Raw genomic sequence first — 115,343 nt, forward strand, 5'->3', positions numbered from 1 at the left:
TCCAATGCTAAAGAAATGCATTAGAAAAGATTAGAGGTTTATGAATCAGTAGGATATAAATTGAAGGGTGAAGGAAAAGACCTGGATAAGTAAACAAATTTAGTCAGGGTGAAGTGATAGTGAGGATGTGAATATTATTGCTCCATCCCAACCCGTCTCATTACTTTATGAAGTTCCTTTTTATGATCCCAATTTTCCTTCACCAGGATGGCGATATTGTCCTGCGTATCCTGTTGATTTTCTTCGAGGACGTTCATTCTGGATTCGAGCTTGTCCATGCGGTTTTCTAATCTCGTCATACGTTCATCCATGTTGTTCTCAAAGCGCGTCAAGTGTCCTTGGAGCTCCTTGATTGCTTGTAATACCTGATCCATTGTCTTTTCACCTCCTTGTGCACTTATTATAACACAGAATTTGGGAATATTACCTTCACAATCACTGGAAAAAATCATCCCCAATCATACGGTTTTGCCTTTAAATATGGTAATATAAGAAAATGTAAAGAGAGAAATTAACGATACCCATTACATAGAGTTAGGAGAATGATCAATGAGTAAAACACTAATTTTCGGACACAAAAATCCGGACACTGACACAATCACGTCTGCACTAGTTTATGCTGATTTGAAAACAAAAATCGGGATGGACGTTGAGCCGATACGCTTAGGTGAAGTGAACGGTGAAACACAATACGCCCTTGATTACTTTAACGTCGATGCACCACGTTTAGTAGAGAAGGTTGCAACTGAGACCGATACAGTCATCCTCGTTGACCACAACGAACGCCAGCAAAGTGCAGAAGACATTGAGGAAGTCCGCGTTCTTGAAGTAATCGATCACCACCGTATCGCCAACTTTGAAACGTCAGATCCCCTATACTACCGCGCTGAGCCGGTTGGATGTACGGCAACGATCTTAAACAAGATCTACAAGGAAAAAGGAGTAGAGGTAACGAAGGAAATGGCTGGACTGATGCTGTCAGCGATTATCTCCGACTCCCTACTATTCAAATCTCCTACATGTACAGATGAAGACGTTGAAGCAGCAAACGAGCTCGCTGAAATCGCTGGTGTCGATCCCCAAGTATATGGCCTGGAAATGCTGAAGGCCGGTGCGAACATGAGCACAAAATCAGTGGCGGAGCTTGTAACCCTTGATGCGAAAGAATTCTCCATGGGCAACGCGAAGGTTGAAGTCGCTCAAGTCAACGTTGTGGACACGAATGATGTATTCGGACGCCAAGCAGAAGTGGAAGCAGCAATGGAAACAATGATCAAGGAAAAAGGATTAGATCTTTTCTTATTGGTTGTGACAGACATCTTGGAAAACGACTCAATGGCACTCGCTCTTGGAAGTAAAGCGGCGGAAGTTGAAAAAGCGTTTAACGTGACGCTTGAAAATAATACAGCACTGTTAAAGGGTGTTGTTTCTCGTAAGAAGCAAATCGTTCCTGTGTTGACGGATACGATGAAATAATAAGGCTCTCAATGAGTGTGAGCTAAATATGATAAAAAATGAAAGAAACAGTATTCCTACTATTCAACCTAAACTCGACCACTGCACACTTTGAAAACAGCTGTTTTGTTAACGTGTATGGTTTTAGATTAGAATGAAGTCAGAAATTCATGCTTAGAAAGTTGATTGGAGCGGAAATCAACCAGCACTCACTAAATAAAAGATGGAGCAGTCCTTAGAGGCTGCTTCTTTTTTATGGAATTTATACTGTAATAGATCGTCTTGTTTTTGTGGTAGTATTAAAATTGTATAATAATTCCACATGAAGGGCGTGTTTTAATGAGCTATTTTTTTCTATTCCTAATTGTATTACTTGCCTTCTTCGCCTCAACCCCATTGATTAAAGGTAAGATCGGTGAAGGCAAGGTTCGATATCACTTGGGGAAACTCAATCCGGAACACTATGTTGTTTTACATGATCTACTTATCCCTGCACAAGATGGGAAGACCACACAGATTGATCACGTTGTCTTATCTAAAGCAGGTATTTTCGTTATTGAAACGAAGAATTATCAGGGATGGATCTATGGAAGTGAAAATAGTAAAAAATGGACCCAGGTCATTTATAAACGTAAGCAATCGTTTCAAAACCCTTTCCACCAAAACTATGGACATATTAAAGCAATTGAGCGAATCATTGGCGATCACATTCAGCCACCATATTTTTCAGTCATTGCCTTTGATCCCAAATCCACTATTAAAAAAATGGAGATTTCCTCACACCGATCTTTCGTCATTTATTCCAATCAGCTTGTAAAACTAATTGAAAATCATGACGAAATTGCCCTTAATCCATTTCAGATAAAAGGGATATCTCACAGGCTGCAACTAAAGAACATTGGTGAGAAGGGAGCTGCAAAAGCACACGTAAAGCAAGTCAGGGCAGATCAGCAAGATAAAAAGATGAAAGTGAATGCGGGAGTATGTCCGAAATGCGGGAATCCATTGGTGTTACGTACCCGCAAAAATGGGAAGGGATCTTTTAAAGGCTGCAGCAGTTTTCCGAAGTGCCGGTTTATTGCCTAGTGGGTATATAGTTTGATGAAAATAAGGGGAAGAATGGCATCATGAACTTCAAAAAAATCCATCACATCGCCATCATTTGTTCGAATTACATAAAATCAAAAGACTTTTACGTTAATAAGCTGGGGTTTGATGTCAAACAGGAGACTTACAGAGAAGAAAGAGATTCGTACAAGCTCGACCTCGCTTTACATGGTGAATATATCATCGAACTCTTCTCGTTCCCCGATGCGCCGTCTCGTCCGAGCTATCCTGAAGCGCAAGGATTGCGGCATTTGGCGTTTGAAGTGGAGAATATAGCGGAGTGTGTATTGGAACTGAATCAAAAAGGGATTGAAACAGAGATGGTCAGGGTCGACCCCTACACTCATAAACGGTTCACTTTTTTCGAGGATCCAGATGGATTGCCTTTAGAGATTTATGAATCCTGATAGAGGTCCGTTCCTCAAAAAAAAGAGCACTTCCCATTAAGAGAAGTGCCGTCCAAAGGTATTGTAATTTGTCGTTAGATTTATTAAAACATAAATCAGGAAGTTGTGTAATGTCGCTCTGGGAGGAATAAGAGTGCGTACGTAGGTCATTATTGTGGATTTCTCCTCAATTCCCATCCAAATATAAATATATTAATATAGGGTAGCTGTCACTTTCATAAAAAATGGCGCATCCCCCAAGGAGAAGCACCGTGATTATGGCAGTCAAAGTAAAAAGCAGGATTACCTGGAGGATGTCGTCTTTTCCACTTAACGAAAGAGAAAAAAGAGCACTTCCCACAAGGAGAAGTGCCATCAAAAGGTATTGTAATTTGTCGTTACATCTATTAAAACATAGATTTGAAATGTATGTATTGCCGGTTTATAGCCCTAAGAGAGAATATATAAGGATATTCCTAAAAAAAATACTGGTTTTCTGATAAAATATTAAAATATTAATATTTTAAGGTGGTGGGCTTGTGGACTATTCAGTCATTGGAAAAAAGATCAAAGAATTGAGAAAAATCGTTGGATTGACTCAGGGTGAATTGGCGAATGGAATTTGTACTCAAGCCTTGATCAGTAGAATTGAGAAGGGAGATATTTATCCGAGCGCTACGTCTATTTATCAAATTTCGAAAAAGCTTGGTGTTGATGTAAACTATTTTTTCGAAATTGGGATGACTCCCCGCCTGGATTATGTGAAAGAGGTCGAGCGTCAACTAAAGAAGCTGAGAGTAAAATTAAAATACGATGAAATTATTGAGATTGTCAAAACCGAAGAGAAGAATCCATTATTCATAAAGGATGACTCAAATCTTCAGCTGCTCTATTGGCATAAAGGAATATACGTGAATGAAGTTGAGCAAGACAAAGAGGAAGCCTTACTCATTTTAGAGAAGGCCCTCTCCCTGACATATAATAAGAAAAAGGCGATGTCAGAGCGAGAAATGAATATTTTGATCAGTACAGGGATTTTGGAATTCAGCCGTGGTCATTATGAACGGGCATTAGAGATTTACCAAAGCGTAAACGAGTGTTTGGCATACAGTGACCAGCTAAGTGATAAATCTATCAAAACCAGGCTTTTATATAATACTGCAAGGGTACTGACGAGGCTTGGGAAGTATAGAGAATCCGTCCAGTACTGTGAAGAAGGCATTCGGTGGATCATTGAAGAAGAAACCTTATATGGCTTTGCTCAATTGAATTACCATATTGGATATAACTTGGAGCTAGAAGAGAATTATCAAGAAGCCTTACCCTTTCTAACCAAAGCGGCCATGCTTTTTGAGATTCAATTCAACACGAAATTAACTACTTTTATAGAAGAAAAGATTGAGAACCTTAAAGAAAAGATGGATGTAATGTCTTAAGAGTATGGGATACATCAAAGAGGATTGGGGGTAGTTGAATGGATTACTCAATCATTGGTAAAAAGATCAAAGAGTTGCGAAAGACTGTTGGATTGACTCAAGGGGAGTTAGCAGATGGGATATGCACACAGGCACTCATTAGTCGAATCGAAAAGGGAGACGTCGATCCCAATGCAACTTCACTTTATCAAATTTCCAAGAAGCTCGGAGTGGATGTGAACTATTTTTTTGAAATAGGGACCACCCCTCGATTGGACTATTTGAAGGAAGTTGAACGCCAATTACGGAAATTGAGAAAAAAACACAGATATAAAGAAATGATCGAAATGGTGAGAGCAGAAGAAAACAATCCCCTTTTTAAAGAAAAGGAAAACCTTCAACTTCTGTATTGGCACAAAGGAATTTACATATTTGAGGTTGAAAATAATGGGGAAGAAGCTTTCCCATTGTTAAAGAAAGCCCTCTTCCTTACAGCGGATAGTAAAAAAGCACTTTCGGAAAGGGAAATGGAGATTCTATTAACAATGGGGGGTTTTTATGTTGGTATAGAAGACTATTCTGCAGCCCTCAAATATTATGATCAAGTGAAAAATGCCATACACCTTACTGGACAACTCAACGATAAATCCATCAAAACCCGATTGCTTTATAATGTAGCGAGAGCGTTAACCAGGCTAGGCAGATACAAAGATTCGATTGAATCTTGCAAGGAAGGAATAAGATGGTGTATTGAAGAGGAGCATTTATATGGTTTAGCGCAACTCCACTATCATATGGGCTATAACTTCGAGCTGGAAGAGAACCTGGAAGAAGCTATCATTTATATAGAGAAATCTATATTCATGTTTGAATTGCTTGGAAATAATGAGCATATGACATTTCTAATGAATAAAAAAGAACAACTCTCTGAGAGGATATTATCCTGATACTTTCCGTTTCTGGTAAAAAGCATAACTAGTTTTCTCATACATTTACCATGTCCTTCATAAGAATGATTATAGGTGAGGGGTGTTGGTCGTATGAGAAGAAAAAGCCCGGTTTCTCTATTTATTGGAGCAGTTGCTGCAATAGTTATCGGAGTGGCCTTATTTATGTTTATTGGTAAAAGTGGGGAGCCTGATACACCTGAAGAAGTAATCAAGGAATTTTATAATTTTGAAAAAGATGGTGATTTCGGGAATGCGTGGGAGCTTTTTCATTCAGAAATGCAAAATAAGTTTCCAAAATCCACTTATATTCAAACGAAAAATCATGTGTTCATGGGACATATGGGAGTAGATGAGTTCGATGTACAAGTCGGCAAGATTGAAAAGGAGAAAAAATTTACATTTAACAGTGAAGGACTTCAGTTTAAAAATGTCAGAAAAGCTAAAGTGAACCTGTATTTCGATAGCCAGTTTGGTGAATTAATGATTACCCAAACCTGTTATGTGGCAATAGAAGAGGGGAAATGGAGGGTTTTATGGAATTATAATTTTTGAATGAAGATGCCGTTAAAATCATAGACAAATACATTTCAAATTTTTATTGAATTTGGTTTTATATAGAATTTTCCGGGTAAAAAGAAACTAATCTTTTTATAAAGGAGGATATCTGCTGTGCCGCTACTCTATTTAAAGGCTCGTGAAGCCTATGAACTCGATGCGAAAGTATCACAATCCCAAGTGACAGGAATGAGAGAATTTCGCAGAACAAAGCCAGCTCCAATCGTTAAAAAAAGATAGTTATTTTTATCGGTGAAAAACGATTAAATATTGGATGACCTGCTCAGTCTATACTATTTAGGCTGTTTTTTTTGTTGGGACAGAAAAAAGTCAGGAATCAAATGATCCCTGACTTTTTTATTCCAGATCTTCACCGATGATGCGAACTTCCCTTTCAAGCTCTACGTCAAACTTTTCTTTCACTGTCTTTTGAACATGTTCAATGAGTGAGATATAATCCGATGCTGTTGCATTTTCTTTATTCACGATGAAACCGGCGTGCTTCGTAGATACTTCTGCACCGCCGAAGTTCGTTCCTTGAAGATCACTATCCTGAATCAATTTACCGGCAAAGTATCCTGGTGGACGCTTGAAGACACTTCCGCAAGATGGATATTCAAGTGGCTGCTTGGATTCCCGTTTGTCCGTCAAGTCATCCATGACGATCTTAATGTCTTCGTAGGCACCCGGCTGCAAGCTGAATGTCGCTTCCAAGACAATATCTCCTTTATCAGAAATATTGCTGTGACGGTAATCAAGCTCTAATTCTGCAGCGGTACGTTTCACTAGGTTTCCTTCACAATCCACTACATGGCAATAATCAAGAACATCCTTGATTTCCCCACCGTACGCTCCTGCGTTCATGAATAAAGCACCACCGACTGTACCTGGAATTCCACATGCAAACTCAAGTCCTGATAATTTCTCAGCCAATGCACGTCTGGATACATCAATGATTGCTGCACCACTCTGGGCGACAATTAGCTGATCGGTTGTTTTAATGTCTTTAAAGTTCTTTAAATGAAGGACAATACCGCGGATTCCTCCATCTTTTACAATCAAGTTTGATCCGTTTCCTAATAGCGTGAACGGAACATCAACTTTATTCGAAAGCTTTACGATGTTCTGAACTTCTTCATAAGTGGTTGGAGTTAAGAAGAAATCAGCTCTTCCACCAAGCTTCGTATACAGATGCTCTCTTAGCAATTCGTCACGTTTGATATTGTCCGAGTGCATAACCTTTGATAATTCTTCAAATACTTTTTCCTTATTGTACATCCTATATCAGTCCTATAAAGTAATTTTCATCTATTTATTAATCAATCATACCCCACCATTATATGACGAAAACCCATGAAAGTTAAATGGTTTCAGTTGGGAGAAACGAATACCCTACATAAGACATGTCTATATCCTGAATGAAATGGATCATTCTAAGGTCGAAAAGGTGAAAAAAGAATGTTTTCAACTATCCTAAAGTAAGATAGGATAGAACTATCAAAAATACGCTATAACATCTATTCATCTATTAAAATAAACAACTCTGTACCAACAGAGAGGAGGAAGCCAATTGGCTCGATTATATATTGCATTAATCGGTTTAAGTCTGATCTGGGGAATGTCTTTTGTTTTTATCAAATGGCTAGTGGACCCTGTAGGCGTGTGGGGGACGGTTTTCTTACGATGCTTGGCAGGAGCGCTTGTGCTTCTTCCGATCTTTTTCATGCAAAGAAGAAAGGGGGAGAAGAAGCCCCTTCCTATTTGGAAGCTGATTGTGGTTGGTCTCGGCAATGCTGCCCTTCCGTGGACGCTCATCGCGCTAAGTGAAACCCAGATCAATAGCAACACGGCATCCATCTTGAACGCGACGACACCGATTTGGACGGGACTTATCGGTTTTCTCTTCTTTTCTGTCGTGTTGGCTGGATTTCAATGGATCGGGATCCTGGTCGGTTTTGCAGGCATCCTTGTGCTGATGAATTTCGAAGTGAGCGGCATCTTTTCGGCTGATTTTGTTGGAGTGGGAACGATGGTGCTGGCGACGATGAGTTATGCATTCGCTTCCCAGTTCACGAAAAAATTCTTGTCAGGAACAAGTGTTGTCGTCATATCTACGTTCCAGCTGTTAATCGGGGCATTGGTAGGTTTCATAGGGATGATGCTCACGAACCAGATCTCAATCGGGGATTTAGCGTCAGGAGAGGTCATTCTCGGTATTCTAGGCTTAGGCTGCCTGGGATCTGGAGTGGCAACACTGCTCTATTTCTATATCATGACCAATGGAAGTCCTGAGTTTGCGTCGACTGTGACATATTTAATACCGGGTACTGCTATGATTTGGGGATTTGTGCTGTTAGGTGAGCCAGTGACACATAATCTCATTTTAGGCTTGATGATTATCTTCGTTGGCGTATTCCTTTCCTCAAGAAAATCGAAGAAACTCCTTACCTCCTTGCCTGTTGGGACGAGGTAAGACATTTAAACAAACGTTTGATTAGGATGTGATATCACTTGTGCATAAAGGGGTAATCACCTTAAACAAACGTTTGTTTTATTTTTTGATTACCACTGATCGTTCCATTTGCTATAATGACGATAACGAGAATGAATCATCCTTAATAATGGTAAAAGTAGAATTGTTTGGTAGTTTGTGTGAGGGTAAATTATTGTTTTAGAGAAAAATCATTCTCAACTCTATCAGAGGAGATTTGCTATGAAGTATAAACGAGATGAATCTTATCGCTTTACGTTTTCCCAGCCTGTTCCATGTTCCTTTACCATCATTGGGATCGGGGATAAAACCATTGAGTCCAAAACGGCCAAAGGGGAGATTGTTGACCTCAGCCCTCAAGGGTGTAGACTCCAGTCTTTATTGAATATTTCTTTAGAAAAAGAAGTCACACTTCAGGTACACTTCAAACTTGATGATGATTTTGCTCAAATCATTGCTGTTGGAATTATTCAGTGGCAGAAACGAAAGGGCATGGCCCATTATCAGTATGGCATCGAGTTTGTGAAGGACGCAGTTTTAAAGAATACGATTACGGAAGAGTTAAAGAAATATGTGAAAAAATGATTCGATGAATAGTTGGTCATCCAAAGGATCCACAGCTTATTTAAGTGGATCCTTTTATATTTTTTATTAGGAGACAGGAACATGTATCTGTTAGGGATTGAATCATTTGAATGCATACACGGTCATGATTTTTCTACAGAATGTAATGCAAAAGATGCTATGTTCATATAAAATGGATAGGATACATAGCTTAGGATAGACAGGTTATTTCGGTGAATCAAGGAAAAAAAACAAACAAGGATGGTAATTCTCTATGAAAACGGCAATTGTAACGGATAGTACCGCCTACATCCCGAAAGAATTGCGTGATCAACTAAACATACATATGATTCCTCTCAGCGTTATTTTCGGAGGAGAAACCTATCAAGAAGAAGTTGATATTACGGCAAGTGAATTTTATGAAGAAGTCAGCATTCAGGAGAAGCTTCCAACCACTTCACAGCCGCCAGTAGGGCAATTCGTCGAGTTATTCGAGAAACTTTCACACAACTACGACGCCGTCATCTCCATTCATTTATCTAGTGGAATCAGCGGGACGTACCAGGGAGCCGTTCAAGCAGGCGAAATGGTCGAGGGCATTAAGGTGTATCCCTACGACTCGGAGATCAGCTGCATGATCCAGGGCTTTTATGCCATCGAAGGAGCAAAACTCGGCCGCGAAGGAAAAACGGCAGAAGAAATCGTTGTGCTACTGGATGAAATGAAGCAATCGGTTCACGCCTATTTCATGGTCGATGATCTCGCTCACCTTCAACGTGGTGGCAGATTATCACAAGCCCAGGCGATCATCGGAAGCCTGTTACAGGTGAAACCATTACTGCATTTTGTTGATAAGGTGATCGTTCCGTTTGAGAAGATCCGCACACGTAAAAAAGCTCTAAAGAGGGTAGAAGATCTCCTTGGAGAAGCAGTGAAATCCGGCGAAGCATTCCAAGCATCGATCATCCATGCGAACCGGGAAGAAGATGCGATCGAATGGAGCAATGAGCTTCAAGAGAAATATCCGAACGTGGAATTCAATGTCAGTTATTTCGGTCCAGTTATCGGGACTCATTTAGGTGAGGGTTCGATGGGGATGGGCTGGGCTCAGAAGATGAGTCGATAGAATTTTCACTTTCTGTTGCCAGGCACAAAACAACGTTTTTGTGCCTGGCACCGATTTTTATGAAGAAGGATTTTCCCACGCCAACGTAGAATACATGATTATCCAACCTAAGGAGTGATGTATTTGCGTTTTGCTTTAATAAATGAACTACTAATCCCAGAACCTCTAGTTAAAGGGGAAGCGCCAATTCTGCAAAGAGTATCTGAATTCTCTTCGTTGCCACCTCAACCTCTTAATCCTTCCTTTCAATTCTCTCCTGAATTACAATTCTTTCTAAGCGGACGTTCGCTACTTATAGACGAGCTCCCATTTTCAATCGATACCCTTCAAAAGCATTATACAAATGGTCATGTTTTATATGAAAAAGGAGTGCACGGAGGACAGTGCCACCGGTGTGGTAATGACAAGCCCCTTTTATTCGCTTCTTTCCATTGCTCCAGATGCCATCAAACATGCAGCTATTGCCGGAATTGCATCATGATGGGGAGGGTGTCGGAGTGTACACCTCTTGTCAAATGGAATGGACCGATACCAATGGCTAACACCTATCCCACTTTCAATTGGTCAGGAACCCTTTCGGAATCACAGGAAGAGGCTTCCGATCAAATCATTTCTTCCGTAAAAAATGGTAAGGACCTGCTCGTTTGGGCAGTATGCGGAGCTGGAAAGACCGAGGTACTATTCGAAGGCATCCACGAAGCCCTTCTTCACAACAAACGAGTTTGTATCGCTGCACCTCGTACCGATGTCATCCATGAATTATCTCCTAGGCTTAAAAAAGTCTTCCCTGATATACCAATCGCTACCCTCTACGGAGGATCAGAAGAACGAAATTCCTATGGTCAACTAGTCCTATCCACAACCCACCAGCTTTACAGATTCCATGACGCATTTGATGTCATGATTGTTGATGAAGTCGATGCCTTCCCGTATTCCTATGATTCATCCCTGCAATGGGCCGTCGAAAAAGCCCGTAAACCTCATTCCTCTATCATTTTTCTCACAGCCACGCCGGATCGGTATTTACAGCAGCAATGTGCAAGAGGAAAAAGGAATTTCATCCAGATTCCTGCACGTTACCATAGACATCCGATTCCTCTCCCTAAATTCGTCTGGGGCGGTCTTTGGAAAAAATCCTTGAAGAAAAATCGAATTCCCCATCCGTTGAAAAAGTGGACCACATTAAAACTCCAGCAATCTAAACAAGCTCTCATCTTCTTCCCGACAGTTGACCTCATGGAAAAAGCCTTGCCTCTTTTCAAAGAAATGAACCCTCTCATCGAATCCGTCCATGCAGAAGATCCTCATCGAAAAGAAAAGATAATGAGAATGCGAAACGGAGATATTCCTATCCTACTAACCACGACTATATTAGAGAGGGGTGTGACAATACCGAATATCGATGTCGCCGTCCTCGGAGCAGAAGAAAAGATTTTCACAGAAAGTGCCCTCGTGCAAATCGCAGGAAGGGTGGGAAGAAGCGCGGACTACCCAAAAGGTGACATCGTCTTTTTTCACTACGGCCGCACCCCTGAGATGATCAAAGCCCTTCTTCATATTGATCAGATGAATAAAGAAGCAAGGAAAAGAGGGTTACTTCATGAGAGATAACTGTTTGTTTTGCGAGAGAAAGCTGGTTGAGGTGATGACGTGGAAAGGGTTATTTTATAGAGAACCTCAGTTTTTGTGCAATGTATGTGAAGGAAAACTCGTAAAAATAGAAGGGAAGCGCTGTGGTGGTTGTTCCAGATCATTTGACGATTTAGCTCAAGGTTTCATTAATGGTGACGTGTGCCTGGATTGCTATCGGTGGGAGAATGATTCTGAATGGAAAGGTATTCTCACCGAGAACCATTCCTTTTATCAATATAATGCCTTTCTGAAAGAGTACCTGGCGAGATTCAAATATAGTGGAGACTATGTGTTAGGAAAAGGGTTCTCCCATATGATAAAATCTTATCTCATCAAAATTGAGTATGACCTCATCATTCCAGTCCCACTTAGTGATGAACGCCTCTATGAAAGAGGGTTCAACCAATCTTCCGCTCTACTAGAAGAAGCAGAGGTCCGTCCCTCAAACATACTCACCCGAACACATTCGGAGAAGCAGTCGAAGAAGACACGGAAGGAACGTCTTAGGCAGGAGCAGGTGTTTCTGCTTGCGGATTCGAATCTCTCGGGTAAATCGATTCTCCTGTTTGACGACATTTATACGACAGGGACAACGTTGAGGCAGGCTGCAAAGCGACTGAAGGAAGCGGGGGCTGAACAGGTATCCTCTTTAACTCTTGCAAGGGGTTAAAGCAAACCCCATTCCTGCCGATATAAAGGGTAAGAGAAGATACACCGGGAGGAAACAAACATGTCAGAAATCATCAATTGTCCACGCTGCAACGCGATTTTTATACAAAATAAATTCCGCGAAGTATGCGATAATTGCTATAGAGAAGAAGAAGCGATGTACGAAACCGTCTACCAATTTTTGAAAAGACGGGATAACCGTGCGGCAACCATGAATCGGGTCATAGAAGTGACGGGAGTAGACGAGGAACTTCTATATAAATGGGTGAAAAAAGGCCGTATTCAGACAAGACAATTTCCGAATATGGGTTATCCGTGTGATAAATGCGGGAAGATTATAGGGACGGGGAGAATCTGCAGTGACTGTTCTTCTGAACTTGCAAATGATCTGAAACAGTTCGAAACCGAGCAGGATTGGAAGAGCAAGGCCAAGGAATCCGGTCAGAGAACCTATTACACGATGAGAGATAAGAACTAGTACCTAGTAAAATAAATCAGGAAGAACTAACCAGTCTCTTTCACTAAACAAAACGTCTTTTAATCCGATATACTAGGTAGAAACAATGGACGTGATGAAAGCGAGGGAAAAATGATGAAGATTAACAATATCGGCAATCAGAACATTAATCCTTATAAGCGCAATCTTAACAAAATGGACCAAGTCGGAAACGTAGAAAGAAAGGCATCCGATAAAATTGAAATCTCTTCTGCTGCAAAAGAAATGCAGGAAGTGTCAAAACTAGGCAAAGAGCGCCAGGCAAGAGTAGAAGCTTTAAAAGATCAGGTGCAGAGCGGAAATTATACGATCGATCCGAAAGCCATTGCGAAAGGATTAAAGAGTTTTTATAACGGAATTTAATAAAGGGGAGAGCAAACATGTCAGCTACACCATTGATCACAACTCTTGAAAAACTTTATAAGCTGCACAAAAGTTTGTTCGACCTTTCTGTTGATAAAACAGATGTGATTAAACAAGGTGAGATGAGCGAACTGGATAGCGTGTTGAAGGGTGAACAAAAGCATTTGGCGGCGATCAATACGGTTGAAGTAGATCGACAACGTGAGTCCAGTCACTATCTTCAATCACGAGGGGTTGTGCTGAACGATGCTCCAACGATATCGCAGTGCATCGAGCACAGTTCACCTGAAGACCAAGCAACGCTGGTTCACTGGCAACAAAAATTAGTCGACATCATATCAGAGTTAAAAATACGAAACGAACTGAATCAAAAGCTTGTCTATCAATCTCTTCAATTCGTGAATATGAATCTATCCATGATGCAACCAGAACCAGATCAATCAACCTACTCCCGTCCAAACGGTGAAAAAAAATCACCAACCGGACGATCCATGTTTGATTCGAAAGCATAGCACTCAATTATTGAAACGGAGGCAACACCATGCGATCCACTTTTATGGGCCTTGAAACGGCAAAGCGAGGAATGTATACCCAACAGGGCGCACTTTACACGACCGGCCACAATATCTCCAACGCGAATACTCCTGGATACACCCGTCAACGGGTCAACTTTGAACAGACCGAACCGTTCCCTGCCCCCGCCATGAACCGTCCGCAAATCCCCGGCCAAATCGGAACCGGAGTCGACGCCGGTTCGATTCAACGTGTCCGTGACTCTTTTCTGGATATGCAATATCGAGGAGAAAACCAGAAGCTTGGATACTGGGAGACGAAAATGGAAGCGATGAAGAAGATGGAAGAAGTCATGAATGAACCGTCTGATTCAGGTTTGTCCAAGACGATGGATATGTTCTGGCAGTCGCTTCAGGATTTAGCGGTTAACCCTTCAAATTCAGGTGCCCGTTCCGTTGTACGTCAACGTGGTATCGCCGTTGCTGAAACGTTTAATTATTTGTCTTCATCCTTAACAAGTGTACGGAACGATTTGAAAAATGAGTTGTCAGTAAGTGAGAGACAAATCAACTCGCTGACGAAACAAATAGATAACATCAATAAACAAATCGCCGATGTAGAACCACATGGGTATCTTCCGAATGACTTGTACGATGAACGAGATCGGTTAATCGATGAGCTTTCACAACATGTTTCAATTCAAACAAGCTACCAATCCAACGGCGGGGCATCTTCTCCGATTGCCGAAGGTGCTGTCACCGTGAAGTTGGTCGGGAAAGATGGCAACTTTGCCATGAATTTAGTAGGGAAAAGTGGAGCGAACGAGCTCAAACTTACCTATCAAGGACCTCAAAATACAGTGGATTCCGTTACGATTGGAAAGCAAACACTCGATATAAAAGACTTCTTATCACAAGGCGAAGGAAAACTGAGAGCCCTTGTCGATACATACGGATTCAAAAATACAGACGGCGAAGCAGAAGGCTCCTACATCAGCATGCTCGATGAACTGGACAGCATGGCGTATGAATTTGCCAAAGCATTCAATGAACAGCATCAAAAGGGTGTAACGCCAGAACAAATGAATGATCCAAACTTTGATCCCGATAACTTCACTCCAGATACACCGAAGTTCTTCCAAGATTCAAAGAATGCTTCATCAGACTTGAATGGTGTTCCTAAAGAAGGTTTCGCTCAACGGATCCAAATTGCAGACGAACTGAGCAATTTGGACAAAATCGCGACAGCTGGTGCCGATAATCCGACTCTTGGAGACGCATCCAATATTCTGGCGTTAGCTGATTTCATCACCACAACCAAGTTGCCTTATGGTGAAAAAGAAGCCTCGTTCCAAGGGCACTTTGAATCCGTAATCGGAAAGATGGCAGTAGAATCCCAAGAATCTGTTCGACTCGCAAGCAACTCCAATGTATTAAGAGGAGCCGTGGACGAACGCCGCATGTCCGTAAGCGGTGTGTCCCTCGACGAAGAAATGACCGACATGATCAAATTCCAGCACGCCTACAACGCCTCTGCCAGAATGATTACACTTCAGGATGAAATGCTTGATAAAATTATCAACGGTATGGGTACTGTTGGAAGATAGGTAGGTGAAATAATATGCGTGTTACTCAAAGTATGTTGACGGCGAACTCAATGAGAAACCTAAGTTCTTCCTATGGACGAATGGGGCAGTTGCAGGATCAGTTGGCGACAGGGAAGAAGATTACAAAGCCTTCTGATGATCCGGTTGTTGCGATGAAAGGGATGTTTTATCGTTCGAACCTGACTGGGATTGAGCAGTATAAGCGGAATCTGTCGGAGCTTTATTTGTGGATGGAAAACTCGGAGTCGGGAATCGAGCAAGCGAATCAAGGGCTGCAACGTGTACGGGAATTGACGATTCAAGGGAAAAATGGAACGTTAAGTGATGAAGATCGTAAAGCTGTTGCTACGGAAATCGAACAGATTAAAAATGATCTTGTCAGTGTTTCTGAAACAAAAGTAGCGGGAAGATACATTTTTCATGGGACGGACGTTGGGAATTCTCCGATTAAGGATGGGAATCCCGCAGATGGAAGTGCACCTCAAGTTGCTGATAATTTAGGTAGTGGGTCCATAGATGCTTATCCGGTTGAAGTTTCACAGGGAGTTTCTTTAAAAGCAAATGTTAATCCCAATAATGTTTTTAATCAGAAGCTGTTCGATACAGTGCACAATATCCAAAAAGCGTTTGAATCTGGAGATGATTCAGCTCTCGATACCGAACTTGAGAATCTGGACAGTGTAATGAACACGTTATCAGCAGAACGTTCTGAACTGGGCGCACGTTACAATCGTCTTGAAATGGTAGACGACAGACTGGCTCAACAAGAAGTCACTGCCAATCGCATTCTTTCAGACAATGAGGATGCGGATATTGAACGCGTTATCACGGATTTAAAAACCCAAGAAAGCGTCCATCGTGCAGCACTCGGCGTTGGGGCAAGAATTATTCAGCCAACATTAATGGATTTTCTACGATAAAAGCAAGGGGACTAACCCTTTAAGGTGTTTTGTCACCTTGGGGTCTAGTCCCTTTTTATATGGAGGTGAATACGTGTGAACGTTCCACAAATAAGATTGCAGTCCACTTCAGCAGCCCTAAGCATAAGGACAACTCCAGGGCGAATGGATATCGAACAACAACCTGCAGAATTGGATATCCAGCAACCTCAGGCGAAGATGGATATAGAACGGACACCCTCCAAACTGACCATCGACCAAACCGAGGCCAGGGCAGATATGGACTTGAAATCGGTTCGCCGCAGGATAGAAGAATATTCCCAACAAGGATATGAAGACTGGTTATCGGGACTTGCCAGGGTCGCTCAGGATGGGGATGAATTGATGATGATTGAGAATGGTGGGGGTGCGATTGCAGCTCAGGCTAAACGAAACAGTGAATCTCCTATATATGACTTTAATATAGGGTGGATCCCATCAGCAGGCAGTGTCAAAATCAATTACGAGCCCGGAAGCGTCAAAGTGAACGTTGAACCACAAAAAGTGATAAACAACTCTCGTCCCCAGAAACCCACTATACAATATACACCTGCTCAAGTGGATGTCAGTTTGAAACGATATGCAGACTTGCAAATTGATTTTGCCAATTTAAAGCATGTGGGAATTAACTACGAACAAGAAATATAGAATAAAGGAATGAAGCGGATGAAAATCGATACGAAATATCATGGAAATATAGTAGTGAACTCAGAGGACATTCTAACATTTGATCACGGCATCCCCGGGTTTGGGGAAGAGAAGCAATTTGTATTATTGCCACTTCCGGAAAATGAGTGGTTTCATATATTACAATCGGTGAAAACGCCTCAGCTTGGATTTGTCGTAACGGATCCATTTATGTTCTTTAAGGAATATGATTTTGAATTGGATCAGACTAGTGTGGATTTACTGGATAATCCTTCTGAAAAAGAAGTTCAGGTGCTTTCTATTCTTACCGTACGTGAAGTGCTTAATGAATCTACCGCGAATTTGCAGGCACCGATCATTCTTAATCTCGCAACTCGTAAAGGAAAACAAGTTATCTTAAACAACACAGACTATCAAACCAAGCACCTGATCTTTGCTCAGCCTGCAGGAAAGAAGGGGTGAGGGGATGTTAGTACTGACAAGAAAAACCGGAGAAAGCATTCAGATTGGGGGTGACATTGAGTTAACGGTCATATCTGTAAAAGGGGATCAGGTGAAATTAGGGATAAATGCACCGAAGAACGTAGATATCCATCGGAAAGAAGTCTACCTCTCTATCCAGGAAGAAAACACCGAAGCTTCGAAAGGAATCGACAACCTATTTAACATTTTGCCAAAAAATGATTAATTATTTTTCTCAAACTATTAAACACTAGTCGAAGCTACCGATAATAGTATTGTAAGCAATGAGGAGAAGGGCGGCCGACCTTTGTGACTTGTTGCAAACTAAAAACTAGATAGTTCACATGGATGTGGGCTTACTTTCAAGGAGGAAATTATTGTTATGAGAATTAATCATAATATTGCGGCGTTGAATACTTATCGTCAGTTGAATAGTGCTTCTACTGCACAAGGGAAATCTATGGAGAAGTTATCTTCAGGTATGCGTATTAATAAAGCTGGGGATGATGCAGCGGGTCTTGCAATCTCTGAAAAAATGCGTGGACAAATTCGTGGTCTAGACCAAGCATCTAAGAATTCACAAGATGCAATCTCTATGATACAAACAGCAGAAGGTGCATTAAACGAAACTCATTCAATTCTTCAACGTATGAGAGAACTTTCAGTACAATCTGCTAATGATACGAATACAACTGAAGATAGAAAAAATATCCAAGATGAAATGAATCAACTTGGCACTGAAGTTGAACGAATTGGTAATCAAACAGAGTTCAACACTAAGAAATTATTAAATGGTAAAATGGGTGCTGCTCAAACTGCAACTGCTGGTACAATTACCAATACAGGTAATTTAGGGGCGGCTATGGCTGATGCAACTACTCTAGATAGCTTAGTTGATAAAGCTGGTAACAACGTAGGAATTGCAAACGGCGATACAATAACTGCAACCTGGTCTGTTAACGGTACTCAAAAAACAGCAACATTCAATGTAACTGATATTTCATCAGATGCATTATCAAATATTAATGGTGCAATAGCAGGTGATGCATCGGTAGCTTCTGCTGCTACAGTTGCTGGTGTTACGACAATTACTGCAGCATCAAATGGAACAGCTGCTCAAATTAATGGGTTGTCAATTGAAGTAACATCATCTACAGGTGAACGTAAAGAAGCTGCATCTAATGCACTATCTAATTTTGATGTTGGTACGGCTGCTAAGGATGTTCGCGATGATGGCTCATCAACATTCCATATTGGCGCTAATAATGGCCAAACAATTAATCTTTCAGTTGAAGATATGAGAGCTTCTACTTTAGGAGTTAAAGATCTACAAGTAGGAACTCAAAGCCAAGCTGAAACAGCAATGAAGGTTGTTGACCAAGCTATTCAAAAAGTATCAACTGAACGTTCTAAATTAGGTTCTTACCAAAACCGTTTAGAACACACCATCAACAACTTAAACACATCTTCTGAAAACCTAACTGCTGCGGAATCTCGTATCCGTGACGTAGATTATGCTTTAGCTGCCTAAGCAGTGACAAGCACAGTCGTCCTGGCTGGTAACGGCTGGTGATCATAATTGGGTGAATTGCTGGAAACCCCTGAGAGCTTTTCTTGCCACAACGTAGTTGGAAACGACAAGCGTGATGGGCTTAACAAAAGAAGAGATTGGGCAATCAGCAGCCAAGCTCCTGTCTTGAAAGAGTGGAGAAGGTTCAACGACTAGGATAGACCATCTAAAAGCTAAGCTCATGGTGATGAAATCCGTAGGTGAAACAATGGTCATCAGCATTGTTAATCCGAAGTGCCCAACCCCTACTATTTATAGAGGGTGAAGATATAGTCTGGTCGTTTATGAAAGTAAATGTTCGCACGATGGCGAAAGAAATGATGAACCAAACGAAGAATTCTATTCTTTCTCAAGCTGCACAAGCTATGCTAGCGCAAGCCAACCAGCAGCCTCAAGGAGTTTTACAACTTCTTCGTTAATTTTATTTTTTCTAAGGGGGACTCTAGCAATAGGGTCTCTTTTTTTATGATTAAGATTTGAATAGTCTAATCTAACAACTAAACTTTCCCCACCAAACACCGATATAACCCATATAACCCTCAGGAGGATCAAAAGATGATTGATAAAGTGACAGGCGGAGTACCAGGAATACAATCATTTACTAGATTAGAGAACCAAACAAGCGAAGAAGTGAAACAAATTCAAGCTCAGGAACGACACCATGAAGAAACCACAACGAAAGATCCTGTCACCAAAGAAAAGATGAAAGATGTCGTTCATGGGATGAATGAGTTTATGTCCACTTCGAATACACACCTCAAATTTGAATTTCATGATAAATTGCAAGAATACTATGTGACGATTGTGGATGATCGTACGCAGGAGATAGTGAAAGAAATACCAGCAAAGAAAATGCTTGATATGCATGCCGCGATGACGGAATTTGTTGGGTTAATAGTCGATAAGAAGGTTTAATGGAAGGAGATACATATGGCTGATATGCGAATTGGTGGCCTTGCCAGTGGTATGGACACGGATCAAATCATAAAAGATTTAATGAAGGCAGAGCGAATTCCTTTAGATAAATTGGAACAAAAGAAGCAATACCTCGAGTGGCAACGTGATGATTACCGTGACATGAATAAGATGATGTTTGACTTTAGTAATCTTATTTTTGACGGGGTAATGAAGCAGGGGACGTATACCCAAAAAACGGTGTCTGTTTCAAACCCGAATGAGGTATCTGTTAAAAACATCAGCTCCACCACTGATTTCACTGGAACACTCAAGGTAGAGAAGTTGGCCACTGCTGCAACGATGTATAGCACTCCTATTACACAGTCGGATGGTGGGGCATTTGATTCTAAAAAGAAGTTGAGTGATTCCTTTGGTCTGACTGGTGAGCAAAGTGTTATGGTCAAAGCGATTAAAGCGGATGGGACGATGGCAGCTGATTTTACAGAAATCAAGTTTAATGCTGAAGACGAAACGTTGGACAGTTTAATCTCCAAGATCAATGCTCAAACAGGCGTGACGATGTTCTATGACCAACAAACTAAGCAAATGTCTGTTATGAGTAAGAATACGGGGAGTAATGATAGCGGTGCTGAAATTGAGTTGCAAGGGGCACTGTTCACTACTCATTTGAAATTGGATGCAGACAATGATACTGCGCTGGCGAATACTAGAGGTTCAATCGGAGAAAATGCCAAGTTTACATACAATGGTATGGCTACCGAGCGTTCATCAAACACGTTCAACATTAATGGATTTGAATTAACACTTAAAAATGCGTCCAATACGAATGTAACGTTCGCATCTAAACCCGACACCGATAAAATCCTAGAAAAAATCGTCAAATTCGTCGACGAATACAACAAGCTTATTGAAAAGGTAAACGGAGAAGTAAACGAAAAGAAATACCGTGATTTCCAGCCATTAACTGCTGAACAAAAAGAGTCAATGGAAGAAAAGGAAATTGAACTGTGGGAAGAAAAGTCACGCAATGGTACGCTGCGCAATGATTCTGTCCTAACTTCAGGTTTGAATAAAATGCGGACCGACTTGTACACACCAATCTCTGGTGGAACATCCGGCATTGACCAATTAGCCCAAATCGGAATCAAAACATCAAGTAACTACCTCGATCGTGGAAAGTTGATTATTGATGAAAGCAAGCTGAAAGAAGCGATATCCAAGGATCCGAATGCAATCTATGAAATTTTTGCAAAAGATGGTGCGACTTCAAATGAACAAGGAATCGCCCGTCGCTTACGTGATACGTTAAAAACTACCATGGACAGCATTGAGCAAAAAGCGGGAAAAGCTTCGAGTACTAACAATACCTATACCTTGGGTCGATTATTAAACAATATGGACAGTCAAATGAACCGTTTTGAAGACCGATTAAATCAAGTCGAAGACCGCTACTGGCGCCAATTCACTGCCATGGAAAAAGCGATTCAACGTTCGAATCAACAGTCCATGTTCCTCATGAACCAATTTGGCGGCTAAACATAACTAAAGGAGTGTCACTATGGCCATCAACAACCCGTATGCAGCATACCAGAACAACTCGGTCAACACCGCATCACCAGGTGAACTGACCCTTATGCTCTATAACGGAAGCCTGAAATTTATCCATATCGCGAAAAAAGCGATTGAAGAAAAAAATATAGAACTGAAGAACACCAATATCCAAAAAACCCAAGCCATCGTAAATGAATTGATGGTGACATTGAACACGGATCTTGAAGTATCACAAAATCTCATGTCCCTTTACGATTACATCATTCGTCGCCTAACAGAAGCAAATATTAAGAGCGATGTGTCGATTTTAGAAGAAGTCGAGGGACTTCTCACCGATTTCCGTGATACATGGAAAGAAGCAATTCAACTGAACCGCCAGAAGCAGCATGCCGGTCAAGGTGGTCAGGCGTAATGAGCTCGGTCCTTCTTTGCTATACCATCACGAAACAACTGATAGAAGCATTGGAACAAGTGAACGATGAAAACAGGGAAACCACGATTGAGGAAGTGGAAGCTCTTTTAGAAAAAAGACAGAGTGTACTCGGCGCCATCAAGCCACCCTATACTCAGGATGAGCAGCAACTGGGCAAGCAGATGGTTGCTTGGAACCAGCAACTTGATCGACAATTAGCTCAATTACGTTCAGAAATCAAACGGGACATGAACGGCTTAACCAAGAAAAAAACGTCCGTCCAAAAATACTCCAACCCATACGAATCCCTGCAATATGATGGAATGTTTTACGATAAAAAGAAATAGGTGATTCTTTGACAACGAAATTAGACGAAAAACAGTACGACTTGGTCAACCAATACGTCGGAATGCTCGACACGATCGAAGAAGCACTGAAGTATGTGGAAGCAAGCTTCACTGCTTCAAGTAAAACAGAAGGTGACACAGTTCTTTCAGATGTCTTCATGGCCATTGGACAGATTTCAGAAAGCAATCCATTGTTGAAAGAAATGTTTGATGGACGGGAAGACATTCAGAAAGTTATAACTGAATTTGATACAGTGACGAATCAAGCATTGAAACTTGATGGACAGTTAGACAACAATGCAGTCAGACAAAGTATCGTCCAGGAAAAACTGTCGCCAGCTTTTTCTGCATGGAAAACAACGATTGAAATCGAACTAAATCCTTATCTGACACATTAAGCCTCGAATCTCCGAGGCTTTTTTCTTTTCCAAATCCTCTCATGCTATAATAATAGAAAAATGCTGGAGGAAGCCGGTATGAAAACTAGTGTAATAGATGAGATTAGAAGATTCTCCCTAAGCTACCCGGAGGTTCATGAGCATATTGACGGATTCGGACACATTTCTTTCCGTGTGAAGGACAAACCATTTGTCATAATAGGAGAGACCTTATCGATTAAAACGCTCCCTGCTACTCAGGAAATCCTGCTCGAACAGTCAGGCTATATCAAAGCACCATACATAGGAAGACATGGATGGGTGCTGGTAGAGATAGAGGAAGTCGGTTGGCAAACCATTGAAGGATTGATTCGTGAGGGTTATTTGATTGTGGCTCCAAAGAGACTAATCAATCACGTTCGAAATGGATAAAGAAACATGATGAATTTAATCACCAATGAACTCATAAAAAAAACCTCCCGCTCGCGTATGTGGATTTGCATGGGCATCATCGTGCTCATCGATACCATAGCATCGCTTTTTATCTATATGCTGTTTGACGGCATCCAATTTTCATTCTGGGAGTATATGCGGATCAGTTCTAACCTCCTGGTTGTCATTCAAGTCTTCTGTATGATTATTGCAGGGGATATTGTTTCAAGTGAATTCTCAAGCGGCACTATAAAACTTCTGCTCATTCGACCCGTTAATCGTATGAAGATTTTACTATCCAAATACCTAACTGTTTTAGTTATTGCAATTATTTTAACAGCATACCATTTTATATTTTCTGCTCTACTTGGTTCACTTTGGTTTTATGATAGTTTCTTTGACCTGAACGTGAACTTTTTTATTGTGGCTGGTGCTTATGTGCTGAGGTTTTTGGAATTGATTGTGATTTGCTCAATCGCCTTTACCTTTTCTGTCTTGACGAGAAGCAGTTCGTTTGCGATTGGTGCCACCATCTTTCTGACCTTTTCTGCCGGGGCGTTTTTGATCCTCATGAACGAGCGGGGCTTGGAGTGGGGGAAATATCTGTTGTTGGCAAATACCGATTTGCAGCAGTATTTCTTTGGAAGTCCACCGTTTGATGGGATGACGTTTTGGTTTTCGGTTGGGGTGATTGTGGTGTATTTGGTTGGGTTCGGTGGAGTGGCTGGGTGGATTTTTGTGAGGCGGGATGTGGATGTTTAGTGGATCTGTTCTTTATGAGGACAGGTCTTTTTCGTTTGCCTGTTAAATTTACTGGTTTAATTGCCTGTTGATTATTGGAGAGTTTTTAACAGGCAAACGAACAGAAAAATTCGTCTGTTAAATTTTAGAGTGTTTTCAACAGACAAACTCCTCGATAAGCAGGAATTTGGCATAAATATGTCGAAGATTGAAAGACCAAAATAGAAAGGATGATAACATGGCCAATAAAAGAGAATGGTCTCCTGGGTACATTTATCATATTACCGCAAGAGGAAACCGGAGATATACCATTTTTCGCAATAAAGACGATCGTCTTAAGTATTTAGAGATTGTAGAAAATGCAAAAGAAAAATTCCCCTTTATTCTTCACTCCTATTGCCTCATGACCAACCACGTCCACCTCCTGATAGAAACCATCAATGATCCTCCAGGCAAGGTTATTCAATACATCCACTACCGGTATGCGCGATATTTTAATAAGAGAAATGGATTTGAAGGACATCTCTTTCAGGGACGTTATAAATCGGTGATCATTCGGAATAACAAGCAGCTGATAGACACAAGTTGCTATATTCACTTAAATCCTGTAAGAGCTGGTATTGCAACTGAAGGAGAGAATTATCAATGGTCGAGTTATCGTTCCTTTATTACAAATAGAGCGAATAAACATGTTGAGACAAAAAAGATCCTCTCATTTATGAATGGTGGTTCGAAAAATCATTATAAGTTTTATGTGGAAATTAGGTTAAAGCAATTTAATTAGTGATGAAACGAAATGCCCTGCTGAATTTGAATGATTTTTCAGCAGGTGTTTTTTTGTTTTGATTTACCTGTTGAATACACATTAGAATTTACCTGTTAAATAATATTGAAAGTTTGACAGTTGAAATTCTTAGTTTATTTAACAGGCAAACTTGTTGCGATAATTAACAGGCAAAAAACGTACCAGATTAAACTGACAAAACTCCAGCTATATTTAACAGGCAAAACCCAAAACCTCCTTCCCCAAGCCTCCAAATTCCCACCGTTTAATCTCCACAAAAAGTGAGAAAATAATACTATAGAGTGAATGGTCCATCTTACATACCAACCTAAATCACCTCACTCTATTATTCTCCAACCCCTCACCCACCAACAACTTCGACACCACATTACAACCTTTACGAAAAATTGACAAAAAATTTAGAATGTTTAAGAAGGAATAATTGAGGGAATAGAGAATATATAAACATAGCTTTATTTTTAAAAGGAGGAGTTTACATGTTGAACTACAACATTCGAGGCGAGAACATTGAGGTAACTCCAGCGATTCGCGAACACGTGGAGAAGAAGATTGGAAAGTTAGATCGTTACTTTAATGAAACTCCTGATGCAAATGTACATGTTAATTTAAAAGTGTATCCTGATAAAAATACGAAAACTGAAGTGACTATTCCAATGCCGCATTTAGTGCTTCGTGCAGAGGAACGCAACACGGATATGTATGCGGCCATTGATCTAATAGTAGATAAATTGGAGCGTCAAATTCGCAAACATAAGACCAGAGTGAACCGTAAGATGCGTGAAAAGGGAAGCCCGAAGGAGTTCTTCGCGGCTCAGGAAGACTTGAATCATGTTTCTCCAAATGGTGCAGCTGCCGTTGAGCTGGAGGACGAGGACGATACAGAAGTAGTAAGAACGAAGCAGTTCAATCTTAAACCGATGGACAGCGAAGAAGCGATCCTGCAAATGAATATGCTGGGTCACACATTCTTCATCTTCACAGACGCAGAGACAAACGCAACGAACATTGTTTATAAGCGTCGTGACGGCAAGTATGGCTTAATTGAAACAAACTAATCTGATAAACCAAGAAATCCTGCGGTCACTTCGACTGCAGGATTTTTGATTTTTAAAGGAGGTTTTCCTCATTTTTAGTAGAAGATTGAAGATAGACAAAAGGGAAGCTTACACTACACCCTCGAGAAACGCTTATGAACTGGCAGAAAACGAAAACGGCTCCAACGTACACTGGTATGGTCTGCATCCAGTGCCAGGGATATGGCGGCGGGCAAATTTATTTCGATGAAGTCTTAATTCGTAAAGATGGGTTATTTCTAGTAGAAGAACTAAAAGGATTAAATCCTGAAGCTTTACTTTAAAGGAGGACTTCACCATGACGTATTCCATTGTAGGCTATGACCCGGAAGAGAAAGAATGGGGGATTGCTGTCCAATCCAAATTCCTCGGCGTTGGATCGGTTGTACCTTTTGCCAAAGCGGGAGCGGGAGCAGTAGCGACACAGTCTTATGCGAACACCTCCTACGGGCCACATGCACTCCAATTGATGGAAGAAGGCAAGACTGCTGAAGAGGCGCTGGACATCATCGTAAGAGATGATCCTGAGCATACATTACGCCAGGTTGGGCTGATTGATGCTTGTGGAAATTCAGCCACATTTACAGGTGAAGGCTGTTATGACTGGGCTGGTGGGCAAACAGGAAAACACTTTGCTGCTCAAGGAAATATTTTAGTAGATCAGAATACGGTGAAGGCGATGGCGGAAACCTTTGAGTCTGCAACAGGAACGCTTGCAGAGAGATTATTACTGGCCCTTGATGCCGGTCAGGAAGCAGGTGGCGATTCTCGTGGTATGCAATCCGCAGCCCTTCTAGTCGTGAAAGAAAAAGGTGGATACGGCGGGTTCAACGATCGGTATGTTGACCTGAGGGTAGACGACCACGCTTCTCCTATCAAGGAATTGAAGCGAATCTATCATCTCCACCGGTTATACTTCAAAGAATCAGATGCTGGTAGAGTTGTATTATTGGAGGGGGAAATTCACGATGAGGTGGAACGTGAACTTGCCCGTCTTGGCTACGGGAAAGAGAAGCAATCGCTCTATCAAAATTTGAAAGACTATCTCCATACGGAGAACTTTGAAATGCGTGAGAAGGATGAGAATTATATTGATCTGGACGTGCTGGATTATATGAAAAATCAAGGGAAATAGAGAAGGGGAGAACCAGTCGGAAATCGATTGGTTCTTTTTTCTTGTTCTAAAACAGTTTAATGAACGCTTGAAATGTTATATAATGAATGTTTGTGTACGGGACTCGAGAATTTGGAGGTAAATACAAACATGAGTACAGTCGGAAGAAATGAACCATGCCCATGTGGCAGTGGGAAAAAATATAAGAAATGCTGTGAAAAAGAAAATGTAGTGAATATAGATACATTGGTTACTCAAGAGCTGGATGTGCTTCAGGCACAGCTTTATGATTTCATCGCTACGGCCCAGTCTACTGAGATCGAAGAATCCTATCATCACTACTTAGCGAAGATGGATTTAATGCAGGCTGATCCTGATATTTATGAAATGGCGTTTGTCAGCTGGTACGGAGCGACTCAAAAAGATGCTGACGGCGTTCGGTTGATTGACCGTTTTGTTGATAAGCAACTGAGCACGGTAACCCGTCCTCAGACAAAGGAAGTATTGGAATCGTGGAAGAATGTGCGGGTTACGGTTGGTACTGTTGAGAAGCTTGACGACAATACGCTACGTGTTGAGGAAGCAATCACGGAGGATAAGCTGGTTGTCACGGAGAAATTCGGTAAGTTGGATGAGAATAGCTTCTTCTTAGGATTACTACTGCCGAACGGTGAGAAGTATCTACCATTTGCTCAATACTTCATTTATCCTGCGATTGAGAAAGCCGCAATGGAATTAGTGAAGATCCGTTTTGAACAAGGTGAGTTTGAAAATCTGCATGAATACTTATCCGGTCAGTACCTTGAAATAGCCGACGTCGGATTTGTTCTTTATAGTGCTGAGAAGAAAAAGGCTGGAAAAGCAACAGCATCTAGTAATGAAACGGATGAAGCAGTCGCAGATTCAGCTGAAAAAGCGGAAGCAGGAACTGAAGGAATCGAAATCTGGAAGACGCCTGAATACGTTGAAGCGATCACCGCTCTTCAAAACTTCCTGACTGAAAAAGGGGAAGACAAAAAAGAAAGTGATCTGCTCGTAGCCGTATTGGAAAAATACTTCTACACAGAACGCCCGACGATCCGTAATCCGAAAATCTACTCAGGAGCAATGGTGGACATGGCGAAAAACATCGACGAAATCAGTATCCGCCACGTTCAAAAAGAACTGGCCGAGCACTTCGATGTCTCTGCCAACAGCATCTCAAGACGAAGCAAACAAATCTGGGAAAGCTACCAGGACACCGTTCAAGAACTACTCAAGAAAACAAAAGCCTAACAACCCAATCTACACAACACCAAAAAGTCGTCTGCATAGACGGCTTTTTTTTGAGGGACGGACCTCCCTTTTCATGACCTATTAAGGAATAAAGCTTGATATGAAAGCATTCTTTTCTAGAATGGACTGCAATTGGGAGGTCCGTCCCTCCACCAAGCTCTCCACAAATCCCTCCTCCAAAGCCTCCAGTTGTAACCAATATGGGATAGTGGTAAGATTGGAAAGGAATATATCGTGTTTTGGTGGGAGGATATTGGGCTTTTGTAGCGAATTTTTATGTAGAGTGATTGGAAGCTGAATTCCGTGCGTTTACATGGATTTCACATATTTCTCATCCAAATTTCATTTTCTTTCGTTATACTAGTGACGTTTGGCTCTCATTTAAACACAGATAAAGGAGCGTTTATACATGCTTGGTCTATTAAATAAAGTATTTGATGCGAATAAAAGAGAATTAAAGAGGCTGGAAAAACTGGCTGATCAAATAGAAGAAATAGCTCCGGATATGGAGCGTCTGACGGACGACGAAATTCGGGTAAGAACAGAACGTTTCAAAGAGCGTTTTCAAAAGGGTGAAGACCTGGAAGATATGCTGGTTGAAGCATTTGCTGTTGTACGAGAAGCAGCTCGTCGCGTCCTTGGTTTATACCCATACCGCGTTCAGCTCATGGGTGGTGTTTCCCTGCACGGTGGGAATATCTCTGAAATGAAAACCGGTGAAGGGAAAACCCTGACGGCTACAATGCCGGTTTATTTGAACGCGATCACTGGAAAAGGCGTTCACGTTATCACTGTCAATGATTATTTGGCAAGTCGTGATGCGGAGGAAATGGGTAAATTATATAATTTCCTTGGATTAACTGTAGGACTCAACCTTAACTCCATGTCTAAAGATGAAAAACGGGAAGCCTACAAAGCGGATATCACATATGGTACAAATAATGAATTCGGTTTTGACTACCTACGAGACAATATGGTGCTCTACAAAGATCAAATGGTCCAGCGTGATCTTCACTTTGCCGTTATTGATGAAGTTGACTCCATCTTAATTGATGAAGCACGTACACCACTTATCATATCAGGGAACGCACAGCGTACGCCTCAGCTCTATATCCAGGCGAATGCGGTTGTACGTACACTGAATAAAGAAGATGACTACACATATGATGAAAAAACAAAAGGAGTTCAATTAACGGAGGACGGAATCAGCAAGGTAGAGAGAGCCTTCCATATTGAAAACCTGTTTGATATTTCACATGTTACCCTTAATCATCACATCAATCAGGCATTGAAAGCGCATGTTAGTATGCATCGCGATGTTGATTACGTGGTTCAAGAAGGTGAAATCATCATCGTTGATTCCTTCACAGGTCGTCTGATGAAAGGTCGTCGTTACAGTGACGGACTTCACCAATCGATCGAGGCAAAAGAAGGTCTTGAAATTCAAAACGAAAGCATGACCATGGCGACGATTACGTTCCAGAACTACTTCCGTATGTATGAAAAGCTTTCCGGTATGACCGGTACAGCGAAAACGGAAGAAGAAGAGTTCCGTAATATTTACAATATGAATGTTGTGGTTATCCCGACGAATAAACCGATCGTCCGTGATGACCGTGCCGATTTAATTTACGCTTCCATTGAAGGGAAATTCAACGCTGTGGTGAACGATATTAAAGAACGATATGAAAAAGGTCAGCCTGTACTTGTCGGTACGGTTGCCGTTGAAACATCAGAGCTTATCTCTAAGCTTCTGACGAAAAAAGGCGTACGCCATAATGTCTTGAATGCAAAAAACCATGGACGTGAAGCGGACATCATTTTAGAAGCAGGTCAACCAGGTGCTGTAACGATTGCGACGAATATGGCCGGTCGTGGTACGGATATCAAGCTTGGTGAAGGCGTCATCGATCTTGGCGGTCTTGCCGTTATTGGTACAGAGCGTCACGAGTCACGCCGTATCGATAATCAGCTCCGTGGACGTTCCGGACGTCAAGGGGATCCAGGTGTAACTCAGTTCTATCTTTCAATGGAGGATGAATTGATGCGCAGGTTCGGCTCTGACAATATGAAGAGCATGATGGAACGCCTTGGAATGGACGATTCTCAGCCGATTCAAAGTAAAATGGTCAGCCGCGCGGTAGAGTCAGCTCAGAAACGAGTGGAAGGTAACAACTTCGACGCTCGTAAACAGCTTCTTCAATACGATGATGTCTTACGTCAACAACGTGAAATCATCTATAAACAGCGTAATGAAGTCATCGACTCTGAAAACCTTCGTGAAATCGTTGAAGGCATGATCAAATCGACTATCGAGCGTCAGGTAGCAGCCCATACTTCAGAAGAAGAGATGGAAAACTGGAACCTTCAAGGCATCATTGATTACATCAATGCCAATCTTCTACCGGAAAACGATGTAACGGTCGATGATCTTCGTGGAAAAGAAGCAGATGAAATGCTAGATCTAATCTTTGAAGATGTACAGCATCGCTATAATGAAAAAGAAGAGCAGCTGACACCTGAACAAATGCGTGAGTTTGAAAAAGTCATTCTTCTTCGCGCTGTTGATACGAAGTGGATCGACCATATCGATGCTATGGATCAATTGCGACAAGGTATCCATCTTCGCGCATACGGTCAAAACGATCCTTTACGTGAATACCAGCATGAAGGATTCGCCATGTTCGAAAGCATGGTTCTGTCGATTGAAGAAGATGCAGCTAAATACGTCATGAAAGCTGAAATTCGTAATAACCTTGAACGCCAGGAAGTAGCCAAAGGCCAAGCGGTGAACCCGAAAGAAGAAGGAGAAAAAGCCAAGAAACAACCAATGCGCAAGCAAGAAGACGTCGGCCGCAACGACCCATGTCCATGCGGAAGCGGCAAAAAATACAAACACTGCCACGGCATAACTGGATAAATAAAAGAAATGAGATGATACCTGGGACTTATTTTGCTAAAATTAGTCCCAGGTACTTTTCCGTTTTTAAGGTAGCTGAAATAGATGGTATTAATAGTGGGTGATCTTGTAAGAAGGCCTTGTTAAAAGGCACAGTTGATTGGAGCGTAAGGTGCAAGACTCCTGCGGGAAAAGCGGGACAGGTGAGACCACACAGGGGCGCAGCCGAGGAGAATCACCGCCCGCCCTGCGGAAAGCGAGCACCTGGAGCGCAAATCAACTACTACTGTCTAATAGAAACTCCAACCATCCTCTTTCAGGTATGATCCCAATAAAAAAATTTGAACAACCCAAATAACTATAGAGGTGACCACACATGGAACTATCAGAAATCAGAGCAGAGTTAGAAAAATCAGCTAAGACATTAGCGGACTTCAGGGGGTCTCTTTGACTTAGAAAACAAAGAGGCCAGAATCCAGGAACTTGATGAAATCATGGTTCAACCAGACTTCTGGGACGACCAGCAAAAAGCTCAAGGCTTAATTAATGAAGGAAACGGTTTGAAGGAACTTGTCAATGATTACAAATCAATGCTTGAATCCCAAGAAAACCTGGAATTAACTCTTGAACTTGTAAAAGAAGAACCGGACGAAGAACTTCAACAGGATCTTGAAGATGAGCTTGGTGATCTGGTCAAACGCTTGAATGATTACGAGCTTCAACTTCTATTAAGTGAAGAACATGACAAAAACAATGCAATCCTGGAACTTCACCCAGGTGCAGGTGGAACCGAGTCACAGGACTGGGGTTCTATGCTGCTGCGTATGTACACGCGTTGGGCTGAAAAAAGAGGATTTAAAGTTGAAACCCTTGACTATCTTGCTGGAGATGAAGCTGGAATCAAGAGTGTGACTTTAGGTATAAAAGGACACAATGCGTACGGGTACTTAAAAGCCGAAAAAGGTGTTCATCGTCTTGTTCGTATTTCTCCATTCGATTCCTCCGGCCGTCGTCATACTTCCTTCGTGTCTTGCGAAGTGATGCCTGAGTTCAATGAAGAAATCGAAATTGATATTCGTACAGAAGATCTGAAAGTTGATACGTACCGTGCAAGCGGAGCCGGTGGTCAGCATATCAATACAACCGACTCAGCTGTTCGGATCACACATTTACCGACCAATGTCGTGGTAACCTGTCAATCTGAACGCTCTCAAATCAAAAACCGTGAGTCAGCCATGAAAATGCTGAAAGCGAAGCTCTACCAGAAGCGAATTGAAGAACAAGAACAAGAGCTTGCTGAAATTCGTGGAGAGCAAAAGGAAATCGGATGGGGAAGCCAAATCCGTTCCTACGTCTTCCATCCATATTCCATGGTCAAAGACCACAGAACCAACACAGAATCAGGTAACGTGCAAGGCGTCATGGACGGAGACATAGATCCATTCATCAACGCCTACCTTCGTTCCAAAATCAAATAAACCAACAATACTCAAAATCCCACTCCACAAACTGGAGTGGGATTTTTTGAGGGACGGACCTCAAATTTAACGAGTTCTTTCTATATATATTTAGTGTAATTTATAGCAGATTGAAACATGCATACCTGTCAAAGCATTGGGACTACTGACTTCTATCCTCATTTACCCTGTAGCAACTAACTCCATGAAGACTTCTTGTCCAGCCCATACCGAGGTCCGTCCCTCCAACAGACTCATCACCCCAACACCCTAACCTATTAATGCTTTAATACGTTATTGAAGTGTTATTTACACCTTTATGCACCCATGCTATACTCTCAAAGGTTGATGCAGAGGGTATTTGAGAAGGTGACATTCTTTTATTGTTTCCGATCACTGTACCAAATGTGCAGAATCATTTAATAAAGAATTGATGTGTCATACCTCCATTGAGTGCATTTTTAGTTAAGAAAACGGACCGATTCAGAGGTCCGTCCCTCAGTTGCATCAAAGGAAAGGTTTGGACTCATACTATAAATACATAGGGTAAAGGGGTCGTACTGGATGGGTTTGAAGGAAAGACGTCGTGAGCAGGTATTTAATCCGCGGAAAGAGAAGTTGTTAGAGTATTTGTTTGTTGTGTTTGGGTCAACGATTGTGGCCATTGCGTTTAATGTATTTTTACTTCCGAACGAAGTAGCTTCAGGTGGCGTGAGCGGTATATCCACCATACTGAATGGTCTTTTTGATTGGAGACCGGCATATGTGCAATGGGCCTTTAATATCCCATTGTTCATTGCAGGTTTGATCTTCCTGGGGCTTCAATTTGGGGTGAAAACTGCTATTGGTACGGTATTTTTACCACTTGTGGTATTCTTGACGGAAGATTGGAAGCCATGGACAGAAGATCCCCTGCTTGGTGCTTTGTTTGGGGGGATCGGTGTCGGGCTTGGGTTAGGAATCGTATTCCGCGGTAAGGCATCTACAGGAGGGACGGACCTTGCAGCGCAGATCGTCAATAAGTTCACAGGATTTTCCCTCGGTACATGTGTTGCGATGATTGACGGTATGATTGTTCTTTCCGCAGCCATTGTGTATGATATCGAACGGGGATTATACGCTCTCATCGGATTATATGTGACAAGCAAGACCATCGATTTGGTTCAGGTAGGCATAAGTAGATCGAAAATGGCGCTGATCATTACCAATCGACAAGAAGAGGTTCGTGAAGGAATACTGAATAAAATCGATCGGGGTGTGACAAAACTATCTGCATACGGCGGGTATACGGATGATGAGCGACCGATCATTATGTGTGTCGTAGATCAAACAGAATTCACAAAACTGAAACAACTGGTCAAAACCATTGACCCTTCTGCATTTGTAGTCACCATGGACGCTTCAGAAGTATTAGGTGAAGGTTTCAAACGGGTTTAAACTTAGTATAATTATGTAAGAGAGGGACGGACCTCACAACAAATCCGCGACTCTGAAAAATATGTTTTATAGGGGGATAATAAATGAAGAAAAAGCTACTTGGTGTTATTTTTGGCGCTTCATTGGTACTTGCAGCCTGTGGTGGAGACGGTGGCGACAGCACAGAGACAAGCTCTGGCGGAGTAGACCCTGAAAAAATAGTAAACAATAAGTGCACCAGCTGTCATGGTGGAAACCTCGAAGGTGGTATGGGGCCGGCTCTTAAAAATATCGGTGCCGAGCTAAGCAAGAAACAAATTCGTGAAACCATTAAAAATGGAAAAGGACAAATGCCTCCTGGACTCATTAAAGGTGAAGAAGCAGACGCAGTTGCGGAATGGTTATCGAATAAGAAATAAGAAGTTGTGCAGAAGGGGAGTCCAAAATGGGATTCTTCTTCTTTTTTTATTTATCCACACTATAATATGGTCTCTTCTTTAAGTGTATATTACAAAGACCTCTCAAAGCTCGTCCTCACATTACCACGCTCCAATTATAACCTAGTAACTTAATCAGAATAGCATAACAATAGTGTTTTCTTGTGAAATAGAATCAATATTTATTACTTGATACTAAGACCAGTTGATGGGTTTAAATACCTATATTTGAAGCGGATAATAGGTATAATCGACAGTAAAACAGGTAATAATTTCACATTTTTTCATGTTTTGAAATAAAAATGTAATAATTTTTTTCCTTAAATTCGTAAGAAGTGATGTTATAATTGTTTTCGGAAGCGTAATTCGAGGTTTTTCACCATTTTTTGTCTAATGGTGGTGAAGACGACTTTGGTTACGTACCGTGTACATATGTCGATAACAGCCAAGAGGGTAACTACATAATACAAATTAGGTGATTTGAAAATGATAGAAATGAAAGACGTTTACAAGCAGTACAGCAATGGTGTAATGGCTGCCAATGGCTTTAACGTCCACATTAAGCAAGGCGAGTTTGTTTATGTTGTGGGTCCAAGTGGCGCCGGAAAATCTACTTTTATTAAAATGATGTACCGTGAAGAACGTCCTACAAAAGGCGATATCGTTGTTAACGGTATTAATCTGGCAAAAATGAAAAATAGCAGAGTCCCATATTTAAGAAGAAACGTTGGGGTTGTATTTCAGGATTTCAAGCTGCTACCATCGCTGACAATCTATGAAAATATCGCCTTCGCACTTGAAGTAATAGAAGAGCATCCAAAGCAAATAAAGAAGAGGGTCATGGAAGTTCTTGATCTGGTAGGACTGAAGCATAAAGCAAGAATGCTTCCGAATGAACTGTCAGGCGGAGAACAGCAGCGTGTATCGATTGCACGTTCCATAGTGAATACGCCAAAGCTTGTGATCGCAGATGAGCCTACAGGAAACTTGGATCCTGAAACATCTTGGGATATCATGAACATCCTAGAAGACATCAGCAACCGTGGAACAACGGTGATCATGGCAACGCATAACCGGGAAATCGTAAATACTATCAAGCATCGGGTAATTGCCATTGAGAATGGCCGAATTGTTCGTGACGAACAGCGAGGTGATTACGGTTATGAAAGCTAGGACGTATGGTCGACATCTAAGAGAAAGCCTTAAAAGCATCGGACGGAACGGCTGGATGACGTTCGCCTCAGTGAGTGCCGTTACCGTAACATTACTACTTGTTGGTGTGTTTATCGTTTTAATGTTAAACATGAACAAAGTGGCAACCGATATTGAGAAAGACGTTGAAGTCCGGGTATTACTTGAAATCGGTACTAAGCAGTCTCAAATTGATGAAATAGATAAGAAGATTCATAAAATCAGCGGAGTCGAATCCGTCAATTATTCTTCCAAAGAAGCAGAACTTCAAAACCTGGTAAAGGATTTGGGAGACGATTTCAGATTATTTGAACAGGATAATCCATTATACGATGTGTTTATCGTAAAAGCGGAAAATCCTCGTGATACAGGAAAGATCGCTGGTGTGATTAGTAAGTATGAAGGTGTAAATGAAGCCTTGTACGGTGAAGCGAAGATTGAAAAATTGTTTAATGTGCTGGAAATGAGCCGAAACGTTGGACTTGTATTAATCATCGGTCTATTGTTTACAGCGATGTTCCTTATCTCAAATACAATTAAGATCACCATTGTCGCAAGAAGAAGGGAAATCGAGATAATGAAACTCGTGGGTGCAACCAACTGGTTTGTACGCTGGCCATTCATATTAGAAGGATTATGGCTGGGAATTTTAGGTTCTATTATCCCGATCGCTCTTGTCACAACAGGTTACTACTATGCTTATGAATTTATTAAACCAAAACTACAAAACCATTTTATTCAGATATTAGATTTTACCCCTTTTATCTATCAAGTAAACGGATTAATTTTATTAATGGGTTGCTTGATCGGGGCATGGGGAAGCTTTATGTCCGTTCGTAAGTTCTTAAAAGTGTAAAATTTGATAGGTTGATAGAAGCTGAAAGGAGCATGCCGCTTGAACAAGAAGTATTTTATATCATTATCTATTGCAGCAGCATTAACAATCGGAAGTCTACCAACGTTAGCTACAACTGCTAACGCTAACTCCTCTGTAGAGGACTTAAAGAAACAGCAGGACGACATCTCATCTAAAAAAGAGGAAATCAACGGCAAGATTGATGAGAAAAAATCACAAATTGATCAAACCATTAGTAAACAAAAAGATATTGAAACACAGATTGCTGAAATCAGTACAAAATTAAAAGATACAGAAACAAAGATCCAAGAAAAAACAAAAGAGATTGATGAAACAACGACAGAAATCAATAAACTTAAAGAAGATATCGAAGTTCTTAAGCAAAAGATTGAAGAACGTAATGAATTATTAAAAGAACGTGCTCGTGCTATCCAGGAAAAAGGCGGCTCAGCAAATTACCTTGATGTCCTTCTTGGTGCGGACAGCTTCGGTGACTTCATCAACCGTGTAACAGCAGTAAACACGATTGTTAGTGCAGATAAAAAAATCATGGACGAGCAAAAGCGTGATCAAGCTGAACTAGAGAAGAAACAAGCAGAAGTAGAGAAAAAGCTAGCAGATTTAGAGTCTTCTAAATCAAATCTTGAATCATTGAAACAAGACCTTGATAGTCAAAAAGCTAAAAAGGCAGAATTATTCAAGCAGTTAGAAGCTCAACAAGCTTCGTTGAAAGTGGAAAAAGCAGATCTTGAGCATGAGTCAGATGATCTTTCTAAAATGGAGCACCAACTTGAAGGTGAAATCCAGGCTGAACAAGCACGTTTAGAAGAGCTTGCCCGCCAACGTGAGATTGAGCGTAAGCGTCAAGCTGAAGCTGAAGCAGCAAAACGTGCAGCGGCACAACAACAAGCGACATCAAGCTCAAGCAGTAGTAATAGCGGTAGTTCTTCATCAGCTCCAGTAGCATCTGTTGCACCTGTAAGCTCCGGTGCATGGACAGCGCCAGCTCATGGAGCGATTACAACCAACTTCGGGTGGGATACGTTAAACGGCAAACAACGTTTCCACTATGGTACGGATATTGCAGCACGCGGAAGTGTTCCAATCTCAGCAGCTGCAGATGGATATGTTATTAAGAGCCAATATAGCTCAAGCTACGGAAATGTAGTATATATTACTCACTCTATTAATGGTAAAACGTTCACGACTGTCTATGCTCATATGTCTTCTTCATTAGTAAGTCAGGGACAAGCAGTGAACAAAGGTGACCAAATCGGATATATGGGTAACACAGGTTATTCTTTTGGACAGCATTTACACTTTGAACTTCACGCAGGTTCTTGGAATGCATCCCATTCAAATGCTGTGAATCCACGTCAATATATTAACTTTTAATCTTATAAATCCCGCTCCTTGATAGGAGCGGGATTTTTTCGTGAATCAATAATTGAAAATCAGCTTCTTACGGAATAATGTTTTCATCTTCTTTTTTTTCTAGTATAATGACACTTATACTCATGCAACATTTCGAAAATGGCAAACTAATTGAAAAGTTAGGACGCAAAGCTACGGGTCTTCTATTTCACTAAAAATAAAGATCGCCGGGTTACCGAAAACAATGGACGCGATGACGACTAATTCGAATGTTTTTAGTATCATTTAGCCTGCCTCTTTTGGTGGGTTATTTTTATCTCGACGTTCGGGATAGTATGATTTGAATCTGTATGAAGGATGATGATGTTGGAAATAACAGATATAAAAAGAAGATTAAGAAGTTTCTGCAGAAGAAATCGTACTGCCTTAAAGTATACTTACATAGGGGAATATACGGCAGAAGATATTAGTGACATGCTTATTGATTGTTTAGGTGTGGAAGAGGTGAGCAGGATTCTGGATGACATTGACATTATTACACGACGAAATGGAGATACAGTTAAATATTTCATGCTGATCCTAGAAGGTATTAAGGCAGCATAAGTGTTAAAAACCGAATGCTGGATAAGGTCTGCATTCGGTTTTATTTATGTAGTGATAACGTATTGTACGATGTTATGCAACTGAAAATGTTGCAACTATTTTTCCGGTCCTTCAATGGGGGATTCGAATATACAACCGTCATCTGGGTGTATCTCTTTGTGATGATATGCATCACCTTTCTTTTATATGTAAGGAGGAAATATAGTGAATAAACGGAATTTTGCTTTGGCTATCGTGGCCCTACTGATTGGTATTTTCTTAGTGAACTTTATTCAGGATCAGCAGGAAAAGAAGGCGAGGGAAGAAGCTGCGGAGTTAGCCAATGAATCCATGGATCTTTCTAATGCGAAGCAGGGGCTCTCGAAGGGGGATCGTGCTCCTGAGTTTCAGTTGTCGACCCTCGATGGAAAGAGCGTAAAACTATCGGACTTGAAGGGCAAGAAGGTGATTCTGAATTTCTGGGCGACCTGGTGTCCGCCATGTAAAGCGGAAATGCCCCATATGCAGAAATACTATGAAACACGTGCTGAGAAAGAAAATGTCGAAATCCTCGCCGTCAATTTAACTTCTATGGATGATGGGAAAAAGGCCGTCCAGCAATTTGTCGAAGGCTACGAACTCACCTTCCCCATTCTAATGGACGAAAAAGGGGAAATCGGAGACAGGTATAGGGCAATCACGATCCCAACCACCTACATGATCGACACAACCGGCACCATCCAGCACAAAATCATCGGTCCCATGAATGAAGAAATGATGGGTAAAATGGTGGAGGGAATGGAATAATGGGAGGGACGGACCTCCCATCAGGATGTTTGATTATATACTCTACGAGGTATATTTGTAACAGGAGGAGATGTAAACATGTTTCATTACACAAAGGAAGTGTCAAAAAGCGTGAAGGAAGCAGTCGAAGCAGTTGAAGCTTCCCTGAAAGAGGAAAGCTTTGGTGTGTTGTGGAATCTTGACCTTGCAGAGAAGCTGCAGGATAAGGGTCTTGATTTTAACGAAGAAGTAGTCGTGTTAGAGGTGTGCAACCCTCACGAAGCCAAAAAAGTGTTGGAGCAAAGCATGCTCGTTAGCTACTTTCTGCCTTGTAAAGTGGCTGTATACACAGAAGAAGGAACTACCAAGATCGGCATGGCAAAACCAAGCAAGCTGATCGAGATGGTGGATAACGATGAATTGAAGAAGTCAGCGTTGGATATTGAAAATCGTTTGATTGCTTGTTTGGAGAAAGTATAAAATGAACCTGTTGCCCATTGGCAGCAGGTTTTTTTCAAGGATCCGAAGCATCCCACTCCTCGCAATCTTCTGAATATGATACACTTTTAAAAATACATAGATTCAGGAAGGATGACTGGGATGAAGTTCACAACGAAGGTCGTACATAGTCAGTTACAGGTCACAGAGGAAATTCGCAGTAAGACGACGCCGATCTATCAGACGTCTGCTTTCTCGTTTAGCTCTCTAGAGGAGCTGGAGGGTTTTTATGAAGGGAAATCCCCTTATCTCTACACGAGAACCGGAAACCCCAACACAGATGAATTAGGCAAGATGGTAGCAGAACTGGAAGGAGCGCCAGCGGGTGTTGCAACCTCGTCTGGCTTGTCAGCGATCCTTGTTGGGATCCTCGCCGTTGTCCGTTCAGGGGATCATATCATTGCCGCCGAGGATTTATACGGCGGAACGTTTCATATGTTGAAAGAAGAGCTGAAGTCATTCGGGATTTCGACTTCTTTTGTGGATTTTACGCGTACAGAAGAAATCGAAGCTGCACTTACACCACAAACTAAACTTCTCTATAGTGAAACGGTCACAAACCCGTTTATGCGAGTTGAGAATCTACCAGAAATGGTTAAGCTTGCTGAGAAACACAATCTGAAAACGATGATCGACAATACGTTTGCAACTCCATTTCTCCGTCAGCCATTTTTAGAGGGTGTGGACCTGGTCGCGCACAGCGCCACGAAATATATCGGTGGACACAGTGATATCACCGCAGGAGTTGTGGTCGGGACAGAAGAGCTGGTACAAAAAGCGAGAGAAAAAGTCGTCAACATTGGTTCAAACTTAAGTCCTTTTGAAGCGTGGTTAACTTGCAGAGGAGCGAAAACGCTGGCACTTAGAATAGGAACCCAAGCGCAAAACGCCGGAACCCTCGCCAACGAACTTCGAAGCAATGAGTATATAAAGAAAGTCTATTATCCAACAGACTTATCGAAAAAAGGCAACGGGGCGATTGTGACCATTGAGCTCGAAAACACCTGTGATATGAGCACATTCTTTAAATCCTTAGGTTGGATCAAAATCATCCCGTCACTGGCCGGTGTGGAAACAACAGTTTCGTACCCACTGGGAACGTCTCATCGTGCCTTACCTAAAGAAGCTCAAGAAAAACTTGGCATCAATACTCACGTGGTGCGCATCTCCTTAGGGATTGAGGACGGAGAGGACATCGTCGCTCAATTTAACTCAGCTGTTGTAGAATCGATTAAAAAGTAAATAATGAAAAAATTCTAAAAATACCCTTGACGTTGAGCTCGGTTACCCTTTATAATTCATTTCAACGCAAGATTTAACACATTGACAACTACATGCTCTTATCCAGAGAGGTGGAGGGACTAGGCCCGATGAAACCCGGCAACCTTCATGTGCGCAGAACGCGTCACATGAAAAGGTGCTAATTCCTGCAGGCGATTTGCCTGAAAGATAAGAGGAGGACCCTATTCAATTAGACCCTCTTCTTAGGAAGAGGGTTTTTTATTTTATCCTCTTCTTCTCTTCTTAGAAATACTTTCTTCATCGTTTTGCAGTTTCCTAGTGCAGCAGGAGAATTTCGGTTGAAATTCAACAGTCAAACATCTACACAAATCCCAAAACCATTACAGGAGGAATTCCCAATGACAAAATCATTCGATTTCGACACATTACTACTTCATGGTGGCCAAGAGCCAGACCCGTCCACAGGTTCAAGAGCGGTGCCGATTTATCAAACAACGTCCTATGTGTTTGACAATAGCGATCACGCCGCGAAATTATTTGCCTTAGAAGAGCCAGGGAACATTTACACCCGGATCATGAATCCGACAGTCGACGTGTTAGAGAAGCGCCTTGCTCTATTAGAAGGAGGGATCGGAGCTCTTGGTGTTGCATCGGGAATGGCTGCGATTTCTCTTTCCATCCTGAATATTGCAGAAGCGGGTGACGAGATTGTGGCTGCTACCAATCTTTACGGTGGAACGTACAATCTATTTTCTACTACTCTACCGAAATACGGGATCAAGGTTCATTTCGTCGATCCGACCGATCCTGAAAATTTCCGCAAAGCAATCACTTCTAAAACGAAAGCGGTGTTCGCTGAAACCATTGGTAATCCGAGCCTGCATGTACTTGATATCGAGGCTGTAGCGAGAGTGGCTCATGACCATCACATCCCTCTGATCATCGATAATACATTTGCCACGCCGTATGTGTGTAAGCCGATCGAGTGGGGAGCGGATATTGTCATCCATTCTGCCACTAAATGGATTGGAGGACATGGAACGGCCATTGGAGGAGTCGTGATTGACGGAGGGAAGTTCGATTGGAATCATGAGAAATTCCCTGGGTTCACCGAGGAGGACCGGAGCTATAATGGACTTCGTTACGCACAGGATATCGGGGAGGCCGCTTTTATTACAAAATTAAGAGTGCAGCTGCTTCGTGATTTAGGGGCATGCTTAAGTCCTCAAAACGCATTTCTATTGTTGCAAGGGTTGGAAACTCTCCATCTTCGTATCGAACGTCATACAGAGAATGCGTTGAAAATTGCTGAGCACTTGGATCAGCATCATGGTGTTGCATGGGTTTCCTATCCGGGACTGCCTCAGCACCCCTCCCATCAACTTGCTCAAAAATATTTGAAAAACGGAGCGGGTTCCATCGTCGTCTTTGGTATAAAAGGTGGAAGGGATTCCGGTCGTAAAGTGGTCGACAATATCGCCCTTTGGTCTCACGTTGCCAATGTAGGGGATGCGAAATCACTGATCATCCATCCGGCGTCCACGACTCATCAGCAATTAAACGATCAGGAAATTCGAGCGACTGGCGTTACAGAAGATTTGGTGAGGCTTTCAGTGGGATTGGAATCGGCCAAAGATTTGATTAAGGACCTGGATCACGCAATCGAAGTGGCTTTGCAAACATCACCTGTATAAGAGGTGGAAGTCAGGGGAGATCCCCAAACGATACAAGTGAAAAACAGTGCAGTTACCGGCGGGGGAATAGGAACAATCATAATCCCCCGACAAAACACCAAAAAAAGGAGGTGGAGGAATGGAGGCGTCGTACGAAGTAAGCTCCATTACCATCCCATCCCTCGCATTAGAGTCAGGCACCACGTTACAAAACGTACATTTGTCTTATGAACGAACAGGGTGCAAAGAAGGTCCGGCCATCCTGGTTTGCCACGCCCTCACCGGCACCCATATTGTAAAGGGAACAAGCGAGGACAAGGGCTGGTGGGATGGACTGATTGGACCGGGTTCCTATATTGATACGAACCATTATAATGTGCTTTCATTTAATGTGCTAGGTGGCTGCGAAGGAAGTACGGGATCGACAGCCATCAATCCCGACACTGGAGCACGGTACGGTCCCGATTTCCCAAGCGTTACGATAAGAGACATGGTTCACGCTCAATATGAAGCGCTCCAACAGCTTTCCGTCGACCATATTGAAGCGGTCATTGGAGGTTCATTGGGCGGGATGCAGGCATTAGAGTGGGGTGCCCTTTATCCTGACTATATCAATAAAGTGTTCGCCCTCGCCGTGACGCCTGCTTTAAATGACTATGGCCTTGCGTTTAACCACATCGGCATCACGGCAATTGAAGGGGACCCCGATTTTCAAAAGGGGCACTATCCAAAAGGGGCCAGCATTAAAGGCTTAGAGATTGCCAGAATGGTCGGGATGGTCACGTACCGGACACAGGAGTTATTCGATCAACGTTTTCAGCGGGAACAAACAAATGATCGATATCATGTTGAAAGCTATCTTGATTATCAAGGGAAGAAGCTTGGGAAACGGTTTGATCCCAACAGCTATCTTACCCTCCTTAAAGCCATGAACACACATGATATTGGCAGGGGGAGGGGGAATATAGAAAAAGTAGCACAATCCTATTTATGCGAGCTGATTTCAATTAGCTATGAGGGCGATTTAATTTACTCTCCTGATTACTTACAGGAATTCACTAATCGTGCACCTAAAGGAGAATACTACTTTATCTCAACAGCATTTGGTCATGACGGATTTCTTGTGGAGTTTGAAAAGTGGGGAGGGATCATCGCCTCCCATCTTAAAAACCAACATGTCCCAAAAGTGTTTACAAGTATAAAATAAAAACCCTCTTATCATAACTCGTCCCCCTCTGGCATATAGTGAGATAAGCAAAGACATCGCACCGCCTTAGCGCGTTTTTGTGTGGTGTCTTTTTTCGTTGGAGATCGAGTAGCGGGGTAACCACGCTCTCCATCTATACAATAGACTCACAACAAGCTGGAGGGGAATATATGGAGTGGACGGGCAGAAAGCTCATCATCACAATTATCATTAGTATGCTGATCGGTGCCGGAGGGATGTATGGCGGCTTGGAGTGGACCGGTAAATCAGGGGACGAGCTTGCTCAGTTTGATGGAAAAGGGGACCTCAATGACAAGCTTCACAAAGTGGAAGTGGCATATGATCTGATCAGTGACAAGTTCTTTCAGGATGTAGATAAGGGGCAACTTGTAGAAGGAGCCATTCAGGGGATGCTGAAGACCCTTGATGATCCTTACTCGGTATACATGAATGCAGAAACCGCCTCTCAATTCAATGACGCATTGGATTCGTCTTTTGAAGGGATTGGGGCGGAAGTTACGATCATGGATGGTAAATTAATCATCGTGGCCCCTTTCAAAAATTCGCCTGCAGAAAAGGCGGGGCTGAGACCGAATGACCGCATCATCAAGGTAAATGGGAATAGCATCGAAGGTCTTGATCTATACGAAGCAACGTTGAAGATCAGGGGCAAGAAAGGAACAGAAGTGAAATTAGACATTACGAGAGAAGGATTGAAGGATCCGATTGAATTGTCTGTGAAAAGGGACGATATCCCGGTTGAAACGGTGATTTCAGATGTGAAGGAAGTAAACGGAAAGAAGACGGGATACATCCAAATTACTACCTTCTCAGAAAATACGGCTCTCGATTTTAAAAAGCAGTTGGATGAACTTGAGAAGAAACAGGTGGAAGGATTGGTTCTTGATGTGAGGGGAAATCCAGGAGGACTTCTCTCCAGTGTAAGTGAAATCCTCAAACAGTTCGTAACGGAGAAAAAGCCTTATGTCCAAATTCAGGAACGAAGCGGAGAGGTGTTAAAATCCTTCTCTAATAGTAAAGAAAGAAAAGCGTACCCTGTCGTCGTTCTCATCGATGAAGGAAGTGCGTCCGCTTCTGAAATTCTGGCGGGAGCATTGAAAGAGGCTGAAGGGTATCCACTGATCGGGACGAAGAGCTTTGGGAAAGGGACCGTGCAGCAAGCCGTGCCTATGGGTGACGGAAGTAATATTAAATTAACGATGTTCAAATGGCTGACGCCGAATGGCAATTGGATTCATAAAAAAGGAATCAAACCGGATATCCCTGTCAGACAACCAGCTTATTTCTATGCCCATCCTCTGCAAGTGGAAAAATCACTGGAGGAGGGGACAAATAATGAACAGGTGAAAAGTGCTCAGGAGATGCTGCAAGGACTTGGCTTCAATCCTGACCGGGTAGACGGATATTTTAGTAAGAAGACCGTTAAAGCTGTTAAGGATTTTCAACTTCAGGAAAGCCTAGATGTTACAGGTATTATCGATTCAACAACGGCAGAGAGGTTGCAGGAGGAAATATTCGAAGCGGTGCAGAATGATAAGAATGATCTACAGCTCCAGGCCGCATTGGAGTATATAGAACGTACTGCGAAACCTGCTATAGAATAGTTTTGAAAGGAGAAAGGTTCTAATATTTCTGAATCTTTCTCTTTTTTTTAGTTTATTAGGGAAAAAGGAGGGGTATTGGGTAGGGGTGTCGAATAATATAACTTAATTTACCAATATTGAGTCCTAAATAACTAGTAGGAGGTGAAGGGCTATTTGGGTAACTGAAAAATAATGAATAGATAGTCCCTCTCCTAAATATAGTAGACTATTATAGTCCTATATAATATGTACTTTGAAGGAGGTGAGGAATCGTGATAGAACAGAATAAAATAAAAGAAGCGGGTATCTCCTTCGAGCATAAGTCGATTAATCACCAAATCGAGAAGGTGAGTACTAAAAGGGTATTGGATATCGTCATCAGCTTCATTTCTATCATGCTATTAAGCCCATTCTTACTGATCATATCTATACTTATTTTCATTTTCGACGGTCGCCCGATTCTGTTTAAACAAATCCGTTCTGGCGTTAACCATACCCCGTTTACCATCTATAAGTTTAGAACGATGAGGGAATCAAAAGAAGTGATGTATCATTGGCAGGACAAAGTACCGGATGACTTCGTATTTAAAGGAGGAAGTAATCCGAATATAACCCCCTTGGGTAAGATACTCCGTAAAACGAGTTTGGATGAACTCCCTCAGCTTATTAATGTGTTAAAGGGTGAGATGAGTATCGTAGGACCGAGACCGGAAGTGCCCCGTATCACCCACTTTTATGATAGTCACCAGGCACAGCGATTAGTTGTGAAGCCTGGAATGACGGGATTTGCCCAAATAAATGGGCGATCTGACATCACCCACGGTCAGAAAATAAACTTCGATTTGTATTATGTTTATAATCAATCTATTGGATTGGACTTCAAGATCCTTTTGAAGACATTCTTTATCGTTTTGCGGCGTAAGGGTTCTTATTAAAGAACAAACAGGGGTGGAAAGGAGTGTAGGAGTGGAGCAATCATTTAATTATCAAGCTTTGATAAAAGAGCTCAAAAATGGCTCGAAGTTCATTATCCTCACCACTTTATTCACGACGATCTTAGGGACCCTCATCACGTTGTTCTTGCTCTCTCCTGTGTATGAATCCAAGACGGATTTGCTCGTCAATGGAACGGTTGTGAAAGAAAACGGTGAAAATTTGTCACTAAGCGAAGTGGAAATCAACATACGATTAATCGAAACATACAGCATTATGATCAAGAGTGATCGAATTATGGACAAGGTTCTTGATAAGCTTGAAAACGGTATGAGTAAAGAAGAATTAATGAAACAAACCAGAGTCCTCACCAATGAAAATTCTCAAATCCTCACCATCATTGTAGAAAGCCTTGATCCCAAAGAGGCTGCAGATACGGCTAATGAGGTGGCTGCTACTTTTAAACAAGAAGTGAAAACGGTCATGGATGTAGACAATGTCCATGTATTATCATCTGCTAATCCAAGTGAAAAGCCAGTGCGTCCCAATAAAACGGTAAACATCCTTCTGTCAATGGTCATTGGGTTTATTTTGTCTGCTACATGGGTTCTCTATAGGAAACACTTTGATATGAAGTTAATATCGATCCATGAAGTTGAGGATGCCTTAGCGCTCCCTGTATTAAGCGGTATTCCTCATATCAAGAAGCCGAAAAAGGCAGAATCTAATTTTTCCCACAATTTATTAAAAGAAGGAGAGGTTCATTCCCCACTTGCAGAAGCCTATCGCTCACTAAGAACAATCGTTCAATATAAGACAAAGGCGAATGGACCTTATTCGTTAATGGTCACAAGTAAGCACCCGAATGAAGGGAAATCGTTGACCAGTGCAAACCTAGCAATCGTCATGGCTTTGGACAATAAGAAAACAGTGTACATTGATTGTGATTTAAGGAGACCGGACGGGCAATTCATCTTTGGTGTCAGCAGTAGAAGAGGGGTTACGTCTTATTTAGAAGGTTACTCTACAATGAATGAAATTATATCCAGTACTCATATACCCAATCTATCGGTCATCGTAGCCGGGATCATTCCCCCAAACCCTTCAGAGCTCCTTTCATCTAAGAAGATGGACCAATTAGTACAGGAACTGAAGAAAGAATATGACTACATCATTATCGACAGCCCGCCAATGGTGGTCTCCGATTCCCTTAGTTTAGCTAACAAAGTGGATGGATGTTTATTTGTAGTCAATGCCCAAAGATCAAAACGGGATGAAGTCACCGATGGAATTCAACAGCTTCAGCAGGTACAAACTGAAATCCTTGGTATCGTACTAAATGAAATCGCTCACTCAAAGAAGGTACAGTACTACTATTAATAACGCTCTTTTCAAAATAATTGTTGGTTCCTAACCGGGGAGTTGCCAAGGCACTGACAATGAGGTTGCGTGACAGAGTTTTGAAGTGGCAAGAAAACATTAAAGAAAAAAGCTGTTTTCGCAAAGATTGTTGATTTAAAGGGATAAAGCCATAGTTCAGCTGGTGAATGTGATGGATAAAGATTGATTGAAAATGTAGAGCTTCATCATGACAAAAGAAAAAACAGTAATTTAGCTATTCAATCTAAATATGACCGTTGCACACTTTGAACAATGTTGTCTAATCTTTTAAATAATTTAAAGGAAACATACTTTGTTGATTGTAGCGGAAGGTGCTCGACTCCTGCGGGAATAGCGGGAAAGTTGAGACCCCGCAGGGCTTTAGCCCGAGGAGGCTCAACTCACGCCCCGAGGAAAGCGAGCACCTGCAGCGGAAATCACGACACCCTATCAAAAAGCTCCAAAGTTTTACGAAAATAGCAATTTTAAATTAAATAAAGGAGGAATCGGTGTGATTGTTGATATTCACAACCACATTTTACATGGTGTCGATGATGGACCCAAGACGCTTGAGGAGTCCATTTCAATGGCGGGACAAGCAGCTGACGCTGGTATTACCCACGTTATCGCAACTCCCCACCGGGGGAATGGAATCCATTTTAATAGAGCGAATCGGATCATCCATCAAGTTATGGAACTTAATCGGGAATTACAGCACCAGAACATTCCCGTTACCATTCTTCCAGGAATGGAAATTCATTTGTACGGGGAAGTGGCGGAAGATCTGCAGAAACTGGACTCGGTTCTGTTAACGCTGAATGAAACCAATAAGTATGTTCTGATTGAACTTCCCGATAGCCACTTTCCCTCCTATACGGAGCTTATTCTCTATAAGCTTCAATTAGTGGGATACGTACCGATCATTGCCCATGTTGAACGGAATGAAGAATTGAGGAAAAAACCGGAGCTGCTCTTCTCCCTATTTCAAAAAGGCGCACTCTTTCAAGTGAACGCAGGCAGTATCTTAGGTAAGTTTGGAAAGAGTATTCAAAAGTTTGCTTACGAACTTATAAAATACAATCATGTACACGTTGTGGCCTCCGACGCCCACAATCAGCATTCCAGGGCCTTTACATTGGCTGAAAGCTATAAAGTGATTCAGCATGAATTCTCTGCCATGTATACAAATTATTTTCGGGCCAATGCCATTTATATCGCCAATGGCATGGATTTCACAAGCTTTCAACCTGAGAAGATGAGAAAAAAACAGAGACTGATTGGGTTTATGTGAGGGTGAACGTCATTTCTACGTAGTTAACTGTGAGTAAGGTGGTACAAGGAGATGAAATTAATAACGCAACTAAAAACACTCATGATGAAGGGTAACTTCTTTCGAAATGTCTCCATACTTGTTTCGGGCACAGCCTTTTCACTCATTGTCATTGTGTTAACGACGCCATTGTTGACAAGACTGTACACACCTGAAGAATTTGGAGGGTACTCCATCTATGTTTCGATCCTATACACGACTTCAGTCATGGCATCGCTCTTGTATGAATCGGCTATTCCATTGCCAAAAGAAGAGGACGATGCTCTAAATCTATTAAGTCTTTCGCTTTCCATAGTCCTTGGAATGAGCATTCTGACATTGATGGGCGTTTGGGTGTTCGGTCATTCCATCGCCTCCATCGTGAACATTCCCCATTTGGAAGAGTATTTATGGCTTTTACCGATAAGCCTATTCGGATTCGGTATCTTTCAAGTATTGAATGCCTGGCTAATCCGTAAGGAAGCCTATCCTTTCATGGCTCGGGGAAAGGTGTTTATGAATATGAGTCAGGTATTCTCGCAAGTCGGTTTAGGTCTTTTGCATGTCGGGCCAGTTGGATTGGTGGCAGGAGAAGTAACGGGGAGAATGGTAGGAAGTAGTACAGTCCTCAGGCTTTCTTGGAAATCGATTCGGACAAGATTAAACAAGATCAGTGTGAGGAAAATGAAGACCTTGGCCAATCGGTATAAGTATTTCCCTCTTATCTCAAGCTGGTCTTCCATATTAAGTGTCGCTAGTGGTCATCTTCCGGTATTCTTCATTGCGGCTTCCTTTGGTTCGAAAGCGGCAGGATTATATATGCTTGGACAACGGGTGCTTTCGATTCCGGATGCGTTAATCGGATTTTCGGTGAAGCAAGTGTATTTTGCCAGCGCAACAAAACAAATCCGTTCAACCACAACGCCATTGAACGCCCTTTTCTGGAAAATGGTGTGGAAGCTGTCAGGAGTGAGTTTTCTGGTCATCTTTTTCATCGTACTTGTAGCACCGTGGACATTTGGACATGTGTTTGGGAAGGGCTGGGCAGAATCGGGGACGTACATTCAAGCACTGGCCATCCTGTTTTTCTTTCAGATGGTGGTTGGGCCGATTACGGCGAATTTCTTTATCTTTGAAGCTCAGCGGTTACATTTTCTTGGAGAATGCATGCGGTTTATCCTGCTTCTCGCCGCTGTCTGGATCTCAACAAATTCTCACTTTTCATCCTTTCATACCCTTCTTTGTTTAAGTATTTTTGGTTCATTGGGATACGTTGGCCTCGCATTTCTAGCTTGGTATGCCATGAGCAAGAAGAAAGAGGTACAGAATGAGTTTGAATGTGAAATAGGAGTTGAAGCTAGTGAAGCTAAATGACTCCCCACCAGGATGGCTGATGCCTTTTTTATATGTCACATTAGCGGTCAGTTCAATCGTTTTAGTTGAACCTTCACCGTATGATGTGCTGCTGCTGGTATTTATCTTTTTTACGATGAAGAAGCTTATTCCTTTTACATTAGCATTCCCAGCTCCCTTACTGCTGCTTGTGGTATTGATTACGTGTAATTTGTTCTCTCTCTATTTTGCTAAGGACCCTGTACATGGTCTCAACTACAGTGTCATCACCTTTTACCTTGTATTGACATGGGTGGGTATAGGGAGCGTCGTTTATATGTATAAAGAAAAAGCGATCGAGACCATTTTTAATGGATATGTCATTGCGGCAATGATAGCCGCCTTAATCGGCATCGGTTCTTTCTTCAATCTTTTCCCGTTTTCGGATTTATTTATGTGGGAAGGCCGAATCAATTCGTTGTTTAAAGATCCGAATGTCTTCGGTCCTTATCTCATACCAGCAGCTCTTTTCCTTTTATTAAAGATCGAAACGGGCCGGAGCACAGGTAAGGTTAAGGCTATGATGTTCGTTAGTTTCATCGTACTGACATTAGGTGTCTCACTCAGTTTTTCCCGTGCTGCCTGGGGACATCTTGTTATCGCCCTTTTTGTCTATTTCGTTTTCTTTAAAGGGAGCATGAACAAGCGTATCGGGATAGTGATTCTTCTCTTGTTCTCCTTTCTTCCAATTTTATTCTTTGTAACGGCATCTTCAGATTTGGTTGACCTGTTTCAGGAACGCTTCGGATATCAGGAGTATGATAATACCCGATTTGATAAACAAAAGGAATCGTTAGAAACCGCAATTGCTTACCCATTAGGAGTGGGATCCGGCCAGTCGGAAATGTTGTTCAATCATTCGACGCATAGTTTATATGTGAGAATTTTCACTGAAAATGGGTTTCTTGGCATCATTTCATTTATCGTATTTGTTGGATTAAGTATATCGAGGTGCTTCCGGAATATGAGAAACCTCCAAGGAATGCATCAGGGATTATTTGTGGTCATACTTGCCTCCATCATTGGCTTACTTTTCAATAGTTTCTTCATTGATACCTTGCACTGGCGACATTTCTGGCTCCTTCTTGCCTTACCATGGTGCTTGGTAGAAACGGGTCTTATAGAAAGGAAGGGTAGTGTATGAAGATTATCCAGTTCATTACAAGGATGGATGATGTAGGTGGAGCCCAGGTTCATGTTTTAGATCTTTCGTTGAGTCTGAAAGAAGCCGGTCATGAAGTGATTGTACTTTCTATGGGTAGTGGGCCGGTAACAGATGAGCTTCAAGAGCATGGGGTCAGATGCGTGGAATTGAGTCATCTCCAATTGAAGATCCATCCAGTTCAAGACGGACGTGCGTTGAACGAGCTTTGCAGGTGGCTGAGGAAATTAAAGCCGGATATTATGGCTACACATTCGTCAAAAGCCGGGATGCTGGGAAGGATTGCAGGGAAGATTTGCAATGTGCCGACTCTATTTACAGCTCATGGTTGGGCGTTTTCAGAAGGAGTACCGGAAAGGAAAGGTACTGTTTATCGAATGCTTGAAAGGGTTGCCGGGAAGATATCCATGGGGGTCATCACCGTTTCCCGCTACGACTACCAATTAGCTCTCAAGCACAAAGTGATGCCCGAATCAAAAATGAGAACGATCCATAATAGTGTCCCGGATATTCCAATGCCTCTTACCAGTAAACCTTGGGGATCGACCCCGAAAATCATCATGGTAGCTAGATTCGCATTTCCGAAAGATCACCTGCAACTGCTCCGTGCATTAGAAAACATCAAGGACCTGCCTTGGGAGCTGAATCTTGTGGGGGACGGACCTTTATTAACAACCTTAAAGGATAGGGTAGAAAGAAGCCCGATTGCAGATCGGGTCCACTTCCTTGGGAAAAGTCGAAATATCCCAGAGCTATTAGCCGGTTCCCATATTTTTGTTTTAACCTCCAAGCATGAAGGGCTTCCCATCAGTATCATAGAGGGGATGAGAAGCGGTTTGCCGATAGTTGCATCTGATGTCGGGGGAATAAATGAATTGGTCGAAGATGGTCATAATGGCTTTCTCATACCATCTGATGATTCCGACCGTTTATCACAAAGGTTGAAGAAATTGATCCAAGAAAGGCAGCTCATGGAAAAGATGGGTCAGATGAGTAGAAAACAATATGAGGAGCATTTCACATTTGAACACATGAGAGATCAAACCGTCAAAATGTACAATGACGTATTGGAGAAACACTTTGAAAATAGAAGGTTTGTGCTTTCAAATAACAAGAGAGAGGTGTAACCATGAAGGTATTGGTAACTGGCGGCGGAGGATTTATTGGCTATCATGTCACGAAACGTCTTCAAGAAAAAGGACATGAGGTCATCATAGTGGACACTCTTATTACTGGTAAAGAAGACAATGTACCAGATGAGGTGACATTCTACCGGGTGGATATTACCAGTCCGGAGATTGAAACGGTATTTATTAACGAAAAGCCCGATGTCGTGATTCACTTAGCTGCACAAATATCTGTTTCCTACTCCATGAAAAATCCACAAGAAGATGGCAAAGTGAATATTATCGGAACGATCAATCTTCTTCACCTCAGTGCAAAATATCAGATAAAAAAATTCATTTTCGCTTCTTCAGCTGCAGTCTATGGAACTCCTGAGACACTTCCGATTAGAGAAGATCACAGACTTGTGCCAACCTCTTCATATGGTTTATCCAAAATGACATCTGAAAATTATATTCAAATGTACCACCAATCGAAGCAACTGCCATTTACGATCCTGCGGTTTTCCAATGTGTATGGACCGAGGCAGACGGCAGAAGGAGAAGCGGGGGTCGTCTCGATTTTCTTGTCAAATGCTGCAGGGAGCAAACCGATTCAAGTCTTCGGGGATGGGAACCAAACCCGTGATTTTATCTATGTGAAGGATGTGGCTGACGCCTGTGTTCAAGCCATTGGAAATGGAGATAATGCAATTTTGAATATCGGTTCACAAACACAACTAACCATTAATCAACTCATTCAATCCATCTCTAAGGTTAGCGAGAAACCTTTATCCATTCAATTTATGAATGCCCGTGACGGTGATATTGAACATAGCAACCTGAATAATGGCCGAGCCAGGGAGCAATTAGGATGGATTCCACAATACTCATTAGAACAAGGTCTTCAGGAATCGATGGAAGAAATTCAAATGAATATGAGGAGGAGCCATGAAGCTAGTTGGGAAAAAAGTCACTCCATTTAATAAGAAACAACCTGGAACTCTAGTGATTTCGCTAGATTTTGAGCTTTATTGGGGAATGCAGGATCAACTTTCCTTTACAACATATAAAGATCAGTCTGAAGAAAATGCAGATCATGTCGTGAAATCGATATTGGAATGCTTCGAACAGTCTAACATCCATGCCACCTGGGCAGTTGTAGGCTTTATGTTTTACAACAATTTCAAAGAGTTGAGGAAGGACTTCCCTGGGAAAGTACCTAGTTACCGTGATGCACAGCTCTCGCCCTATCACTATCTCAATTCGATAAAAAATGAAAAAGGTCATCGTGATTTTCATTTTTCTCCTTCCTTGATCCAAGAGATTGCAAAGTCCGAAAATCAGGAGATTGGGACACACACCTTTTCCCATTATTATTGTTTAGAGGCAGGACAAACGCTTGAAGAATTTGATGATGACCTGAGTAAAGCCTTTGAAGTCATGAAGAAGGTACGGTATGAACCTAGAAGTATTGTATTCCCACGAAACCAAATCCATAGGGAATATGTCCAATTATGTAAAAGAAAAGGTATCACTTCCTACAGAGGAACCGAAAAATCGTGGATATACGATCTCAAAACCGGTGAGAACAAGAGGTATATCAAGCGAGCTATCCGCTTTCTGGATTCATATATCAATCTGACAGGTCACAATACGTACACCCTCCAAGAAAATGAGGAAACCATGCCCTTAAACATTCCGTCCAGTCGCTTTTTAAGGCCGGTCTGTCCAAAGTTGAAAAAGATGGAATCCTTGCGTTTAAAGAGAATATTGAATGACCTGACATATGCGGCGAAAAACGGAGAAGTCTATCATCTATGGTGGCACCCGCATAATTTCAATGCGAATTTACGTGAAAATATAGAATTTCTGAATAGAATCTTGGAAGCATTCTTGCAGCTAAAGGAAGAGTATGGAATGAGAAGCATGAATATGAAAGAGTTGCAAATGGAATTCAATCAAAATAGGGGGATCTGTGATGAAGCCGATTTATTGGAGAAAATGGATGTTAGATATAACTGATTTTTACGGGACAAGTGATAATGATTGTGCTCGAAAAAAGACCGATATCACGATAGTCTCTCAACTACCTAAGGACAATATCAAAGAAAAATATCATATGCTCAAAAGATTCAAAACCCTTCATCTGGACCTTGAGCAATCAGAAGAAGAGTTATTTAAAGGAATGAACCGGACCACACGCTATCAGATTAATAAAGCGTTTAAAGAACCCTTTACCGTCACAATCATAGATCAACCTTCCACTAAAAATATCGAGGAATTCGTACAGTTTTTCATCCCGTTCGCCAAAGAGAAGAACATTCCACCTTGTAGTCAAAGTAAGCTGCAGTCACTTCGTGAAGCAGGGATGATTGTCCTGACAAAAGTACTGGATGATGATGGGCGGAAATTAGCTTCTCATGCCTATTCCCTGACAAATGGGAAGGCAAGCATGATACATTCGTGCTCAGGTAGGTTTGAATTTGGAAACAATACAGAGCGGAATCGAATTGGGAGGGCTAATCGATTTCTCCACTGGAACGATATTCTTTACTTCAAAGGAAAGCAATATAAAACATATGATTTTGTCGGATTATCATTTGATGATAGAGATGAAGCCATGAAGAATATTACTGATTTTAAGAAGGGGTTTGGAGGAAATGAAGTGATGGAGTACAAATATTATAAGGCCGATAGTTTAGCAGGGAAAGCGGTATTATTTGTACTAAGTAAAAAATGGGAAAAGAATCCGGATTTTGTAGAGGCGAGTTTTAAATAGCGGTATGTGGAAAAGGAATGAGTCATACGGGCTTGTTCCTTTTCTATTTATTTTTGGCTGTTTTAGTGAACTTTAGAGCTTTTGAAATTGTAGAAATAAACGAACAGCCTTTACTAAATGTGCCTCTAGCTATGAAAAGTATAATCCTATATTCCCTCTTATTTTGCTTTCTTCCGACATCATTTCCCGGGAAAATGTGAGGAATGCTGTCGGAAATGAAGCTGTATCGTAAAACAATCCAATAAAATAGCGATAGGTTTTAGGGGAGTCTTTTGATAAAATAGTAGATAATGCATTTTTTTTGCAAAAGGTGGTGAAGGATCATTGATTGAGCTTTGGTTGCTTGAGATTTTGAAAGGATTTGGGAAGTTATTTCTTCATCCTGTATTATATGTGTCTGTTCTTTTCGCAATCATGACAGGCTATTATCGTGTTAAGAGAGAACGTAGGGATTTTAATACGAGATTGCTGGATGGCTATCATGATATGCGTGTTTTATTTTCTTACGGCATTGCGCTTGGATTACTGTTTTCTGTCGTCACGGTTGGGGCGGGGGTTGTGATTCCTTTCGCAGGAATCATTCTCATAGGAGTGATATCCATTCTATTTGCGCTAACAAGTCGTTATCAGCTGATGTCGGCGACCATGACGGTTGGGTTTTCATACTTCATCTTAGTTGTATTGGACTATTTTCAATGGGACCTCCCCCTTGGGAATCCGTATATTGACAACTTGAATTTGGGGCTACTGAGTTCCATTGTCGTTCTCCTTGGTGTGTTAACGATGATTGAAGGAAGCCTGATTCGATTGAATGGCTGGAAGCATACTTCACCACGGTTATTAAAGAGTGCACGTGGACTGAAGGTAGGTGCCCATCTCGGGAAAAAGTTATGGATTGTACCGATGTTTGTGCTGATTCCAACGGGGGCGTTCACTCTCCCATTTGAATGGTGGCCGGTGTTTACGGTAGGAACAGAATCGTATTCTCTTCTTTGCGTGCCGTTCCTTCTTGGTTTTCAGCAACTGGTGAAGAGTACTCTGCCTGAAGTTGCAATCAAGCATACGGGTTCTCGAGTGTTCTGGCTAGGTGCATTTACGTTGACCTTAGCCATAACCGGATTCTGGGCTCCCATGTTTTCGATAGCTGCAGCCGTTATCGGTATACTTGGAAGGTCATGGATTGCATATCGCTACCGAAGTTCGGAGGATTCTAAGCCATACTTCTTTAAGAGGCAGCCTAATGGGCTCATGATCCTCGGGATTATCCCAGGTTCCCCTGCCAAGAAACTTACATTGGAAGTGGGAGAAATCGTACTGAAGGTGAACGGGGTGGAAGTGGATACGGAACGAGCCTTCTATGAAGCGCTTCAAAAGAATGGAGCCTATTGTAAGCTTGAGGTTATGGGAACAAACGGGGAAAATCGTTTTACTCAAGGAGCCTTGTATGAAGGGGATCATCATGAGCTTGGGATCATTTTTGCAGAAGATTCTTCAGGTTGGGAGCACCATCAAGTTTCATGAGCTTTTCACGGGTTATCGGAATGAATTGAATTTGTATTAATAGAATTACTCTCAAATAAAGAGTGTAGACCATGAACCATTCATGGCCTGCGCTCTTTTTTGCGTGAAACGTGGACCGTTATCAATATCTATTTCCTTATAAGAAGAAAACTTGTCCAATCTCTTTTTTCGAAAATGCATAGAATGAAATAAAGGGAAAACATGACTATTATACTTAATGCAGGACGTCATAAAATGCAAGTTTCGCATAAAGCATGGGGACCAGAAAATTTAAAAACGAAATGACAGAAGAAATAGAGTTTGTCCATCAAATGCACCATTTGTATGTGGATTGGATGATACTAAAAAGAGTTGGAAAATCCAATTATCTTGGAAGGAGGTGATACGATGACTGTATTACTTGATGCGCGTACGTCACAAAATGCCAGTTTCGAGAATTCAATTAGTATCCCCCTGACAGATGCTCCAGTGTTAACTGGTATTGTCGGATTAAACACCATCGGGGCTTCTGGAGCCGTTACCACACAATTTGGAGGAACTGTATCCATTCAAGGAAGACCTGGGGACCAAGGAACTTTTGGAATTACCATCAATGTTTACAGAGGGGCAGATCCAACTGGAACGCTTGTTTATTCGGCAACGGAAAGCGTGAACTTAGTGGGTGCTGCAACAGAAGAGCCTATCACGGTTATTTCGTTTGAAGGTTCTGATTATGAAGTGGCGGATCCTGACGATTTATTAATTTATACGATGTTTGTCCAGACCAGTGTAATAGGGACAGAGGGCTTCCTCAATCGTGTAGGACCGGAAAGTTTTAATGCTGCAGTATATGATTATTCTAGTTAAATGTTGATTGATGCTTCGTAAACAGAAACGTCCAGGGTTTGTGCCTTGGACGTTTTTACTTAGTTCACCTATATGATTCTGATAGATTAAAGTCCTACTGCTTCCTTCTTGAACCACTCTCATTTAATAGACTCTTTTTATAAAATAGCAAGGAAACTTGTACAAACCTTTCTTACAGAAATACATAGAATGGAATAGAGGGAGTGTAAGAGAGATGTAAGAGGAAGGTTTGCGAGGAGGGCAAGGGCTTTTTTGTCTTTTAATAAAACGCAATAAAAAAGGAGGTGAAACCATGACAGTATTACTTGATGCGAGAACGTCACAAAATGCAAGTTTCGCAAATTCTATCAATGTTCCACTAGGGGATGCTCCTGAGTTAATCGGCATAGTGGGATTAAATACGGGTGAGGCAACTGGCCCGGTTACTACTCAATTTGCCGGTACGGTATCCCTGCAAATACCAGGTGGACTACCAGATGAGGCTGCAGGCATTACAATTACTGTGGTAAGAGGCCTGGATATAGTGGCCGATCCCATTGTGTATTCAGCTACAGAGACCTATTCATTGAATCTTGAGCCAGACGAACGTCAAGTCGTGATTACATTTGAAGGCTCTGATTATAATGTTGTTTCTGAGGAATTATTAATCTATACCGTATTTGTCAACAACCCCCCCTTTTTACCAGGCGGAGACGTCCTTATTCGTGTAGGACCGGAAAGTTTTAATGCAGCAGTGTATGATTACAGCTAATATGGATTAGATTGTCTTGATTTTCGTTAAGGAAAGGAAACGATGGGGATTGATTATGAGGGGAGGGAAAAAACGTGAAAAAAGTATCCATTATCATACCATTTTATAATTGTCCATACGTGGATCAAGCTATTCTGAGTGTCTTAAACCAATCGTATGAAAATATTGAACTCATTGTAGTCAATGATGGTTCAACTAAGCATACAGAGAAAATATACCCCTTTCTTCATAACATCCATCTTTATATTGAAAAACCGAATGGGGGAACTGGAAGTGCATTAAATGAAGGAATAAAAAATGCTACAGGTGATTATTTCGCCTGGTTGAGTTCCGACGATCGTTTCGCTCCCCACAAAATCCAAAAACAGATTCAGTATATGGAGTCCACGTCTGCAGACATCTGCCACTCTGCTTATGCTCAAATCGATGAAAGAGGTACCATTCTCACTCCCTCAATTGGCCTCCATTTTCAGCAACGACTCCCCTTCTTGAAGAAAATGAAAGAAGGAAGCTTTATAAATGGAAGTACGATCATGATGAAAATGGACGTATTCACTCATATTGGGCTATTTAATGAATCCTTGCTCTATACCCAGGATTATGATTTATGGTTGCGAATCTTACGTAAGTATTCCTTCCGTTATATACATGAACCACTCGTACAGTACCGCTTGCATGAAAGCATGGGAACCAAAAGGTTTGAAAAGGAAATGACAGAAGAAATTGAGTTAGTCCAACAACAACACCATCTAATGATGGAATGGTTAATACTAAAAGAGTTAAAAAAAACAATCATTTTGAAAGGAGGTGAGGCGATGACCGTATTACTTGATGCGCGTACGTCACAAAATGCCAGTTTCGAAAACTCGATTAATATACCCCTTACAGATGGTCCTGTGTTAACAGGAATTGTCGGATTAAATACTACCGGGGCAGCAGGTTCAGTCACTACACAATTTGGGGGAACTGTAACCGTCCAAGGACGACCTGGATCCCTAGGGTTAGCAGGGATTACCATCAACATATACAGAGGTCAGGACCCGACCGGAACGCTGGTTTATTCGGCAACCGAAAACATGAACTTTACTCAGGGGACTGCTACTGAAAACCCTATAACGGTTATTTCATTTGCAGGCTCTGATTTTCAAGTGGCTAATCCTGATGACTTATTAATCTATACTATGTTTGTCCAGACGAGTACAGCAGGTACTGGGAACATCCTCTTACGTGTAGGACCGGAAAGCTTTAATGCTTCCGTTTATGATTATAATAATTAACTTCTTCTAGTGTAAAAAAGAGCTTGGACTCATACTACGGTTCCAACAAGTGGTGCAAAAAAAGTAAATCTCTATAGGTTTTCAGCGTGAGTTCTTAAACGAATTCACGCTTAATTATTTTAATTTCCAAGAGATTTGAAAATAAATAAACCTTGTATACACCTCAGAACGGAGCCCATTAGATGTTAAGAATGAAGGGGGAGAGTGAAACCAGCAATGGTACCTGCCCCTTTTTCACTCTTCACCATTAATTCCCCATGATGTAGGTTAATGATATTTTTACAGATGGCTAGCCCTAAACCAACGCCATCTGTATTTTCGTTCTCTTTGTAGAATAAGGTAGCCACATGCTGTATATGATTTTGATCGATTCCTGGTCCTTCATCTTCTATTTCAAACGTGAATCGGGTATTTATCATGTGATAACGGATGAAAACCGTTGAATCCCGATGAGTGTACTTAATCGCATTATCCAGGAGGTTGATCACCACTTGTCGTATACGATTTTTATCGGCAAAGAGCTCGATGCTTTCTTTGCTTTCCAAAACGATGGAGATGCCTTTTCCTTTCCGTTTTTGATCCAGCTGAAGAACGACTTCATTGACCAAACAATCGAAAGAGAATGTCGTAGGGTGAATGGTAAAAGATCCTTTTGAAAACCTTGAAAAGTCCAGCAGTTCCTCGACCATCCCGATCAATCGATCCGTTTCGTTTGAAATGATCTTTAAGCCCGCTTTGTTTTCCTGCACGTTTTGTAAGTCACCGGAGAGGAGTGTTTCACTCCAGCCTTTAATGCTCGTAAGGGGGGTCCGGAGTTCATGGGAAACAGAAGAGATGAACTCATTTTTCATCTTCTCTGTTTTAAGCAGCTCCATTGCCATGTCATTGAAGGACGTGCCCAAGGTTTGAAATTCGTCTTTGTATTGTCCGATAATTCTCGTTTCCAGTTCTCCTTTGGCCAGTTTTTGAGAAGCATTGGTCAGTTCAATCACAGGTTTCGTAATATTACGGGCGAAAAAAGTACTGACAATGAAAACCAGAAGCAAAATGATCAGACCAATAGAAAATAATGAAAGTAAAATCGTTTGGAAATTGTTGTCCAGCGATTCAAGGGAGGTGATAAATCGAATCAATCCGATGGTTTTATTCTTGTCTTTTAAAGTGACTGATACAGCGAGAATATGTTCACCAGTAACCGGATGATCCCCGATCCACGTCCCACTTCCCTTACGAAACGCCTTCTCAATATCTTTGAAATCAGGACTTTTGTCCGGGATAAAACCAGTAGAGGAAGATAACAGATCCCCACGGGCGTTCAGAATTTGTGTTTCCGCTTGAGGAATTGAGAAGTTATTTTGGATAGTAGACAATTCATTCCTCAACGTTAAAGAATTCAGATTCATATATTTACTGGCGAACTGTGATGAGTTGACAGCGTGATTCTTTAGCATGTCTGTTGTGCCATTGTAGTAATAATGATAGATACCGGAAACGAGAATGCCAAGGAACAGGAGGATGGTTAAGGTGATGATGGAGACATTTTGGAGGAGAAGTCTTCTCTTAATCCCCATGCTCATTTTCCTGCAAGCCGTCATTCCAACGGTATCCAAATCCCCAAACTGTCAGGATATAGTGAGGGCGTGAAGGATCGTTTTCGATTTTTTGACGGATTCTCCGTATATTCACATCCACTATTTTAGGATCTCCTGCGTATTGGAGTCCCCATACTTCATCTAGAAGATCATTTCGGGAAATGGCTTCGCCATTCGCCTTAAAGATGATTCTAAGCAATTCATATTCAATCGGAGATAAGTCGATCTTTTTTCCCTGGACGAACAGAAGTCTCTTCTGTTCGTCCAGGGTGAAGGGGGACTTAGCATCCTCCTGGTCATTTTGCATATTCATCCTTCTCAGTAACGCTTCAATTCGGGCGATGAGCTCATTGGGACTAAATGGTTTCGATATATAATCGTCTGCGCCGTTCATCAAACCATGCACTTTATCCATCTCTTGTACTTTGGCCGTCAGCATGATGATCCCTATAGATGGATTCCAATCCCGGATCTCTTTACATGCCTGGAATCCGTTCATTCCAGGAAGCATGACATCGAGCAGAACAACATCGATAGGGGGATGAGCATTTTTGAGAAGGGCGATACCATCCTCTGCATTGCCTGTTTGGAGGACAGCATAACCATATCGCATTAAGTTAATCTCAATAAATCCACGGATTGGCTCTTCGTCTTCTATGATTAAAATGTGCTTCAACTATACACACCTCCATTGGTTCGTTACTTAGGCTGGAATAGACGCTTGCCTACTGCTGCCGAATAGTTTGTTACATAAGTAAATTGATTCGTTTCATATAAAATATTCCATCCTTTAGGAAGAGCTTGCCCTTTGTCGATTGCGTAAACATCAAACAGCACGCTATCATCCTTTTTTGAAAGAAATTTCACATAGCGCCCGTCTTTTGATTCCTCCACTTCTACAGCTGGCCAATCCTGAGGGAGTTCAAATCGATAGAGGTAACTGGCATTGTCGTAATACTTATGAATGAGCTCAGCCTGCTTTTGATCGTTTAGCTGATAATACTCATTGATAAAGGGCATATCAGCATAAGCAAGGCTTTCACTGCTCGCTTCCCTTTGGATGGTGAATTCAATGATACCATCTCCGTTCGAGTCTTCACTATTCACTGCGTAAGCCCTAAAGAGCTCTTCCTGCTTCAGGTTATCTGGTAGAATATTCATCAATTTGTCTTTCCTTACACCAATTATGAATGATGTAGAAGAGTGTGCACCAACACCTGCATCCAGTACGACTCCTTTTAAAGAGGGAGAGATGGAACCTGATGATGAATGATAATAAGGATATACATATGGATCTAACTTCAACTCATCTAAAACACTCACGTTATTCTTGTCGAATTGATAGAGACGAACCGAATGCTCCTGATTTGGAATGAGCGAGGCAAGAAGGATTTCCCCTTTTGTATCATTGGAGAAATTCCCCGAGAAAAACGCACTATACTGTGATTCCATTAGTTTCTTCGGTTTGCCCTTCGAAACGTCGTACACAATCAATGCTTTATCTGACGCATCTTCTGAGAAGGAGAACCCAACCAGAATTTCTTTGAACCCATCATTGTTCAGGTCCATGAATTCCACTTTATGAAGTTCCCTTCCAAGATCCTTCAACTTAAGCGTTTCCTTCCAAGTCCCTTTTTCTTCTTTTAACACGATCGCCTCCATTTGGGAGGTCTGATCTGGAAGTTTATAAAATACGATCAGTTCGTTTGTATGATCCTGATCCAAATCGGCTTCAATCATTTTGTTTGCTTGTTTGTCTTCAATGGGTGAGACCCATTCCGCCTGTGCTGGAACATACTTCCCAATCGCTTGTTTTACTTCCTGCTGTTTGACGGGGAGTTCCGGCGGTTTCAGTAATGATGTACTGGATTGGAATAGTGAGCAACCCGTACACATGGAAAGGCATCCGATTAGGAACAAAACCTTTTTCACTTGTTCATCACATCCTACCTATAGCTTTCATTAGTATAGTGTAAACCCAATCGACAAAAGTAACAAAAAAGTTACAAAAGTCGAGTTTCTTTGTAACCAGGAAGTAACCCTTTTCTCTACATATGCCCCTATCATTAAACGTAACAAGAAAACAGAAAGGTGATCGATATGGGCAGACGAGGAAAAAAAAGAAAATGGATCAAACCCATTGAATTAACTGGAATACTGGGAGTGATCGTGCTCCTCCTCATTCTTTCAACTTCATGGTTGTTGGATATAGGGGAAGCAAAGATTTCCAACGAAACATCGACACATCAAAAAGATGAGAGTCCCAAAGAGACTTCGGCTATAGATCAATCACCAACAAACCCTGACGGTGAAGCTGATAACGAATTGGATGGACAAGAGGTTTCTTTGAAAAATGATAATGCTGGAATCCATTCTAATGAAGAAGGCCCTGTAAAAGGGGAGTCCGATAAAGGAATGGAGACCCCTTCGGATAAGGCGGTTGAACAACAGGTAACAGATAACGAAAAGACCATCTACATCACATTCGATGATGGTCCTAATGAGAATACAGAGGCGATTCTCCAATTGCTTGATCAATATGATGCGAAAGCGACCTTCTTCATGTTGGAACCGAATATGAGAAAATTCAAATATGCCGTCCAACACATGGTTGAAAAGGGGCACAGTGTCGGATCCCATGGGGTCACTCATGATGTATCCCAATTCTATCAATCTAGTGATTCAGTTGTGAGTGAAATGCTGACGGCTCAGTCTACATTAGAGTCGATAACAGGTATCCATAGTGAATTGATCCGCGTACCTTATGGATCTGTTCCTAATATGACACCGGAATATTTGGAAGCGGTGAAGGAAAAAGGATTTACATTATGGGATTGGAATGTGGATAGTGAAGATTGGAAGTTCAATAATGGGCAATATGTCCAAAGTGTCATGAATCAGTTAGCATCTTTTCCATATGGAGATCAGTCGAAAATCATTCTTATGCACGAAAAACATACGACACTTGCCCATCTTGAGTCATTGCTACAAAAACTGACGGCTCAAGGATACAAAATGGAGGCAATAACAGATCAAATGAATCCAGTGACGTTTTAAGAAAGGAGAATCGTGTAGATGAAGTCAAAGTGGAAGATTGTGATTAGTATATTAGCTTTATTGACTGTAACATCAGGAGTCTTTTTATATTTTGTATTTTCAAAGGTAGGTGCTTTCTTTGATGAAACGTATCAACCGATTAAGACGGATACTGAGTCAACGGAGATAGATAAGGGGAAAGAGGCGGAACAAGTTATCCATGTTCTGCTGATGGGTGTGGATGAACGGCCGCATGACAAAGGAAGACCGGACGTGATAATGGTAGCAGAGCTCGATCCTAAATCCAAGCAAACTAAAATCGTGAGTCTTCCAAGGGATACGAAAGTGAACATCCCCGGAAGAAATAAACCAACGAAGCTCAATCATTCCTATACTTATGGAGACGTTCCTTTGACGGTTCAAACGGTACAACAGTTGCTTGACATTTCAATCGATTATTATGTGAAAGTAAATATGAACGGATTTGAAGATATCATGACAGAACTTGGACCACTTACGGTTCAAAATGAACGTGACTTTACGTTCGGTGGACATCATTTTCCAGAAGGAAGAATTGAATTGGGTCAAGATGAAGTTTTGCCATATGTACGGATGAGAAAAGAAGATCCATTAGGGGATGAAGGGCGAAACATTCGCCAGCGTAAGGTGATCGAAGCGGCTGTCGATAAAATCATTGGAGAAAAAGATTTTGCAGGCGCACTGGGGTTACTTGAAGAAATATCTCCGTATCTACAATCGAATCTTCAAGAAAAAGATTTAAAAACGTTGTATACAAACTATCTGCCTTCATTTAACACCATCAAGCAGGAAGAACTGAAGGGTGAAGGAGGACTTGAAGAAGACGGTCTTTGGTACTTTAAAGCTGTAGACCCTACTGCTGTATTTCAATGAGACAAACATCTGCTTGAAAATAAAAGAAGCTAACAACCTTAGACTAGGTCGTTAGCTTCTTTTCCAGTTTAATAAATCGTCATGTGTCGGTTTTTCCCTTTTAAAATTTGGAAGACTCCATAAAGAAATAATCCAAGTGCTACAATCCCAAGCAACCACTGTCCGTATGGTTGCTGAGCGATCTTCGATAAGGCTCCGTCCAACCCTTTTGTTTTATCAGGGTCAGCTGTTATCGCCGTTTGAATAAAGAAATATCCGATCATTAAAAAGACGATTCCCCTTGAGTATAATCCTAGTTTTCCTGTCTTTCTTCCCAATTCCCATTCTTTATTGGTCATTTCATGCCGCTTGAATTTGTTGGTGTATTTTTCAGTATAAGCTTTATGAATCTCATAAAAGGCGAATCCAATGATAATGACTCCGATTATCCCGACAATCCACTGTCCGAAAGGCTGAGCCAATAATTTGGCGGATAAGGTTTGTTTAGATCCCGAACCTGAACCTGAGCTTCTTGCATGCATGGCAATAGACAAGGCATTAAAAGTTAGCGAAGCATAGGCAATCCCACTAATCAGACTACTCAGCCTCCGAAACATGGATTTCCCTCCATTTTTCACGTGTTCCGGATCCAGTACAACTTGAATGAGGCGCCAAAGGACGATTCCGATCAATCCCAGCCCCAAAATCCAGAGAAGGACTTCCCCGAAAGGCTTACTTGCCACTGCAGAAAAGGCACCCTTCGAGTCAGAAGTGCTTCCCCCGATCCCGAACGCGGCCATTACAGATAGTGCCCCTATGAGCATATATACAATTCCTCTTGAGATATATCCAATTCGTGCGAATCCTTTAATCCAAGGTTTTATGTCATCAGCTGAAACAGATGAATCTTTCTTGCCTCCATTTGAAGAGGTGATAGACGACACTCTTTCCATATAGGTTTCTTCCCTTCTGATTCTATATTCACAGTACATATGTATGCTATTCCCTTGGAAGCAATAAAACAAACCATATCAGGTGCAGTAAATGTTGGATGGTTTGAATCAATTTTGCCTGTTTTCCTGAAGTGTTTTTTTATCTGAAACCTATTTACAACGGTTTAGGAGAGGAGTAATATATCTATCATCAAATGAATATTCTTGATCGCTTAATTCATTTTGAAGCGGGGGACCCGAAAGTTTTAAGGGGTGAATCCTTTCTTTTGAAAGGTAGGGCTACTTCCATGACCCGAATCCGTCAGCTAACCCCGTAAGCGTAGTGGGAGAGGATGATACTTGTGATCTGTAACGGATGACCACAGGCTTAGTTCCTGATGGTCTTTTTGCGTTGTTCTTTCTGGAAATAGAGTCATGAACACGTGGTAGTTGGTTAAGCTATAAAAAAGGTTTTGGAGGATTTCACCATGAAAAAGCAGTTTGCTGTTATTGGATTAGGGAGATTTGGAGGGAATCTGGTTCAGGAATTGACTGAGCTGGATGTTGAAGTATTAGCCATTGATATTAACCATGATGTGGTTCAAAGATATATTGATGTTGCCACCCATGCTGTTCAAGCAAACGCGATGGATGAGTCGGTATTGAAATCACTTGGTCTAAGAAACTTTGATCACGTCATAGTTTCCTTTGGGGATAATATAGAAGCAAGTATTCTCACAACACTGCTCTTGAAAGAATTAGGAGTCAAAGAAGTATGGGTAAAAGCGTCGAATTCCTATCATCAGAAAGTGTTGGACCGGATTGGGGCCGATAAGGTCATTCATCCGGAACGTGACATGGCAAGAAGGATTGCCCATCATATCACGTCAGAAAAAATCATTGATTATATCGAATTATCGAAGGAACACAGCATTGTAGAAGTATATGCCTCTAAAAAGGTGGCGAACAAAACCTTAAATGATTTGGACGTCAGGGCGAAATTCGGCTGTAATATCATAGCCATTCACAGGGGGGAAGAAGTCATTGTGTCCCCATCTGCCGACGAAGTGGTCAAAATTGAGGATCTGTTAATCGTTATTGGGCATAATCGGGATATTAATCGATTTGAAAAAGAAGGTGTATAAAGGATGAAACAAAGGGTCATTCGGTTAAGTCCCCCACAACTTCTTGTTGTGACCTTTCTATTTTTCATCATTGTAGGAATGGGATTACTCAAGCTGCCGTTTGCCACCACAGAAGACATCACGTGGCTTGATGCTTTGTTCACCACGACAAGCGCCATGACGGTGACGGGACTCGCAGTCGTCGATACAGGGGGTGCCTTCACATTATTTGGAGAAGTGGTCGTGATGAGCTTGATCCAGATTGGCGGACTCGGGATCATGTCGTTTGCGGTCTTGATTTTTATGATGCTTGGAAGGAAAATCGGGTTTAAAGAACGATTGCTATTACAGCAGGCGCTCAATCAAGCCTCTGTCGGCGGTGTCATCAAGCTTGTGAAGTATTTATTTTTCTTTTCATTTCTCGTTGAAGGTTTAGCCGTCATCATTTTAGCGACCGAATGGGTCCCAGAGTTTGGATGGAGACATGGGTTGTACGTCAGCGTATTTCATTCAATCTCCGCCTTCAACAATGCCGGATTTTCCTTGTGGTCCGATAGCTTAATGGGGTACGCAGGAAGCCCTGTCGTGAATTTGACGATTTCGTTTCTCTTTATAGTAGGAGGAATTGGTTTCACCGTTTTAGTGGACCTGTGGAAATCGAAAACGATTCGAAGATTGTCGCTGCATACGAAAATCATGTTACTCGGTACCTTTATCATCAACGTCATCGCATTTATGATGATTTTCGTTCTGGAGTATAATAACCCGAATACACTGGCTCAGTTGCCGCTTCCTGATAAACTATTCGCTTCCTATTTTCAAGCGGTCACTCCCCGTACGGCGGGTTTCAATTCACTTGATTATGGAAGTATGGAACGATCCACCCTGCTTCTCACAATCCTGTTGATGTTCATCGGGGCCGGCAGTGCATCAACAGGAGGGGGAATCAAACTGACCACCTTTGTTGTGATTTCATTGAGTGTGTTCGCTTTCTTGAAAGATAAAAAGGAGATTCGTATTTTCCGTCGCACTATTGGTCAAATGCACATTTTCAAAGCGTTGGCTATTTCCATGATCAGTGTCCTCCTTATTTTTACTGCCCTGTTCTTTCTGGATATGACGGAAAGGGATACTTCCTTTCTTGCACTTGTCTTTGAAGTAGTATCTGCCTTTGGAACAGTGGGGCTGTCCATGGGGATAACCGCATCCCTTTCTGCGGTAGGAAAATGGATCATCATTGTGGTGATGTTCACCGGGAAGCTGGGACCTCTCACACTGGCCTTCTCACTATCGAGACCGGACAAAGAAAAGATTCGCTATCCAAAAGAAGATATTTTAACAGGTTAATAGGGATGAATTCGGTTTTCTTACTTTGCCTTTTGAAGGTGAGTAGGGAAGCCTTTTTTTGCGGTTAGAATATCTGGCAAAAAGACAGTGGTAGTTGACTTCCGCTTCAATTAACTTTCTCAGGATGAGTGTCTGAATAAAGACTAAAATAAAAACAACAAAGAAACAATCCATACTCACGCATAAGGCTAAAAACAGTTCTGTTAAGCGTTTTCATCACATGTCTTTACTATTGACGAAACCCGGTAACGCCATTATACTGTTGAAAAATTCTGAACTTTTGGTGGTGCTATTGTTGAAGCGAGTTTATAATTTTTCTGCTGGTCCTGCTGTGTTACCTGAGCCTGTTCTGAGAAAGGTTCAAGGCGAGTTATTGAATTATGGAGAAACGGGCATGTCCGTGATGGAATTGAGTCATCGGTCAGCCCCCTTTCAAACAATACTAGAAGAAGCTCAAAGATTACTTCGTGAGTTGCTTTCGATCCCTGATGACTATCACGTTGTGTTTATGCAAGGTGGAGCTTCGCTGCAATTTTCCATGATTCCTCTTAATCTGTTGGCATCTCATGGAGAGGCTGACTATATCCTGACGGGTAGCTGGTCTAAGAAGGCAGTCCATGAAGCAGAGAAAAGAGGGAAGGTCCGAACGTTATCACCTGCAGGACTGTTTGAGATTCCTGCCTATACACCAGAAGATTTCTCACCACAATCCAGGTATGTACATATGACATCCAATAATACAATTGAAGGAACCCGTTTCCATGAGTGGCCTGATACAGGTGGCATTCCATTGGTAGCAGATATGTCTTCCCATCTTCTTTCTGAGAAAATAGACGTTTCCTCCTTCGGGCTCATCTACGCAGGAGCTCAAAAGAATTTAGGTCCTTCAGGTGTAACGGTCGCCATCATTCACGATAGTCTCGTTGGTCAGGCACCGGAATCTTGCCCGACCATGCTCAATTACGAGACGTATGTGAAGCATGATTCTCTCTTTAATACGCCGCCTACCTTTTCCATCTACGTGTTGAAGCTTGTACTAGAGTGGGTGAGGGAGAATGGTGGAGTGGAAGGGATGCAGGCTCGAAATGAAGAAAAGGCCGGTCTTTTATATCGTTGTATTGATGAATCAACTCTTTTCCACAACCCTGTACCAGAAAAGAACCGTTCCCTGATGAACATTCCTTTCTCAACTGATAATGAAGAACTAAACGCTCGCTTTTTAGATAAAGCCAAAGCGGCCGGATTTGAGTTTTTGAAAGGGCATCGTTCCGTGGGAGGGATGAGGGCAAGCCTGTACAATGCCATGCCTCTTGAAGGTGTGGAAGCACTCGTCGATTTCATGCGAAAATTTGAATCTGATCAAGGAGGATTATGAGAATGATTTCAATTAATACCTACAACGCCATCAGCCAAAGTGGACTTTCACTGATCGAGGATGACCTGAATTATCATCTGAACGGAAATGGGGACCCGGATGGAATCCTCGTCAGATCCAAAAACCTTCATGATTATGATTTTCCGGCCTCCGTCAAAGGGATCGCCCGTGCCGGGGCAGGGGTGAACAATATCCCCCTCGACTTCTGTACGGAAAATGGAATTGTCGTCTTTAATACGCCTGGTGCCAATGCCAATGCTGTAAAAGAGCTCGTCCTGGCTAATTTGATCGCCTCTGCCCGTAACCTATATTCTGCTGTTGGCTGGACAAACTCGTTAAAAGCGTCAGAAGATGATGTCCCTGGGATCGTGGAAGCAAAGAAAAAGGAATTCGTAGGAAGTGAAATTAAAGGGAAAAAACTTGGGGTCGTAGGCTTGGGCGCGATTGGTGTACTCGTTGCCAATGATGCCCTCGCACTCGGAATGGATGTTGTTGCGTATGATCCATTTATCTCTGTCGATGCCGCATGGCGCTTATCGCAAGATGTGAAACGGGCTCATCAGATTGAAGAGGTGTGGTCAGAATGTGATTTTGTGACACTGCACATTCCGCTGACAGACAAAACTACGGGCTTTGTAAGCGAAGAAGCCTTTAAGAAAATGAAAAAAGGTATGACGATCTTAAACTTTTCAAGAGGAGAGCTTGTAGAGGAAGATTCTCTTTCATCTGCATTGGAATCAGATATTGTCCGAAAATACGTAACGGACTTTCCGAATAACAAGGTACTCGGCATGAAAAATGTCGTGCCTGTGCCTCACCTCGGTGCCTCTACGGTTGAATCAGAAGAGAATTGTGCCATCATGGCAACGAAGCAGCTGAAAACCTATCTTGAAACGGGGAATATCAAGCACGCTGTTAACCTTCCGGATGTGGAACTTCCATATAGCGGGAAAATGCGGGTGACCGTCATGCATCAAAATATCCCGAACATGGTGGGGCAGATCGCCACGGTTCTATCTGGATATGCAGTGAACATCGCAGACATGATCAATCGAAGTAAACTCACCTGGGCCTATACGATGATTGACCTTGATCAAAAGCTTTCAGAAGAAGAACAAGTAGACGTCAAACAAAAAATGAAAAACATCACCGGCGTCGTTTCCGTACGTCTTATTTAAAGTGACAAACACTCCCTTATAAAATGAGGGAGTGTTTTCGTAATGAAAGTAATCCCGGTTATGATGGTAAATGATAGACAAGCAATCGGCACGTATGAATACCCTCCAAAATACCATATTAGTAAGAGAAGTAGAAAAGGAAAAGCCACGAATCTTTGCAAAAGGCGGACTCTCCTTGATACTATTTTCATAAAGTAAAAAAGATCATTGAGAGGAGATACTATGGGAATCCATCATTATTTCAAAAGCTTATCCGACCTGGAAACACTCACTCGCTGTCCGGGTCGATTCAAATATCACGAGCATAACGTTGCCAGTCACTCATTTAAAGTAACAAAAATTGCTCAATTCCTTGCAACAGTGGAGGAACAAGAGGGGAAAGAACTGGATTGGAAAGCACTGTACGAAAAAGCTTTGAACCATGACTATGCGGAGCTGTTCACAGGGGACATCAAAACGCCTGTGAAATATGCATCGGGAAAGTTGAGGGAACTCTTTAGCCAAGTGGAGGAGCAGATGGTGAATAAGTTCATTACGACAGAGTTTCCTCCACAATTCCAGGAAGTGTACAGGGAACGATTTAAGGAAGGGAAGGACGAGACCTTGGAAGGAAGAATTTTATCTGTAGCAGATAAAATTGATCTTCTATATGAATCGTTTGGAGAAATCCAAAAGGGAAATCCTGAGCCTTTGTTTATTGAAATTTATCAAGAAGCGCTAACTACGATCGTAAAATTCAAAGACATGGCTTGCGTTCAGTACTTCCTGGAATATATTCTTCCCGATATGCTTTCTGAGAAATTCATCCCGCATAGTGAGTTGAAGGAACGGACCCAGAAATTGATTCAAGAGGGGGATAAGTAGGACGCCCCCTTTCCAGATAGGGGAAACTTCGGTAGAATATGTGGTATTGCCTTATCTATTGAGGAGAGTTGAACGTGTCCAAAATTATTTTAGCCTTATTTCTACCAGGATTGCTTGTCGTTCTGTTCACACGGGTGACATATAATCATTACGTCGGACTGATCTTAACCGTTGCCCTCATTGCTGCTTCTGTGTCTAAGGGGTATACGGATTCTTGGTTACTCATTATCATAGACGCGGCTTCGTTGACTGTCGGATTTTGGTATAGTGACCGGATGATGAAGAAAGCGAAGAGAAGTGCATGATGAATTGAAACACTTTTAAAAAAACAAAGTCTCCCTTTTTAAGACGGGAGACTTTGTTTTTTTACTGTTTATCAGAAATGTGGTGGTGTTTGTGTTTTTGTTTGTGAGAAGTCACAACATCCACATCGCTTGCTCTCACAAAGGCAAGGCGATGATTGAGATGGATAAGGTAAAACTCATCATCCCCCCATACAATCTTATGGGTCGTTTCCGGATTGTACGTATAAACAGGAGCACTATAGTAGCTGCCTTTAACTTTCTCCGTGGCTACATAGTTTTGACCAGGACTAAGGGTGTATTGTAGCGGAGACATCTCTCTTACTGGAATGTCACCTGGAAACGCTTCTGCTTCCGGATAGGCAACGCCATAAACGGGAATTCCTGTTTTTCCTTCTTTAGGGGTGACCACAATCCCAGAGCCTTTTGTGGTATTTGTCCCTTTCGGATTATAGAACCATGCTTTTTGTCCACCATACCAAATCGCTGTCCAATTCCCTTGTTCTTCTGCTTTGTAAAAGGTTTGTCCTGTTACGGCTTTATTGCCCCAATTGGACGCATCCAATGGTTGTGCTTCAGGGATGGCGGCATCTTTAATGAGTGGTGCGTCAAAGCTTGGTGATGTATACAAGTACACAAAGTTCGCAGATTGCTGGGGTACAGGCTCACCAGAAGGAGTCTGAAGAATCGGTTGATTCGTATTGAAATTCGGTCGCATTTGTACGATATCCTTTTGTCGCTTTCCTGATTCCAGTGGTGCCCCAAGAACTTGCATATAATGTGCCCAATCCCAGAATGGACCTGGATCCCAGTGCATTGTTGGCTGTCTCGTTTCGGATGTTCCCGGCACTTCATCATGGGCGATGATGTGGTCGCGATCTAATGGGATATTGTATTCTTTGGACAGATGCTTTACTAAACGTGCTGATGCATGGTACAACTGCTCGTTATACCACGCAGCCCCTTCAATGGCGATCCCTTCATGCTCGATCCCGATGCTCTTGGAGTTGAAATACCAGTTTCCCGCGTGCCAGGCAATATCTTTGTTGTCTACCATTTGAGTGATATCACCATCAGAAGAGCGAATGACATAGTGAGCAGAAGCCTGGGTCCATTCACGTTGAAACACGGTTTTAGTTAAATCATAGCTGATTTCCGTGTCGTGAAGCACGATGTACTTGATCTCTTGGTTGTCATTTGGACGGTTCCCGATGTCGTAGTTTCCATAGGACCATTCATACAATGTCCCGTCGTGGTCGATTTTCTTGTATGCAGCTGGAACGTAGTGGCATGCAAGACGTTTCGGACAATCGGCTTGAGTATCTTCCGGATGCTTTTTTAGGTTTAGTGCATTGATGCTTTCTTTATTTGGATTGGTTTGTTTTGGGCTTAAAGTAATGGAATATCCATCCTCGGTGTGTTTCACCGCCCCGTTGTTGATTGTTTCATACACACGATCAGCAAAATCTATTGCTCCTGTATAGTCAGAAGAACCACTGTATTCAGCGACTGCTCCATACCAGTTTTCGATGTCTGTTGGGGAAGCCCCGACTGTTTGTTTGGCATATTTTGCGAGTAATGCAGCAGCTCCACGAATGTTTTGCTTTTTATCTTGCTTCAGTGTTTCTGGTGGAAGAGAAAGTAAATCTGCTGCCATAGTCAATGTATGAAGACCCGGATCATCGATGACTAATGTCGATCTCGTTTCAGTGGCTGGGCCTTCCATCATTTGAGGATCCTGTGATGTGTCTTCCTTTCCGGCTTGATATAAATGAAGCTGGTGCTCCAAAGCTTCAGGATCTTTTAGCCTATCAATATTGACGTCTGTCAGGTGCATCAATCCGTAACCTCCCGACGCACTTGGTTTTCCGCCATGATGCTCCCATAAGGACATGTTATAACCCACTGCAAGCAAGATTTCAACCGGTACGTTAAATTCTTGTGCGGCTTGAGCGAACGCTTCCTGTAACTCGAGTGAATCGACCGTTTCGGCATAAGCCATTCCTTGAGAAGGAAAGGATGGTGACATTGGTGAAAAGGTGGAACTGAATAATAAGCCGGTTAAACTGAGACTTCCTGCGAATTTCAACCATTTAGACTTTTTCATACATTCCTCCTGTACACTATGTATTTTTAGTAGAGCATATAGAAAAGCTTATAAAATAGTAGACTGAATAGTCAATCTATTATTAGGTATATGCCTAGATGAATATTTAAGGAAAGGCGACCTTTCTGGATTGTGGATAAAGAGAGAATTATGTGAATAACATTACAATTCATTGGGTTATTCACAGTTTGAAACCGGAAACATAAGAATTGTTCACAAGAAATTTGACGAAATGTGAATAAGTTTAGAGATTTTCCACAAGTAATAGGCACTTATGCACATAGTTATACACAGGGTGTGTATAGATTCCCTCGTATTCTGTCGAAATCATGGTTTTCAGCGCGCATATTTTGTCGAAACACCATTTTGTATCAATAACGTGAGTACCGTTGAATCTTATCCACACCTTGCGAAAAACTTGTTACGAAGTGAGATCATGATGACACAAGAAAAAAACGAACTTTTGTTCGCTTATTATTGGTTAATATTGTGCTGAATGTGGTAGAATGTGTATAGATGAATGGACAGTGTTTAAGTTGGGTATAGGTAGGTAAATACAAGGTAGCAGCCCTTTATTATTAGGAGGTTTCACGGTGAAAGATCAATTTGAGCTCAAGTCTAAATATAAGCCCGAGGGAGATCAGCCTCTGGCAATTGAGAAATTAGTACAAGGCATTAATGAGGGGAAGCGTCATCAAACCTTACTTGGAGCAACAGGAACAGGGAAGACATTCACTGTATCCAATGTAATCAAGCAGGTTGAGAAGCCGACCCTCATCATTGCTCACAATAAAACATTGGCAGGACAACTCTACAGTGAATTTAAAGAGTTCTTTCCTGATAATGCCGTTGAGTATTTTGTAAGTTACTATGATTACTATCAGCCTGAAGCATATGTTCCACAAACGGATACGTTTATTGAGAAGGATTCAAGCATCAATGATGAAATCGATAAACTAAGACACTCTGCCACATCTTCCTTGTTTGAGCGGAAAGATGTCATCATTATTGCCAGCGTCTCTTGTATTTACGGTTTAGGTAATCCGGAAGAATATAAAGAGCTCGTTCTATCTTTACGAGTAGGAATGGAAATCGAACGGAACCAACTACTCAGAAAGCTTGTGGATATCCAATATGAACGAAATGACATCGACTTTCAGCGTGGAACGTTCCGAGTACGTGGAGATGTTGTGGAGATTTTCCCTGCTTCCCGTGATGAACACTGTATGCGTGTAGAGTTTTTCGGAGATGAAATTGACCGGATCCGTGAAGTGGATGCCCTGACCGGTGAGATCATAGGAGACCGTGATCATATGAGATTATTCCCGGCATCCCACTTCGTAACCCGCCAGGAGAAATTGGAGGTTGCCGTCAAGAATATCGAAAAAGAACTTGAAGAGCAATTAGCCATCATGAAAGAAGAGAATAAACTGCTCGAGGCCCAGCGTTTAGAGCAGAGGACCCGTTATGATCTGGAAATGATGATGGAGATGGGCTTTTGCTCAGGAATTGAGAACTACTCCCGACACCTTACACTCAGACCGGCCGGATCGACTCCCTATACTCTATTGGACTATTTTCCCGATGACTTTCTGATTGTAGTCGATGAGTCTCATGTAACGTTACCTCAAATCCGGGGGATGTTCAACGGGGACCAAGCACGGAAGAAAGTGCTGGTGGATCATGGATTCCGCCTGCCGTCAGCTATGGACAATCGTCCGCTTCGATTCGAAGAGTTTGACAAGAAAACAAAACAGCTTCTCTATGTTTCTGCCACACCTGGTCCATATGAATTGGAGCATAGCCCTGAAATGGTAGAGCAGATTATTCGCCCGACAGGCTTGTTAGACCCGATCATCGAGGTTCGTCCTATTGAAGGACAGATCGATGATTTATTAGGAGAAATCAATGAACGTATCGAGAAAAACGAACGTGTTCTTGTGACGACGTTAACTAAGAAAATGTCCGAGGACCTGTCTGCCTATTTAAAGGAAATGGGTATCAAGGTTCAATACCTCCATTCGGAAATTAAGACATTGGAACGAATTGAAATTATTCGGGATCTCCGCTTAGGAAAGTATGATGTATTAGTGGGAATTAACCTGCTCCGTGAAGGATTGGACATTCCAGAAGTTTCACTCGTGACAATATTGGATGCTGATAAAGAGGGATTCCTCCGTTCTGAGCGTGCCCTTATCCAGACTATCGGACGTGCGGCCCGTAACAGTAACGGAAGGGTCATCATGTACGCCAATAAAATTACAGACTCTATGCGAAAAGCTCTGGACGAAACAGATCGTCGCCGGACGATGCAAGAGGAATACAATCTAAAACACGGGGTGACCCCGACTACCATCCAGAAAGACATTCGAGACGTCATCAGGGCGACTCGTACCGCAGAAGATGAAGAGGTTTACGGGGGAGAGCATACAAAAGTCTCGAAGATGTCTAAACCGGAGCGACAAAAACTTATTGCTAGCTTAGAAGTGGAAATGAAGGAAGCGGCCAAGGCATTAGACTTTGAGCGCGCAGCACAGCTTCGTGATACCATTCTTGAGCTCAAGGCGGAAGGATGAACGAATTATGGCGCGAGATCAAATAATTGTACAAGGAGCTAGAGCTCATAATTTAAAAAATATTGATATTAATATACCCCGGGATAAACTGGTCGTTTTAACGGGGCTTTCAGGATCGGGGAAATCTTCCCTTGCCTTTGATACCATTTATGCAGAAGGACAAAGACGATATGTGGAATCCCTATCAGCCTATGCCCGTCAGTTTTTAGGTCAAATGGATAAACCGGATGTCGATGCCATTGAGGGACTGTCACCGGCGATTTCCATCGATCAAAAAACAACCAGTAAAAATCCCCGCTCTACAGTAGGGACCGTAACTGAAATTTATGATTATCTCAGATTGTTATTTGCGAGAGTCGGAAAACCGATCTGTCCAAATCACGGAATAGAGATTTCATCCCAAACCATTGAACAAATGGTGGACCGGATCCTGGTATATCCTGAAAGAACAAAGCTACAAGTATTAGCTCCTGTTGTATCCGGCCGTAAAGGAACCCACGCAAAAACCCTTGAAGAAATCAAAAAACAGGGGTTTGTTCGGGTTCGGGTAAATGGGGAAGTACAAGATCTTGGTGAGGACATCTCATTAGAGAAAAATAAAAAGCACTCGATCGAAGTGATCATCGATCGAATCGTTGTGAAAGAGGGAGTGTCAGCCCGTCTTTCTGATTCACTTGAAACCGCTCTGCGACTGGCAGATGGTCAGGTGATCATCGATGTCATGGGAGAAGATGAACTTCTATTCAGTGAGCATCATGCATGTCCGTACTGTGGGTTTTCCATCACTGAGCTTGAGCCAAGGATGTTTTCATTCAATAGTCCGTACGGTGCTTGTTCAAGTTGTGATGGCTTGGGGACGAAGCTTGAGGTGGATAAAGAGCTCATCATCCCCAATTGGGACCGCACACTTAATGAGCATGCAATTGCTCCATGGGAACCGACGAGCTCCCAGTACTATCCGTCACTATTAAAGGCAGTATGCGACCACTATGAGATTCCAATGGACGTCCCCGTAAAGGATATTCCGAAAAACCAGATGGACAAAATCCTTCAGGGGTCCGGTAAGGATGAGATTTATTTCCGTTACGAAAACGATTTCGGTCAAGTTCGTGAAAACTATCTACGCTTCGAGGGAGTCATCCCGAACGTTGAGCGCCGTTACCGTGAAACGAGCTCGGATTACATCCGGGAACAGATGGAAAAATATATGGCCCAACAAGATTGTCCAACGTGTAAAGGCCACCGTTTAAAAGAAGAGAGCTTAGCCGTGAAGATCGATTCTCTTCATATAGGTGAAGTAACAGCCTTTTCAATTGAAGAGGCTAAACAGTTCTTCCAAAAACTTGAACTGTCTGAAAAAGACATGAAGATTGCCAACCTTATTTTGAGGGAAATCCATGAACGACTCGGGTTCCTTATGAATGTGGGGCTTGAATACCTCACACTAAGCCGTGCAGCTGGGACACTATCTGGGGGAGAGGCTCAACGAATTCGTTTAGCCACCCAAATCGGTTCCCGTCTGACAGGTGTCCTTTATATTTTAGATGAGCCTTCCATTGGATTGCATCAGCGGGACAATGATCGGCTGATCGATACATTAAAGAATATGCGTGAAATTGGCAACACGTTAATCGTAGTGGAACATGATGAAGATACAATGATGGCAGCGGATTATCTCATCGATATCGGACCGGGGGCGGGTGTTCATGGCGGAGAAGTTGTGTCGGCAGGAACTCCGCAAGAAGTAATGAATGATTCGAACTCATTGACAGGACAGTATCTGTCAGGTAAGAAATTCATCCCCCTTCCTCAAGAAAGACGTAAGCCTGATGGTCGATATCTTGAAATAGTGGGTGCAAAGGAAAATAATCTGAACAATGTCAAAGTAAAGCTTCCATTAGGGATCTTTACTGCAGTTACAGGTGTTTCAGGCTCAGGTAAAAGTACATTAATCAATGGAATCCTTCATAAATCTCTGGCTCAGAAACTTCATAATGCAAAATCGAAACCAGGTGAGCATAAAGAAGTGAAGGGAATCGACCATCTGGATAAAGTCATTGATATTGATCAGTCACCGATTGGTCGTACACCGAGGTCAAACCCTGCTACATATACAGGGGTATTCGATGACATCCGGGATGTATTTGCCACAACGAATGAAGCGAAGGTCCGGGGATATAAAAAAGGTCGATTCAGCTTTAATGTAAAGGGTGGACGGTGTGAAGCGTGTCGCGGAGACGGGATCATCAAGATTGAAATGCACTTCCTACCTGACGTATATGTTCCATGTGAAGTTTGTCACGGGAAACGATACAACCGTGAAACACTTGAAGTGAAATACAAAGATAAGAATATCTCGGATGTTCTCGAGATGACTGTTGAAGACGCGGTGAAGTTCTTTGAAAACATTCCAAAAATCAAGCGTAAGCTGCAGACCATCTTTGATGTCGGATTGGGATATATCACATTGGGGCAGCCTGCCACTACCTTATCCGGTGGGGAAGCACAGCGTGTGAAACTGGCATCCGAATTACATCGTCGATCGACGGGTCGTTCCCTTTATATTCTGGATGAACCGACAACGGGTCTTCACGTTGATGACATCGCCCGACTGCTCGTCGTTCTTCAACGCCTGGTAGAAAACGGGGATTCGGTTCTTGTTATCGAACACAATCTCGATGTCATCAAAGCGGCCGATTACCTTGTGGATCTTGGTCCGGAAGGTGGAGACAAAGGTGGTATGGTTGTCGCGAGCGGCACTCCGGAAAAAGTGGCCGAAGCAAAAGGCTCTTATACCGGTAAATACCTGAAACCCGTACTTGAGCGGGATCGTGAACGGATGAAAAAGAAGATTCGTGAAAAAGAAGAAGTAACCAATTGATGTGGGAGGGAGGTGCTTAGTGCATCTCCCTTTTCGGATTTGGTGCAGGAAAAAGCGGGAAAGTTGAGACCCTACAGGGCAAAGCTCAAAGAGGCTCAACTCACGCCCCGGGGAAGGCGAGCACCTTAAGCGGAAATCAACCAGCACTCGCTAATTGAAAAGTAACCTATCATTCATCCATCCAGGCAAAACACCTCTCTATACCTACTGAAACTCAGCCTCAAGGTGGAGGGAAGAACATTTCCTGTGTGTGAAAATAAGATTATAATCAAATGCATTGAAACCTTTTCCTCCACGTATCGTAAATAAGAGTAGAGGAGATGATGGATATGGAAACCAATAAAGTATTATCAGCGCTATGCTATTTTAGTATATTCTTTGCCGGCTTCCTTTTTCCGCTTATCGTGTATTTTGTATCCGATGATCAGTACGTGAAAAAAGATGCAAAAGCAGCCTTCTTATCCCATTTGTTACCGGTCATTGTGGTGCCCTTTATTATTGCAGGGGTGTTTATGGATATAGGGGTTTTCGCGAGTGGCGCGGGATTGCCGGTATTCACTGTCATCATGATCGGATTAGCTATATTACTTAGTGTTGTCGTAGTCATGTGGAATGTGTATAAGGGCATTAAAGTACTTTTATAATCAGTAAAGGGGATGAAAGAGTATGAATGAAGAACGTAAACGCATTTTGGATATGTTGGAAAAAGGGACGATTTCGGCACAGGAAGCAGTAGCATTGTTAGAGGCACTTGATAAAAATCCAAATACGTCTAAGGAAAAAGAAAAGGATTTCCTTGATGAATTTGTGTCCATCTTTCAGGATGAAAAAAAGGAAGAAAAAGACCATTCATCCTACTCAAGCAGGCCGAAAGATAAGCTTCTTGATTTCATGAATACGGCGGTAAGTAAGATCAAGAATTTCGACTTTGACTTCCAGTGGAATCAATCGGTGGAGCTGTCCCATGTGTACCAACAGGCAAATACGGATTTTGAGAAGATTGATATAGATGTAGCCAACGGGAAGGTTGAGCTGATTCCTTGGGATGGTGAGGAAGTCCGGGTGGAATGCGATGCCAAGGTGTATCGTACAGAAGACCATGAAGAGGCGAGAAAGCAGTTCATGGAGAATACGTCCTTTGCAATTGATGAGGATACACTATATTACTCGACGCAATTGAAGTGGATGAAGGTGGATTCGAAACTGTACATTCCAAAGCATCAATACAAGCGGATTTCTGTCCGCCTATTTAATGGAGGATTGAAAGCGGAGCATTTGGAAGTTCAGGATCTTCGTGCCAAAGCTGCAAATGGTAAGATCCATATCGATCACCTGACAGCGAAGAAAGCGGAAGTGGAGACATCCAACGGCGCGATCTCAATCTTAAATGCGAAAGCCGATCATGTTGAAGCAGAATCCATTAATGGCAAGGTTCATGTGGAAGGCGATATTTCCTATTCTGATGTGCAATCCTTGAACGGAAATGTCGTGTGTGCCTTGACTGGGGAGAAAGCTGACACACTTCATGCCAAAACGGTAACGGGTAACATCGATTTATTTGTTCCTGAAAACATCAACATTTCAGGAGAGGCCAAATCAAACTTCGGTGGTTTTAAGCTTGAGCTCCCGGGTATTGATGTATTAGAAGAAAAAAATGAAGTGGTTCAGAAATCGATTCGATTCAGTCGTAAAACCGACTCTTTAGATAAGCTGCATCTGTTTGCAGAAACAAAAGCAGGATCTGTCCTCATAAAAAAGTATGAACAGAAGAATGTTAATAAGGACAACGCATAAGATGAGAAGGAAGGTATAACGATGAAAAAACAATTGGCACGATCAAGGTCTGACAGAAAGCTTGCCGGGGTGATTGGGGGCTTGTCACGTTATGTGGGAATCGATGCAACGATTCTAAGGGTGATTTTCATCATCCTGCTCATTCCGACGGGATTCTTTCCTCTAGTCGTCATCTACGGTTTATTGGCCTTCGTGCTGCCACATGAGGAGGAAGCCATCAGATAATGAGATGGATTATTGGAATTTTAATTAATGCAGTCATTTTCATTGCAATGGCCGGATTTTTCGAAGGATTCGCAGTGTCAGGGATTGCCGCTGCCATCGGGGCAAGCTTCATCTTATCGATTTTGAATGTCCTCGTGAAGCCGATTTTGATTATCCTCACGCTACCGGTCACGATTTTATCTCTTGGACTGTTTCTGTTCGTCATTAACGCCATCACGCTCCTTTTGACGGATGGATTGATGGGAAGCAGTTTTGAGTTATCTGGTTTTGGTATGGCGTTTCTGGCATCCATCATATTGTCACTTGCCAATTTGGTAATACAAAAAGCGGTGCTTGAACCGATGAAAGAGAAGTAAAAAACAAAAAACCCTGGCTTGAACATAAGCCAGGGTTTTTTGTGGTTAAAAAAAGGAAATCCTTCCACTGAAATAGAAATCATTGGTAATAGGAGGAGAAGCAAATGAATATGACAGCAAATGTGATCAAAGGGTATCGAGACATGGATGTACCATACACTCTATTAAATAATGTGGAGAAGGCTGAAGGCATCGCCATCCTGTTACCAGGGCTAGGCTATACAGTTCAGGCTCCATTATTACATTACTCGACGGGGATCTATCTGAATAAGGGATTCGATGTGTTACATATCAACTATCAATATACCACCCGTGACTATGAAGGACTCTCAGTGGAAGAAATAGATGATGCGTTGAAGGTTGACGTGAAGAAGGTACTTGAGCACATTTTTAAAGAAAAAAGCTATTCTCATGTGTACATTGTCGCTAAGTCCTTCGGTACGATTGCCTTGAGTGATGATTTGGCCAAAGATTATCTTCAGGATGCTAAGCTCGTCTGGTTAACGCCATTGCTGAAAGAGGAGGACGTGTTTCAAGCCTTATTGAAAAGCGAGCAACAGGGGATCTGCATCATAGGTGATGAGGATCGTCAATATCAGGAAGATCGATTTAATGAATTGAAAACGAATCCCCGTTTGCAATTGCATTTGATCAAAGGGGCCAATCACAGCTTGGAACACGACTTCCATGTCCTCGATTCCCTTATCACCCATAAAGAAATCATGTCAGTCATCGAAGCATTTTAAGAAGCGCAGCAAAGTCTGTGCTTTTTTTTCGGCGTTAGCGTGTGACGAGTAAGCTACCTTGCGCTTTTCTTTATAATTGCTAAAATAGGTTAGAGTAAGAAACGTTATGAATATGAAGCGAGTGTAACATGAAGGAGGAGCTACTTGTGGAGAAAGTTCGCACAAAAGATATCGTCGAAAAGTTCAATTTAGAGCTTGTCGGTGGAGAAGAAGGTTTACATAGACCGATTACAACGAGTGATATATCCCGCCCAGGGTTAGAAATCGCAGGTTATTTCAACTACTATCCCGCAGAACGGATTCAGTTATTAGGGAAAACCGAGTTATCCTTCCTGGAACTTTTAGATGAAGCAGAACGTAAGCGGAGAATGGAAGCTCTTTGTACCGATATCACACCTGGTATCATCATTTCCAGAGATCTTGAAATCCCGCCTGAGCTCGTGGAGGCGTCCCATCGATTTGATGTCCCTGTCATGCGCTCCTCTATGAAAACAACACGTTTTTCCTCAAGACTAACCAACTATTTGGAGAGCAAGCTTGCTCCGACAACGGCCATTCACGGTGTATTGGTCGATATTTATGGAGTTGGAGTGTTGATCACAGGGAAAAGTGGTGTGGGTAAAAGTGAAACAGCTCTCGAGCTTGTGAAGAGAGGACACCGCCTTGTAGCCGATGACTGTGTTGAAATTCGTCAGGAAGACATGGATACATTGATCGGAAGTTCCCCGGAGTTGATTGAACATTTGTTAGAGATCCGTGGTTTGGGGATCATTAATGTGATGACGTTATTCGGTGCCGGAGCCGTCCGCAGTTATAAGCGCATTACCCTATGCATCAATTTAGAATTATGGGATAAAACGAAGCAGTATGACCGCCTTGGTCTAGAAGAAGAAAAGATGAGAATCATCGATACGGATATTACAAAGCTGACCGTTCCGGTTCGTCCAGGACGAAACTTGGCTGTCATCATTGAAGTGGCTGCCATGAACTTCCGCCTGAAACGTATGGGAGTGAATGCGGCAGAACAATTTACAAACCGTTTGTCCGATGTGATCGAAGACGGGGAAAATGAAGATATCTGAAGGTACATACCATCTACATCGCTTTAACCATAAAATGTAAAGAGGGAGAGACAAAATGAACGAGAACATTACGCCAATTGATCCTATTGCGATTTCACTGGGACCTATCCAAGTACACTGGTACGGTGTCATTATCGGCCTTGGGATCGCATTGGGACTCTATTTAGTCATTCGTGAAAGCAAACGATTAGGTCTTCATCCTGATACTTTCATTGATTTGCTTGTATGGGCGATTCCGATCGCCATCATTTGTGCCCGGGCCTATTATGTCATCTTTGAGTGGGACAATTACTATGCCGATCATCCAGGCGATATCATTAAAGTGTGGAATGGTGGAATTGCCATTCATGGTGCGCTGATTGGTTCGGTCCTGACGACAGTTGTATTTGCGAAAATAAAGGGGCTGTCTTTCTGGAAGCTTACGGATATTGCTGCACCCAGTATTATATTGGGTCAGGCAATCGGGCGTTGGGGTAATTTTGTTAACCAAGAGGCACATGGTGGAGAAGTGTCACGTGCATTTCTAGAAAACCTTTGGCTGCCTGACTTCATCATTAATCAAATGTATATCGACGGGGCGTATTATCACCCAACATTTCTATATGAATCCCTTTGGAGCTTTGCAGGGCTAATCATGCTTCTTGTCCTGAGAAGAAAAGCGGGCTGGCTGCGACGGGGAGAATTGTTCCTTGCATATGTGGTCTGGTATTCCATTGGCCGTTTCTATGTAGAGGGACTTCGAACAGATAGTCTGATGTGGGGTTCTTTCCGATTCGCCCAGGTCATTTCCGTTGTTCTCATCATTGCAGCGATCGGGGTCTTCTTCTACAGAAGAAAAGCAGGTCTTGCGAAGAAAGCCTATGATGAGAAGACGGACAGCGTAAACGCTTAACGAAGGGGAGTGGGGAGTTTGTGGTTGTCATCTCTGAAAAATGGCGGCTTGGTAGGTCTTAGAACAACCTGGTCACTGGGCAAGGTCATCTTTCCGATTACATTGATCGTCTTTTTGCTGCAGTACACACCTGTCCTTCCGTGGATCATGGAGAAAATTTCACCATTTATGAAGCTCCTCGGTTTATCTGGTGATGCGGCGATTCCTCTTGTGTTGGGGAATTTCCTTAACCTCTATGCAGGAATCGGAGGAATCTTGTCCCTTGATTTAACCGTAAAGGAAGTGTTCATCATCGCGGTGATGCTTTCCTTTTCACATAATCTGTTCATCGAATCAACGGTAGCCTCAAAGGTGGGCGTGAAAATCTGGCTGATTGTTACGGTGAGGATCGGGCTTGCCCTTCTATCTGCCGTTGTCATCAATCTTGTCTGGAGTGGCGGCTCTGATATGGCCAAATATGGGATGATGCCCCCTCAGCAAGCAGACCCTAACGGATGGGGAGAAATCATCCTGCTCGGGCTGGAAAAAGCAGGGTACGGCGTTCTCCAATTGGCGCTAATCGTCATCCCCCTCATGATGATCATTCAAGTGATGAAAGATTTGAAATGGATGGACGTGTTCACACGCTGGATGTCCCCTGCAACACGGGCGCTGGGTATGAATGAGAATACATCCGCTACGATGGTGGCAGGTCTCGTCATCGGTCTTGCCTACGGGGCTGGTGTGATGATCCAGGCGGTCCAAGAAGATGGGGTAAGCAAGAAGGATGTTACAATTGCTTTCATCTTTTTAGTCGCATGCCATGCGGTGGTGGAGGATACATTAATCTTTCTTCCCCTCGGGATATCTGTGCTGCCATTGCTGTTAATTAGGCTGGTAACCGCCATCCTGCTGACGCTAATTGTGGCGTATAGTTGGAACAAAGTCGATGCTAAGAAAAAAAAGGAGCTGCATTATGAGCAGGATTACAACAATATTATTTGATTTGGATGGAACATTGATCAATACCAACGATCTTATCATTTCATCATTTTTGCATACATTGAATCACTATTATCCAGGACAATATGAGGAAGAGGACGTTCATCCTTTCATGGGACCCCCTTTAGAAGAGTCGTTCGGAGGATTGAATCCTGACCGGGTGGACGAAATGTGTGCTCATTATCGTGCTTACAATCATGAACATCATGATTCCCTCGTCACGGAATTTGAGGGTGTGTATGAAACCGTTCAAACGCTGTACGAAAACGGATATAAGTTAGCGATTGTCTCAACGAAGGTACGGGATGTCGTGTTAAAAGGATTGGATCTGATGAAGCTTCGTCCCTTCTTTGAGGTCATCATCACGATGGATGAGGTGGAGAACGCGAAGCCGCACCCTGAGCCAATCGAGAAAGCATTGGTGGCTTTGGGATCTCTACCCGGTGAAGCTATAATGATCGGAGACAACCACCACGATATTTTAGCTGGGAAAAATGCCGGTGTCTTATCTGCTGGTGTCGCATGGAGTGCGAAAGGAAGAGAGCATCTGGCTCATTACGAACCAGACTTTATGCTTGAGAACATGAAGGATTTACTGAAGATCGTCGGAGCACCGACGGCATGAGACGGACGACCCGCTACCCTGTAGAAGGAGCAAATTCCCTTTGGCATGTTTATAAGACTGTTCCTTTTGGGAAGGTCGTCAAAAATTTCATTGTCATCCAACTCGCCCGCTACACGCCATTTTTAGGAATGAAGAACTGGTTGTACAAGACGTTCTTAAAGATGAACATCGGTGAGCACACTTCATTCGCCCTGATGGTGATGCTCGATGTGATGTTTCCAGAGAAGATTTCAGTCGGTCGAAACACGGTCATCGGGTATAATACGACGATCCTGGCCCATGAATATTTAATCAAGGAATATCGACTGGGTGCTGTTGAAATCGGATCGGAAGTCATGATCGGTGCTAATACTACGGTTTTACCGGGTGTGAAGATTGGCGACGGTGCCATCGTGTCAGCGGGAACCCTTGTGCATAAAGACGTTCCAGACGGGGCGTTCGTTGGTGGAAACCCTATGAAAATCATATATACGAAAGATGAATTGGCTGAAAGGTGGCGGGAAGACGCCATCTATGGATTGAAAAAAGAAGAATAAGGGAAAAGGCAAAGATAGAGTGAATGCTATCTTTGCCTTTTTTTGTTGAGGAAAGAGAGTTGAGGAGGGGATGACGGAATTCGACGAATGGCAGATATATCGAGATTTTGGCAGCTAAATAGCTAAAAAGTAAATTCGGCAGATATATGTTGAAAATGGCAGATAAAGTTCCATTCCCGCAGATAAAATCAACTGCACGCAAACCCACGCCTAAAGAACCATCAATCACACTAAAAATCAACCCAACAAACGGTTGACGAATAAAAAAAGAAACGCTACACTACAAATAACTTTATTTCATTATCACATTAGCGAACTAAAGGATTTCTGAATACTCCAGTATTAGTAGCAATCCCTGAAACGGGGAAAAATAGATGAATATTTAATACGCCAAAGGTGGTTGTTATGACTAAGTTATTTATGTTCGAGAAGCCATTGGGAATGAGAGATACATTTCCTGATTTATACGAAATCAAAGATCAGACGAAAAAGAATATGGAACAAACCATGAAGCTGTGGGGATACAAGTTTATAGAAACCCCAAGCCTTGAATATTATGAAACCGTCGGGGAAGCATCGGCCATCCTTGATCAGCAGCTCTTCAAGCTACTGGATCAGCAGGGGCATACCCTTGTATTGAGACCCGATATGACAGCGCCGATCGCCCGCATTGCAGCGTCAAAATTATTAAAAGATGAAGCACCGCTCCGACTGGCTTATTCTAATTCTGTGTTCAGAGCCCAGCAACGGGAAGGTGGTCGTCCGGCCGAATTTGAGCAGGTTGGAATCGAATGCATCGGTGATGATTCTGTCAGTGCCGACGCTGAGGTAATTGCCCTGATGGTGTCCGTGTTAAAAGAGGCAGGCTTGGAGCATTTTAAAATTTCCATCGGCCATATTGGATTCGTTCAGGAACTGTTCACACAAATCGTAGGAACGGAAGAACGAGCGGATACGTTAAGAAGATATTTATATGAGAAGAATTATGTTGGATATCGTAAGCATGTTAATGAGTTGGCTCTTTCCTCCATTGATAAGGAGCGACTCTTCCGCTTTCTGCAATTACGGGGATCGGAAAATATCCTTCTTGAAGCTCACTCCCTATTAGAAGGTGATCGAGGGCTCCGTGCTTTAGAACAACTGAAAGAATTATGGAGTATTTTATACGATTATGATGTGGCACAATACGTTAAGTTCGACTTAAGTCTTGTGAGCCATATGAGTTATTATTCAGGCATATTATTTGAAGTGTATGGGGAGAATGTCGGCTTTGCCATCGGAAATGGAGGCCGCTACAACAAGCTCCTTGAAAAATTCGGAAAAAATTCAGGGGCCACGGGATTCGGATTACGTCTTGACTATGTGCTTGAAGCAATGCAGATCGAGCTATCTTCCACCCTTCAGCAATGTGTACTGTTCAGTGATGAGCGGAGGAAAGAAGCAATTGGTCTCGCGCATGAGCTGAGAAGTGAAGGAACCGAGGTCGTGTTGCAGAACTGGAAGGGCGTAGGAGATGTGGATGAATTCACAAAGGGGTTCAGCAATGTGCACTTCGTTGTAGGACAGGACCCGAAAGGCGGTGAAACTTCATGAGTGGGTTAACGATAGCTATGCCTAAAGGCAGGATATTTGAAGAAGCGGTGGAACTATTGAGAAAGGCGGATTATAATCTGCCCCCGGAGTTCGATGATTCGAGAAAGCTGATCATCGAAGTGCCACAGGAAGACTTGCGCTTTATCCTGGCGAAGCCGATGGATGTTCCGACTTATGTTGAACATGGAGTTGCTGACTTAGGGATTGCCGGGAAGGACGTCATGCTTGAAGAAGAACGGGACGTCTATGAGCTCCTCGATTTGCGGATCAGCGGCTGTTACTTAGCGGTAGCGGGATTGCCGAATACGAAAATGAGCGATGTGGCACCGAAGATCGCGACCAAATATCCTAATGTCGCGTCATCTTACTTTCGGGAGCAAGGGGAACAAGTGGAAATCATCAAACTGAACGGTTCCATCGAACTCGCTCCCCTGATCGGACTTGCCGACCGGATAGTAGACATCGTTTCGACAGGGAGAACCTTAAGGGAAAACGGACTCGTTGAATACGAAACCATCGTAGACATCACCTCACGCCTCATCGTCAACCCGGTCAGCTACCGCATGAAAGACGAAAAAATCGAAGACCTCGTCACCCGCCTGACACGCATCATCGGGTAAGAGGGACGGACCTTTCAGAACGAGGTTCGAAAATGCATAGGATCAAGGTTAAATAGAGTTTAAGGGGCGGATTAATGACGAAAATAAAGGTCCGTCCCTCACTAAAGGTTGGTGAATGCAATGAAGGTTGTTAAGGATATAAGTGGGGCGTCGATCAAGCGCTCCGTTGATAGTGGCACGGAGGAGCAGCGCAAGGCGGTTCAGGAGATTATTGCTTCTGTTCAGCAGAACGGCGATCAAGCTGTTCGTGAGTGTACAGAGAAATTCGATGGTGTTCAATTAGAGAACTACAAGGTATCCGAAAATGAAATAGAAGAAGCCTTTGACTCTTTGGATTCAGAGATGGTGTCGATCATTGAAGAAGCGGCCGATAACATACGTGATTTCCATAGTAAGCAAAAGAGGAATTCATGGTTTACAACGAACGAGGATGGAACGATGCTCGGTCAGAAGCTGACACCGCTCGATTCTGTAGGCGTGTACGTTCCAGGGGGCACAGCCGCGTATCCTTCCTCAGTGTTGATGAATGTAGTACCTGCTAAAGTGGCCGGAGTCAAACGAATCACTATGGTTTCCCCTCCTGGAAAGGATGGAAAGCTATCTCCCGGCGTACTCGTGGCAGCTAAAGTTGCCGGAGTGGAAGATATCTTCAAAGTTGGTGGTGCCCAAGCCATAGCCGCACTGGCGTATGGAACGGAATCGATCACGCCTGTAGATAAAATCACAGGACCGGGGAATATCTTTGTCGCCCTTGCTAAACGGGAAGTGTTCGGCGATGTGGACATTGATATGATCGCTGGTCCTAGTGAGATTGTGATTCTGGCAGATGAGCATCAGCGAGCGGATGAAATTGCCGCGGATCTCCTATCCCAAGCCGAACATGATGTGTTAGCTTCTGCCGTTCTCGTGACGAATTCGTCTTCATTGGCAGAGCAAGTATCCATACAAGTCGAAATTCAGCTCGCTTCCCTTCCGAGAGAAGACATCGCCCGTCAGTCCATCCATGATTTCGGAACCATCTACGTGACGCGGGATATCGAAGCAGGAATCGATGTAGTCAATCAACTCGCAGCAGAGCATGTGGAAATTTTAACGGAAAAGCCGCTTGAAACGATGGCGAAAATCCGTCATGCCGGAGCGATTTTCCTGGGACGTTACAGCTCGGAGCCTGTCGGGGATTATTTTGCCGGCCCGAATCACGTCCTGCCGACGAACGGGACAGCCCGCTTCTCAAGTCCATTGAATGTAGACGAATTTATGAAAAAGACGAGTGTAATTTCATATAGTGAAACAGCCCTGGAGAAAAACTACCAAAAAATCGCGAAACTTGCCCGCTTAGAGGGACTAGAGGCCCACGCCCGCGCAGTGGAAATCAGGTTCGATAAAGAGAAATAAGGAAGAGGGACGGACCTCTAAAGAGAGGTCCGTCCCTCCAAAAAGGAGGACATCATGGTGAGAAGTGCAGAGATTGTGCGTAAGACGAATGAGACGGATATCCGTTTGAATTTTGGAATTGATGGGGAAGGGAACTCGAAAATTGAGACGGGAGTACCGTTTATGAGTCACATGTTGGATTTGTTCACGAAACACGGACAATTCGATTGTACGATTGAGGCGGATGGAGATATTGAGGTGGATGATCACCATACGACAGAGGATATAGGCATTTGTTTGGGACAAGCATTACTAGAGTCACTTGGTGACAAAAAAGGCATCAAGCGTTACGGATCAGCCATGGTCCCAATGGATGAAGCCCTTGCACAAGTCGTGGTGGACCTTAGTAATCGTCCTCACCTTGAGTTCCGTGCAGAGCTTCCAAGTCAGAAAGTCGGAACATTCGATACGGAGAATGTTCATGAATTCCTTTGGAAGTTTGCCCTTGAAGCGAGAATGAACCTCCATGTCATCGTGCATTACGGTCACAATACGCACCACATCATTGAAGCGATCTTTAAAGCGCTCGGTCGGGCCCTGGATGAAGCAACGACGATTGATCCACGTGTAAAAGGGATTCCGTCGACGAAGGGAATGTTATAATTCATGATCGGGATTGTAGATTATGGAATGGGGAATCTGTTCAGCGTCAGTAAAGCACTTGAACGCTTGAACGTCCCTTACTTTATCAGTGACCATCAAGAGGAACTTTTGAACGCAGATGGGTTGATTTTACCAGGGGTAGGCGCATTTAAAGACGCCATGAACCTTCTTGAAACGACTCATCTAAAAGAAACCATCCACACGTTTGCCCAGAGTGGAAAGCCTCTTTTAGGCATTTGTTTAGGTATGCAGCTTTTATTCGATAAAAGCATGGAGAATGGAGAGACGAAGGGATTGGGTCTGCTTCCTGGTGAAGTGCTTTACATCCCTAAGGAAGATAGTACAGGAAATTCATATAAGGTCCCTCACATGGGCTGGAATCTTCTACGCTACCAAAAAAACTCGCCTCTTCTGGAACGATTGACGGAAGGGTATGTTTACTTCGTCCACTCCTATTACGTCCACGAAGGGTCCAAAGACGTGATAGCAGCAAGTGCTGACTATGCAGGCGTCGAAATCCCTGCGGTCGTTAGTCGCGACAATATATATGGCATGCAGTTTCATCCTGAAAAAAGCGGTGAGCTTGGAATGCAGCTGCTTGAGAACTTTACAAAACGGGTGAAGGAATCGGAGGTGGTTTCATGAGTTTTACAATCTATCCAGCCATCGATATGCGAGGCGGGAAATGCGTACGTTTAGTGCAAGGGGATTATAATCAAGAAACGGTGTACGGGGATTCTCCCTTTGACATGGCGAAGAAATTTGTGGACGAAGGGGCCGAATGGATTCACATGGTCGATCTTGATGGGGCAAAGGAAGGCTCCCGGATCAATGATGAATTCGTGATTGCCGTTGCAGAGAAGCTTGGTGCCAAGGTGCAAATCGGCGGAGGCATTCGCTCCAAAGAAGATATCGAGCATTATTTAAAACGAGGTGTTGATCGTGTCATCATCGGCAGTATCGCAGTTTCCAACACGGAACTAGTGAAGGAATGGCTGGCGGAATATGGTGAGAAGATCGCGATTGGTCTCGATGCAAAGGATGGCTATGTAGCGACGCATGGCTGGCTGGAAACCTCTTCGCAGAAAGCCGTCGATCTTGGCAAAGAACTCGCTGAAGCTGGTGCAGAAACGTTCATTTTTACCGATATTGCTACAGACGGAATGTTATCCGGACCCAATGTGGAAGCTGTCACAGACTTAGCTGAACAAACGGGCAAATCAGTGATTGCCTCTGGCGGCATTAGCTCATTGGAAGACTTGAAAACATTGAAGCAATACGAAAATAAAGGGGTAACTGGTGCCATTTGCGGAAAATCACTTTATACAGGAAAGTTCACGGTGAGTGAAGCGGTAAATGAGGTGAAGACATGTTAACGAAACGGATTGTCCCGTGTTTGGATGTAAAGGACGGCCGGGTGGTGAAAGGGATTCAGTTTCTAGAGCTACGCGATGCAGGAGATCCTGTTGAACTTGCAAAAGTATACGATGAGCAAGGGGCCGATGAATTAGTTTTCCTGGATATATCAGCATCACATGAAGGGCGGAAAACGATGGTGGAAGTCGTTCAGCATGTGGCTGCGGAACTGGCGATTCCTTTTACAGTTGGTGGGGGAATTAATTCAGTAGAAGATATGAAGGCCATCCTGCGGGCAGGTGCCGATAAGGTTTCACTCAACACAGCAGCCGTCCTTCGTCCCGGGCTTGTCCGTGAAGGGGCTGACTATTTCGGATCTCAATGCATCGTCGTGGCCATCGATGCCAAGTATGATGAAGAGAGCAAGTCTTGGAAGGTCTACACTCACGGGGGAAGGAAACTGAAAGATCTGGATGCCGTTGGATGGGCAAGGGAAGTAGAATCCCTTGGTGCAGGGGAAATACTCCTTACCAGCATGGATAGTGATGGAGAGAAAAAAGGCTTTAACCTGCCTCTAACCAAGGCCATAAGCGAAGCGGTATCCATTCCGGTGATCGCCTCAGGCGGAGCAGGGAATGCTGAACACTTTAAAGAGGTATTTACTGAGGGCAAAGCAGATGCAGCACTTGCAGCATCCATCTTTCACTATAAAGAAACAAGCGTAGAAGAAGTAAAGAGCTACTTACGAGAGCAGGAGGTGCATGTACGATGACAAATATTGATTGGATTGCTTCGGTTAAGTACGATGAAAAGGGTTTAGTGCCTGCAATCGTTCAAGATGCAGCAACAAAAGAGGTATTAACACTAGCCTATATGAATGAATCATCACTTAAGAAAACCGTGGAGACAGGAGAAACATGGTTTTATTCCCGGTCACGCCAAGAGCTATGGCACAAAGGAGAAACAAGCGGGCACACCCAACGAGTCATAAACATCACGTGGGATTGCGACAAAGATGCTCTCCTTGTCTTCGTTGATAAAAACGGGCCAGCTTGTCATACCGGAGAAGAAAGCTGCTTCCATGAAGGGGTATACGGTGAGGAGAAATCATCGACCGAAAATATCCTGCTTACTTTGGAAAAGCTGATTGAAGATCGTGAAATCGACAGACCTGAAGGAGCATACACAACCTACCTCTTTGAAGAAGGAGTAGACAAAATCCTGAAAAAAGTAGGCGAAGAAGCGTCAGAAGTGATTATTGCAGCGAAAAACAGAGACAGTGAGGAACTGAAATGGGAAGTTGCCGACCTGTTTTATCACGTCCTTGTCCTGTTGAGAGAACAAAAACTTCCACTCGGAGACGTGCTCGAAGTCTTGGTGGAACGTCATAATAAATAACTCCCTGAGGGACGGACCTTTGCCTGCCGAGGCAAAGGTCCGTCCCTCAAAATATGGTAGTTTAGTACAAGGGTATTGTATGATATACTACTGTAGTTATACTATGAACGTTTCGGAGGACTTTGATGAGAAAAGGGTCAAAATTAGGTAGTGAACAAGCGAAAGTGTTGTCTTTTGTCCCGACTGGCGAGTATTACTACAATAAAGGGATGAAAGCATATCAACGTCGAGAGCTTAAGAAATCATTAAAATATTTAAATAGAGCATTTCAATTAGAACCAATAGAGCCGATGATTGCCTGTCAATTATCGATTGTGTATACAGAACTTGGTGAATACAAGCGTTCCAATGATTTATTGCTTAAAATAGTGGATGATCTTGATCCCCATATGACTGAATGCCATTATTTCTTAGCCAACAACTATGCCCATTTAGGCTTATTTAAAGAGGCGTACGAGCAGGTCTCCGCTTATTTGGAGAAAGAGGAGTATGGTGAATTCGTCGAGGACGCAGAAGATTTAGTAGAGCTTCTGGAACTTGATTCCGACCTGATTCTAGATGATTTATACGAGCATGATGAGCTTATCGTTCAGCAGGAAAAAGCAAGGGATCTTCTGGAGTCGGGTCATTTTCAAAAAGCCGTGGACACATTGCAACAGGTGATAGCGGATTATCCTGAGTTTTGGTCAGCTTATAATAATCTAGCACTTGCCTACTTCTACTTAGGGGAAGTTGATAAAGCGTCCGATACCCTTGAAGAGGTGTTGGAGAAGAACCCAGGAAACCTCCATGCCCTATGCAATACGGCTGTTTTTTATTTCTATCAGAAGCGTCAGGACGAGTTGGATGAATTGATCCAGGGTCTTGAGAAGGTCCGTCCCTTGCTTCATGAGCACCGTTACAAGCTTGGAGCTACGTTTGCGCTGATTGGTCATTCAAAGAGAGCGTATGATTGGTTGAAGTATCTTCAGAAGATCGGCTTTGAGGGAGATGCAAGCTTCTATTACTGGTTGTCTTATTCTGCCCATGAAACGGGACACGGAGATACAGCCCGCAGTGCATGGAAAAAAGTATTGGAAATCAATCCTGAAAAAGAAGGTCTTGAGCCTTGGAACGATCAAAAGAAAGCAGAAGGCTTTGAAAATCACGTCACATCGATTTTAAAAAAGCTTCAAAGTGACTATACAGAAGAGAAATTATTCGGTCTCTTCCTGACGTCCATCTCTGATAATCAAAGGGCCATCCTTACCCACGGGGATTTCTGTGATGTGGAAGACCTATCGATTGTCGAGAAGGTTTATTTGGCACAAGTGCTAAATAGCAAGGGGAATAGTTCGATTAAGGTGAACCAGGAAATTCAGAATATGCATCAAGTCGCTCTGCATCTCTACGGCGAGCATCATCCAATTACCAGTGTGGAATCCGGGTTGTTCCTTACCTGGTTTACGATTGCATATCGGGGGATCAAAGAACGGGAAACCTTCAAGAATGCAAAAGCATTTGCAGCGGCAACGGAATACGTTTGGAAACGACTGCGGAATGATAAGGTGACGAAAAAAGAGCTTTGTGACCGATTCGATTTATCTGCAAGTACCTTGACCAAATATATTGCTGTTGTGGAAAGTTACCTTCCATGAGCATATTTTTGGACGATACGTCCCTATTTTTTATAGGATGGATGTAGGAAGTTAATACTATGGATGGAAGGCTCAAGCACCATATCAACCTCTATCCATAGTATTTAAATAAAGCAAATGTTTACGATTGTTTGGGAAGGGAGAATGTCATTATGTCTGAAGAGAAAATTTATGATGTAATTATTGCAGGTGCAGGCCCTGCAGGAATGACTGCAGCTGTTTATACGTCACGTGCAAGTCTTTCAACACTTATGCTTGAAAGAGGAGTACCGGGCGGTCAAATGGCGAATACGGAAGAAGTGGAGAACTACCCTGGCTTCGACCATATTCTTGGACCTGATCTTTCTAATAAAATGTTTGATCATGCGAAGAAATTCGGTGCGGAATACGCGTACGGAGACATCAAAGAAATCGTTGATGGAGAAGAGTTCAAAACCATCAAAACTGGTTCAAAAGAATTCAAAGCCCGTTCCGTTATTCTAACGACCGGTGCAGAATACAAAAAAATCGGTGTACCAGGTGAAAAAGAACTTGGTGGACGCGGAGTTTCTTACTGTGCAGTATGTGACGGAGCATTCTTTAAAGGGAAAGACCTTGTAGTAGTCGGTGGAGGAGACTCTGCCGTAGAAGAAGGGGTTTACCTGACAAGATTCGCTAACAAAGTGACGATTGTTCATCGCCGCGATGAACTTCGTGCTCAAAAGATTTTGCAACAGCGTGCCTTTGATAACGAGAAAGTTGATTTCATTTGGAACCATACGATTAAAGAAATCAATGATAAGGATGGAAAAGTTGGAAGTGTGACCCTAGTGTCCACTGAAAATGGAGAAGAAAAAGACTTCCAAGCGGATGGTGTCTTCATCTACATCGGAATGCTGCCTCTGACGAAACCATTTGCCAACCTTGGCATTCTTAACTCGGAAGGGTACATTGAAACGAATGAACAAATGGAAACCAAGGTTCCTGGAATCTTTGCAGCCGGCGATGTACGTGAAAAGCAACTTCGCCAAATCGTTACTGCAACAGGTGACGGAAGTATCGCTGCCCAAACAGCTCAACATTACATCGAAGAGCTAAAAGAAAAAGTCAAAAACGGTTAATAGAAAAAAGCCTTACGAAGGGATGTCTCCCTTCGTAAGGCTTTTTTATTTGGAATCAAACACTGCTCATTAGAAACTGCCACCACATTCAATCATTTCCATAATTAAACAGGATTACAGTCCCTTCAATAGGGAATAACGATTATTATGAAAGTCATCTCAGTTAATTTCGGAAGGTTGGATCAACGATGAAGATAATCAAACTCGCAGTTGTTATCGCGCTATTTGCTCTTATCCCCATTATCTATTTCAGTTTCTTTGCTGATGAAAGTGAGTCAGCATCCAAGAAGCGCGTGATTGCATTGGGAGACTCCCTTACCTATGGGTATGGAGATAAAAAAGAAGAAGGATATATTGGACGTTTAGAAGAGAAAGTAAATAAGAAACATACCAAAATGACGTATCACTTCCAAAACCTTGGAGTCCCGGGACAACAATCGGATCAGATGCTTGGTCAAATCGTGAAACCGGATGTAGCGGAGGACTTAAGTGAAGCAAATGTATTCATTATAAATATAGGGACCAATGATTTAATAAAGAACAACGGCGGAGACTTGTTCCCTTTACACCATGATGAGATCATGGATGCGAAAAAGGATTATCTTGATCACCTGGATAAAATCTTGAACATTGTCGGAGCAGCCAATAAAGAAGCGGATATCCTCGTATTGGGTTTATATAATCCTTATCCGGATAAAGATAGCGATAAAATCGAGGCTTACGTAGACGATTGGAATTCATCCATCATGAAAGAAGTGAAAAAACACAAGAACGTGAAGTATGTAACGACCAATCCATTATTTAAAGGAAAGTCCAAAGAAAACTATTTTCATGACTCCCTTCACCCAAATGGAAAAGGCTATGAATTAATGGCAGATCAAATTCTGAAGAACTATGAGTTTTAAAAGCAAATAACAGGTTCTTGCAGCATTCGTCGTCTTTCGCTAATTCCATTACAAAATATTAATAATTCCGTAATACCGTTTTAAATCTGTTGTAACACTAGTGAAACAATTTTCGGGTAATATAAAAAGTAAGAAATTGACCCCCTTTTAAGTAATAAATCTCGTAGACGACACAGGACTCGCCTGTGTCTATTTTTTTGCCCTTTTCCCCCTGTTATAGTGATTTCACTACTTCTGTATCTATCCTCTTCAGCTCGCGTCTTGTCAAAACGTGTCTCATTATCTTTCGATTAAAATCGACAACCTCACATGCAGGAAGCCAAGACATTGTAGCTTGTCTACAATCATAGTATAATATAAGGAATGAGAATGACTGAAAGTGGGACTGATACACACATCGATCCCGAATCATCAAGATTGAGGTGAAGGTAGTGCAACGTGTCACAAATTGTTTATATCTAGATGGAGACAAGGTGCTCCTTCTCCAAAAGCCAAGAAGGAATTGGTGGGTCGCTCCAGGTGGAAAGATGGAGTCCGGCGAATCGATCCGGGATGCGGTCATTCGCGAGTATCGTGAAGAAACGGGCATTTACTTAAAGAATCCTGATTTAAAGGGCGTCTTTACGTTCATCATCAAGGATGGCGATCAAATTGCATCAGAATGGATGATGTTCTCTTTCTTTGCAACGGAAGCGGATGGAGTCAATCTTCAAGAATCCGAAGAAGGAAAGATTAAATGGCATCCCATTGATGAGATCAAGAATCTGCCGATGGCTGAAGGAGATTATCATATTCTGGACTACCTCTTACACGGAAAGAATACGATTTATGGAACATTTACCTATACTCCTGATTTTAAATTACTATCTTATCGATTAGATCCAAGTTAAACGAGCGAACGTATTTATTAGAACATAACGATAAAGTGGGGGAAGAGTATGAGTACAGGTTCTACGAACGATGTTCAATTGGTAATCATAACGGGGATGTCTGGAGCTGGTAAGACAGTGGCCATTCAGAGTTTTGAAGATTTAGGATTCTTCTGTGTGGACAATCTGCCACCCACTCTTCTGCCAAAATTTTTGGAACTGATGAAAGAGTCCGGTAATAAAATGAATAAGGTCGCCCTGGTCATGGACCTTAGGGGAAGAGAATTCTTTGATCATCTTTTTAAAGCACTGGACGAATTAGCGGAAACCTCGTGGGTGTCGCCGAAAATTCTCTATTTGGATGCAGATGATTCTTCCCTTGTCAGACGATACAAGGAAACGCGCCGTTCTCATCCTCTCGCTCCATCGGGTTTACCTCTCGAAGGTATTCGTCAGGAAAGGGAGCTCCTTGAAGAATTAAAAGGGCGATCCCAGTTAATATATACTACGTCAACAATGAAGCCAAGGGAGCTTCGGGAAAAGATTCTAACGGAATTCTCGGTGAATAAAAAGACGATGTTTACGGTGAACGTCGTGTCATTCGGTTTCAAGCACGGGATCCCGATCGACGCCGATCTTGTGTTTGATGTTCGCTTTCTGCCAAATCCGCATTATATTGATCATATGCGACCGAAAACGGGATTGGATGAAGAAGTGTCCACCTATGTGTTGAAATGGAATGAAACGAATAAGTTCATAGAGAAAGTGACCGATTTACTGTCGTTCATGCTCCCTCAATACAAACGGGAAGGCAAGAGCCAACTCGTTGTAGGAATTGGATGTACAGGTGGACAGCATCGTTCGGTTGCACTGGCAGAGTATCTTGGACATTATTTTGAAAAAGACTACCAAACAAAAATTTCTCATCGAGATATCCAGAAGAGAAAGGGTCTAACAACATGACACATACACCCAAGGTCGTCGTGATCGGGGGAGGAACGGGCTTACCGGTCCTGCTCCGGGGATTGAAACGGCACCCGATCGATATATCGGCCATTGTCACCGTTGCAGATGACGGGGGCAGTTCGGGCCGGTTGCGTGACAGTTTGGATATTCCGCCTCCGGGAGATATACGGAACGTCCTGGCTGCTCTTTCAGAAGTAGAGCCATTGGTTGAACAAATGTTCCAGCATCGGTTTGAAACGACAAATGAATTATCAGGCCATGCATTAGGGAACTTGATCATAGCAGCCTTAGCCTCTATAACAGGAGACTTCGTTCATGCGATCCAGGAAATGAGCAGGGTGTTAAATGTGAAGGGCAAAGTGTTGCCGTCCGCGAATCAAAGCGTCATCCTGAAAGCTGAGATGGAAGATGGGACGATTGTGACAGGAGAATCATCCATTCCGAAAGCTGGTAAGAAAATCAAGCGGGTTTTTCTAAAGCCTGATAGCATTAAGCCTTTAGGCGAAACCCTCCGTGCCATTAAGGAAGCCGATCTCATTGTGATGGGGCCGGGGAGCCTATATACTAGTATATTACCAAATCTTCTTGTTCCTGGAATAGGTGAAGCAGTATGCAGGGCGGAAGCGAAGAAGATGTATATATGCAATATCATGACCCAGGCAGGGGAAACACTCGATTATTCAGCGAGCGATCATGTGAAGGCGTTGTACGATCATTTGGAAACACCAAGCATTGATTATATCTTAGTGAATAAGAAGCAGGTGCCAAAAGAAGTGCAGACTAGATACAATAAAGAACAAGCGAGTCCTGTTCACTTTGATGTGGATAAATTAAAGTCTATGGGGTTAGAAGTCATAGCAGAAGAAATCCTCTCTTATGACAACCATCTTGTTCGTCATAACACAGAGAAAGTGGCAGATATTATTTATTCTTATCTAAAAAAGACAACCTGATATACAAAAATTCGTGTGCATAAGGTTGTGCAAGCGTTTGCTAGGAGGTGATGGGGATGTCGTTTGCGTCCGAAACAAAAAAAGAACTGACCAATATTGAAGTGAAGGATTGCTGTGCAAATGCAGAGTTGTCCGCATTGATTCGAATGAATGGTTCATTGTCATTCTCAAATCAAATGCTCGTAGTCAATATTCAAACCGAAAATGCCGCCATTGCCAGAAGAATCTATACATTGATTAAAAAAGGGTACGACACCCCAGTAGAGCTTCTGGTTCGAAAGAAGATGCGGCTGAAGAAAAACAATGTCTATATCGTCCGAATTAAAGAAGATTCTAAAATGATTCTTGAGGATTTGAAAATTCTAGGTGAACATTTCACTTTTATTCATAATATAGCGGAAGACTTGATCAAGAAGAAGTGTTGCAGACGTTCATACTTAAGGGGAGCTTTCCTTGCCGGCGGCTCAGTTAACAATCCGGAAACGTCATCGTATCATTTAGAAATCTTTTCTCTTTATTTAGAACACAACGAGGCGTTGTCCGAGCTGATGAATTCATTCGGGTTGAATAGTAAAACACTCGAACGAAAGAAAGGCTTCATTACGTATTTGAAGGAAGCAGAGAAAATCACGGAATTTCTGAACATCGTTGGAGCTCACAATGCCCTTCTGCGTTTTGAAGATGTACGGATTGTCAGGGATATGAGAAATTCCGTTAATCGCCTTGTGAATTGTGAGACGGCGAATTTGAATAAAACCATTGGTGCAGCTTTAAGACAGGTTGAAAACATCAAGTTTATCGAGAGGCATGTAGGATTACAGGTTTTACCTGATAAACTAAGGGAAATCGCCGAACTGCGGGTTAATTATCAAGATGTTACGTTGAAAGAACTGGGAGAAATGGTGTCAGGCGGTACCATCAGCAAATCAGGGATTAATCACCGTTTGCGCAAAATCGACCAGCTTGCAGATAAACTCAGGGCGGGAGAAACGTTACAAACTTAATTTAGGACAAAGGGGAGAGAAATTGATTATGGTGGAAAAACAAGTAGAAGTAAAACTAAAGACAGGTCTTCAAGCACGACCTGCTGCATTATTCGTTCAAGAGGCAAACCGTTTCTCATCTGAAATCTTTTTAGAAAAGGATGGAAAAAAAGTTAATGCAAAAAGTATTATGGGATTAATGAGCTTGGCGATTTCGACAGGCTCTGCCATCACATTGGTAGCAGAGGGTAGTGACGAAGAGGAAGCGCTTGTGGCGCTGGAAGGATTCGTTCAAAAAGAAGCATAAGATCAACCTCATGAAAAGCCGATGACCAGGGAGTGGTCATCGGCTTTTTTTAGTTGGTTGATTTTGTTTTTGTTGAGGAAGAATCAACTACTTCTTTAGAACCTTCTTTCCAAATGTTTTACATTTAAAGTGGATGTGAAACGCCTTTTTTGTTACATTGTACTTTTCGGGATATTGTATAGGGAAATGATTACAAAATAATATAATATTCCCATGCATTACCTATTAAACTAGAGAATACGAGAGTATAATGAAATAAGTTTGGAAGAAATTCATTGATTCACTCTGTATGTGAATAGAAGAAGTTTACGATAAAGGATACGATGCTGAATGGAAAAGTACACAAAATATTTCTTTAATAATATACGAAAAAAACTGGATGAGTGGGAAGCTGCTTCCACTATTGCTCATGAAGAAGTCTATCGATTCATTCATTCCATGGCCGGTTCCGCCTCTATTCTTGGCCTACATAAAATTGGGGAACGTGCCCGTGAATTGATGGATCAACATACAGAAAAAGAAGAGCGGACTTGGACGATTGCAGAAGTGAAGGAAGAGCTTTTTGACATTATTGAATACTGCTACCACTATGAGGAAGGTATCTCAGAGGTAGAGGTATTCCCTGGTAAACAAAGCAGGGCTGGGGAAGAACCGGTTGTGTTAATCATAGATGACGACACCACCTTTCTCATGTATATGAAGGAGGAGCTTGAGAATATCGGCTGGTATGTCGTACCGATTGCGAATCCGGAGAAAGCGGTCATGTCCTATTACGATGTGAGGCCTGACTGTGCGATTATCGATATTTATATGAATGGGACGAATGGATTCGAGGTTCTTGACTTCTTCAAGAAGAAGTTAAAGCAGCAGTTCATCCCGACCGTCATGGTGAGCGTGGACAATAGTAAAGAAATTCGGATGAAAAGCTATCAAATGGGTGCGGATGATTTCATCCGGAAGCCCTTTGAACTGGACGAATTTATCGTGCGAGTCAAAAGGCAGATGGAACGGAAGAAGCAAATGGATGAACTCGTCCTGATTGATGAACTGACCCATGTATATAACCGGAAATATTTAAACCAAGCCTATGCACAAGTTCAAAGCGATTGGGCACGAAATGGCGACTCCTATAGTGTAGCGGTGTTGGATATCGATCATTTCAAAAAAGTGAATGATCAGTATGGTCATCTGGTTGGGGACATGGTACTGAAGCAGTTTGCAACACATTTAAAGTCGGAAACAAGAATACAGGACATCGTCTTTCGCTTCGGAGGGGAAGAGTTTGTCATCTTATTCCCTACCACTTCTCTTAAAGAAGCGTATACATTCGTCGATACTATACGTAAGAGTTTCGCTCAATATGTGTTCAGGGAAGGGGAAGGATTTTCCTGTACATTCTCTGCAGGCGTAGCGGAAATTTCTAATCCGACGAAACCGTTTGATACATGGCTTGAGCTTGCCGACAATGCCCTGTACGAAGCAAAGAACAGTGGCAGGAATAACGTGAAGATCGATTGTAAAGCGAATATCCATACACCACAAAAAATCATAAAGATCGCCATAGTGGACGATGATCCAATTATTCGAACCGTTATGAAAGATATCGTATCCAAGCTGCCATCTGAGCATCATGTCCAATATGATATACAATCGTTTAATGATGGAGTATCCTTCCTTCAATCAGACTGGCACGGGGAATCTCCTTGTCTGGTTATTTTAGACGGAGTGATGCCAAAGATGGATGGCTTGGAAGTTCTCGAGAATCTCCGTAAAGGGGACGACTCGGATCGTTATAAAGTATTGATGCTCACCTCTCGGAAGAGTGAACGGGATATTTCAAGATCACTTCAACTCGGGGCGGATGACTATATGACCAAACCATTTAAACTACTTGAGCTCGAGGCCCGATTAGGCCAAATGCTAAAAAGGATGAGATAGATTCGTGTATCACCATGAGCTTTTTTATTTTTCGATTGTATTAGTCGGTATGTTGGTGTTGTTAACGGGTTTATGTCTGTATTTGATGATAAAGAAAAGGATAGATAACAAGAATCTTACCCAGATCGGTTTATATAAGGAGGACTATCAACTAGCACTCTTTCAATTTTTACATAAAGGGATCAAGGTTGAGAAATTAAATGTAGACTCTCCTTTGCAAATCCAGGCACTAGTCGAGCTTCTGGCAGGTTTCTCCAAAACGTTTTCGTCTGAAGATATCCAGGATCGCCTTCAAGAATTTGCTGAAGACCGATTCCAACCATATATCCTTTCGCAGCTTCAGCATAGGAGATGGAGCAAACGAATGAATGCCCTCTTCTGGATACACGATTTTCAGATGAAAAGTATGAAAAAACCTTTGCATAAGCTTTACACTTCTAAACATGTGAGCAAGTCGGAAGAAATCCAGCTGTTGAAGATTGATATACTCTTTGAAGAGAAGACTCTATTAGAGAACCTGATCGAGCCGAAGCATGATTTGACTGAGTTTGAATACAGCCTTCTGTTCCATTCCTTGAGGGAAGAGCAATTCGAGCCATTGATCCGTGCATTTGATGAACTGCCGGAGGTGTTGAAATTTGCCCTTATCGATTCGATCGGAGCAAGGAACAGAATGGAGTATATTCCTTTTCTTAAGGAATTATTAAGGGATGATTTCATGGAACTCCGAGTGCGTACATTGAAAGCGTTGGTGGGCATGGAATACTACCTTGATGTGCCTACCCTCTCTGTCCATTTGCGTGCCGCATCGTGGCAGGAACGGTTGATGGCCATTAAAGCATGTGATTACATCCGCACTCCTAAACTGACTCTTTATTTAACGGAACTTATGAGTGACTCATCCTTTTACGTTCGATCCCAAGCTGCCCAATCCCTCCTTCGTTTAGAAAATGGATTTGCGATATTATCGGAATTAGCAGTTAATGCTGAAGATGGGTACGCCAGGGACATGGCAATCCAGTGGTTGGAAAGGGGGTCTGTCTCATGAACATGACAGTAGATTGGGGAGCCATCCTTATGGGGATTGGATGGTTTGTCCTTATTTATATGATTGTTGTCATCTCGTTTTATACCATTCTTCTTGTCATTTCACTATTTCAACTAAGGAAAACGTACGGGCTTGACGATTGGGAGCCCTATGAAGAGTTGATGCACCTTCATCAAACAAAGCCGGTATCGATCTTGGTGCCGGCCTATAACGAATCAGTCGGTATTATGGCGACAGTGAGATCCTTGCTGAGCATTGAATATCCAGAGTATGAAATCATCATCATCAATGACGGCTCAACAGACGATTCAATGGAAAAGCTTGTGGAGACTTTTCAATTAGTGAAGATTAAGTGGGTAATTCGTCAGCAGCTGAAGACACAATCCGTAAAGGGTGTGTATCAATCCAAGCTGTACAAGCACTTACTTGTTATCGATAAAGAAAATGGAGGAAAGGCAGACGCCTTGAATTCAGGCATCAATATTTCGAACTATCCCTATTTCTGTACGATCGATGGAGATTCTGTCCTGGAGAGAACAGCCTTCTTGAAGGTGATGAAGCCGATTGTCGAATCAGATGGCCAGGTGATTGCATCAGGGGGAAGCATCCGGATTGCCAATGGATGCGAAATTGAAAGCGGAGAAATTGTAAAGGTAGGCTTGTCCCGTTCACCAATAGTTGTAATGCAAGTCATCGAGTATCTAAGGGCATTCCTGATGGGGAGAATCGGCTTGAGCCGTCACAATCTTCTTCTGATTGTATCGGGTGCGTTCGGCGTGTTCTCGAAGAAGTGGGTCATTGACGCAGGCGGTTATTCCCACACCGTTGGAGAGGATATGGAACTTGTTGTTAGGCTCCACCGGTATGTGAAAGAACAGAAAGCAGATAAAAAGATTGTCTATGTGCCGGACCCGGTCAGCTGGACGGAAGCACCAGAATCCTTGAAGTACTTGCGTCGGCAACGGAGCAGATGGCATCGCGGATTGTTTGAGAGCCTATGGATTCATCGCCGTCTCATCTTCAATCCGAAGTACGGTTCGGTTGGTATGGTGTCCATGCCCTATTTTCTGATCATTGAATTTTTGGGTCCAATCGTTGAAATGATGGGCTATATCATCATGCTCTTCTCGATATTTTTAGGCGGAATTTATCTTGAATTTGCGATTCTATTATTCTTGCTTTCCGTCTTGTATGGATCCATTCTGTCCATGGCAGCCGTCTTAATGGAAGAATGGTCCGTCCGGAAGTTCCCTAGACCATCCGATATCGGCAGGTTGTTTGTATATTCATTTACAGAGACGTTATGGTACAGACCATTAACAGTTATATGGCGCTGTGAAGGCATACTCGACGTCCTCCGCAAGAAGAGGGGATGGGGAGAAATGGCTAGGAAAGGGGTATCAAAATGACCAAGCTGAAATCATATGCGTTCCTCCTGTTTATCGGGACCATGTTGCTCATCATGTCTTCCCCTTTTTGGTTGTGGCAGGTAAAGAAAGAGCAGAACCTGGATCTACTCATCATCGATAAAACGGTTCCCGATACGTCTTTTAGGGAACACAAAGGCCTAATGTGGCTGTTGAATCAACAGAAATATGTCAAGTCAGATGGAAAGTCTTATGATCTTCGAAGCGACTATAGCGGGTTTGTACCACAAGCTGATCAAACCTATGACATTAAGAATCTTCCATCAGACTATGAGCGGTACGAAGCTGTCTATATAGCAGATACGTATGGAGTGTATGAAGAGGAGTTCCATAATCAGAACATCTCGGGAAAACGATCCTCGATGCTATACGGAGGGTTGACGGATGATGATATGGACACGTTGAAAGGCATGGCGATCAACGATGGGAAAACATTGATCGCAGAGTTCAATTCAATGGCTCAGCCTACAACAGAAAATACAAGGAGCAAGTTCTATTCACTGTTCAATCTGGAATGGTCGGGCTGGATCGGACGTTATTTTTCCAAGCTTGAAAACAGTGAAGTCCCTCAATGGGTAAGGGATAACTACAGTAAGCAATATGGTGGAACCTATGATTTCTCAGGTCCCGGCATCGTGCTTGTGGATGAACATGATCGACTGGTGGTATTGGATAAGAATGATATCGGAGCAAAGGGAGTCGGCTTTTCGACAACCAAACAGGGTGAAAAACAAATTGGAGAAGAGATTGAAGTCCCTTACTCCTATTGGTTTGACATTGTGGAAGCCGTCGATCCTGATGAAGTGTTGGCTGAGTACACACTTTCACTTTCTGAAAGGGGAAAAGAAACATTAAAGGCCCTTAATCTGCCCGTGACGTTCCCTGCCGTCGTTCATGGAGAAAACCGTCGCTACGATACGTATTATTTCTCCGGTGATTATGCCGATCAACCAGATGTGCCCAACCTGTATCAAACGGTTGGATTCTCTACATGGAGGAAATGGACCGAATCATCAAGTCCTGATAATTTCTCTCAATTTTATTGGAAAGCTTATACGCCGATGATGAAGAGCATTCTGCAGAGGATCCATGAGGAAAAAGGCCAAGAGAAGGAAGTGGCTACGCCTCAGATCAAATCGGAAAAGGGAGTAAAGCTTGCCGGGAAAGTAGGCTCCGATTACATTCAGGTGAATCAGGATGGCAAATGGGAGGATCTTGTCATTAAAGGGGTCAATATGGGGATTGCGAAACCAGGTTCCTTCCCTGGAGAAACGGCGATTTCGAAACAGGAATATATGAAGTGGTTCAAGCAAATCGGCGCAATGAACGCCAATGCTATCCGTATTTATACGATTCATCCCCCGGCATTCTACGAAGCATTCTATGAATACAACCAGATGGCAGAGGAACCCCTGTATTTGTTCCATGGTGTCTGGGTGAATGAAGAGATCTTTTTGAAATCGGAGGACGCCTTTGCCGAGGAGAATACAAACGAATTTTCTGCTGAAATCAAGAAAACCATTGATCTCGTCCACGGTAACGCAGAGATCCCGGAACGAAAGGGGCATGCGTCCGGGACGTACAAATATGATATTTCCCCGTATGTTCTCGGTTGGATATTCGGTGTTGAGTGGGATCCTGAAGTTGTGGTGGCTACTAACAAGAAGCATCAAGGGATGAACGATTTCAATGGCGAATTCATCCAGACTAAAGATGCGAAGCCATTTGAGATTTGGCTGACAGAAAGAATGGATGAAGGGATTTCCTATGAGACGGGTAAGTATCAATGGCAAAGACCTGTAAGCTTCACGAACTGGGTCACAACCGATTTGCTGGATCATCCAAGCGAGCCACTTGAGAAAGAGGATATGGTTTCTGTAAACCCGAACGTCATGAAGGGAACCGACCAATTGCATACAGGCTTGTTTGCCTCATATCACATTTATCCATACTATCCGGACTTCCTGAACTATGAACCGAAATATATTAATTATCAGGACCATAGAGGTGAAAGGAATAACTATGCAGGCTATCTGAATGATATGAAAAAAGCTCATTCCATGCCGCTATTGGTGGCTGAATTCGGTGTCCCAGGTTCAAGGGGACTCACTCACCGGAATGTCTACGGAATGGACCAGGGTCTTCATTCGGAGAAGGAGCAGGGACAAATCGACCGCAAGTTATTTGAGGATATTATAGAAGAGAAAATGGCTGGTGGACTGGTGTTCGCTTGGCAGGATGAATGGTTTAAACGGACGTGGAACACGATGGATTATGATAACCCGGACAGACGTCCCTTCTGGTCGAATGCCCAAACCAATGAACAGCAATTCGGAATGATGAGTTTTGATCCTGGCGAGAGCGAAACATCGATGATTCATGTGGACGGCAGACCAGAAGATTGGGCGTTTAATGGCATAGAGCCAGTATTTAACGAAGATGAACACAGCATGTATGTCACAAGCGATGAAAGATACCTATATGTGCGTGTAGACACGGCAGGAATCTCGGAGAATAAAGACACCTATCTTCTGTTTGATACTATAAAGAATCAGGGTCAGTCCACGATAGTAGACGAACCGGATGTGACTACATCAGGAGTGGACTTCGCCCTTCAGATAAAAGGTAGCAAAGAAGCACGCATGTGGGTGGACAGTTATTATGACACATTCCATTACCAATACGGTCATGTTCTCAACATGATTGAAGATGAAGCATATGCGAATGTAAAAAATAATGGGACCTATCATCCAATTCGCCTGACGCTCAATAAATCATTGGAGGTAAAAGGGGAACAGATTCCTTTCGAATCCTATGAAACAGGTATTCTTCAGTTTGGAACATCCAACCCACAGGATCCCGGATACAATTCGTTAACAGATATAAGTGTGGACTCATCGGGTGGCCGCTATGAAATTCGCATACCTTGGCAGCTCATAAACGTTAAGGATCCGAGCTTAAAGGAATCGATGGGAGATATCTGGTCTGGTAAAGGCTTGGAAAGTTCAACGAAGGTAGAATCTATCCGAATTGGAATATACGAGAAGGAAGGAGATAAAATCTTCTCCTACCCGAAACAAGGAAAAGACGGAATGATCGATTCGGGTCAATTTTATCCTTATGTCTGGAAGGGTTGGGATCAACCGACATCGCATGAACGTTTAAAACAATCGTATGATGAAATGAAAGAAGCGTTTGAAGAAGGAGGGGAATAGAAGTGGCGAGAATATTAATCGCGGAAGATGAAGAAGTGCTTCGGATGTTAATGGTGGATACTTTGGAAGATGAAGGGCACGAGCTTGATGAAGCGGCTGATGGGCAAGAAGCAGTCAATCAGATATTGGAAAATGACTATGATCTCATTCTCCTGGACTATATGATGCCCCTGTTTACAGGTTTAGAGGTGATCGAGAAGGTTCGAAACTCACCGCTGAAAAAGGATGTAAAAATCATGATGGTGTCAGCGAAGAGCCAGCAAACGGATAAAGACCTTGTGATGAAATCTGGTGCCGATTATTTTATTGCGAAACCTTATAGTCCTATAGAGTTGGTTCAGCGGATCGAGGACATATTGAATGAAGAAAGTTAAAGCATTTTTTCAAACGAGTTTGCGAAATCAATTTATTGGATTACTAAGTGCATTTATGTTGATCTTCATCATCGGAGCTGCATGCTTGTTCACATATGATTGGTATATTACGGATGAATATCAATCATTGAAAAGCCAATTGGATCAAAAGGAAAAGGTAGCCGAGAATCTGGACAGGAATTTTCAACAAGCATTCTTTGATGCAAGAGGATATATTGCATTTGGCAGAACGGAATTTAAAGAAAGCATTTATGAGAATGAAATTCAAGTGAGGGCTTCCATTGCGGAGTTTCGGAAATTAGCAACAGAAGAAAAAGATAAGGTTTTCCTGAAAGATGTCGAAGAATTTTCAGAAGTATATTTTAATCAGATAGTTAAAAACGCTATTAATAATTACGAAAGTGGTAACGTGGAGGCGGTTAAAAAATCTTCAGCTGATGGAGCAACGGCTACCATCGACACCTTTCAAAAAGAGCTGAATAACTATAATGATTCCATAGTGGAAACAAGTAAAGAAGCATATGAAGCAGTGAAAAGAAAAGAATCAACCAGTCAAGCTGCATTCGTTCTGTTTATCTTCCTGATGCTTCTTGCACTGATGAGATTGATGAGAGTTATCGCGAGTCAAATCGGGGCACCCCTAAATCAAGTGGCTTCAGCGGCAGAACAGATTGCCGAGAACGAAACATACCAGCAATGGTCCTTTGAAAATAAACGAAAAGATGAAATCGGCAAGATGTCTCGGGCTTTTGAAAAAATGATTTATAAAATTCAAGAGAAGGAAGAACATCTTCTTGCCCAAAATGAAGAACTTGTCGCACAGCAGGATGAGTTGGAATCTCAGCAATCCGAGCTTGAGCACTTGCTTAATATAACGAAAAATCGCGAGATGCAACTCGAGCGCAGGAATGAGTTTATCCACGGGATATCGAGTTCGCTGAACAAACAAGAAGTACTGGATAGCATTGTCAAAAGCATGAGTCATGTAATGGAAGCATCACGAGGTATGATCGTACTAATGGATGAAACCAAATCCAATGCGTCCTTCGGCATTTCAGAAAAAGGTGTGAGCCAGTTCCTAAAGTATATTTACAATGGAATCCATCAACGATTGTTTGAATCGAAAAAACCGTTCTCGATCAAACGGGAGATGACTCTCTCTGAAAAAGGCTACCATGAAGAAATGCTCTATTCTTATGATCTTTTCTTACCGATTCTTTCCGTCGAGCAAGAGATTGAAGCCATCATGGTATTCAGCCGATTTGGCCAAGACTTTACCCAGCAGGAAATGGATGAATATATGAGTTTAGCGAAGCAAATATCCATATCGTTACAAAAGATTTACCTCTTTGAACAATCGGAAAGCAATCGCCAACTAACACAGGATATCCTCAATAATATTCAAGAGGGGATTCAACTCGTAGACCATCAAGGCAATAATTTATTGATGAATACGAAATTATCGGCCCTGATCCAAGAGGACATTGACGATCTTCAACGGGCAACCTACTCTACTTGGATACAAGCCCTGATTGACCGTGTGGTGGATAAAGAGCAGCTAGAAGAGTATTACGACACGATCGTGAAAGACAAGAAGACAGGAAAGCACGTTCTTACCTATCATCTACTAGAGGGGAAAGAAGTCTTCCAGGTGTATTCAGAATCCCTTTATCGCCTGGAAGAGCATATAGGAACAATATTCGTTCACCGGAACATTACGAAAGAATTCGAAGTCGATCAAATGAAATCCGAATTCGTAAGCACGGTCAGCCATGAACTGCGTACACCGTTATCGAGTGTGCTCGGGTTCACAGAATTAATGCTGACCAAGGACTTAAAGCCGGAGAGAACGAAAAAATATTTAACGACCATCTATCAAGAGGCCAAGCGATTAACATCCCTTATCAATGACTTTCTAGATGTACAGCGTATGGAGTCAGGGAGGCAAACCTTTGAGAAGAAATTTGTCGATGTTGTTCCGGTCATTCAGCACGTAATCGATACACAAAAGGTGAATGGGAAGAACCATTCCTTCGATTTAGTAAGGGAGACCGATTGTACGATCGTCCTTGGAGACAAGGACAAATTGTCTCAATCCTTCACTAACCTGATTAGTAACGCGATCAAGTATTCTCCTGAAGGAGGCGCCATAACTGTTTACCTCCGTGATGAGGGAGACAGCATTTTTGTCGATATTAAAGACGAAGGCCTGGGGATACCAAAAGATGCGATTCCGAACCTCTTCACCAAATTCTATCGTGTCGATAATTCCGACCGACGAAGAATCGGTGGAACTGGATTGGGCCTCACCATTGTGAAAGAAATCATCGAAACCCATGAAGGAGAGGTCATGGTTTCATCTGAAGAAGGCAAAGGAAGTGTGTTTACCATCCGTTTGCCACTGGTGACCATCGAAACCGTAAAGGATGATGAGCACTGCGGGGATGGTATGAATATTATCGTCATCGAAGACGATATTAATCTTGCAACCCTTCTTAAAGCCGAGCTGTCGGACAGTGGTTTCAAGGTGCAGCATACATCGTCAGGAATAGACGCCATAAAGAAGATGGAGGCGGAAAAACCTGATGCAGTTGTCCTGGATATCATGCTTGAAGGAAGTATGTCCGGATGGGATGTGTTGGAACTAATCAAGTCGGATGAAAAGCTTAACCAGGTTCCTATTATCGTATCGTCTGCTTTAGATGAGAAGGAGAAGGGGTACACTCTTGGAGCCAATGATTATTTGGTGAAGCCGTATCACCCTAGTAAGCTATCCAAAACCATCTTACATCTCTTGCTTAAAAAAGGGCTGAAGGGAGAAATCCTCGTCCCGATTCAAGAAAAGAAAAAACATAAAAGTTAAGAGAAAGAGGCTTTCTGAGACGAAAGCCTCTTTTTTTTAAGGTTTTTTGATTTGATAAAGGTGGAGAATTCAACAAAAAAAGCCCCTCGTGCTTTTGGCACAAGGGGCTTTCATCTACTTACTTATTATTCATATCGTTACGAGTGATGATACGATCAATTAATCCATATTCAAGCGCTCTTTCAGCTGTCATGAAGTTATCACGATCTGTATCTTTTGAAATCACTTCAAGTGGTTGGCCAGTGCGGTCAGCCAGAATTTGATTCAGTTTTTCACGAAGGAATAAAATACGCTTCGCTGCGATTTCGATTTCAGTCGCTTGCCCTTGAGCTCCACCAAGTGGTTGGTGAATCATGACTTCAGCATTTGGAAGGGCTAATCGCTTACCTTTTGCGCCTGCTGCAAGAAGGAACGCACCCATTGACGCAGCCATACCGATACAAATCGTTTGTACATCAGGCTTGATGTATTGAATTGTATCGTAGATGGCCATACCTGCCGTGATGCTTCCACCAGGAGAATTTATGTAGATTGAGATATCTTTCTCCGGGTTTTCAGACTCAAGGAAAAGAAGCTGTGCTACAATGGAGTTCGCCACATTATCATCAATGCCGCTTCCAAGCATGATTACACGGTCTTTCAGTAGACGTGAATAAATGTCATACGCACGTTCCCCGCGGTTTGTTTGTTCAATTACTGTAGGAATTAAATTCATCCTCGTTCCTCCTTAGAAATCTTTTTTATTTGTTGGAATTACTTATTCACTTTGTACTGTAATCATACACCCATGGTCAATAAAGGTCAAACTAAACGCTTCCTTTATTACCCTGTATATAAATCCTTTCTACATGATACCCATTCAATCCTTTTTTAAACGGGATGGTGTTTGTAAAGTTTATTGTTGGTAGCTAGGTTAAGTTCCATATTTAATAGTTGATTAGAGGGGATTCGTCTCTGAGAGGAATATAGGGTGAAAACGATGACCGTTCCTTTCCGCTGCAGGCACTTGCTTTCCGGCGGGGAGGAAGTCAAGCCTCCTCGGGCGTTGCCCTGCGGGGTCTCGACCTTTCCTCTATTCCCGCAGGAGTCAAGTGCCTTCCGCTTCAATGCACTCTGTGGTTCTTTATAGAGGGAGATTAATAGTAAAGTAGATACTGATAATGATTAACCTTTCTACAAAGAAATTCCCCATACTTATCTTTTTGAAAATGACATGGACAATAATATCTATTGCAAACAAGCAATATCTGGCTTATAATATATATTCGTGACGGTTATACATTTCATGCCCTCGTGGTGCAACGGATAGCACGTAAGATTCCGGTTCTTGAGATGGGGGTTCGATTCCCTCCGAGGGCGTAGTTAAAAGACTGATATGAAGGTGTTTCTACAAGATTTTAATTTGTGGAAGCACCTTTTTTCGTTCCTGAAATTAAGGGTATTTTAGGTAAGAAAATACCACGAATGCATACTAAAGCTCCTTGTTCTCATAGTAATGGAGATTTCCATCATACACAGGAAAAACACCCTCACTACTTTCAAGTGGAATCTAGAGGATAAGAAAATATAAAAGTCTCCCTCTTTAGATCTCTGCCTTATAAAAAACGATTATCTTAACATAACCTTAGAAGAAATTCCCTAAAAGAAGTTATTTGAAATTTAATATATTGTATAATTATATAATATTCCTATTTTGAAGAAGTGCCGGATCAATTTCCTATATGAACGCTTATGCGTGGAAATTTATTGCTTCGCCCTACACCAGAAGAGTTAGAGAAGAGGAGACTCGTTGATAGCAAGAAGAACAATCTAAAACCGGGAAGGTGGCTTAGTATGAAAGATTTTGTAGCTTTTGACTTTGAAACTGCTAATCGTGCAAGACACAGTATATGCTCAGTCGGAATGGTATTTGTAGAAAATGGAGAAATTGTTGATTCAATTTATCAATTAATCGACCCAGAAGAGGAATTTGATAGGTTTAATATCAGAATACATGGAATTAAACCACAAGATGTTGAAGGCGCGATGACGTTCGATGCTTTCTATCATTCAATCAAGGACAAAATAGAGAATAAGTTGATGATTGCTCATAATCTTTCCTTCGATGGTTACGCTTTGAGGGATAATTTAGCTCGTTATGAAATGAAGCCGGTATACAACCAATTTCTCTGCACATATCAAATGTCCAGAAAAATGGTGAAGGGTCTTCCTGCCTATCAGCTATCGTCTATTTGTACTCATTTTGGAATCGAATTAGATAATCACCATCATGCTGCAGATGATGCTAAAGCATGCGCTCGATTAATGCTAAAGCTAGCAGAAGTGTACAAGCTTACGGACTTTAATTCTCTCTACAATAAGACTCGAATAACACCGGGAGAAATATCCGATGGCGTCTATCGCTCTTCATTAGTAAGTAAATCAGCTAAATAACTCAACTTTCGGAGAACCTTTATCTTATAATGAATGGTATCGAATTGTGGCATCCTCCAGGGTGCTTTTTCATTATCCGTTTTATATTCAATTGAATATAAATATATAAAAGAATATTGTTATGATGGATGGAGAACAGCCACACCATGACAGTTGATTGAAGCGAGCACCTGCAGCGGAAATCAACTACTACTCTCTCCGTAAAAATGT

The 115,343-nt window shown here is 42.4% G+C and carries 111 protein-coding genes, 1 tRNA gene, 1 pseudogene and 3 riboswitches; of the genes and pseudogenes, 105 read left to right on the forward strand and 8 right to left on the reverse strand.

Annotation, left to right across the window (positions count from 1 at the left end; genetic code table 11):
• Positions 1–134 precede the first annotated feature (134 nt).
• Positions 135–374: a hypothetical protein gene (locus tag FGG79_RS15445; RefSeq protein ID WP_138779936.1), complete on the reverse strand. Its 240-nt coding sequence runs from the start codon at positions 372–374 to the stop codon at positions 135–137.
• A 175-nt stretch (positions 375–549) separates the two neighbouring features.
• Here FGG79_RS15445 and FGG79_RS15450 point away from each other — a divergent pair, with 175 nt between their 5' ends.
• From FGG79_RS15450 to FGG79_RS22300, 7 genes are all read left to right on the forward strand, one after another.
• Positions 550–1,476, forward strand: coding sequence for a manganese-dependent inorganic pyrophosphatase (locus tag FGG79_RS15450; RefSeq protein WP_138779938.1), 927 nt, complete (start codon positions 550–552; stop codon positions 1,474–1,476).
• 318 nt (positions 1,477–1,794) lie between these two features.
• Positions 1,795–2,541 carry an NERD domain-containing protein gene (locus FGG79_RS22185; protein ID WP_138779940.1) on the forward strand — a complete coding sequence of 249 codons (747 nt, stop codon included), beginning with the start codon at positions 1,795–1,797 and terminating at the stop codon, positions 2,539–2,541.
• A gap of 41 nt (positions 2,542–2,582) precedes the next feature.
• Positions 2,583–2,969: an SMU1112c/YaeR family gloxylase I-like metalloprotein gene (gene gloA2 / locus FGG79_RS15460; protein WP_138779942.1), complete on the forward strand. Its 387-nt coding sequence runs from the start codon at positions 2,583–2,585 to the stop codon at positions 2,967–2,969.
• Positions 2,970–3,487: 518 nt separating this feature from the next.
• Positions 3,488–4,384, forward strand: coding sequence for a helix-turn-helix domain-containing protein (locus tag FGG79_RS15465; RefSeq protein ID WP_138779944.1), 897 nt, complete (start codon positions 3,488–3,490; stop codon positions 4,382–4,384).
• A gap of 38 nt (positions 4,385–4,422) precedes the next feature.
• On the forward strand, positions 4,423–5,310 hold the full coding sequence (locus tag FGG79_RS15470; RefSeq protein ID WP_138779946.1) for a helix-turn-helix domain-containing protein: 888 nt from the start codon (positions 4,423–4,425) through the stop codon (positions 5,308–5,310).
• A gap of 93 nt (positions 5,311–5,403) precedes the next feature.
• Complete coding sequence (locus FGG79_RS15475; protein ID WP_138779948.1) at positions 5,404–5,865, forward strand: hypothetical protein; 462 nt, start codon at positions 5,404–5,406, stop codon at positions 5,863–5,865.
• Between the two features lie 117 nt (positions 5,866–5,982).
• The gene (locus FGG79_RS22300) at positions 5,983–6,108 is read left to right on the forward strand and encodes a hypothetical protein (protein ID WP_276607969.1); all 126 of its coding nucleotides are present in this window, start codon (positions 5,983–5,985) and stop codon (positions 6,106–6,108) included.
• A 117-nt stretch (positions 6,109–6,225) separates the two neighbouring features.
• Here FGG79_RS22300 and murB read toward each other — a convergent pair whose 3' ends face one another.
• Complete coding sequence (gene murB / locus FGG79_RS15480) at positions 6,226–7,146, reverse strand: UDP-N-acetylmuramate dehydrogenase (RefSeq protein ID WP_138779950.1); 921 nt, start codon at positions 7,144–7,146, stop codon at positions 6,226–6,228.
• A 292-nt stretch (positions 7,147–7,438) separates the two neighbouring features.
• Between murB and FGG79_RS15485 the strand changes: the two genes are divergently transcribed.
• The 54 genes and pseudogenes from FGG79_RS15485 (at position 7,439) to FGG79_RS15760 (ending at position 59,669) form a co-directional block, all read left to right on the forward strand.
• Positions 7,439–8,341 carry a DMT family transporter gene (locus FGG79_RS15485; RefSeq protein ID WP_138779952.1) on the forward strand — a complete coding sequence of 301 codons (903 nt, stop codon included), beginning with the start codon at positions 7,439–7,441 and terminating at the stop codon, positions 8,339–8,341.
• A gap of 240 nt (positions 8,342–8,581) precedes the next feature.
• Positions 8,582–8,944: a PilZ domain-containing protein gene (locus FGG79_RS15490; RefSeq protein ID WP_138779954.1), complete on the forward strand. Its 363-nt coding sequence runs from the start codon at positions 8,582–8,584 to the stop codon at positions 8,942–8,944.
• Positions 8,945–9,197: 253 nt separating this feature from the next.
• Positions 9,198–10,049: a DegV family protein gene (locus FGG79_RS15495; protein WP_138779956.1), complete on the forward strand. Its 852-nt coding sequence runs from the start codon at positions 9,198–9,200 to the stop codon at positions 10,047–10,049.
• A gap of 117 nt (positions 10,050–10,166) precedes the next feature.
• On the forward strand, positions 10,167–11,660 hold the full coding sequence (locus tag FGG79_RS15500; RefSeq protein ID WP_138780541.1) for an ATP-dependent helicase ComFA: 1,494 nt from the start codon (positions 10,167–10,169) through the stop codon (positions 11,658–11,660).
• Positions 11,650–12,351 carry a ComF family protein gene (locus tag FGG79_RS15505; RefSeq protein WP_138779957.1) on the forward strand — a complete coding sequence of 234 codons (702 nt, stop codon included), beginning with the start codon at positions 11,650–11,652 and terminating at the stop codon, positions 12,349–12,351. Before FGG79_RS15500 ends, FGG79_RS15505 begins: the two co-directional genes overlap by 11 nt.
• Positions 12,352–12,411: 60 nt before the next feature.
• Positions 12,412–12,828 (forward strand): TIGR03826 family flagellar region protein, encoded by a 417-nt coding sequence (locus FGG79_RS15510; protein WP_138779959.1) that lies wholly within the window; start codon positions 12,412–12,414, stop codon positions 12,826–12,828.
• Positions 12,829–12,942: 114 nt separating this feature from the next.
• Positions 12,943–13,209 (forward strand): flagellar biosynthesis anti-sigma factor FlgM, encoded by a 267-nt coding sequence (flgM, locus tag FGG79_RS15515; protein WP_138779961.1) that lies wholly within the window; start codon positions 12,943–12,945, stop codon positions 13,207–13,209.
• A gap of 17 nt (positions 13,210–13,226) precedes the next feature.
• Positions 13,227–13,721 carry a flagellar protein FlgN gene (locus FGG79_RS15520; RefSeq protein WP_138779963.1) on the forward strand — a complete coding sequence of 165 codons (495 nt, stop codon included), beginning with the start codon at positions 13,227–13,229 and terminating at the stop codon, positions 13,719–13,721.
• 29 nt (positions 13,722–13,750) lie between these two features.
• Positions 13,751–15,328 (forward strand): flagellar hook-associated protein FlgK, encoded by a 1,578-nt coding sequence (flgK, locus tag FGG79_RS15525; RefSeq protein ID WP_138779965.1) that lies wholly within the window; start codon positions 13,751–13,753, stop codon positions 15,326–15,328.
• Between the two features lie 14 nt (positions 15,329–15,342).
• Entirely contained in the window at positions 15,343–16,248 is a 906-nt protein-coding gene (flgL, locus tag FGG79_RS15530; RefSeq protein WP_138779967.1) for a flagellar hook-associated protein FlgL, read from the forward strand.
• Between the two features lie 75 nt (positions 16,249–16,323).
• Positions 16,324–16,914, forward strand: coding sequence for a DUF6470 family protein (locus tag FGG79_RS15535; RefSeq protein WP_138779969.1), 591 nt, complete (start codon positions 16,324–16,326; stop codon positions 16,912–16,914).
• A gap of 18 nt (positions 16,915–16,932) precedes the next feature.
• On the forward strand, positions 16,933–17,376 hold the full coding sequence (fliW, locus tag FGG79_RS15540; RefSeq protein ID WP_138779971.1) for a flagellar assembly protein FliW: 444 nt from the start codon (positions 16,933–16,935) through the stop codon (positions 17,374–17,376).
• A gap of 4 nt (positions 17,377–17,380) precedes the next feature.
• On the forward strand, positions 17,381–17,602 hold the full coding sequence (csrA, locus tag FGG79_RS15545; RefSeq protein WP_138779973.1) for a carbon storage regulator CsrA: 222 nt from the start codon (positions 17,381–17,383) through the stop codon (positions 17,600–17,602).
• A 156-nt stretch (positions 17,603–17,758) separates the two neighbouring features.
• Positions 17,759–18,907, forward strand: a complete 1,149-nt coding sequence (locus FGG79_RS15550) for a flagellin N-terminal helical domain-containing protein (RefSeq protein ID WP_138779975.1) — start codon at positions 17,759–17,761, stop codon at positions 18,905–18,907.
• Positions 18,908–19,248: 341 nt separating this feature from the next.
• Positions 19,249–19,365, forward strand: a pseudogene (locus FGG79_RS22365) (flagellin); the annotation flags it as partial.
• A 136-nt stretch (positions 19,366–19,501) separates the two neighbouring features.
• Positions 19,502–19,861: a flagellar protein FlaG gene (gene flaG, locus FGG79_RS15565; RefSeq protein WP_138779979.1), complete on the forward strand. Its 360-nt coding sequence runs from the start codon at positions 19,502–19,504 to the stop codon at positions 19,859–19,861.
• Positions 19,862–19,876: 15 nt separating this feature from the next.
• Positions 19,877–21,400, forward strand: coding sequence for a flagellar hook-associated protein 2 (locus FGG79_RS15570; RefSeq protein WP_138779981.1), 1,524 nt, complete (start codon positions 19,877–19,879; stop codon positions 21,398–21,400).
• Between the two features lie 22 nt (positions 21,401–21,422).
• The gene (fliS, locus tag FGG79_RS15575; protein ID WP_138779983.1) at positions 21,423–21,827 is read left to right on the forward strand and encodes a flagellar export chaperone FliS; all 405 of its coding nucleotides are present in this window, start codon (positions 21,423–21,425) and stop codon (positions 21,825–21,827) included.
• A complete protein-coding gene (gene fliT / locus FGG79_RS15580) occupies positions 21,827–22,174 on the forward strand; it encodes a flagellar protein FliT (RefSeq protein WP_171050971.1) in 348 nt (115 codons plus the stop codon). Before fliS ends, fliT begins: the two co-directional genes overlap by 1 nt.
• 8 nt (positions 22,175–22,182) lie before the next feature.
• Complete coding sequence (locus FGG79_RS15585) at positions 22,183–22,572, forward strand: DUF8042 domain-containing protein (RefSeq protein ID WP_138779987.1); 390 nt, start codon at positions 22,183–22,185, stop codon at positions 22,570–22,572.
• Positions 22,573–22,650: 78 nt separating this feature from the next.
• Positions 22,651–22,983 (forward strand): MmcQ/YjbR family DNA-binding protein, encoded by a 333-nt coding sequence (locus tag FGG79_RS15590; protein WP_240794312.1) that lies wholly within the window; start codon positions 22,651–22,653, stop codon positions 22,981–22,983.
• Positions 22,984–22,989: 6 nt separating this feature from the next.
• Complete coding sequence (locus FGG79_RS15595; protein ID WP_138779991.1) at positions 22,990–23,745, forward strand: ABC transporter permease; 756 nt, start codon at positions 22,990–22,992, stop codon at positions 23,743–23,745.
• Between the two features lie 217 nt (positions 23,746–23,962).
• A complete protein-coding gene (locus FGG79_RS15600; protein ID WP_138779993.1) occupies positions 23,963–24,508 on the forward strand; it encodes a transposase in 546 nt (181 codons plus the stop codon).
• Between the two features lie 497 nt (positions 24,509–25,005).
• Entirely contained in the window at positions 25,006–25,584 is a 579-nt protein-coding gene (gene hpf / locus FGG79_RS15605) for a ribosome hibernation-promoting factor, HPF/YfiA family (RefSeq protein WP_138779995.1), read from the forward strand.
• Positions 25,585–25,718: 134 nt separating this feature from the next.
• Positions 25,719–25,886 carry a hypothetical protein gene (locus FGG79_RS21880; RefSeq protein ID WP_171050972.1) on the forward strand — a complete coding sequence of 56 codons (168 nt, stop codon included), beginning with the start codon at positions 25,719–25,721 and terminating at the stop codon, positions 25,884–25,886.
• A 14-nt stretch (positions 25,887–25,900) separates the two neighbouring features.
• The gene (locus FGG79_RS15610) at positions 25,901–26,737 is read left to right on the forward strand and encodes a DUF1028 domain-containing protein (protein WP_138779997.1); all 837 of its coding nucleotides are present in this window, start codon (positions 25,901–25,903) and stop codon (positions 26,735–26,737) included.
• A gap of 129 nt (positions 26,738–26,866) precedes the next feature.
• Positions 26,867–27,991, forward strand: a complete 1,125-nt coding sequence (locus tag FGG79_RS15615) for a YecA family protein (RefSeq protein WP_171050973.1) — start codon at positions 26,867–26,869, stop codon at positions 27,989–27,991.
• A gap of 409 nt (positions 27,992–28,400) precedes the next feature.
• Positions 28,401–30,911: a preprotein translocase subunit SecA gene (gene secA, locus FGG79_RS15620; protein WP_138780001.1), complete on the forward strand. Its 2,511-nt coding sequence runs from the start codon at positions 28,401–28,403 to the stop codon at positions 30,909–30,911.
• Between the two features lie 355 nt (positions 30,912–31,266).
• Positions 31,267–32,368 (forward strand): peptide chain release factor 2 gene (gene prfB / locus FGG79_RS15630; protein WP_138780005.1). Its coding sequence is split into 2 segments (ribosomal slippage): positions 31,267–31,338 and positions 31,340–32,368, totalling 1,101 coding nucleotides; the frame shifts between segments, so codons are not numbered across the junction.
• 543 nt (positions 32,369–32,911) lie between these two features.
• Complete coding sequence (locus FGG79_RS15635) at positions 32,912–33,784, forward strand: YitT family protein (RefSeq protein WP_138780007.1); 873 nt, start codon at positions 32,912–32,914, stop codon at positions 33,782–33,784.
• Positions 33,785–33,867: 83 nt separating this feature from the next.
• Positions 33,868–34,182 carry a cytochrome c551 gene (cccB, locus tag FGG79_RS15640; protein WP_138780009.1) on the forward strand — a complete coding sequence of 105 codons (315 nt, stop codon included), beginning with the start codon at positions 33,868–33,870 and terminating at the stop codon, positions 34,180–34,182.
• Positions 34,183–34,686: 504 nt separating this feature from the next.
• Positions 34,687–35,373 carry a cell division ATP-binding protein FtsE gene (ftsE, locus tag FGG79_RS15645; protein WP_138780011.1) on the forward strand — a complete coding sequence of 229 codons (687 nt, stop codon included), beginning with the start codon at positions 34,687–34,689 and terminating at the stop codon, positions 35,371–35,373.
• Entirely contained in the window at positions 35,363–36,247 is an 885-nt protein-coding gene (ftsX, locus tag FGG79_RS15650) for a permease-like cell division protein FtsX (RefSeq protein WP_138780013.1), read from the forward strand. Before ftsE ends, ftsX begins: the two co-directional genes overlap by 11 nt.
• A 39-nt stretch (positions 36,248–36,286) precedes the next feature.
• Positions 36,287–37,642, forward strand: coding sequence for a murein hydrolase activator EnvC family protein (locus FGG79_RS15655; protein WP_138780015.1), 1,356 nt, complete (start codon positions 36,287–36,289; stop codon positions 37,640–37,642).
• Between the two features lie 130 nt (positions 37,643–37,772).
• Positions 37,773–37,861: riboswitch (cyclic di-GMP riboswitch) on the forward strand.
• Between the two features lie 126 nt (positions 37,862–37,987).
• Positions 37,988–38,224, forward strand: coding sequence for a hypothetical protein (locus FGG79_RS15660; RefSeq protein WP_138780017.1), 237 nt, complete (start codon positions 37,988–37,990; stop codon positions 38,222–38,224).
• 204 nt (positions 38,225–38,428) lie between these two features.
• Complete coding sequence (locus FGG79_RS15665) at positions 38,429–39,010, forward strand: peroxiredoxin family protein (RefSeq protein ID WP_138780019.1); 582 nt, start codon at positions 38,429–38,431, stop codon at positions 39,008–39,010.
• A 78-nt stretch (positions 39,011–39,088) separates the two neighbouring features.
• Positions 39,089–39,469 (forward strand): DUF302 domain-containing protein, encoded by a 381-nt coding sequence (locus FGG79_RS15670; protein ID WP_138780021.1) that lies wholly within the window; start codon positions 39,089–39,091, stop codon positions 39,467–39,469.
• A gap of 120 nt (positions 39,470–39,589) precedes the next feature.
• Positions 39,590–40,729 (forward strand): trans-sulfuration enzyme family protein, encoded by a 1,140-nt coding sequence (locus tag FGG79_RS15675; RefSeq protein WP_138780023.1) that lies wholly within the window; start codon positions 39,590–39,592, stop codon positions 40,727–40,729.
• Positions 40,730–40,824: 95 nt separating this feature from the next.
• Positions 40,825–40,943, forward strand: a riboswitch (SAM riboswitch).
• Between the two features lie 184 nt (positions 40,944–41,127).
• The gene (locus tag FGG79_RS15680; RefSeq protein WP_138780025.1) at positions 41,128–42,423 is read left to right on the forward strand and encodes a homocysteine synthase; all 1,296 of its coding nucleotides are present in this window, start codon (positions 41,128–41,130) and stop codon (positions 42,421–42,423) included.
• Positions 42,424–42,541: 118 nt separating this feature from the next.
• Complete coding sequence (gene metX / locus FGG79_RS15685; protein WP_138780027.1) at positions 42,542–43,609, forward strand: homoserine O-acetyltransferase MetX; 1,068 nt, start codon at positions 42,542–42,544, stop codon at positions 43,607–43,609.
• Between the two features lie 170 nt (positions 43,610–43,779).
• A complete protein-coding gene (locus tag FGG79_RS15690) occupies positions 43,780–45,234 on the forward strand; it encodes a S41 family peptidase (RefSeq protein ID WP_138780029.1) in 1,455 nt (484 codons plus the stop codon).
• Positions 45,235–45,485: 251 nt separating this feature from the next.
• On the forward strand, positions 45,486–46,148 hold the full coding sequence (locus tag FGG79_RS15695; protein ID WP_346764080.1) for a sugar transferase: 663 nt from the start codon (positions 45,486–45,488) through the stop codon (positions 46,146–46,148).
• Positions 46,149–46,179: 31 nt separating this feature from the next.
• Positions 46,180–47,526 (forward strand): tyrosine-protein kinase domain-containing protein, encoded by a 1,347-nt coding sequence (locus tag FGG79_RS15700; protein ID WP_138780031.1) that lies wholly within the window; start codon positions 46,180–46,182, stop codon positions 47,524–47,526.
• 511 nt (positions 47,527–48,037) lie between these two features.
• A complete protein-coding gene (locus FGG79_RS15710; protein WP_138780033.1) occupies positions 48,038–48,817 on the forward strand; it encodes a tyrosine-protein phosphatase in 780 nt (259 codons plus the stop codon).
• 51 nt (positions 48,818–48,868) lie between these two features.
• Complete coding sequence (locus FGG79_RS15715; RefSeq protein WP_138780035.1) at positions 48,869–50,209, forward strand: lipopolysaccharide biosynthesis protein; 1,341 nt, start codon at positions 48,869–48,871, stop codon at positions 50,207–50,209.
• The gene (locus tag FGG79_RS15720) at positions 50,196–51,371 is read left to right on the forward strand and encodes an O-antigen ligase family protein (protein ID WP_138780037.1); all 1,176 of its coding nucleotides are present in this window, start codon (positions 50,196–50,198) and stop codon (positions 51,369–51,371) included. The genes FGG79_RS15715 and FGG79_RS15720 overlap by 14 nt, the downstream gene beginning before the upstream one ends.
• Complete coding sequence (locus FGG79_RS15725; RefSeq protein WP_138780038.1) at positions 51,368–52,516, forward strand: glycosyltransferase family 4 protein; 1,149 nt, start codon at positions 51,368–51,370, stop codon at positions 52,514–52,516. Before FGG79_RS15720 ends, FGG79_RS15725 begins: the two co-directional genes overlap by 4 nt.
• A 2-nt stretch (positions 52,517–52,518) precedes the next feature.
• Complete coding sequence (locus FGG79_RS15730; protein WP_138780040.1) at positions 52,519–53,478, forward strand: NAD-dependent epimerase/dehydratase family protein; 960 nt, start codon at positions 52,519–52,521, stop codon at positions 53,476–53,478.
• Positions 53,444–54,517 carry a polysaccharide deacetylase family protein gene (locus FGG79_RS15735; protein ID WP_138780042.1) on the forward strand — a complete coding sequence of 358 codons (1,074 nt, stop codon included), beginning with the start codon at positions 53,444–53,446 and terminating at the stop codon, positions 54,515–54,517. Before FGG79_RS15730 ends, FGG79_RS15735 begins: the two co-directional genes overlap by 35 nt.
• A complete protein-coding gene (locus FGG79_RS15740; RefSeq protein WP_138780044.1) occupies positions 54,474–55,274 on the forward strand; it encodes a hypothetical protein in 801 nt (266 codons plus the stop codon). Before FGG79_RS15735 ends, FGG79_RS15740 begins: the two co-directional genes overlap by 44 nt.
• A 324-nt stretch (positions 55,275–55,598) precedes the next feature.
• The gene (locus FGG79_RS15745; protein WP_138780046.1) at positions 55,599–56,795 is read left to right on the forward strand and encodes a PDZ domain-containing protein; all 1,197 of its coding nucleotides are present in this window, start codon (positions 55,599–55,601) and stop codon (positions 56,793–56,795) included.
• A gap of 387 nt (positions 56,796–57,182) precedes the next feature.
• On the forward strand, positions 57,183–57,641 hold the full coding sequence (locus FGG79_RS15750; protein WP_138780048.1) for a hypothetical protein: 459 nt from the start codon (positions 57,183–57,185) through the stop codon (positions 57,639–57,641).
• A 292-nt stretch (positions 57,642–57,933) separates the two neighbouring features.
• Positions 57,934–58,392 (forward strand): hypothetical protein, encoded by a 459-nt coding sequence (locus FGG79_RS15755; RefSeq protein ID WP_138780050.1) that lies wholly within the window; start codon positions 57,934–57,936, stop codon positions 58,390–58,392.
• Between the two features lie 74 nt (positions 58,393–58,466).
• Complete coding sequence (locus FGG79_RS15760) at positions 58,467–59,669, forward strand: glycosyltransferase (protein WP_138780052.1); 1,203 nt, start codon at positions 58,467–58,469, stop codon at positions 59,667–59,669.
• Positions 59,670–59,854: 185 nt separating this feature from the next.
• On the opposite strand, the gene FGG79_RS15765 is transcribed toward FGG79_RS15760, so the two are convergent.
• Genes FGG79_RS15765 through FGG79_RS15775 form a run of 3 tightly spaced genes read right to left on the reverse strand, consistent with a single transcriptional unit; the run spans position 59,855 to position 63,193 of the window.
• Positions 59,855–61,240: a sensor histidine kinase gene (locus tag FGG79_RS15765; RefSeq protein WP_171050974.1), complete on the reverse strand. Its 1,386-nt coding sequence runs from the start codon at positions 61,238–61,240 to the stop codon at positions 59,855–59,857.
• Complete coding sequence (locus FGG79_RS15770) at positions 61,230–61,937, reverse strand: response regulator transcription factor (RefSeq protein WP_138780056.1); 708 nt, start codon at positions 61,935–61,937, stop codon at positions 61,230–61,232. Before FGG79_RS15770 ends, FGG79_RS15765 begins: the two co-directional genes overlap by 11 nt.
• Before the next feature lie 23 nt (positions 61,938–61,960).
• Complete coding sequence (locus tag FGG79_RS15775) at positions 61,961–63,193, reverse strand: hypothetical protein (protein ID WP_138780058.1); 1,233 nt, start codon at positions 63,191–63,193, stop codon at positions 61,961–61,963.
• Between the two features lie 168 nt (positions 63,194–63,361).
• Between FGG79_RS15775 and FGG79_RS15780 the strand changes: the two genes are divergently transcribed.
• Both FGG79_RS15780 and FGG79_RS15785 read left to right on the forward strand, forming a co-directional pair.
• Positions 63,362–64,318 carry a polysaccharide deacetylase family protein gene (locus FGG79_RS15780; RefSeq protein WP_138780060.1) on the forward strand — a complete coding sequence of 319 codons (957 nt, stop codon included), beginning with the start codon at positions 63,362–63,364 and terminating at the stop codon, positions 64,316–64,318.
• Positions 64,319–64,336: 18 nt separating this feature from the next.
• Positions 64,337–65,209: an LCP family glycopolymer transferase gene (locus FGG79_RS15785; RefSeq protein ID WP_138780062.1), complete on the forward strand. Its 873-nt coding sequence runs from the start codon at positions 64,337–64,339 to the stop codon at positions 65,207–65,209.
• A 68-nt stretch (positions 65,210–65,277) separates the two neighbouring features.
• Here FGG79_RS15785 and FGG79_RS15790 read toward each other — a convergent pair whose 3' ends face one another.
• Positions 65,278–66,141: a DUF1206 domain-containing protein gene (locus FGG79_RS15790; RefSeq protein ID WP_138780064.1), complete on the reverse strand. Its 864-nt coding sequence runs from the start codon at positions 66,139–66,141 to the stop codon at positions 65,278–65,280.
• Positions 66,142–66,340: 199 nt separating this feature from the next.
• Positions 66,341–66,477: riboswitch (cyclic di-AMP (ydaO/yuaA leader) on the forward strand.
• 131 nt (positions 66,478–66,608) lie between these two features.
• On the opposite strand from FGG79_RS15790, the gene FGG79_RS15795 reads away from it, so the two are divergent.
• The 6 genes from FGG79_RS15795 to FGG79_RS15820 all read left to right on the forward strand — a co-directional run bounded on the left by FGG79_RS15795 (position 66,609) and on the right by FGG79_RS15820 (position 72,313).
• Positions 66,609–67,265: a potassium channel family protein gene (locus tag FGG79_RS15795; RefSeq protein WP_138780066.1), complete on the forward strand. Its 657-nt coding sequence runs from the start codon at positions 66,609–66,611 to the stop codon at positions 67,263–67,265.
• A gap of 3 nt (positions 67,266–67,268) precedes the next feature.
• Positions 67,269–68,591, forward strand: a complete 1,323-nt coding sequence (locus FGG79_RS15800) for a TrkH family potassium uptake protein (protein WP_138780068.1) — start codon at positions 67,269–67,271, stop codon at positions 68,589–68,591.
• A gap of 295 nt (positions 68,592–68,886) precedes the next feature.
• The gene (serC, locus tag FGG79_RS15805) at positions 68,887–69,966 is read left to right on the forward strand and encodes a 3-phosphoserine/phosphohydroxythreonine transaminase (RefSeq protein ID WP_138780070.1); all 1,080 of its coding nucleotides are present in this window, start codon (positions 68,887–68,889) and stop codon (positions 69,964–69,966) included.
• 2 nt (positions 69,967–69,968) lie between these two features.
• Positions 69,969–71,144, forward strand: coding sequence for a phosphoglycerate dehydrogenase (locus FGG79_RS15810; protein ID WP_138780072.1), 1,176 nt, complete (start codon positions 69,969–69,971; stop codon positions 71,142–71,144).
• Between the two features lie 222 nt (positions 71,145–71,366).
• Positions 71,367–72,008 carry an HD domain-containing protein gene (locus tag FGG79_RS15815; RefSeq protein ID WP_138780074.1) on the forward strand — a complete coding sequence of 214 codons (642 nt, stop codon included), beginning with the start codon at positions 71,367–71,369 and terminating at the stop codon, positions 72,006–72,008.
• A gap of 74 nt (positions 72,009–72,082) precedes the next feature.
• Entirely contained in the window at positions 72,083–72,313 is a 231-nt protein-coding gene (locus FGG79_RS15820) for a CsbA family protein (RefSeq protein ID WP_138780076.1), read from the forward strand.
• A gap of 61 nt (positions 72,314–72,374) precedes the next feature.
• Here the strand turns inward: FGG79_RS15820 and FGG79_RS15825 are convergent, their stop codons facing one another.
• Positions 72,375–74,417, reverse strand: coding sequence for an N-acetylmuramoyl-L-alanine amidase (locus FGG79_RS15825; RefSeq protein WP_138780078.1), 2,043 nt, complete (start codon positions 74,415–74,417; stop codon positions 72,375–72,377).
• A gap of 593 nt (positions 74,418–75,010) precedes the next feature.
• On the opposite strand from FGG79_RS15825, the gene uvrB reads away from it, so the two are divergent.
• From uvrB to FGG79_RS15995, 34 genes are all read left to right on the forward strand, one after another.
• Entirely contained in the window at positions 75,011–76,993 is a 1,983-nt protein-coding gene (gene uvrB, locus FGG79_RS15830; protein WP_138780080.1) for an excinuclease ABC subunit UvrB, read from the forward strand.
• Between the two features lie 7 nt (positions 76,994–77,000).
• On the forward strand, positions 77,001–79,874 hold the full coding sequence (gene uvrA, locus FGG79_RS15835; RefSeq protein ID WP_138780082.1) for an excinuclease ABC subunit UvrA: 2,874 nt from the start codon (positions 77,001–77,003) through the stop codon (positions 79,872–79,874).
• A gap of 329 nt (positions 79,875–80,203) precedes the next feature.
• A complete protein-coding gene (locus FGG79_RS15840) occupies positions 80,204–80,518 on the forward strand; it encodes a magnetosome magnetite crystal formation protein family (protein ID WP_138780084.1) in 315 nt (104 codons plus the stop codon).
• A gap of 22 nt (positions 80,519–80,540) precedes the next feature.
• Positions 80,541–81,668, forward strand: coding sequence for a DUF4097 family beta strand repeat-containing protein (locus FGG79_RS15845; protein WP_138780086.1), 1,128 nt, complete (start codon positions 80,541–80,543; stop codon positions 81,666–81,668).
• Positions 81,669–81,689: 21 nt separating this feature from the next.
• Positions 81,690–81,893 carry a PspC domain-containing protein gene (locus FGG79_RS15850; RefSeq protein WP_138780088.1) on the forward strand — a complete coding sequence of 68 codons (204 nt, stop codon included), beginning with the start codon at positions 81,690–81,692 and terminating at the stop codon, positions 81,891–81,893.
• Positions 81,893–82,249 (forward strand): phage holin family protein, encoded by a 357-nt coding sequence (locus FGG79_RS15855; protein WP_138780090.1) that lies wholly within the window; start codon positions 81,893–81,895, stop codon positions 82,247–82,249. Before FGG79_RS15850 ends, FGG79_RS15855 begins: the two co-directional genes overlap by 1 nt.
• Positions 82,250–82,353: 104 nt before the next feature.
• Entirely contained in the window at positions 82,354–82,995 is a 642-nt protein-coding gene (locus FGG79_RS15860; protein ID WP_138780092.1) for an alpha/beta hydrolase, read from the forward strand.
• 146 nt (positions 82,996–83,141) lie between these two features.
• Complete coding sequence (gene hprK / locus FGG79_RS15865) at positions 83,142–84,077, forward strand: HPr(Ser) kinase/phosphatase (protein ID WP_138780094.1); 936 nt, start codon at positions 83,142–83,144, stop codon at positions 84,075–84,077.
• 55 nt (positions 84,078–84,132) lie between these two features.
• Positions 84,133–84,969: a prolipoprotein diacylglyceryl transferase gene (gene lgt / locus FGG79_RS15870; RefSeq protein ID WP_138780096.1), complete on the forward strand. Its 837-nt coding sequence runs from the start codon at positions 84,133–84,135 to the stop codon at positions 84,967–84,969.
• 18 nt (positions 84,970–84,987) lie between these two features.
• Entirely contained in the window at positions 84,988–85,953 is a 966-nt protein-coding gene (locus tag FGG79_RS15875) for a nucleoside recognition domain-containing protein (RefSeq protein ID WP_138780098.1), read from the forward strand.
• Positions 85,925–86,575 (forward strand): pyrophosphatase PpaX, encoded by a 651-nt coding sequence (gene ppaX, locus FGG79_RS15880; protein WP_138780100.1) that lies wholly within the window; start codon positions 85,925–85,927, stop codon positions 86,573–86,575. Before FGG79_RS15875 ends, ppaX begins: the two co-directional genes overlap by 29 nt.
• On the forward strand, positions 86,572–87,111 hold the full coding sequence (locus FGG79_RS15885; RefSeq protein WP_138780102.1) for an acyltransferase: 540 nt from the start codon (positions 86,572–86,574) through the stop codon (positions 87,109–87,111). The genes ppaX and FGG79_RS15885 overlap by 4 nt, the downstream gene beginning before the upstream one ends.
• 405 nt (positions 87,112–87,516) lie before the next feature.
• Complete coding sequence (locus tag FGG79_RS15890) at positions 87,517–88,704, forward strand: ATP phosphoribosyltransferase regulatory subunit (protein ID WP_138780104.1); 1,188 nt, start codon at positions 87,517–87,519, stop codon at positions 88,702–88,704.
• Positions 88,701–89,324, forward strand: a complete 624-nt coding sequence (gene hisG, locus FGG79_RS15895) for an ATP phosphoribosyltransferase (RefSeq protein WP_138780106.1) — start codon at positions 88,701–88,703, stop codon at positions 89,322–89,324. The genes FGG79_RS15890 and hisG overlap by 4 nt, the downstream gene beginning before the upstream one ends.
• A 120-nt stretch (positions 89,325–89,444) precedes the next feature.
• The gene (gene hisD / locus FGG79_RS15900; RefSeq protein ID WP_138780108.1) at positions 89,445–90,719 is read left to right on the forward strand and encodes a histidinol dehydrogenase; all 1,275 of its coding nucleotides are present in this window, start codon (positions 89,445–89,447) and stop codon (positions 90,717–90,719) included.
• Between the two features lie 57 nt (positions 90,720–90,776).
• Complete coding sequence (gene hisB / locus FGG79_RS15905) at positions 90,777–91,361, forward strand: imidazoleglycerol-phosphate dehydratase HisB (RefSeq protein ID WP_171050988.1); 585 nt, start codon at positions 90,777–90,779, stop codon at positions 91,359–91,361.
• A gap of 3 nt (positions 91,362–91,364) precedes the next feature.
• Positions 91,365–92,006, forward strand: a complete 642-nt coding sequence (hisH, locus tag FGG79_RS15910; RefSeq protein WP_138780112.1) for an imidazole glycerol phosphate synthase subunit HisH — start codon at positions 91,365–91,367, stop codon at positions 92,004–92,006.
• Positions 92,003–92,737 carry a 1-(5-phosphoribosyl)-5-[(5-phosphoribosylamino)methylideneamino]imidazole-4-carboxamide isomerase gene (gene hisA, locus FGG79_RS15915; protein WP_138780114.1) on the forward strand — a complete coding sequence of 245 codons (735 nt, stop codon included), beginning with the start codon at positions 92,003–92,005 and terminating at the stop codon, positions 92,735–92,737. Before hisH ends, hisA begins: the two co-directional genes overlap by 4 nt.
• Complete coding sequence (gene hisF, locus FGG79_RS15920) at positions 92,731–93,489, forward strand: imidazole glycerol phosphate synthase subunit HisF (RefSeq protein WP_138780116.1); 759 nt, start codon at positions 92,731–92,733, stop codon at positions 93,487–93,489. The genes hisA and hisF overlap by 7 nt, the downstream gene beginning before the upstream one ends.
• Positions 93,486–94,115 (forward strand): bifunctional phosphoribosyl-AMP cyclohydrolase/phosphoribosyl-ATP diphosphatase HisIE, encoded by a 630-nt coding sequence (hisIE, locus tag FGG79_RS15925; RefSeq protein WP_138780118.1) that lies wholly within the window; start codon positions 93,486–93,488, stop codon positions 94,113–94,115. Before hisF ends, hisIE begins: the two co-directional genes overlap by 4 nt.
• Positions 94,116–94,240: 125 nt before the next feature.
• A complete protein-coding gene (locus tag FGG79_RS15930; protein ID WP_138780120.1) occupies positions 94,241–95,752 on the forward strand; it encodes a tetratricopeptide repeat protein in 1,512 nt (503 codons plus the stop codon).
• 152 nt (positions 95,753–95,904) lie between these two features.
• On the forward strand, positions 95,905–96,852 hold the full coding sequence (gene trxB / locus FGG79_RS15935; RefSeq protein ID WP_138780122.1) for a thioredoxin-disulfide reductase: 948 nt from the start codon (positions 95,905–95,907) through the stop codon (positions 96,850–96,852).
• Positions 96,853–97,040: 188 nt separating this feature from the next.
• Positions 97,041–97,757: a GDSL-type esterase/lipase family protein gene (locus FGG79_RS15940; protein WP_138780124.1), complete on the forward strand. Its 717-nt coding sequence runs from the start codon at positions 97,041–97,043 to the stop codon at positions 97,755–97,757.
• 431 nt (positions 97,758–98,188) lie between these two features.
• The gene (locus FGG79_RS15945; protein ID WP_138780126.1) at positions 98,189–98,647 is read left to right on the forward strand and encodes an 8-oxo-dGTP diphosphatase; all 459 of its coding nucleotides are present in this window, start codon (positions 98,189–98,191) and stop codon (positions 98,645–98,647) included.
• Positions 98,648–98,695: 48 nt separating this feature from the next.
• The gene (gene rapZ / locus FGG79_RS15950; protein WP_138780128.1) at positions 98,696–99,589 is read left to right on the forward strand and encodes an RNase adapter RapZ; all 894 of its coding nucleotides are present in this window, start codon (positions 98,696–98,698) and stop codon (positions 99,587–99,589) included.
• Positions 99,586–100,545 carry a gluconeogenesis factor YvcK family protein gene (locus FGG79_RS15955; RefSeq protein ID WP_138780130.1) on the forward strand — a complete coding sequence of 320 codons (960 nt, stop codon included), beginning with the start codon at positions 99,586–99,588 and terminating at the stop codon, positions 100,543–100,545. Before rapZ ends, FGG79_RS15955 begins: the two co-directional genes overlap by 4 nt.
• A 56-nt stretch (positions 100,546–100,601) precedes the next feature.
• The gene (gene whiA, locus FGG79_RS15960) at positions 100,602–101,549 is read left to right on the forward strand and encodes a DNA-binding protein WhiA (protein ID WP_138780132.1); all 948 of its coding nucleotides are present in this window, start codon (positions 100,602–100,604) and stop codon (positions 101,547–101,549) included.
• Between the two features lie 28 nt (positions 101,550–101,577).
• On the forward strand, positions 101,578–101,835 hold the full coding sequence (locus FGG79_RS15965) for an HPr family phosphocarrier protein (RefSeq protein WP_138780134.1): 258 nt from the start codon (positions 101,578–101,580) through the stop codon (positions 101,833–101,835).
• 330 nt (positions 101,836–102,165) lie between these two features.
• Positions 102,166–103,773: a GGDEF domain-containing response regulator gene (locus tag FGG79_RS15970; RefSeq protein ID WP_138780136.1), complete on the forward strand. Its 1,608-nt coding sequence runs from the start codon at positions 102,166–102,168 to the stop codon at positions 103,771–103,773.
• 4 nt (positions 103,774–103,777) lie between these two features.
• A complete protein-coding gene (locus FGG79_RS15975) occupies positions 103,778–104,821 on the forward strand; it encodes a HEAT repeat domain-containing protein (RefSeq protein WP_138780138.1) in 1,044 nt (347 codons plus the stop codon).
• Between the two features lie 2 nt (positions 104,822–104,823).
• On the forward strand, positions 104,824–106,230 hold the full coding sequence (locus FGG79_RS15980) for a glycosyltransferase family 2 protein (RefSeq protein ID WP_138780545.1): 1,407 nt from the start codon (positions 104,824–104,826) through the stop codon (positions 106,228–106,230).
• Positions 106,227–109,463, forward strand: coding sequence for a hypothetical protein (locus FGG79_RS15985; protein ID WP_138780140.1), 3,237 nt, complete (start codon positions 106,227–106,229; stop codon positions 109,461–109,463). Before FGG79_RS15980 ends, FGG79_RS15985 begins: the two co-directional genes overlap by 4 nt.
• Before the next feature lie 2 nt (positions 109,464–109,465).
• On the forward strand, positions 109,466–109,837 hold the full coding sequence (locus FGG79_RS15990; RefSeq protein WP_138780142.1) for a response regulator transcription factor: 372 nt from the start codon (positions 109,466–109,468) through the stop codon (positions 109,835–109,837).
• Positions 109,824–112,700 carry an ATP-binding protein gene (locus FGG79_RS15995; RefSeq protein WP_138780144.1) on the forward strand — a complete coding sequence of 959 codons (2,877 nt, stop codon included), beginning with the start codon at positions 109,824–109,826 and terminating at the stop codon, positions 112,698–112,700. Before FGG79_RS15990 ends, FGG79_RS15995 begins: the two co-directional genes overlap by 14 nt.
• A 118-nt stretch (positions 112,701–112,818) precedes the next feature.
• Here the strand turns inward: FGG79_RS15995 and clpP are convergent, their stop codons facing one another.
• Positions 112,819–113,415, reverse strand: a complete 597-nt coding sequence (gene clpP, locus FGG79_RS16000; protein WP_098352025.1) for an ATP-dependent Clp endopeptidase proteolytic subunit ClpP — start codon at positions 113,413–113,415, stop codon at positions 112,819–112,821.
• 572 nt (positions 113,416–113,987) lie between these two features.
• Here clpP and FGG79_RS16005 point away from each other — a divergent pair.
• A tRNA-Arg gene (locus FGG79_RS16005) sits at positions 113,988–114,059 on the forward strand.
• Positions 114,060–114,533: 474 nt separating this feature from the next.
• Complete coding sequence (locus tag FGG79_RS16010; RefSeq protein WP_138780146.1) at positions 114,534–115,133, forward strand: 3'-5' exonuclease; 600 nt, start codon at positions 114,534–114,536, stop codon at positions 115,131–115,133.
• Positions 115,134–115,343 lie beyond the last annotated feature (210 nt).

This window comes from Bacillus sp. BHET2 (assembly GCF_005938125.1).
Classification (GTDB): Bacteria; Bacillota; Bacilli; order Bacillales; family Bacillaceae_B; genus Rossellomorea.

Excerpts from the sequence above, each read along its gene's own strand:
- FGG79_RS15445 (WP_138779936.1), bottom strand. The coding sequence starts at position 374 with ATGGATCAGGTATTACAAGCAATCAAGGAGCTCCAAGGACACTTGACG.
- FGG79_RS15450 (WP_138779938.1), top strand. The coding sequence starts at position 550 with ATGAGTAAAACACTAATTTTCGGACACAAAAATCCGGACACTGACACA.
- FGG79_RS22185 (WP_138779940.1), top strand. The coding sequence starts at position 1,795 with ATGAGCTATTTTTTTCTATTCCTAATTGTATTACTTGCCTTCTTCGCC.
- gloA2 (WP_138779942.1), top strand. The coding sequence starts at position 2,583 with ATGAACTTCAAAAAAATCCATCACATCGCCATCATTTGTTCGAATTAC.
- FGG79_RS15470 (WP_138779946.1), top strand. The coding sequence starts at position 4,423 with ATGGATTACTCAATCATTGGTAAAAAGATCAAAGAGTTGCGAAAGACT.
- FGG79_RS15475 (WP_138779948.1), top strand. The coding sequence starts at position 5,404 with ATGAGAAGAAAAAGCCCGGTTTCTCTATTTATTGGAGCAGTTGCTGCA.
- murB (WP_138779950.1), bottom strand. The coding sequence starts at position 7,146 with ATGTACAATAAGGAAAAAGTATTTGAAGAATTATCAAAGGTTATGCAC.
- FGG79_RS15490 (WP_138779954.1), top strand. The coding sequence starts at position 8,582 with ATGAAGTATAAACGAGATGAATCTTATCGCTTTACGTTTTCCCAGCCT.
- FGG79_RS15495 (WP_138779956.1), top strand. The coding sequence starts at position 9,198 with ATGAAAACGGCAATTGTAACGGATAGTACCGCCTACATCCCGAAAGAA.
- FGG79_RS15500 (WP_138780541.1), top strand. The coding sequence starts at position 10,167 with ATGTATTTGCGTTTTGCTTTAATAAATGAACTACTAATCCCAGAACCT.
- FGG79_RS15505 (WP_138779957.1), top strand. The coding sequence starts at position 11,650 with ATGAGAGATAACTGTTTGTTTTGCGAGAGAAAGCTGGTTGAGGTGATG.
- FGG79_RS15510 (WP_138779959.1), top strand. The coding sequence starts at position 12,412 with ATGTCAGAAATCATCAATTGTCCACGCTGCAACGCGATTTTTATACAA.
- flgM (WP_138779961.1), top strand. The coding sequence starts at position 12,943 with ATGAAGATTAACAATATCGGCAATCAGAACATTAATCCTTATAAGCGC.
- FGG79_RS15520 (WP_138779963.1), top strand. The coding sequence starts at position 13,227 with ATGTCAGCTACACCATTGATCACAACTCTTGAAAAACTTTATAAGCTG.
- flgK (WP_138779965.1), top strand. The coding sequence starts at position 13,751 with ATGCGATCCACTTTTATGGGCCTTGAAACGGCAAAGCGAGGAATGTAT.
- flgL (WP_138779967.1), top strand. The coding sequence starts at position 15,343 with ATGCGTGTTACTCAAAGTATGTTGACGGCGAACTCAATGAGAAACCTA.
- fliW (WP_138779971.1), top strand. The coding sequence starts at position 16,933 with ATGAAAATCGATACGAAATATCATGGAAATATAGTAGTGAACTCAGAG.
- csrA (WP_138779973.1), top strand. The coding sequence starts at position 17,381 with ATGTTAGTACTGACAAGAAAAACCGGAGAAAGCATTCAGATTGGGGGT.
- FGG79_RS15550 (WP_138779975.1), top strand. The coding sequence starts at position 17,759 with ATGAGAATTAATCATAATATTGCGGCGTTGAATACTTATCGTCAGTTG.
- flaG (WP_138779979.1), top strand. The coding sequence starts at position 19,502 with ATGATTGATAAAGTGACAGGCGGAGTACCAGGAATACAATCATTTACT.
- FGG79_RS15570 (WP_138779981.1), top strand. The coding sequence starts at position 19,877 with ATGGCTGATATGCGAATTGGTGGCCTTGCCAGTGGTATGGACACGGAT.
- fliS (WP_138779983.1), top strand. The coding sequence starts at position 21,423 with ATGGCCATCAACAACCCGTATGCAGCATACCAGAACAACTCGGTCAAC.
- fliT (WP_171050971.1), top strand. The coding sequence starts at position 21,827 with ATGAGCTCGGTCCTTCTTTGCTATACCATCACGAAACAACTGATAGAA.
- FGG79_RS15590 (WP_240794312.1), top strand. The coding sequence starts at position 22,651 with ATGAAAACTAGTGTAATAGATGAGATTAGAAGATTCTCCCTAAGCTAC.
- FGG79_RS15595 (WP_138779991.1), top strand. The coding sequence starts at position 22,990 with ATGATGAATTTAATCACCAATGAACTCATAAAAAAAACCTCCCGCTCG.
- FGG79_RS15600 (WP_138779993.1), top strand. The coding sequence starts at position 23,963 with ATGGCCAATAAAAGAGAATGGTCTCCTGGGTACATTTATCATATTACC.
- hpf (WP_138779995.1), top strand. The coding sequence starts at position 25,006 with ATGTTGAACTACAACATTCGAGGCGAGAACATTGAGGTAACTCCAGCG.
- FGG79_RS21880 (WP_171050972.1), top strand. The coding sequence starts at position 25,719 with ATGAACTGGCAGAAAACGAAAACGGCTCCAACGTACACTGGTATGGTC.
- FGG79_RS15610 (WP_138779997.1), top strand. The coding sequence starts at position 25,901 with ATGACGTATTCCATTGTAGGCTATGACCCGGAAGAGAAAGAATGGGGG.
- FGG79_RS15615 (WP_171050973.1), top strand. The coding sequence starts at position 26,867 with ATGAGTACAGTCGGAAGAAATGAACCATGCCCATGTGGCAGTGGGAAA.
- secA (WP_138780001.1), top strand. The coding sequence starts at position 28,401 with ATGCTTGGTCTATTAAATAAAGTATTTGATGCGAATAAAAGAGAATTA.
- FGG79_RS15635 (WP_138780007.1), top strand. The coding sequence starts at position 32,912 with ATGGGTTTGAAGGAAAGACGTCGTGAGCAGGTATTTAATCCGCGGAAA.
- cccB (WP_138780009.1), top strand. The coding sequence starts at position 33,868 with ATGAAGAAAAAGCTACTTGGTGTTATTTTTGGCGCTTCATTGGTACTT.
- ftsE (WP_138780011.1), top strand. The coding sequence starts at position 34,687 with ATGATAGAAATGAAAGACGTTTACAAGCAGTACAGCAATGGTGTAATG.
- ftsX (WP_138780013.1), top strand. The coding sequence starts at position 35,363 with ATGAAAGCTAGGACGTATGGTCGACATCTAAGAGAAAGCCTTAAAAGC.
- FGG79_RS15670 (WP_138780021.1), top strand. The coding sequence starts at position 39,089 with ATGTTTCATTACACAAAGGAAGTGTCAAAAAGCGTGAAGGAAGCAGTC.
- FGG79_RS15675 (WP_138780023.1), top strand. The coding sequence starts at position 39,590 with ATGAAGTTCACAACGAAGGTCGTACATAGTCAGTTACAGGTCACAGAG.
- FGG79_RS15680 (WP_138780025.1), top strand. The coding sequence starts at position 41,128 with ATGACAAAATCATTCGATTTCGACACATTACTACTTCATGGTGGCCAA.
- metX (WP_138780027.1), top strand. The coding sequence starts at position 42,542 with ATGGAGGCGTCGTACGAAGTAAGCTCCATTACCATCCCATCCCTCGCA.
- FGG79_RS15690 (WP_138780029.1), top strand. The coding sequence starts at position 43,780 with ATGGAGTGGACGGGCAGAAAGCTCATCATCACAATTATCATTAGTATG.
- FGG79_RS15715 (WP_138780035.1), top strand. The coding sequence starts at position 48,869 with ATGAAATTAATAACGCAACTAAAAACACTCATGATGAAGGGTAACTTC.
- FGG79_RS15725 (WP_138780038.1), top strand. The coding sequence starts at position 51,368 with ATGAAGATTATCCAGTTCATTACAAGGATGGATGATGTAGGTGGAGCC.
- FGG79_RS15730 (WP_138780040.1), top strand. The coding sequence starts at position 52,519 with ATGAAGGTATTGGTAACTGGCGGCGGAGGATTTATTGGCTATCATGTC.
- FGG79_RS15735 (WP_138780042.1), top strand. The coding sequence starts at position 53,444 with ATGAAGCTAGTTGGGAAAAAAGTCACTCCATTTAATAAGAAACAACCT.
- FGG79_RS15740 (WP_138780044.1), top strand. The coding sequence starts at position 54,474 with ATGAAGCCGATTTATTGGAGAAAATGGATGTTAGATATAACTGATTTT.
- FGG79_RS15750 (WP_138780048.1), top strand. The coding sequence starts at position 57,183 with ATGACTGTATTACTTGATGCGCGTACGTCACAAAATGCCAGTTTCGAG.
- FGG79_RS15755 (WP_138780050.1), top strand. The coding sequence starts at position 57,934 with ATGACAGTATTACTTGATGCGAGAACGTCACAAAATGCAAGTTTCGCA.
- FGG79_RS15765 (WP_171050974.1), bottom strand. The coding sequence starts at position 61,240 with ATGGGGATTAAGAGAAGACTTCTCCTCCAAAATGTCTCCATCATCACC.
- FGG79_RS15780 (WP_138780060.1), top strand. The coding sequence starts at position 63,362 with ATGGGCAGACGAGGAAAAAAAAGAAAATGGATCAAACCCATTGAATTA.
- FGG79_RS15785 (WP_138780062.1), top strand. The coding sequence starts at position 64,337 with ATGAAGTCAAAGTGGAAGATTGTGATTAGTATATTAGCTTTATTGACT.
- FGG79_RS15790 (WP_138780064.1), bottom strand. The coding sequence starts at position 66,141 with ATGGAAAGAGTGTCGTCTATCACCTCTTCAAATGGAGGCAAGAAAGAT.
- FGG79_RS15795 (WP_138780066.1), top strand. The coding sequence starts at position 66,609 with ATGAAAAAGCAGTTTGCTGTTATTGGATTAGGGAGATTTGGAGGGAAT.
- FGG79_RS15800 (WP_138780068.1), top strand. The coding sequence starts at position 67,269 with ATGAAACAAAGGGTCATTCGGTTAAGTCCCCCACAACTTCTTGTTGTG.
- FGG79_RS15810 (WP_138780072.1), top strand. The coding sequence starts at position 69,969 with ATGATTTCAATTAATACCTACAACGCCATCAGCCAAAGTGGACTTTCA.
- FGG79_RS15815 (WP_138780074.1), top strand. The coding sequence starts at position 71,367 with ATGGGAATCCATCATTATTTCAAAAGCTTATCCGACCTGGAAACACTC.
- FGG79_RS15825 (WP_138780078.1), bottom strand. The coding sequence starts at position 74,417 with ATGAAAAAGTCTAAATGGTTGAAATTCGCAGGAAGTCTCAGTTTAACC.
- uvrA (WP_138780082.1), top strand. The coding sequence starts at position 77,001 with ATGGCGCGAGATCAAATAATTGTACAAGGAGCTAGAGCTCATAATTTA.
- FGG79_RS15840 (WP_138780084.1), top strand. The coding sequence starts at position 80,204 with ATGGAAACCAATAAAGTATTATCAGCGCTATGCTATTTTAGTATATTC.
- FGG79_RS15845 (WP_138780086.1), top strand. The coding sequence starts at position 80,541 with ATGAATGAAGAACGTAAACGCATTTTGGATATGTTGGAAAAAGGGACG.
- FGG79_RS15850 (WP_138780088.1), top strand. The coding sequence starts at position 81,690 with ATGAAAAAACAATTGGCACGATCAAGGTCTGACAGAAAGCTTGCCGGG.
- FGG79_RS15855 (WP_138780090.1), top strand. The coding sequence starts at position 81,893 with ATGAGATGGATTATTGGAATTTTAATTAATGCAGTCATTTTCATTGCA.
- FGG79_RS15860 (WP_138780092.1), top strand. The coding sequence starts at position 82,354 with ATGAATATGACAGCAAATGTGATCAAAGGGTATCGAGACATGGATGTA.
- lgt (WP_138780096.1), top strand. The coding sequence starts at position 84,133 with ATGAACGAGAACATTACGCCAATTGATCCTATTGCGATTTCACTGGGA.
- ppaX (WP_138780100.1), top strand. The coding sequence starts at position 85,925 with ATGAGCAGGATTACAACAATATTATTTGATTTGGATGGAACATTGATC.
- FGG79_RS15885 (WP_138780102.1), top strand. The coding sequence starts at position 86,572 with ATGAGACGGACGACCCGCTACCCTGTAGAAGGAGCAAATTCCCTTTGG.
- FGG79_RS15890 (WP_138780104.1), top strand. The coding sequence starts at position 87,517 with ATGACTAAGTTATTTATGTTCGAGAAGCCATTGGGAATGAGAGATACA.
- hisG (WP_138780106.1), top strand. The coding sequence starts at position 88,701 with ATGAGTGGGTTAACGATAGCTATGCCTAAAGGCAGGATATTTGAAGAA.
- hisD (WP_138780108.1), top strand. The coding sequence starts at position 89,445 with ATGAAGGTTGTTAAGGATATAAGTGGGGCGTCGATCAAGCGCTCCGTT.
- hisH (WP_138780112.1), top strand. The coding sequence starts at position 91,365 with ATGATCGGGATTGTAGATTATGGAATGGGGAATCTGTTCAGCGTCAGT.
- hisA (WP_138780114.1), top strand. The coding sequence starts at position 92,003 with ATGAGTTTTACAATCTATCCAGCCATCGATATGCGAGGCGGGAAATGC.
- hisF (WP_138780116.1), top strand. The coding sequence starts at position 92,731 with ATGTTAACGAAACGGATTGTCCCGTGTTTGGATGTAAAGGACGGCCGG.
- hisIE (WP_138780118.1), top strand. The coding sequence starts at position 93,486 with ATGACAAATATTGATTGGATTGCTTCGGTTAAGTACGATGAAAAGGGT.
- FGG79_RS15930 (WP_138780120.1), top strand. The coding sequence starts at position 94,241 with ATGAGAAAAGGGTCAAAATTAGGTAGTGAACAAGCGAAAGTGTTGTCT.
- trxB (WP_138780122.1), top strand. The coding sequence starts at position 95,905 with ATGTCTGAAGAGAAAATTTATGATGTAATTATTGCAGGTGCAGGCCCT.
- FGG79_RS15940 (WP_138780124.1), top strand. The coding sequence starts at position 97,041 with ATGAAGATAATCAAACTCGCAGTTGTTATCGCGCTATTTGCTCTTATC.
- rapZ (WP_138780128.1), top strand. The coding sequence starts at position 98,696 with ATGAGTACAGGTTCTACGAACGATGTTCAATTGGTAATCATAACGGGG.
- FGG79_RS15955 (WP_138780130.1), top strand. The coding sequence starts at position 99,586 with ATGACACATACACCCAAGGTCGTCGTGATCGGGGGAGGAACGGGCTTA.
- whiA (WP_138780132.1), top strand. The coding sequence starts at position 100,602 with ATGTCGTTTGCGTCCGAAACAAAAAAAGAACTGACCAATATTGAAGTG.
- FGG79_RS15965 (WP_138780134.1), top strand. The coding sequence starts at position 101,578 with ATGGTGGAAAAACAAGTAGAAGTAAAACTAAAGACAGGTCTTCAAGCA.
- FGG79_RS15970 (WP_138780136.1), top strand. The coding sequence starts at position 102,166 with ATGGAAAAGTACACAAAATATTTCTTTAATAATATACGAAAAAAACTG.
- FGG79_RS15980 (WP_138780545.1), top strand. The coding sequence starts at position 104,824 with ATGACAGTAGATTGGGGAGCCATCCTTATGGGGATTGGATGGTTTGTC.
- FGG79_RS15985 (WP_138780140.1), top strand. The coding sequence starts at position 106,227 with ATGACCAAGCTGAAATCATATGCGTTCCTCCTGTTTATCGGGACCATG.
- FGG79_RS15995 (WP_138780144.1), top strand. The coding sequence starts at position 109,824 with ATGAAGAAAGTTAAAGCATTTTTTCAAACGAGTTTGCGAAATCAATTT.
- clpP (WP_098352025.1), bottom strand. The coding sequence starts at position 113,415 with ATGAATTTAATTCCTACAGTAATTGAACAAACAAACCGCGGGGAACGT.
- FGG79_RS16010 (WP_138780146.1), top strand. The coding sequence starts at position 114,534 with ATGAAAGATTTTGTAGCTTTTGACTTTGAAACTGCTAATCGTGCAAGA.